The 115,343-nt window shown below is 49.0% G+C and carries 109 protein-coding genes, 1 tRNA gene and 2 pseudogenes (2 of these 112 running past the window's edge); 93 read left to right on the plus strand and 19 right to left on the minus strand.

Going from position 1 to position 115,343, the window contains the following annotated elements; translation table 11 throughout:
- From BN2762_RS15545 to BN2762_RS15555, 3 genes are all read left to right on the plus strand, one after another.
- Nucleotides 1-94, plus strand: the 3' end of a protein-coding gene (locus BN2762_RS15545; protein WP_055107836.1) for an ABC transporter ATP-binding protein. It extends 1,757 nt beyond the left edge of the window; 94 of the gene's 1,851 nt are visible here — the last part of the coding sequence; its start codon lies beyond the left edge, outside the window; its stop codon occupies nt 92-94.
- 112 nt (nt 95-206) lie between these two features.
- Nucleotides 207-1,391 (plus strand): formate-dependent phosphoribosylglycinamide formyltransferase, encoded by a 1,185-nt coding sequence (purT, locus tag BN2762_RS15550; protein ID WP_055107837.1) that lies wholly within the window; start codon nt 207-209, stop codon nt 1,389-1,391.
- Nucleotides 1,384-1,842: a GNAT family N-acetyltransferase gene (locus BN2762_RS15555; protein WP_055107838.1), complete on the plus strand. Its 459-nt coding sequence runs from the start codon at nt 1,384-1,386 to the stop codon at nt 1,840-1,842. The genes purT and BN2762_RS15555 overlap by 8 nt, the downstream gene beginning before the upstream one ends.
- 1,057 nt (nt 1,843-2,899) lie before the next feature.
- On the opposite strand, the gene BN2762_RS15560 is transcribed toward BN2762_RS15555, so the two are convergent.
- Complete coding sequence (locus BN2762_RS15560; protein WP_055107839.1) at nt 2,900-3,511, minus strand: C40 family peptidase; 612 nt, start codon at nt 3,509-3,511, stop codon at nt 2,900-2,902.
- A 751-nt stretch (nt 3,512-4,262) separates the two neighbouring features.
- Here BN2762_RS15560 and BN2762_RS15565 point away from each other — a divergent pair.
- Complete coding sequence (locus BN2762_RS15565; RefSeq protein ID WP_055107840.1) at nt 4,263-4,808, plus strand: CAP domain-containing protein; 546 nt, start codon at nt 4,263-4,265, stop codon at nt 4,806-4,808.
- Nucleotides 4,809-5,028: 220 nt separating this feature from the next.
- Here the strand turns inward: BN2762_RS15565 and BN2762_RS15570 are convergent.
- Nucleotides 5,029-5,101: transfer RNA gene (locus BN2762_RS15570), tRNA-Lys, on the minus strand.
- A gap of 193 nt (nt 5,102-5,294) precedes the next feature.
- Here BN2762_RS15570 and BN2762_RS15575 point away from each other — a divergent pair.
- The 5 genes from BN2762_RS15575 to gyrA all read left to right on the plus strand — a co-directional run bounded on the left by BN2762_RS15575 (nt 5,295) and on the right by gyrA (nt 12,725).
- On the plus strand, nt 5,295-6,131 hold the full coding sequence (locus tag BN2762_RS15575) for a GDSL-type esterase/lipase family protein (RefSeq protein WP_055107841.1): 837 nt from the start codon (nt 5,295-5,297) through the stop codon (nt 6,129-6,131).
- Nucleotides 6,132-6,232: 101 nt separating this feature from the next.
- Nucleotides 6,233-7,210: an ABC transporter ATP-binding protein gene (locus tag BN2762_RS15580; RefSeq protein WP_055110110.1), complete on the plus strand. Its 978-nt coding sequence runs from the start codon at nt 6,233-6,235 to the stop codon at nt 7,208-7,210.
- Nucleotide 7,211: 1 nt separating this feature from the next.
- Nucleotides 7,212-8,192 carry an ABC transporter permease subunit gene (locus BN2762_RS15585; RefSeq protein WP_392391595.1) on the plus strand — a complete coding sequence of 327 codons (981 nt, stop codon included), beginning with the start codon at nt 7,212-7,214 and terminating at the stop codon, nt 8,190-8,192.
- An 80-nt stretch (nt 8,193-8,272) separates the two neighbouring features.
- Nucleotides 8,273-10,258, plus strand: a complete 1,986-nt coding sequence (gene parE, locus BN2762_RS15590) for a DNA topoisomerase IV subunit B (protein WP_055107843.1) — start codon at nt 8,273-8,275, stop codon at nt 10,256-10,258.
- A 13-nt stretch (nt 10,259-10,271) separates the two neighbouring features.
- On the plus strand, nt 10,272-12,725 hold the full coding sequence (gene gyrA, locus BN2762_RS15595; RefSeq protein ID WP_055107844.1) for a DNA gyrase subunit A: 2,454 nt from the start codon (nt 10,272-10,274) through the stop codon (nt 12,723-12,725).
- Between the two features lie 153 nt (nt 12,726-12,878).
- On the opposite strand, the gene BN2762_RS15600 is transcribed toward gyrA, so the two are convergent.
- Nucleotides 12,879-13,757 carry a LysR family transcriptional regulator gene (locus BN2762_RS15600; RefSeq protein ID WP_055107845.1) on the minus strand — a complete coding sequence of 293 codons (879 nt, stop codon included), beginning with the start codon at nt 13,755-13,757 and terminating at the stop codon, nt 12,879-12,881.
- Between the two features lie 300 nt (nt 13,758-14,057).
- Here BN2762_RS15600 and BN2762_RS15605 point away from each other — a divergent pair, with 300 nt between their 5' ends.
- The 18 genes from BN2762_RS15605 to BN2762_RS15680 all read left to right on the plus strand — a co-directional run bounded on the left by BN2762_RS15605 (nt 14,058) and on the right by BN2762_RS15680 (nt 27,154).
- Complete coding sequence (locus BN2762_RS15605; protein WP_055107846.1) at nt 14,058-14,477, plus strand: GNAT family N-acetyltransferase; 420 nt, start codon at nt 14,058-14,060, stop codon at nt 14,475-14,477.
- 66 nt (nt 14,478-14,543) lie between these two features.
- A complete protein-coding gene (locus BN2762_RS15610; RefSeq protein ID WP_055107847.1) occupies nt 14,544-15,206 on the plus strand; it encodes an HAD family hydrolase in 663 nt (220 codons plus the stop codon).
- Nucleotides 15,207-15,252: 46 nt separating this feature from the next.
- A complete protein-coding gene (locus tag BN2762_RS28405; RefSeq protein ID WP_454187948.1) occupies nt 15,253-15,429 on the plus strand; it encodes a DUF3024 domain-containing protein in 177 nt (58 codons plus the stop codon).
- Complete coding sequence (locus tag BN2762_RS15615; RefSeq protein WP_454188331.1) at nt 15,347-15,592, plus strand: DUF3024 domain-containing protein; 246 nt, start codon at nt 15,347-15,349, stop codon at nt 15,590-15,592. Before BN2762_RS28405 ends, BN2762_RS15615 begins: the two co-directional genes overlap by 83 nt.
- Nucleotides 15,593-16,116: 524 nt before the next feature.
- Nucleotides 16,117-17,184 carry a branched-chain amino acid aminotransferase gene (locus BN2762_RS15620; RefSeq protein ID WP_055107848.1) on the plus strand — a complete coding sequence of 356 codons (1,068 nt, stop codon included), beginning with the start codon at nt 16,117-16,119 and terminating at the stop codon, nt 17,182-17,184.
- A gap of 446 nt (nt 17,185-17,630) precedes the next feature.
- Nucleotides 17,631-18,041: a MarR family winged helix-turn-helix transcriptional regulator gene (locus tag BN2762_RS15625; protein ID WP_055107849.1), complete on the plus strand. Its 411-nt coding sequence runs from the start codon at nt 17,631-17,633 to the stop codon at nt 18,039-18,041.
- Nucleotides 18,042-18,741: 700 nt separating this feature from the next.
- The gene (locus tag BN2762_RS15630) at nt 18,742-19,371 is read left to right on the plus strand and encodes an RHS repeat domain-containing protein (RefSeq protein ID WP_055107850.1); all 630 of its coding nucleotides are present in this window, start codon (nt 18,742-18,744) and stop codon (nt 19,369-19,371) included.
- Nucleotides 19,313-19,924, plus strand: a complete 612-nt coding sequence (locus BN2762_RS15635) for a hypothetical protein (protein WP_222861085.1) — start codon at nt 19,313-19,315, stop codon at nt 19,922-19,924. Before BN2762_RS15630 ends, BN2762_RS15635 begins: the two co-directional genes overlap by 59 nt.
- Nucleotides 19,876-21,072 (plus strand): hypothetical protein, encoded by a 1,197-nt coding sequence (locus tag BN2762_RS15640; RefSeq protein WP_148499948.1) that lies wholly within the window; start codon nt 19,876-19,878, stop codon nt 21,070-21,072. The genes BN2762_RS15635 and BN2762_RS15640 overlap by 49 nt, the downstream gene beginning before the upstream one ends.
- 240 nt (nt 21,073-21,312) lie before the next feature.
- Entirely contained in the window at nt 21,313-23,706 is a 2,394-nt protein-coding gene (locus BN2762_RS15645) for an RHS repeat-associated core domain-containing protein (protein ID WP_055107853.1), read from the plus strand.
- Between the two features lie 11 nt (nt 23,707-23,717).
- Nucleotides 23,718-23,912 (plus strand): hypothetical protein, encoded by a 195-nt coding sequence (locus tag BN2762_RS15650; RefSeq protein WP_055107854.1) that lies wholly within the window; start codon nt 23,718-23,720, stop codon nt 23,910-23,912.
- An 8-nt stretch (nt 23,913-23,920) separates the two neighbouring features.
- Complete coding sequence (locus BN2762_RS15655; RefSeq protein ID WP_055107855.1) at nt 23,921-24,268, plus strand: hypothetical protein; 348 nt, start codon at nt 23,921-23,923, stop codon at nt 24,266-24,268.
- 12 nt (nt 24,269-24,280) lie between these two features.
- Nucleotides 24,281-24,613, plus strand: coding sequence for a hypothetical protein (locus BN2762_RS15660; RefSeq protein WP_055107856.1), 333 nt, complete (start codon nt 24,281-24,283; stop codon nt 24,611-24,613).
- 133 nt (nt 24,614-24,746) lie between these two features.
- Complete coding sequence (locus tag BN2762_RS27790) at nt 24,747-25,019, plus strand: hypothetical protein (RefSeq protein WP_222861086.1); 273 nt, start codon at nt 24,747-24,749, stop codon at nt 25,017-25,019.
- A 65-nt stretch (nt 25,020-25,084) separates the two neighbouring features.
- Nucleotides 25,085-25,327 carry a hypothetical protein gene (locus tag BN2762_RS15665; RefSeq protein ID WP_055107857.1) on the plus strand — a complete coding sequence of 81 codons (243 nt, stop codon included), beginning with the start codon at nt 25,085-25,087 and terminating at the stop codon, nt 25,325-25,327.
- A 9-nt stretch (nt 25,328-25,336) separates the two neighbouring features.
- Nucleotides 25,337-25,690, plus strand: a complete 354-nt coding sequence (locus BN2762_RS15670; protein ID WP_055107858.1) for a hypothetical protein — start codon at nt 25,337-25,339, stop codon at nt 25,688-25,690.
- Between the two features lie 263 nt (nt 25,691-25,953).
- Entirely contained in the window at nt 25,954-26,148 is a 195-nt protein-coding gene (locus tag BN2762_RS15675) for a hypothetical protein (RefSeq protein WP_055107859.1), read from the plus strand.
- 430 nt (nt 26,149-26,578) lie between these two features.
- On the plus strand, nt 26,579-27,154 hold the full coding sequence (locus tag BN2762_RS15680) for a hypothetical protein (protein ID WP_055107860.1): 576 nt from the start codon (nt 26,579-26,581) through the stop codon (nt 27,152-27,154).
- A 581-nt stretch (nt 27,155-27,735) separates the two neighbouring features.
- Here BN2762_RS15680 and BN2762_RS15685 read toward each other — a convergent pair.
- Together BN2762_RS15685 and BN2762_RS15690 are read right to left on the minus strand one after the other, a co-directional pair.
- Nucleotides 27,736-28,488 carry an RluA family pseudouridine synthase gene (locus tag BN2762_RS15685; protein ID WP_055107861.1) on the minus strand — a complete coding sequence of 251 codons (753 nt, stop codon included), beginning with the start codon at nt 28,486-28,488 and terminating at the stop codon, nt 27,736-27,738.
- Between the two features lie 3 nt (nt 28,489-28,491).
- Entirely contained in the window at nt 28,492-29,355 is an 864-nt protein-coding gene (locus BN2762_RS15690) for a class I SAM-dependent methyltransferase (RefSeq protein WP_055107862.1), read from the minus strand.
- A gap of 426 nt (nt 29,356-29,781) precedes the next feature.
- On the opposite strand from BN2762_RS15690, the gene BN2762_RS15695 reads away from it, so the two are divergent.
- The 11 genes from BN2762_RS15695 (at nt 29,782) to BN2762_RS15745 (ending at nt 42,622) form a co-directional block, all read left to right on the plus strand.
- Nucleotides 29,782-30,795, plus strand: a complete 1,014-nt coding sequence (locus BN2762_RS15695) for a LacI family DNA-binding transcriptional regulator (RefSeq protein WP_055107863.1) — start codon at nt 29,782-29,784, stop codon at nt 30,793-30,795.
- Nucleotides 30,796-31,144: 349 nt separating this feature from the next.
- Nucleotides 31,145-32,473, plus strand: a complete 1,329-nt coding sequence (locus BN2762_RS15700; RefSeq protein WP_055107864.1) for an extracellular solute-binding protein — start codon at nt 31,145-31,147, stop codon at nt 32,471-32,473.
- A 149-nt stretch (nt 32,474-32,622) separates the two neighbouring features.
- Complete coding sequence (locus BN2762_RS15705; protein WP_055107865.1) at nt 32,623-33,480, plus strand: carbohydrate ABC transporter permease; 858 nt, start codon at nt 32,623-32,625, stop codon at nt 33,478-33,480.
- A gap of 14 nt (nt 33,481-33,494) precedes the next feature.
- The gene (locus tag BN2762_RS15710) at nt 33,495-34,319 is read left to right on the plus strand and encodes a carbohydrate ABC transporter permease (protein WP_055107866.1); all 825 of its coding nucleotides are present in this window, start codon (nt 33,495-33,497) and stop codon (nt 34,317-34,319) included.
- 134 nt (nt 34,320-34,453) lie between these two features.
- Nucleotides 34,454-35,467 (plus strand): sialidase family protein, encoded by a 1,014-nt coding sequence (locus BN2762_RS15715; RefSeq protein ID WP_055107867.1) that lies wholly within the window; start codon nt 34,454-34,456, stop codon nt 35,465-35,467.
- A 104-nt stretch (nt 35,468-35,571) separates the two neighbouring features.
- Nucleotides 35,572-36,507, plus strand: a complete 936-nt coding sequence (locus BN2762_RS15720; protein WP_055107868.1) for a dihydrodipicolinate synthase family protein — start codon at nt 35,572-35,574, stop codon at nt 36,505-36,507.
- 13 nt (nt 36,508-36,520) lie between these two features.
- The gene (locus BN2762_RS15725; protein ID WP_055107869.1) at nt 36,521-38,314 is read left to right on the plus strand and encodes an L-fucose isomerase; all 1,794 of its coding nucleotides are present in this window, start codon (nt 36,521-36,523) and stop codon (nt 38,312-38,314) included.
- Between the two features lie 40 nt (nt 38,315-38,354).
- Complete coding sequence (locus tag BN2762_RS15730) at nt 38,355-40,034, plus strand: ribulokinase (RefSeq protein ID WP_055107870.1); 1,680 nt, start codon at nt 38,355-38,357, stop codon at nt 40,032-40,034.
- Between the two features lie 68 nt (nt 40,035-40,102).
- Entirely contained in the window at nt 40,103-40,603 is a 501-nt protein-coding gene (locus BN2762_RS15735; protein ID WP_055107871.1) for a NanQ anomerase/TabA/YiaL family protein, read from the plus strand.
- A gap of 260 nt (nt 40,604-40,863) precedes the next feature.
- Nucleotides 40,864-41,670 carry an ABC transporter ATP-binding protein gene (locus tag BN2762_RS15740; protein ID WP_055107872.1) on the plus strand — a complete coding sequence of 269 codons (807 nt, stop codon included), beginning with the start codon at nt 40,864-40,866 and terminating at the stop codon, nt 41,668-41,670.
- A 109-nt stretch (nt 41,671-41,779) separates the two neighbouring features.
- On the plus strand, nt 41,780-42,622 hold the full coding sequence (locus BN2762_RS15745; protein ID WP_055107873.1) for a prohibitin family protein: 843 nt from the start codon (nt 41,780-41,782) through the stop codon (nt 42,620-42,622).
- A gap of 228 nt (nt 42,623-42,850) precedes the next feature.
- Here BN2762_RS15745 and BN2762_RS15750 read toward each other — a convergent pair whose 3' ends face one another.
- The 4 genes from BN2762_RS15750 to BN2762_RS15765 are packed head-to-tail and all read right to left on the minus strand — an operon-like array spanning nt 42,851 to nt 46,996.
- Nucleotides 42,851-43,948 carry a GerAB/ArcD/ProY family transporter gene (locus tag BN2762_RS15750; RefSeq protein WP_055107874.1) on the minus strand — a complete coding sequence of 366 codons (1,098 nt, stop codon included), beginning with the start codon at nt 43,946-43,948 and terminating at the stop codon, nt 42,851-42,853.
- A 31-nt stretch (nt 43,949-43,979) separates the two neighbouring features.
- Entirely contained in the window at nt 43,980-44,192 is a 213-nt protein-coding gene (locus tag BN2762_RS15755) for a hypothetical protein (protein ID WP_055107875.1), read from the minus strand.
- Nucleotides 44,189-45,388: a Ger(x)C family spore germination protein gene (locus tag BN2762_RS15760; protein WP_055107876.1), complete on the minus strand. Its 1,200-nt coding sequence runs from the start codon at nt 45,386-45,388 to the stop codon at nt 44,189-44,191. Before BN2762_RS15760 ends, BN2762_RS15755 begins: the two co-directional genes overlap by 4 nt.
- A 3-nt stretch (nt 45,389-45,391) precedes the next feature.
- Entirely contained in the window at nt 45,392-46,996 is a 1,605-nt protein-coding gene (locus tag BN2762_RS15765) for a spore germination protein (RefSeq protein ID WP_055107877.1), read from the minus strand.
- Nucleotides 46,997-47,213: 217 nt separating this feature from the next.
- Here BN2762_RS15765 and BN2762_RS15770 point away from each other — a divergent pair, with 217 nt between their 5' ends.
- The 6 genes from BN2762_RS15770 to nrdF all read left to right on the plus strand — a co-directional run bounded on the left by BN2762_RS15770 (nt 47,214) and on the right by nrdF (nt 54,230).
- A complete protein-coding gene (locus BN2762_RS15770; protein ID WP_230202524.1) occupies nt 47,214-48,044 on the plus strand; it encodes a sensor histidine kinase in 831 nt (276 codons plus the stop codon).
- A gap of 149 nt (nt 48,045-48,193) precedes the next feature.
- Nucleotides 48,194-49,249, plus strand: a complete 1,056-nt coding sequence (locus tag BN2762_RS15775) for a FecCD family ABC transporter permease (RefSeq protein ID WP_055107878.1) — start codon at nt 48,194-48,196, stop codon at nt 49,247-49,249.
- A gap of 69 nt (nt 49,250-49,318) precedes the next feature.
- Nucleotides 49,319-50,293, plus strand: a complete 975-nt coding sequence (locus BN2762_RS15780; protein ID WP_392391596.1) for a FecCD family ABC transporter permease — start codon at nt 49,319-49,321, stop codon at nt 50,291-50,293.
- Nucleotides 50,294-50,644: 351 nt separating this feature from the next.
- Complete coding sequence (gene nrdI / locus BN2762_RS15785; RefSeq protein ID WP_055107880.1) at nt 50,645-51,055, plus strand: class Ib ribonucleoside-diphosphate reductase assembly flavoprotein NrdI; 411 nt, start codon at nt 50,645-50,647, stop codon at nt 51,053-51,055.
- Nucleotides 51,056-51,065: 10 nt separating this feature from the next.
- The gene (nrdE, locus tag BN2762_RS15790) at nt 51,066-53,120 is read left to right on the plus strand and encodes a class 1b ribonucleoside-diphosphate reductase subunit alpha (RefSeq protein WP_055107881.1); all 2,055 of its coding nucleotides are present in this window, start codon (nt 51,066-51,068) and stop codon (nt 53,118-53,120) included.
- A gap of 114 nt (nt 53,121-53,234) precedes the next feature.
- A complete protein-coding gene (gene nrdF / locus BN2762_RS15795) occupies nt 53,235-54,230 on the plus strand; it encodes a class 1b ribonucleoside-diphosphate reductase subunit beta (protein WP_055107882.1) in 996 nt (331 codons plus the stop codon).
- A gap of 160 nt (nt 54,231-54,390) precedes the next feature.
- Here nrdF and BN2762_RS15800 read toward each other — a convergent pair whose 3' ends face one another.
- Nucleotides 54,391-54,819, minus strand: coding sequence for a VOC family protein (locus tag BN2762_RS15800; protein WP_055107883.1), 429 nt, complete (start codon nt 54,817-54,819; stop codon nt 54,391-54,393).
- A 115-nt stretch (nt 54,820-54,934) separates the two neighbouring features.
- Nucleotides 54,935-55,453, minus strand: a complete 519-nt coding sequence (locus tag BN2762_RS15805) for a hypothetical protein (protein WP_055107884.1) — start codon at nt 55,451-55,453, stop codon at nt 54,935-54,937.
- A 170-nt stretch (nt 55,454-55,623) separates the two neighbouring features.
- Between BN2762_RS15805 and BN2762_RS15810 the strand changes: the two genes are divergently transcribed.
- The 8 genes from BN2762_RS15810 (at nt 55,624) to BN2762_RS15845 (ending at nt 64,730) form a co-directional block, all read left to right on the plus strand.
- Nucleotides 55,624-55,896 carry a DUF6809 family protein gene (locus BN2762_RS15810; RefSeq protein WP_055107885.1) on the plus strand — a complete coding sequence of 91 codons (273 nt, stop codon included), beginning with the start codon at nt 55,624-55,626 and terminating at the stop codon, nt 55,894-55,896.
- Between the two features lie 992 nt (nt 55,897-56,888).
- Nucleotides 56,889-58,373, plus strand: coding sequence for a stalk domain-containing protein (locus BN2762_RS15815; protein WP_055107886.1), 1,485 nt, complete (start codon nt 56,889-56,891; stop codon nt 58,371-58,373).
- A 237-nt stretch (nt 58,374-58,610) separates the two neighbouring features.
- Nucleotides 58,611-58,916, plus strand: a complete 306-nt coding sequence (locus tag BN2762_RS15820) for a hypothetical protein (protein WP_222861087.1) — start codon at nt 58,611-58,613, stop codon at nt 58,914-58,916.
- A gap of 573 nt (nt 58,917-59,489) precedes the next feature.
- Complete coding sequence (locus tag BN2762_RS15825; protein ID WP_055107888.1) at nt 59,490-60,557, plus strand: ABC transporter substrate-binding protein; 1,068 nt, start codon at nt 59,490-59,492, stop codon at nt 60,555-60,557.
- Nucleotides 60,538-61,407 carry an ABC transporter ATP-binding protein gene (locus tag BN2762_RS15830; RefSeq protein ID WP_055107889.1) on the plus strand — a complete coding sequence of 290 codons (870 nt, stop codon included), beginning with the start codon at nt 60,538-60,540 and terminating at the stop codon, nt 61,405-61,407. The genes BN2762_RS15825 and BN2762_RS15830 overlap by 20 nt, the downstream gene beginning before the upstream one ends.
- 1 nt (nt 61,408) lies before the next feature.
- Entirely contained in the window at nt 61,409-62,263 is an 855-nt protein-coding gene (locus BN2762_RS15835; protein WP_083484959.1) for an ABC transporter permease, read from the plus strand.
- A 28-nt stretch (nt 62,264-62,291) separates the two neighbouring features.
- Nucleotides 62,292-63,665, plus strand: coding sequence for an LLM class flavin-dependent oxidoreductase (locus tag BN2762_RS15840; protein WP_055107890.1), 1,374 nt, complete (start codon nt 62,292-62,294; stop codon nt 63,663-63,665).
- Between the two features lie 159 nt (nt 63,666-63,824).
- Nucleotides 63,825-64,730, plus strand: coding sequence for a TauD/TfdA dioxygenase family protein (locus BN2762_RS15845; RefSeq protein WP_055107891.1), 906 nt, complete (start codon nt 63,825-63,827; stop codon nt 64,728-64,730).
- 187 nt (nt 64,731-64,917) lie between these two features.
- Here the strand turns inward: BN2762_RS15845 and BN2762_RS15850 are convergent, their stop codons facing one another.
- Nucleotides 64,918-68,049: a hybrid sensor histidine kinase/response regulator gene (locus BN2762_RS15850; protein WP_055107892.1), complete on the minus strand. Its 3,132-nt coding sequence runs from the start codon at nt 68,047-68,049 to the stop codon at nt 64,918-64,920.
- A gap of 439 nt (nt 68,050-68,488) precedes the next feature.
- Between BN2762_RS15850 and BN2762_RS15855 the strand changes: the two genes are divergently transcribed.
- From BN2762_RS15855 to BN2762_RS27330, 16 genes are all read left to right on the plus strand, one after another.
- Entirely contained in the window at nt 68,489-69,124 is a 636-nt protein-coding gene (locus BN2762_RS15855) for a hypothetical protein (RefSeq protein ID WP_055107893.1), read from the plus strand.
- Nucleotides 69,105-69,620, plus strand: coding sequence for an accessory gene regulator ArgB-like protein (locus BN2762_RS15860; RefSeq protein ID WP_055107894.1), 516 nt, complete (start codon nt 69,105-69,107; stop codon nt 69,618-69,620). The genes BN2762_RS15855 and BN2762_RS15860 overlap by 20 nt, the downstream gene beginning before the upstream one ends.
- A gap of 2 nt (nt 69,621-69,622) precedes the next feature.
- Complete coding sequence (locus tag BN2762_RS26195) at nt 69,623-69,745, plus strand: cyclic lactone autoinducer peptide (protein WP_074048639.1); 123 nt, start codon at nt 69,623-69,625, stop codon at nt 69,743-69,745.
- 213 nt (nt 69,746-69,958) lie between these two features.
- The gene (locus tag BN2762_RS15865; protein ID WP_055107895.1) at nt 69,959-70,969 is read left to right on the plus strand and encodes a phosphotransferase; all 1,011 of its coding nucleotides are present in this window, start codon (nt 69,959-69,961) and stop codon (nt 70,967-70,969) included.
- Nucleotides 70,970-71,119: 150 nt separating this feature from the next.
- Nucleotides 71,120-71,842, plus strand: coding sequence for an RNA polymerase sigma-I factor (sigI, locus tag BN2762_RS15870; protein ID WP_055107896.1), 723 nt, complete (start codon nt 71,120-71,122; stop codon nt 71,840-71,842).
- 5 nt (nt 71,843-71,847) lie between these two features.
- Nucleotides 71,848-73,674: an anti-sigma-I factor RsgI family protein gene (locus BN2762_RS15875; RefSeq protein WP_454187958.1), complete on the plus strand. Its 1,827-nt coding sequence runs from the start codon at nt 71,848-71,850 to the stop codon at nt 73,672-73,674.
- Nucleotides 73,675-73,757: 83 nt separating this feature from the next.
- A complete protein-coding gene (locus BN2762_RS15880) occupies nt 73,758-73,961 on the plus strand; it encodes a hypothetical protein (RefSeq protein WP_055107898.1) in 204 nt (67 codons plus the stop codon).
- Between the two features lie 24 nt (nt 73,962-73,985).
- On the plus strand, nt 73,986-75,113 hold the full coding sequence (locus BN2762_RS15885; protein ID WP_055107899.1) for an S-layer homology domain-containing protein: 1,128 nt from the start codon (nt 73,986-73,988) through the stop codon (nt 75,111-75,113).
- Nucleotides 75,077-75,355, plus strand: coding sequence for a YusW family protein (locus BN2762_RS15890; RefSeq protein WP_148499950.1), 279 nt, complete (start codon nt 75,077-75,079; stop codon nt 75,353-75,355). The genes BN2762_RS15885 and BN2762_RS15890 overlap by 37 nt, the downstream gene beginning before the upstream one ends.
- A 128-nt stretch (nt 75,356-75,483) precedes the next feature.
- Complete coding sequence (locus tag BN2762_RS15895) at nt 75,484-76,047, plus strand: cupin domain-containing protein (RefSeq protein ID WP_055107901.1); 564 nt, start codon at nt 75,484-75,486, stop codon at nt 76,045-76,047.
- A 166-nt stretch (nt 76,048-76,213) separates the two neighbouring features.
- On the plus strand, nt 76,214-77,323 hold the full coding sequence (locus tag BN2762_RS15900) for a GIY-YIG nuclease family protein (RefSeq protein ID WP_055107902.1): 1,110 nt from the start codon (nt 76,214-76,216) through the stop codon (nt 77,321-77,323).
- A 507-nt stretch (nt 77,324-77,830) separates the two neighbouring features.
- A complete protein-coding gene (locus BN2762_RS15905) occupies nt 77,831-78,664 on the plus strand; it encodes a lytic polysaccharide monooxygenase (protein ID WP_055107903.1) in 834 nt (277 codons plus the stop codon).
- A gap of 197 nt (nt 78,665-78,861) precedes the next feature.
- Nucleotides 78,862-79,125, plus strand: a complete 264-nt coding sequence (locus BN2762_RS15910; RefSeq protein WP_055107904.1) for a transcriptional regulator SplA domain-containing protein — start codon at nt 78,862-78,864, stop codon at nt 79,123-79,125.
- Nucleotides 79,122-80,150: a spore photoproduct lyase gene (gene splB, locus BN2762_RS15915; protein WP_055107905.1), complete on the plus strand. Its 1,029-nt coding sequence runs from the start codon at nt 79,122-79,124 to the stop codon at nt 80,148-80,150. The genes BN2762_RS15910 and splB overlap by 4 nt, the downstream gene beginning before the upstream one ends.
- Nucleotides 80,151-80,290: 140 nt before the next feature.
- Complete coding sequence (locus tag BN2762_RS15920) at nt 80,291-80,563, plus strand: hypothetical protein (RefSeq protein ID WP_055107906.1); 273 nt, start codon at nt 80,291-80,293, stop codon at nt 80,561-80,563.
- Between the two features lie 108 nt (nt 80,564-80,671).
- Nucleotides 80,672-80,848 (plus strand): hypothetical protein, encoded by a 177-nt coding sequence (locus tag BN2762_RS27330; protein WP_187386542.1) that lies wholly within the window; start codon nt 80,672-80,674, stop codon nt 80,846-80,848.
- A 204-nt stretch (nt 80,849-81,052) separates the two neighbouring features.
- Here the strand turns inward: BN2762_RS27330 and BN2762_RS15925 are convergent, their stop codons facing one another.
- Together BN2762_RS15925 and BN2762_RS15930 are read right to left on the minus strand one after the other, a co-directional pair.
- Nucleotides 81,053-81,925 carry an AraC family transcriptional regulator gene (locus BN2762_RS15925; RefSeq protein WP_055107907.1) on the minus strand — a complete coding sequence of 291 codons (873 nt, stop codon included), beginning with the start codon at nt 81,923-81,925 and terminating at the stop codon, nt 81,053-81,055.
- An 81-nt stretch (nt 81,926-82,006) separates the two neighbouring features.
- Nucleotides 82,007-82,909 (minus strand): LysR family transcriptional regulator, encoded by a 903-nt coding sequence (locus tag BN2762_RS15930; RefSeq protein WP_055107908.1) that lies wholly within the window; start codon nt 82,907-82,909, stop codon nt 82,007-82,009.
- Nucleotides 82,910-83,034: 125 nt separating this feature from the next.
- Here BN2762_RS15930 and BN2762_RS15935 point away from each other — a divergent pair, with 125 nt between their 5' ends.
- The 9 genes from BN2762_RS15935 (at nt 83,035) to BN2762_RS15975 (ending at nt 95,133) form a co-directional block, all read left to right on the plus strand.
- Nucleotides 83,035-84,459 (plus strand): MDR family MFS transporter, encoded by a 1,425-nt coding sequence (locus tag BN2762_RS15935; RefSeq protein WP_055107909.1) that lies wholly within the window; start codon nt 83,035-83,037, stop codon nt 84,457-84,459.
- 201 nt (nt 84,460-84,660) lie between these two features.
- Complete coding sequence (locus BN2762_RS15940) at nt 84,661-85,818, plus strand: nucleotide disphospho-sugar-binding domain-containing protein (RefSeq protein ID WP_055107910.1); 1,158 nt, start codon at nt 84,661-84,663, stop codon at nt 85,816-85,818.
- Between the two features lie 139 nt (nt 85,819-85,957).
- Nucleotides 85,958-86,950 carry a hypothetical protein gene (locus tag BN2762_RS15945; protein WP_055107911.1) on the plus strand — a complete coding sequence of 331 codons (993 nt, stop codon included), beginning with the start codon at nt 85,958-85,960 and terminating at the stop codon, nt 86,948-86,950.
- 214 nt (nt 86,951-87,164) lie between these two features.
- Complete coding sequence (locus tag BN2762_RS15950) at nt 87,165-88,652, plus strand: protein adenylyltransferase SelO (protein WP_055107912.1); 1,488 nt, start codon at nt 87,165-87,167, stop codon at nt 88,650-88,652.
- Nucleotides 88,653-89,716: 1,064 nt separating this feature from the next.
- Entirely contained in the window at nt 89,717-90,868 is a 1,152-nt protein-coding gene (locus tag BN2762_RS15955) for a sensor histidine kinase (protein WP_055107913.1), read from the plus strand.
- Nucleotides 90,865-91,506, plus strand: a complete 642-nt coding sequence (locus tag BN2762_RS15960) for a response regulator (RefSeq protein WP_055107914.1) — start codon at nt 90,865-90,867, stop codon at nt 91,504-91,506. Before BN2762_RS15955 ends, BN2762_RS15960 begins: the two co-directional genes overlap by 4 nt.
- A gap of 335 nt (nt 91,507-91,841) precedes the next feature.
- Nucleotides 91,842-92,774 (plus strand): ABC transporter ATP-binding protein, encoded by a 933-nt coding sequence (locus tag BN2762_RS15965; RefSeq protein ID WP_055107915.1) that lies wholly within the window; start codon nt 91,842-91,844, stop codon nt 92,772-92,774.
- 11 nt (nt 92,775-92,785) lie between these two features.
- Nucleotides 92,786-94,030, plus strand: a complete 1,245-nt coding sequence (locus BN2762_RS15970) for an ABC transporter permease (RefSeq protein WP_055107916.1) — start codon at nt 92,786-92,788, stop codon at nt 94,028-94,030.
- Nucleotides 94,030-95,133: an ABC transporter permease gene (locus BN2762_RS15975; protein WP_055107917.1), complete on the plus strand. Its 1,104-nt coding sequence runs from the start codon at nt 94,030-94,032 to the stop codon at nt 95,131-95,133. The genes BN2762_RS15970 and BN2762_RS15975 overlap by 1 nt, the downstream gene beginning before the upstream one ends.
- Nucleotides 95,134-95,244: 111 nt before the next feature.
- Here the strand turns inward: BN2762_RS15975 and BN2762_RS26940 are convergent, their stop codons facing one another.
- Nucleotides 95,245-95,892, minus strand: coding sequence for a DUF6199 family natural product biosynthesis protein (locus BN2762_RS26940; protein WP_222861088.1), 648 nt, complete (start codon nt 95,890-95,892; stop codon nt 95,245-95,247).
- A gap of 244 nt (nt 95,893-96,136) precedes the next feature.
- Nucleotides 96,137-97,024: a fructose bisphosphate aldolase gene (locus BN2762_RS15990; protein ID WP_055107920.1), complete on the minus strand. Its 888-nt coding sequence runs from the start codon at nt 97,022-97,024 to the stop codon at nt 96,137-96,139.
- A gap of 238 nt (nt 97,025-97,262) precedes the next feature.
- Between BN2762_RS15990 and BN2762_RS15995 the strand changes: the two genes are divergently transcribed.
- The 13 genes and pseudogenes from BN2762_RS15995 to BN2762_RS16050 all read left to right on the plus strand — a co-directional run bounded on the left by BN2762_RS15995 (nt 97,263) and on the right by BN2762_RS16050 (nt 110,110).
- Nucleotides 97,263-98,072: a DUF368 domain-containing protein gene (locus BN2762_RS15995; RefSeq protein WP_055110119.1), complete on the plus strand. Its 810-nt coding sequence runs from the start codon at nt 97,263-97,265 to the stop codon at nt 98,070-98,072.
- A 439-nt stretch (nt 98,073-98,511) separates the two neighbouring features.
- Nucleotides 98,512-99,666 (plus strand): glycoside hydrolase family 88 protein, encoded by a 1,155-nt coding sequence (locus BN2762_RS16000; RefSeq protein WP_055107921.1) that lies wholly within the window; start codon nt 98,512-98,514, stop codon nt 99,664-99,666.
- 288 nt (nt 99,667-99,954) lie between these two features.
- The gene (locus tag BN2762_RS16005) at nt 99,955-100,479 is read left to right on the plus strand and encodes a hypothetical protein (RefSeq protein WP_055107922.1); all 525 of its coding nucleotides are present in this window, start codon (nt 99,955-99,957) and stop codon (nt 100,477-100,479) included.
- Nucleotides 100,480-100,612: 133 nt separating this feature from the next.
- A pseudogene (locus tag BN2762_RS16010) lies at nt 100,613-101,965 on the plus strand (IS1182 family transposase).
- Between the two features lie 242 nt (nt 101,966-102,207).
- Entirely contained in the window at nt 102,208-103,212 is a 1,005-nt protein-coding gene (locus BN2762_RS16015) for an ABC transporter permease (RefSeq protein ID WP_055107923.1), read from the plus strand.
- A 17-nt stretch (nt 103,213-103,229) separates the two neighbouring features.
- A complete protein-coding gene (locus BN2762_RS16020) occupies nt 103,230-104,408 on the plus strand; it encodes a hypothetical protein (protein ID WP_055107924.1) in 1,179 nt (392 codons plus the stop codon).
- Nucleotides 104,401-105,072 (plus strand): ABC transporter ATP-binding protein, encoded by a 672-nt coding sequence (locus BN2762_RS16025; RefSeq protein WP_187386543.1) that lies wholly within the window; start codon nt 104,401-104,403, stop codon nt 105,070-105,072. Before BN2762_RS16020 ends, BN2762_RS16025 begins: the two co-directional genes overlap by 8 nt.
- A 666-nt stretch (nt 105,073-105,738) precedes the next feature.
- Nucleotides 105,739-107,106: a peptidoglycan-binding domain-containing protein gene (locus BN2762_RS16030; RefSeq protein ID WP_222861089.1), complete on the plus strand. Its 1,368-nt coding sequence runs from the start codon at nt 105,739-105,741 to the stop codon at nt 107,104-107,106.
- Entirely contained in the window at nt 107,063-107,344 is a 282-nt protein-coding gene (locus tag BN2762_RS26945) for a hypothetical protein (RefSeq protein ID WP_148499953.1), read from the plus strand. Before BN2762_RS16030 ends, BN2762_RS26945 begins: the two co-directional genes overlap by 44 nt.
- A gap of 130 nt (nt 107,345-107,474) precedes the next feature.
- Nucleotides 107,475-107,951: pseudogene (locus BN2762_RS16035) on the plus strand (hypothetical protein); the annotation flags it as partial.
- A gap of 14 nt (nt 107,952-107,965) precedes the next feature.
- Complete coding sequence (locus tag BN2762_RS16040; RefSeq protein ID WP_055107927.1) at nt 107,966-108,304, plus strand: hypothetical protein; 339 nt, start codon at nt 107,966-107,968, stop codon at nt 108,302-108,304.
- A gap of 619 nt (nt 108,305-108,923) precedes the next feature.
- A complete protein-coding gene (locus BN2762_RS16045; protein WP_055107928.1) occupies nt 108,924-109,553 on the plus strand; it encodes a TetR/AcrR family transcriptional regulator in 630 nt (209 codons plus the stop codon).
- Between the two features lie 5 nt (nt 109,554-109,558).
- Nucleotides 109,559-110,110 carry a GNAT family N-acetyltransferase gene (locus BN2762_RS16050; protein WP_055107929.1) on the plus strand — a complete coding sequence of 184 codons (552 nt, stop codon included), beginning with the start codon at nt 109,559-109,561 and terminating at the stop codon, nt 110,108-110,110.
- Between the two features lie 112 nt (nt 110,111-110,222).
- On the opposite strand, the gene BN2762_RS16055 is transcribed toward BN2762_RS16050, so the two are convergent.
- The 3 genes from BN2762_RS16055 to BN2762_RS16065 all read right to left on the minus strand — a co-directional run bounded on the left by BN2762_RS16055 (nt 110,223) and on the right by BN2762_RS16065 (nt 111,786).
- The gene (locus BN2762_RS16055; RefSeq protein WP_055107930.1) at nt 110,223-110,618 is read right to left on the minus strand and encodes a DUF2871 domain-containing protein; all 396 of its coding nucleotides are present in this window, start codon (nt 110,616-110,618) and stop codon (nt 110,223-110,225) included.
- Nucleotides 110,619-110,841: 223 nt separating this feature from the next.
- Entirely contained in the window at nt 110,842-111,417 is a 576-nt protein-coding gene (locus BN2762_RS16060) for a beta-class carbonic anhydrase (RefSeq protein WP_055107931.1), read from the minus strand.
- 27 nt (nt 111,418-111,444) lie between these two features.
- The gene (locus BN2762_RS16065) at nt 111,445-111,786 is read right to left on the minus strand and encodes an iron-sulfur cluster biosynthesis family protein (protein WP_055107932.1); all 342 of its coding nucleotides are present in this window, start codon (nt 111,784-111,786) and stop codon (nt 111,445-111,447) included.
- A gap of 148 nt (nt 111,787-111,934) precedes the next feature.
- Here BN2762_RS16065 and BN2762_RS16070 point away from each other — a divergent pair, with 148 nt between their 5' ends.
- The 3 genes from BN2762_RS16070 to BN2762_RS16080 all read left to right on the plus strand — a co-directional run.
- Nucleotides 111,935-113,455 (plus strand): carboxypeptidase M32, encoded by a 1,521-nt coding sequence (locus BN2762_RS16070; RefSeq protein WP_055107933.1) that lies wholly within the window; start codon nt 111,935-111,937, stop codon nt 113,453-113,455.
- A 182-nt stretch (nt 113,456-113,637) separates the two neighbouring features.
- Nucleotides 113,638-114,651 carry an ABC transporter substrate-binding protein gene (locus BN2762_RS16075; protein WP_055107934.1) on the plus strand — a complete coding sequence of 338 codons (1,014 nt, stop codon included), beginning with the start codon at nt 113,638-113,640 and terminating at the stop codon, nt 114,649-114,651.
- An 18-nt stretch (nt 114,652-114,669) separates the two neighbouring features.
- A protein-coding gene (locus tag BN2762_RS16080) for an ABC transporter ATP-binding protein (RefSeq protein ID WP_055107935.1) crosses the window boundary here: on the plus strand, nt 114,670-115,343 show its 5' portion. It continues 109 nt past the right edge of the window; the window shows 674 of its 783 coding nt (coding positions 1-674); the start codon lies at nt 114,670-114,672; the stop codon falls past the right edge of the window.

Below are 115,343 nucleotides of genomic sequence, written 5' to 3' on the forward strand. Positions count from 1 at the left end.
TGGGGAGATCAAGGAGCAGGGTACCCATGAGCAATTAATGGCACAAAAGGGAATATACAGCGGACTTGTCGAAGCTCAATTTCGTTTTTTGTAATTTTCCGAAGATTTTAATCACATTTTAATGTCGAACGCTTGCTTTATTTCTCATAAAACCCGAAAATAGATGAAGACGAAATAACTCATCATTCAAGGGGGATATCTGTAGCATGTGGGGTGCTCCTCAATCAGATCATGCCAAGAGCATCATGCTGCTTGGCAGTGGGGAATTGGGCAAGGAAGTTGTTATCGAAGCTCAGCGTCTCGGTGTCAGATGCATCGCCGTTGACCGCTACGAGCATGCGCCCGCAATGGGAGTCGCACATGAGTCCCATGTCATGGATATGCTGGATGGGGAGGCGCTGCGGGCTTTGATTGCCAGCGTCTCGCCGGATCTTATCGTTCCGGAGATCGAAGCGATTGCGACGGATGCCCTTGTCGATCTTGAGCGGGAGGGCTATAAGGTGATCCCGACCGCTGGAGCGGCAAGGCTGACGATGGACCGCGAAGGGATTCGGCGGCTAGCTGCGGAAGAGCTGGGTCTGCCGACGGCGGGATACCGGTTCGCCAGCAGCTTGGAGGAGCTGAAGGCGGCTGCTGCTGAGGTCGGCTACCCATGTGTTATTAAACCGCTAATGAGCTCTTCCGGCAAGGGCCAGAGCGTTTGCCGGGAGCCGGGTGACGTGCCGCGTTGCTGGCAGGCAGCGCTGGACGGCGCCCGTGCGAAGCAAACACGGGTCATCGTTGAAGCTTTCATCCCTTTTACTAGCGAGATTACGTTGTTGACCGTACGATCATCCTCGGGCACGATCTTCTGCCCGCCGATCGGCCATGTCCAGCAGGACGGTGACTATGTTGAATCGTGGCAGCCTCATGCGATGAGCGAGGCTCAGCTTGAGGAGGCCCAGGAGATCGCCCGCAAGGTAACGGATGCGCTCGGCGGCTATGGCGTGTTCGGCGTTGAATTGTTCCTGACGGAGGATGGGGTCGTGTTCAGCGAAGTGTCTCCAAGACCGCATGATACCGGTATGGTGACGATGGCAACTCAGGATTTGTCGGAATTTGCCCTGCATGTGAGAGCGATTCTCGGTTTTCCGATTCCTTCCGTTGAACTGCTGACGCCAGGGGCGTCCGCGACGCTCAAAAGCGATCGCGACGGGGAGGACTTCGTCATCGCCGGCATGGAGGAAGCGCTGAGTGTGCCAAGGACGCAAATTCGCGTATTCGGCAAGCCGCTGAGCAAGCCGGGAAGACGGATGGCCGTTGCTCTGAGTGGAGCAGAGAATGTTGAAACAGCTCGCAGCCGCGCTAGACAAGCGGCTAGCTCATTAAAGGTGGTAAAGGTCAATGAGTAGTATGGTGTTCGCACCGGCTTTAGTCATTCGTAGAAGTTGTTCCGGGGATGTCGATCAGATGCTGCCCTTAATGCGTCAGCTGAAGTATCCGACGACGCCTAGCGTGCTTAAGGAGCGCCTGGGCATGCTGGAGGATCATCCGCTTCTTTGCAGTTTCGTTGCCGAGCTGGATGGACAGCTCGTGGGTACGACCTTTCTGAAGCAGCATCAGACGCATGACATGAGCAATCCGGTGACGCAAATCACGGCTATGGTCGTGGATGAGAAGCACCGGGGTACAGGCATCGGCCGTCAGCTTGTGGAAGCGGCTGAAGTTTGGGCCAGGGAGCAAGGAAGCCTGCAGCTGGTATTGTCTGCTGGAGGGGAGCGCAATATGCTGGCCAAGTCCTTTTACGAGCATATGGGCTTTATCTGCCGGGGATACCGTCTAAGCAAGTCTTTAGAATCTTAGAATCTTAGAATCTTAGAGTCTTTAAGACTTGAAGATATCGAACCTTCGAATATAGCTGAAATTAGAAGGGGCTGACCAATAAGTCCCAAAAATAAAGGTTGGAGTGAGAACTTTGCGTTTTTCCCTCCAACCTTTTTTGTAGTCACTGCTTTTGTAAGAAAGCAGCGAGGCGGATGCCTGCTACTTTCAGTAGATTGTGGGCTAAGGCCATAAGCCCAAACTACCCATGAACCTTGTCCAAGCCTCGGTGGGAAATCCTGTAAAACGGCCGACTACCCATGATGTAACCAAACAAGCTCTCGACCTCTGTCTGCCCATGCTATGCTAAACACGTCTAGACTTTCGTCCTCCCTTAATGTAACCAAACAAACTCTCGACCTTCGTCCGCCCATGATGTAACCAAACAAACTCTCGACCTTCGTCCGCCCTTAATGTAACCAAACACGCTCCCGGCCTCCGTCCGCCCATGCTGTGGCCAAACATGCTCTCCACCTCGCTTTTACGCTAAGCATGAATCGCGGGTTTCTCGTTCTAGTGGACATGAATCGCAAGGACTTCTCGTTCTAGTGACCATGACCCGCGGATTTCTCATTCTAAATGGATTTATAGTAGTTAGTTTCTGCGGCAAAGAAAGGAAAGTGAATTTAAATGGATTTCATGTCGTTAGAAGAAGTGAATTGTTCATTCTGGGCGGAATTCTTGATTTTAGATGCATAGAATCCATCTACTCCCCTGAAACATTCGTTTAGAGCATAATTAGATACATGAATTCCATTTAGTGTTTGAGTTTTATAGCTTACGCTTGAGTCCGGTAGCTTATGCTCGAGTTCAACAGCTTATGTTCGAGTTCGACAGCTTGTTCGTGTTCAACAGCTTATGTTCGAGTTCAAAGTTCGATCAGTTTATCTAAGATGAGCTAAAAAATGGGGTGCAGGCAAGGGAGAAATTGATTCCGGCAAAAGTTGATCCGCAGAAATGGATAGCTTTCTAAAAGAAAGGGGTGCCCCTCAGTCATCTATGATGACTTCTGGGACACCCTTTGCAGCTTCTGTCTGAGTTATTGGGATGGAACGGACTTATGAGCTTGCAAGAGGACGTAAGACGGCTGCTGAGGCACTTGGTTGTTGCGGCGATAGCAGCACAGCCGACGGTAGGTATCCAGCCGCCCGCGAAATATAAGCTCAAGATGGGAACAGGATTGCAGGTCGGCAGGGGTCGTGAGGGCAGCGGATTTGTTCAGGAGCTGCACTCCGGCTTGCTGGAAGACACTGCTGACGAATTGCGAGCAGAAGTAAGAGTTTTCTCCCCCCAGCTCCATGTTAAGGATGATGCCGAGAATACCGAGAAAATTATAGCTGTAAAGCTCGTCATTCTCCTCGAATTGCCGGACGTAATTTCTCATTTGTTCGTATGTGGCCCTGCTCACGCGGCAGCTGTAAATGGCACAGGTAGCTCTCTCGAATACGCCGGAGTGAATGTTCTCTTTGACGAATCCGCCGAATACAGGAATGAGCGGATGCTTCCTGCCGAAGCTGTACACTTCGCGAAGATCGGGATCGAAAGCAATCGAGGCGTGGTTATAGGGTGCTCTAGTGTACAAACCGATCAATTTCGTGACGATGGTCCGCGGATTGCTCAGCAGAATATAAATTTGTGTATCATTGTTCATATCTTATTCAACCGCCATATAATTTTTAGGTTATGTACTACCATTTATTGATATTACCATGGTATGTCAATTGGGGGAATAGCAAAACCGTCTAAAGCCGCAAATATTACTAGACTATAGTCTTGGCTCCCAGATTTATAATTGTGAGCTATGTTTAAATTGGTTGGAATCGAAGGAGTGTTTTTGGCGTGGGGGAAGTTACGGGCAAGTACAGGATGGGTATAAGGCATAGAGGAGGAGGAGTTCAACATGAATGAACGCAGCATGCCTGAGACCGATATTTATAGATGTCATAGCCGTTCCGGAGATGTATTAGTTTGAAGTGTTTAGTTGGTATGTATTAGTAATGGATGATTTATAGAGAGTCAGGGTGAATTGGCTACAGATGCTCGCCCAGGCTGGGCAACGGTAGATGGGTGGCCGTCGATCGGATCGGGCTTATTACGAATGCTCTTATCAGGGAGGCTGAGCACCAGGCTGCTTATTTGTTAGGGTCACTCACTATGGCTGGATGCATTGCTGGATGCACTACTGGATGCACTACTAGATGCACTACTAGATGCACTACTAGATGTATTGCTGGATGTATTGATCACGGGCTTTTATGGCAATAGACGACAAGAGGTTGGCGCTATATAGAAAATAAGGTAGAACTTTCTCGGCAAATTACTCATGCAGCGCTTCGGAAGTCATGTTAGAATATGACAAGATACTCCAAAGAATGTAAGGGGTCCAAGGAGGTAATTTAAGCATGAACAAACCGAAGGTGAAGGCACTTCTGTCAGGCGCGATGGTGCTCGGCTTGACGGCCTCGCTAACAGCGGTTTCGGGATTAGCAGGGTCGGGAAGCGGTACGGTCTATGCAGCCTCGACTGCGATATCCCAGGCGAACGCAAAGCAGATGGCTGCCGTATATGCGCAAATCCAGGCAGAAAATGCAGCGAAAGTGGTTGCCCTAGTAAATGAGGAACGCAAGAACGCGGGACTGAAGCCGCTCGTCGTGCATACGAATTTATCCAGAATGGCTAAAGACAAAGCGATTGACATGTATAAGAACGGTTATTTCAGCCATACCTCGCCGAAGCATGGCTCGCCTTTTGATATGATGGATGCTTACAATATTACTTACCGTTACGCGGGAGAGAATATTGCGAAGGGACAAAAGACACCGGCCGAAGTCGTATCCGCCTGGATGGACAGCCCGGGGCACAAGGCCAATATTCTGAATCCGAAGTACACGCTGATTGGCGTAGGGTATTATAATGGTCACTGGGTTCAGGAGTTTATCGGCAAATAAGATGAGATGGAGTGAACAAAGCCCGGCAGCAAGCTTGCCGGGTGATTTTTTGCGGGGGTGCGCAAGCTTTCAGGTTCATTTTACGATCATGTGAAAACACTATATGTAATAGCGTTTGCAGGACAGCGCAAAAACAAGCAAGGAGCCAGCGCACAATGCAAAAAGAGCCATTCCCGCATTCCATTCGAATGTGGAAACAGCTCCTATTTAAGCTTGGTGATGGGTTATGCAGGGGTCGAACCTGCGACCTGCCGATTAAGAGTCGGCTGCTCTACCAGCTAAGCTAATAACCCTCGGTAACGCCTGTACAAAGTATTATACTCTTCTCTTTTTTGAAAATCCAGTTTTTTTGTTTAGTTTATTTATGGTTATTTTGGAAATCGAATTTGCTTATTGAGGGAAGAAGTTTTATGTTAGTTATTAGCTGGACAGGTTATTAAGGAACGAACGAATAGGAAATAATGGCACAGGAGGACAGGGAACAAAATGAATTCCACATCACGAGTTTGGCGGACGACTGGGCTTCTCTCATTGTTGTCCACTATATTGCTCATTGCCGGATTTCTGTATGCCGTAAAAGATGTAATCGCACCGGGAGCTGCGAGCACTGCAGGAGACGAAGCCGGATTCAATCAGGGGACGGCGGTCGGTTCGGGAGAAGAGTCCGGTGTACCGCCGTCTGAGGACGCGAAGCTACTGAATGTGACGGCCATCGGCGATTCGCTCGCCAAAGGGACGGGGGACGATACCGGTAAAGGCTTTGCCAGAAGGTTCGTGGAGCTGGCCAAGGAGCAGGGGGCGGATTCCAAGCTGGTGAACAATCTCGGCATCAACGGATTAACGACGGCAGGACTCCTTGAATTGCTGAAGGAGAAAGGAGTTCAGTATTCGCTGGGCCAGGCCGATATTATCGTTATGTCGATCGGAGGAAATGATCTCTTTGACGGGGCAGAGAGCCTGCAGACGGCAGGACGGCTGCCTACAGAAGCGGAGCTGGAGAAATCGGTAACGGAGGCTTCGGAGCGTCTAGGAGAGATCGCCGATACGATTCTTGAGATCAATCCGCGGGCACAGCTCGTCTACATCAGCCTGTACAATCCTTTCTCCGATTTGCCGGGAATGCGTAAGATCGGAGATGAGGCTGTAGCACGATGGAACCATATAGCGATGGATTTGCTCCGTCAGCGAGACAGGACTCTCGTCGTGCCCACGTTTGATTTGTTTACATATAATTCGCAAAAATATTTGGCAAGCGATCATTTTCATCCGAATGGGGCAGGATATCAGATTATTGCGGAGCGGATGATACAGGGGATTCATTAATGCTGTTTATAGACCCTTCGGCAGGGCAGATACGGTAAGAAGGAGTGGGATTTTTGGGAGCAGAAGCGCAGCAGCATCCGCTATCGGACGAAAGAACGGGGATTGAAGCGTATGGTGGGAGTGAGCAGCGGCAGATCGTGCTGAAGGTTGAGCATCTGAGAAAGAAGATCGGACGCAAGTGGATTGTCCAGGATGTTACGTTTGAAGTGCGTGAAGGCGAGGTCTTCGGTTTCCTCGGCCCGAATGGGGCGGGCAAGACGACGACGATCCGGATGCTTGTCGATCTAATCCGGCCGACCGAGGGCAAGGTGATGATTTGCGGGTACGACGTAAGAAAGCAGCCGGAACAGGCCCTCGCTTATGTCGGCTCGATCGTTGAGAATCCGGAGGTATATCCATATTTGACCGGGTGGGAGAATTTGCAGCATTTCGGCAGAATGCTGCCTGGAGTCGATGAGCGGCGGATTGCCGAGGTGGTAGAGATCGTAGGTCTCGATCAGCGCATCCATGATAAGGTCAAGACTTATTCCCTGGGCATGCGTCAGCGGCTTGGCATTGCGCAGGCGCTGCTTGGCCGCCCCAGACTGTTAATTCTGGACGAGCCGACGAACGGGCTTGACCCGAAGGGAATCAAGGAGCTGCGGATATTTATTCGCCGGCTGGCCGAGGAAGGCTTAGCCGTATTTGTGTCCAGCCACTTGCTCAGCGAAATTCAATTAATGTGCGACCGCGTTGCCATCATCAGCCGTGGACGTGTACTTGCGGTAGGATCGGTGGAGGAGCTGATCTCAGAGAACTCAAATTATATCATTTGGGAGCTGACCCCCCGCGAGCGCGGGGTAGAGCTGCTGAAGGCCGAGGGAATCGCAGTAATTCCTGATCCTGACCAAGTGCTTGACGACACGATCCTGGCGGGGATGAGCGAGCAGGCCGTCGTTGCGCAAATGCTGCCTGATGATGTGCAGGCCGTGCTGGCTCGTCTGGTGGCGGAAGGAATCCAGGTGCATGCCGTGCAAAAAATCAATCCTACACTGGAGCAGCTATTCCTGGAATTGACGGAAGGTGAGAGCATTGAATAGTATGATGGCATTGGTGAAAAACGAAACGATCAAGATGATCAAGAAAAAACGATTCTATGTCATCCTGCTGGTGCTGCTCGTACTTGTCCCGATATTCTCCTATGCGCAGTTGCGGGCGGCGGAGGATAAACGCAGCAAGTTCGGCACGGACTGGCGCCGGGAAGTACAGCAGGCGATTACTGACAATCAGAATTCACTGGGCAGCGACCGCGTCCCGGAGGAGTGGAAGAAATACCGGCAGATTTTTATCCAGCAGATGAAATATTATTTGGAGCACGACGTCAATCCCCGGCAGCCTGGGGCCGTTGCCTTCACGAAGGAGTTTCTGGACAACGCGGCAACGTTATTCATTCCGCTGCTTATCATGGGGATCGGCTCGGACATCGTCTCTTCGGAACGCACGAGCGGGACGATAAAAATGCTGCTGACCCGGCCGATAAGGCGTTGGAAGATCCTGCTCAGCAAGCTGATTACCTTGCTCATGTTCGTGTCGCTCATCGTGGTGGCTACGTTCATTATATGTTATTTAATATCGGGTCTGTTTTTTGGCTATAAGGGATTTAATTTGCCGGTGTTCACGGGATTTAAGCTTCAGGGCGCAGATGTCGATATATCAGGAGTACACGCTGTACCTCAGTGGAAGTATATATTGATGCAGATGGGGCTGATCTGGTTCGTCAGCTCGGTCGTGGCCATGCTCGCCTTTATGGTGTCCGTGCTTGTGAGGAGCACGGCGGCTAGCATCGTGATTATGATGGCAGCTTTGATTGCAGGCAACATTCTGACGAATTTGGCATCGGCGTGGACGAGCGCAAAATATTTGTTCATGGTCAATCTGGGGCTGACGCAGTATTTGGCGGGAACGCCCGCTCCGATTGAGGGAATGACTCTCGGCTTCTCGCTTGCCGTGCTTGCGGTTTGGGCGCTTGGTTCGCTCATCGTTTCATTCCTTGTCTTTACGAAACAGGACATATTGAATTAAAATGTACAAGGTAACCAAAACATCTGTTTGCATTTGTTAGTAAAATGTCTACATAAAGAAGCATAAAAGGGGGAGCATGAATGGCCGATCAAATCGATTTGTTCGAATCCGCTGTTCAGCCGACAGCCGGCTCGGCGAATTCTGGATACGACGCTGACGACATTCAAGTGCTCGAAGGGCTTGTCGCGGTACGCAAACGTCCAGGGATGTATATCGGCAGTACGAGCTCGTCGGGACTTCATCATTTGGTATGGGAGATCGTGGACAACGCCGTTGACGAGCATTTGGCGAAGTTCTGTTCTAAAATCGATATTTCATTGAACAAGGACGGATCGGTAACTGTATTCGATAACGGGCGGGGCATCCCTACGAGCATTCACAAGACCGGAATTCCGACGCCGCAGGTCGTCTTCACCATTCTGCACGCCGGCGGCAAATTCGGCGGGTCGGGCTACAAGAAATCGGGCGGATTGCACGGCGTTGGGGCTTCGGTAACGAATGCGCTGTCCGAGTGGCTGGTGGTTGAAATTTATCGGGAAGGCAAAATCCACCGCCAGCGCTTTGAGTACTGGGTTGATGAGAAGGGGATAGAGCATGTCGGGGAGCCGGTTACCGGCCTGGAAGTCATCGGCAACACAAACCGGACTGGAACGAAGGTAACGTTCAAGCCGGATATTCGCGTGTTTCCGAGCGGGATCGGGCTGAACTACGATACGCTGGCCGAGCGTTTGCAGGAAATTGCCTTTCTGAACTCCGGGCTCAAGGTTACGCTGAAGGACGAGCGCTCCGATCGGGCGGACGAATTTTACTATGAGGGTGGAGCGAGCCAGTTCGTCCAATTTCTGAACGAAGGCAAGGAAGTGCTTCACGACGTGATTCACTTCTATGCGGAGAAAGAGGATGTCGAGGTTGAGGTTGCTCTACAGTATAACGCAGGCTATACCGAGACGCTGGCCTCGTTTGTCAACTCGATTCCTACCCGCGGGGGAGGGACGCATGAAACGGGATTCAAGACGGCCTATACGCGGGTGATGAACGATTATGCCCGCAAGAATGGCCTGCTGAAGGAGAAGGATAAGAATCTGGAAGGAGCGGATTTGCGCGAAGGGATGATGGCGGTCATCAGCGTCAAGATGGCAGAGGTCGAGTTCGTCGGGCAGACGAAGGATCAGCTTGGCAGCGCTTCGGCTAGAAGCACGGTAGATGCCGTTGTGTCGGAGAATATGGCGCTATTCCTTGAAGAGAATCCTCAAGTGGCCCAGCTGCTCATCAAGAAGGCGGTGCAAGCCTCCAAAGCCCGCGAGGCGGCCCGCAAAGCAAGGGACGAAATGCGCACAGGGAAAAAGCGCAGCGAGAGCTCCAACCTTGGCGGCAAGCTGACTCCGGCGCAGTCGAAGGATTTCACCCGCAACGAGCTGTTCATCGTAGAGGGCGACTCAGCGGGCGGCTCCGCCAAGCAGGGCCGGGATTCGAAGACCCAGGCGATTCTGCCGCTCAAGGGGAAGCCGATGAACCCGGAGAAGGCGAAGCTCGCCGACATCTTGAAGAACGACGAGTATCGCTACATCATCTCGGCGATCGGCGCCGGCATCGGCACGGAATTTGCGCTGGAGGACAGCAATTATTCCAAGATCATTATTATGACGGATGCGGACACGGACGGCGCGCACATTCAGGTGCTGCTGCTCACCTTCTTCTACCGCTATATGAAGCCGCTGATCGATGCGGGACGGGTGTATATCGCCCAGCCTCCGCTCTATAAAATCACGCGAAAATCCGGGAAGCTGGAAACAGTGAGATATGCCTGGAACGAAGAACAGCTGCAAAATTACTTGAAGGAATTCGGCAAAAACTTTGAATTGCAGCGGTATAAAGGACTTGGAGAGATGAACCCTGACCAGCTGTGGGAAACGACGATGAACCCGGAGACGCGCACGCTGCTCCAGGTGCAGATCGAGGACGCTACGAAGGCGGAGCGCCGCGTGTCCACGTTGATGGGCGATAAGGTCGATCCGCGGAAGCGCTGGATCGTGGAGAATGTAGATTTCACGGAGTATGAGGAATAGAGGGTGACTTGATTTGAGCTTATTGGAGAACTTTTTGCCGGCCTATCTGGAGGAAGTCGTTGGTGACCGGTTTGGCCGGTATTCCAAATATATCATTCAGGATCGCGCCATTCCCGATGTGCGCGACGGCCTGAAGCCCGTTCAGAGACGGATCCTGTACGCGATGTACGATTCGGGGAACACCCCGGACAAGCCGTATCGCAAATCCGCGAAAACGGTGGGAGACGTAATGGGGAATTATCATCCGCATGGCGACTCTTCGATTTATGAAGGGATGGTGCGGATGGCCCAGCCCTGGAAGATGGGGCATGTGCTTATCGACGGCCATGGGAACTGGGGCTCCCAGGATGATGACCCGGCGGCGGCGATGCGTTATACCGAGGCCAGATTATCGCCGATCGCCATGGAACTCCTCCGCGACATCGACAAGCGGACCGTTCCGTTCAAGGATAATTTCGACAATACGGCGATGGAGCCTGTCGTGCTCCCTTCGCGGTATCCGAATCTGCTTGTCAACGGGGTAAGCGGGATCTCGGCCGGCTTTGCCACCGAAATCCCGCCTCATAATTTGCGCGAGGTCATCGATGCTTGCATTGCGGTTATGGAGAAGCCGGGCATGAGCCTGGAGGAGATCCGCGCCTATGTGAAGGGGCCGGACTTTCCAACCAGCGGCATCATCATGGGCGAAGAAGGGATCAAAGATGCCTACGAGACCGGCCGGGGCCGCATATATATCCGCGCGAAGACAGAAATCGAGTCACTGCGGGGCGGGAAGCAGCAGATCGTGATTACGGAAATTCCATACCAGGTCGTTAAATCCCGGCTGGTTACCGCTATGGAGAACATTCGCCTGGAAAAGAAGGTGGATGGCATTGCCGAGGTGCGTGACGAGAGCGGCCGCGAAGGGCTGCGGATCGTTGTGGAGCTGCGGAAGGATGCGGATGCCCAGGGGATTTTGGCTTATTTGCTGAAGAAAACCGATCTGCAGGTAACGTATAATTTCAATATGGTAGCGATCGTCAATAAGGCGCCTCGCCAGTTGGGCTTGAAGGCGATTCTTGAAGCTTATATCGCGCATCAGCGCGAGGTCGTGACTTACCGGACGCAATATGAGCTGGAAAAAGCGGAGGATCGGGCCCATGTTCTCGAAGGCCTCGTTAAGGCACTGAACATTCTGGATGAGGTGATTGCCGCGATCAAGGCCTCCAAGAACCGGCAGGATGCCCAGAACAACCTGCAGTGGATGTTCGGATTTACGGAGCGGCAGGCCGATTCGATTCTTACTTTGCAATTGTACCGGCTGACGAACTTGGAAATTACGTCCCTGGAGAAGGAATTGAACGATCTGAACAAGAAAATCGCCACATTGCGGGGAATTCTAGAGAGCGACAAGAAGCTGGTTGCTGTAATCAAGAAGGAACTGCTTGAAATCCGGGATAAATACGGCATCGACCGCCGTTCGGAGATTCAGGGCGAGGTCGAGGAAATCAAGGTTAACCTTGAGGTGATGGTCGCACAGGAGGATGTGCTCGTAACGCTGTCCCATGAGGGCTACATCAAACGTACGAGCATGCTGTCCTTTACCCGCTCCGGCGGAGAGCTGGATGGCTCCGGCGTGAAGGAAGGCGACTACATGAAGCATATCCTTGAGGTGGATACGCTGCAAAATGTGCTGATCTTTACACAGCGAGGGCAATATTTCGTCTTGCCCGTACACCAAATTCCCGAATTCAAGTGGAAGGATAACGGGACGGCGATCGTTAACGTCATTGCTCTGTCCAAGGAGGATCGCATCGTCGGTGTGATTCCGACCAAAAGCTTTGAGGAACCGGATACGAGCCTCGTATTTGTTACGAAGCGCGGACAGGTGAAGCGGACGATGCTGAAGGATTACGAGACGAAGCGCTCTGGAGCGGTCGCAGCTGCGAAGGTTGCGGATGGGGATGAAATCATTCAGGTGCAGCTGAGTCGGAATCATGGAGAAATCCTGCTGCTCACGAAGGATGGCATGGCGATCCGCTTTGCCGAGAATGAAGTTAATCCGATGGGACGCGTGGCTTCCGGTGTCAAAGGCATCGGTCTTAAGGAGGGCGACGAGGTAGTCGGGGCGCTTTGGGTGGAAGGCGAGGAAGGCGAAATTCTGGTCGTCTCCGACCTGGGATACGCTAAGCGAAGCCTGCTGCTGGATTATCCGCTGCAGAGCCGCGGCGGACGCGGTGTGCAGACGTTCGAGTTCAAGGAAGGCAAACGCGTGAAGCCGAACGGCAGCCGGATCGTGGGCGGCTTCCATTGCAAGGAAGCGCTGAATATCGTGGCCATGACGAAGCAGGGCGAGTCTTATGCGTTTAATTCGGAAGCGGCCCCGCTGGACGACCGCAAGTCGATCGGTAAGGGATTAGCCCCCGTTGGCAAAGGGGATGAAATCACTGATCTATTGATCATACCTCAGCGTAATGAAGAGGCTTAGCAAGCGATTCCCACACAGTTAAGCTGAAGCAGGCCCTCCTCCATGAAGGATTCATGGGGGAGGTTTTTTTTTGATGAGAGGATAGGAGGAAGGCAGCTAAAGCTGGGGTTATTGTTCAAGTCTGTTTATTCATTTTACTTGAGTGGACCATTTTCATGTGGCGTGCAAATTGGAAGATAAGTGCTGTACAAAGGCTTGAATTGCCGTATCCATGTATGTATCTTTGCGGTATACGATGCCGACGCTCCGATGGGGAGAGGGTTCGGCAATGGGAATGCTGATCAGTCGTGAATCCCGAAGTGTGGCCGTGTAGGATTTGGGAACGACCGATAAGCCTACATGATGGGCTACCATCTGGCACTGGGATTCCATCGTGGACAATTCGATGACAGGACTAAGCTGTATGCCGATTTCAGCACAGGCTGAATCCAGCATTTGGCGGGCCAGAAACTTTGGAGGAAATAAGACGAGAGGCGATAGGGCCAGCTCATGCAGCTTAATGCTGCTCGATTCCGCCAACGGATGGTCGATGGGGACGATCACGACCAGCTCTTCTTTATACAGCGGAAGACTGACAAGCTGCTCGTCCTTCAGCGGCAGGAATACGACCCCGAGATCCAGTTGTCCGCTAAGCAGCCGGTCCCTCGTCTCTTCGGTTGCCAGTTCAACGACGGACAGTTCAATTCCGGGGAATTGGCGGTGAAAGGATATGATGGACTGAATGAGCAAATGATTGCCCGAGCATCCGATTCTCAATCTCCCCCGCCTTAGGCCAGCGAGTTCCCCGATGACCAGCTTGGCTTGATCCAATTCACGGAATATCCGGCGGGCATGCTCCAGCAGGACGCTGCCGGCCTGCGTTAGATGAATTTTCTTCCCTGAACGATGGAACAGCGGCGTACCCAGCTGATCTTCCAGCAAGCGGATTTGGTGACTTAGCGTCGGCTGGGAGATCCCCAAATTCTCTGCGGCTTTTGTAAAATGCAGCTCCTCGCTTACGGCAATGAAATATTCCAGCAGACGATGCTCCATAGTTTCCCCTCCTATCATAGATATGATCTATGATTATAGTAGATTATATTATTCAGAAAATTTATATAAATCAAGGGTTTGTTAGTGTTTATTTTGCAAGTTGGAGGACTGGGATAGAGAAATTAGCCGTTTTTTGGCGACATCCGATAACATTGTAATAATACTACGGAGCTTTTATCCCTTAGTTGATGTATAATTATTGAAATGTTTCCGATTTTCTCTGAGTGGTAGCTGGTTGAAAATCTAAGAATGAGTGAGAACACATGAGAAATCAATAATTATAGCGGGAGGACAGCCAGTATGCCCAATAATCCTCAAATGTTTAAAGGGACTAGCGAAGAAGCGAGTTATGTGAGAAATAAACTTATTGAATATAACGCAATGCATGTGCCAAATGGGATCTATGAAGAAGTCAATCTGTGTCTGAAGAATGATAACGGAGACATTATTGCAGGTCTTGTCGGCGCGATATGTTGGAATTGGATGGAGATTGATATTCTGTGGGTTGAAGAGAAGCATCGTAAACTAGGGCTTGGTAAAAGACTTTTACATGAAGCTGAAAAAATAGCGAAATTAAAAGAGTGTGCATTTATTAAATTGAATACATTTAGCTTTCAAGCTCCTGAATTTTATAAAAAATATGGTTATCAGGAAATGGCAGTGATTGAGAACGCTCCACTTGGAAGCAATCATTATTACTTCAAAAAGGATTTGAAATAATAAGTAAGTACTTTGAGGATGGCATTCACCTCGTTTAACTTTCATGAAGCAGAAAGGGGGGGAACTATGAATAACATACAGGCTGTTATTTTTGATCTGGATAATACGATCTTAGATAGAAAAAGCACATTTAATAGATTTGTTATTTCTTTTGTGCGGAGATATTTTCAGCATCTGGAAGATACTGAGCATATCATGAATAGGATCATATATTTAGATCAAGATGGCTATAAAGATAAGGATGAATTGTTTTCTGAGCTATTGGAAGAGCTTCCGTGGGCTATGAAGCCTGGGATAACGGAATTGTTGGACTATTATAGGGTCAATTATGTGGCAAATGCATCACTTATGGAATATGCCTACGAAACCATTACATATGCTCGCCAAAAGTACAAGCTTGGATTAATAACAAATGGCAGAAACGCAATTCAATATGGGAAAATAGATCAACTAGGAATCAGGCATGATTTTGATCTGATCATTGTGTCTGAGGAGGCAGGAATAAAGAAACCGAATGTCAAAATATTTGAAATGGCCATCGAGAAATTTGATTTGAGACCGGAGCAATGCTTATATATTGGTGACCATCCAATAAACGATATTGAGGGGGCCGGCAGGGCAGGAATGGAGACGATCTGGTTTGAGGTTAATCAGCCTTGGAGAGAAGAAGTGAAGATCAGTCCTAAACATACAATTAAACATCTAAGAGAGTTAGTGGGGATACTCTAGGAAGAGGCAGATTTGGATAACATTCTGGTACGTTTGGAGGATTAAGATGGCTGCATTTGATGCTTTTACAAAGAAAAGGATGGAAAAGATATTAAAGAATTATATTGACGCAAAAATCCCTGAGCATCTTAAGGATGAGTATAAAATTATTTATAAGTTCAGGGGGAAACACAGTTACTCTCCTACAAGATCGTCCATCATTTATGCCCGGGCAACGCGTTGAATTGCCAATAGCCCAGTTCCGTTTGGAAGAAAATAAGTGGAAGGTCTATTGGAAAGACAGTAAAGATCGATGGCATTTCGTTGAAGATATAAAGCCAAATGATGATTTTGAACAACAATTAATGATGCTTGAAAGGGAAGAGTTTAGTTATTTTTGGATGTAGTTTAGGAAGGCAATGTATCAGTCAATACTGTATTCAAAGCTGCAGGGCTATCGCCCTTTGTTTGTCCGATGCATCATCATGGAAGAAGAGGGTTAATTGTTTTTTTCGCGCATCTGATCCGCATTATCGCTTTCTTTGAGGCTGTCGAACAATATTATATTGCACTTCACTTATTATGATTTTGCATATAAGAATTTAAAGAAGCATTGAAGCATCCGCATAGGATGCTTTTTCTCTCTGAGCCACAGAGTTTTCTGTTCTTCTGAAGCCGAAATTAAAAAGTAATATTTGATTTTTTTATATTTGAAAGGTGGTTAGGTTCCTTGAAAAGGGGTCCTCGCGACTTGCCATAAAGTATCGAATTCTCTCTAGAACAAAAAAGCAAGCTATTCAGCAGGGATTCTAATATCCCTAGTTTATTATTATAGATGATGACTATGATCATGATTGATATCATATTATTGATCAATGATCGGATGAACGTTATAGTAAGGATAGAGTTATTAATCGAGAGGACGTGTAGTATGGAGAGCTTGCACATTGAAATTAGTCAAAATTTGAAGCAGAAGCCGGATCAGGATGCCTTAGGCTTTGGGCAATATTTTAGCGATCATATGCTGACCATGGAATATTCCCTTGAAGCCGGGTGGCATGATCTTAAAATCGTCCCATACGGTCCAATTGCCCTTGATCCTTCGGCGATGGTATTCCATTACGGGCAAGAAGTGTTCGAAGGGATGAAAGCTTATCGCACAGCCGCAGGGGAACTGGTGCTGTTCCGTCCGGATATGAACCTGAAGCGGCTCAATGAGTCTTGCAAGCGGCTTAGCATTCCGCCGGTGGAGGCTTCCACTTTGCTGCAAGCGATCACGGAGCTTGTCAAAATCGATGCTTCGTGGATTCCATCGGGAGAAGAAAATGCATTATACATTCGTCCGTTTATTATCGCCACTGAGCCATGCCTTGGCGTACGAGCTTCCCATATGTATAAGCTGATCGTCATTCTTTCGCCAGTTGGCTCCTATTATCCGGAGGGCATTCACCCGGTGAGCATTTATGTCGAGCAGCGCTACGTCCGGGCATTCCGCGGCGGTACCGGGGCAGCTAAGACGGCAAGCAATTATGCAGCCAGCATCAAGGCCCAGGAGGACGCGAAGATTGCGGGATATTCACAGGTGCTTTGGCTCGATGGAGTGGAGAGCAGGTATGTCGAGGAAGTTGGAAGCATGAACGTCTTTTTCAAGGTTGGTGGAGAGGTTGTTACGCCAGCGCTGTCGGGAAGCATTCTGGCTGGGGTAACCCGCGATTCCGTCATCGCTCTGCTGAAAGCCTGGGGCGTGCCTGTTAATGAGCGCAAGGTATCGATCGAGGAATTGGTCGAAGCGCATAAGCAGGGACTTCTCGAGGAAGCTTTCGGAACGGGCACGGCTGCTGTCATCTCGCCAATTGGCAGCATGAAGTGGGGAGAGCTGGAGCTGACCATTGCTGGCGGCAAAACCGGAGAATTGTCGAAGAAGCTGTATGATACAATTACCGGGATTCAGCGTGGAGAGCTGGACGATCCGTTAGGATGGAGATATCCGATTAAATAATCAAATACAGATTTTTTATAATAGCAATGATCATGTAGGCCAGCTGAGCAATCGGCTGGTTTTTTGTTTTTATCGTTGGAGCATGGGAAGATAAGGGGGAGGAAGCTGTGAGAGAGGCTTGAGATCAATGGAAAAACCGTACGGAAGCAACCAAAGCGAACAATTAATGGATTTTACTGGAATGCGGGAGGATTTTCAGCAAGACATGGCGAATTTAATTAAAGACATTAAGAAAAGCGTTCATCGAAGCACATTCTCAGCAGACAGACCGCATTAAGGGGAAGCTTTTCTTGCGATTATAATTTTTTAACTTACATAGGAACGAAATATTAAGCTCACATAAATACAGGCAATTGCAGCCTGGCTAGAGATGTATCTGTAAATTAAGCTGCAAGCATGGGCAGGGACCAGTGTAAGCCATGCAGTCAGGCGGATAGGGGGATATTATGCACACGGAGGAATTCGGTAAGTTACTTAACAAAATTGTGAAGGACTATCAGAGCCACCTGGAAGAGGAGCTTGCGCCTACATTGACAACGTCGCAGTTATCGGTGCTAGAAGTGTTGGAGCAGAATGGCCAGCTAAAGCCGTCCGATCTGATCCCGTTTCTAGCAACGACCCCGGCGGCGGTAACGATGCTTCTGGACCGGATGGAAAAGGCCGAGCTTATACGCCGGGACCGGGACGAGGAAGACCGGCGGATCGTCTGGGTCTCTATTACGGAGAAGGGGAAGGCGGAGGCTGACCGGGGGATTTCGATTCGCCACGAGTATTTGGATACCGTGCTCAGCCGCATTTCCACGCATAATCAGCAGCTGCTCGTCTATTTGCTGGGCAAAATTTCAGGGACGAAATAGTATTTCCAATAAGAGACGTGTGATCCTTATACGTGAGGGTCATGCGTCTTCGTTGTTTATATTGGGCAGAGTTATGAATCAGTTTATCTAATAGGGGAAGGTAGGGGCATCATGACTGGGTCAATTGGAGATTATTTGGTACGAGCAAACCTAGACGATATTTAAAGGGGACCGGGACCGGCGAATAGCTGCTGTTAGCCTAGTGCGAGGTAGATGATCACGTGATGGTAATCTGAAGGAAGACGAAAAGAAATATATACGAGTTGACATCCGAATTCGAGGTGCTTTAGGACGATGATTAGTGACCTACTCTAACTTGAGTCCCAGTTTTGCGAAAGTGTTAAAAAATTCGACGTAATGTGCTAATAACAAACAATTTACTACTATTGAGGAAAAATAAGTCATTCACTATAATTGATCTAGATATCTCTCTTTCTCCATAGCTCCTCCACGTATCAACAACTTCTTTCTCTTTCTTGCTTTTATCGCAAACATTTACACTATAAGCGTATTTTAGATTTCGAAATTTGTTTTATCAAACATAGTAATAGGTTGTAGGAGATGAATGCAGTTAGTCCTTACTAGTTTGCTAAAAGTTGGGCCAAACGATGTGCAGAAAGTAAGGGGATAGTTGGCTCCAAACAAAAGCATTCTGTATGATTGACTAATACTCTAAAGAATTTAAGGAGTCGAGGAAAAAATGAAAAAAATATTGTCATTTATTGTAACTTTTACTTTGTTAACAGTAATTACTTCACAAGTATATGGTGCTACATATAACTATCATTATGATCCAAATGGTAGATTAACCCAAATAGAATCAACGACTGGCCGTTACTATTATGAGTACGATCCCAATGGTAATTTGATAAAAAAGGAAGTAAAAGATCCTTTAGGCTTTGGAGTGCTAGATTCCCCGGCAACTGACAAAATTTATACTAATACAGTTACTGTAAGAGGATGGTATTTAGATAAAGCTGGAGTAGAGAGTATTAAAGTGCATGTAAACAATGTATTAATAGGTACGGCAATCTATGGTGAAAACAGAGAAGATGTATATGCCGCGTATCCTAACTTCAATAATCATAATGCTGGATTCTATTACAATTTAGAGCTGCCAAAAGAAAATAAAAATTACACCTTAAAAGTTATAATTAGAAATAATAAAGGGGAAGAAACAGTTTTTACTAAATCTTTTGCTCAGATTGTTTTGCAACCCAGAGGAGAGATTAACTATCCACTAGAAAATGGAATAGTACCCTATTATATAAATGCAAAATTTGTTCCTTTTAGAATTTCTTGTTCCAAGCGGCGGCTATGTGTTAGCTGAAGAGCACGCGGCCTCTGAAATTGGTTCGCCAACCTCCACAGTCCCATCGGTTACCTCAAGTGTCTATGATGAGTTATTCACTAATTTGTCTGCTTCTCTAGATCCGGAAGAGATAATCACCATATCCTCTGTTGTAGAACGCTTCTTAGTTGATCGCTCTTGGGTCACAGCAGAATTAGTGAAAGGATACAAGCTCAGTGATATTTATCAAGGCCTTCTGTTTCAAGAAAAAGGCGGGGAATACCAAATCTATATGGATCGGCTGTATCCCGATCTCCCACTGGATCCTCTCACAGCCTTTAACAAGCAGTCCCTGGCAGTGACAAGTGCAGTTTATGATGATTTGGCTCCAGACATCGAAGTCCAAGAGGTATACCCGATTTCTGTTACGGAAAATGTTTATAGCCGTTTGATGCAGGCCGCGGCATCAGGGACGGGATACGATGATGTGGCTCTAAAGCGTCAGCCGCTTCGTTTTGATCAAGCACCGTATGTGTCGGTTCAGTGCAAGATCAAATTTCCACCGTTGACGGATCATTACAAATCAAGGTAACCGACTTATTTGTTAAAGGTGCAAACGGGATGGATTTTGCGCTGACCCGTGTCTATGACAGTACGATGGGCAAGGATCGGACGTATGTGGCATCGGGGTATAAAAATAGAACCGAAATCACGAAGGAAGAGGAACGCTTTCACTTAGGAAAAGGTTGGAGATGGGATCTCCCTTATCTGAAAACCGAAGCCGGGGTTGATTATTTAACCATTCCAGATGTAGGAACCTATGCGCTTGAAAACAATAAACTGCAAGGTTATCCATGGAATAATTACGATTTCGGTCCGGTTCGGGAGAGTAGATTGGAGCAACTGAGGAACGAATTTGGGATATCGCAAGCCGAGTACGAACTCAGGGATTATACGGGAGGCACCACAACGTTTTTCTCTTATCATGGTGAACCATTGCTGATTACTAACCGATTTGGCAATTACATCAGTTTTTCCTGGGGGAGTAGCGGGAGCCTAGGGAAAACACTAGACTTTGTGTTTGTCTCCGCCGGAAATGGGGAACTCGGACATTATTTGATTTTTAAATATGATAACCAGCAGGTGAAAGTGACGGCTTATGGAGAGGCGGGAAGCGAGGAGTCGGTTACCTACAAAAAAAGATCTGTAACATCATATAACCGGACTCAAGAAGTGTTGACAGAAGTCATCGATGCTCAAGGTCGGTCAACCAAATTTGATTATGGTATTTGGAACAGTACTTTGTTTAATATGGTTCGAGGTTATGAAAATTTGACCGGCACCGATCGAATGATCTACTGGGGATGGAATGACTGGGTGCAGCTCACCTCCATTGAGCATCCGACGAAAGCAATTACTCAGTATGGCTTTGACGGCTTAGTTATGCGGAAGCTGGGGGAATACGCCGCACAGCAAGAACCAAGGTACAATAGCCGGAAAGTGTTTTACAGCACAGAAAGCCAAACGGTTGGCACGGAATTAAAGCTATCCTATAACGGGGATATTGGAGAAAGCTACGGAACGACCCGTAATTACTCGGTTATTGTAAATGATGGATTAGCAAATACCACTTTCAACTATACCAAAGCGCATTACGGCAACATGGTACCGGAAGTTCTCTACAAAAGGAGCGCCGATAGAATCTCTCTAAACGGCAGCTTACGGGAGACTACTTACTAAACCTATAACGAAGCTAGACGATCGGCTGTACCGATACGTATTGAAGAAAGGAAGTCTTCGGGATCCTCCAGTTCATCGAGAGTAACGAGTACTGAATATGATAATGACTACGGATTGATTATGTCCCAGACGGATCCTCAAGGGGTAACGACGCGATTCCAATATAATTATTATAACGCGCATATGGTAATGCAGTGGCTTCCGATAAGAGTCACTGTCCCTGTAAGTACTACAAACAGTTTGATAACAAAATATACTTATAACCAAAATACGGCGACTTTAACTGAAGCCACCGTAGAGGATAACACGGGGAAATTATTTTCAAAGGTGAACTATGAGTACGATACTTACTCTAATCCGACTACCGTTCGTATAAAGGGAGATACCGTAGATACAGTAATAAAAATGCAATATGGTTACCGGTCGATGCTCCCGACCCGACAAGATGTCAATGTAACAGGAGTAGATGGTACCATATCTACCATTTCCGTTCAAGCAGCATATAATCTGCGGGGAGAGATTACAAGGTATGTCGATGGCAATGGAAATGCTACAGTAGCTACCTATGATGCCATAGGACGGCCTACGACGGAGACGAATCCGGACGGAAGTGTCACTACGATTAAATATGATGATCTTTTAAACAAGGTTAGTGTAACGGATCCTCGCGGTAATGTGAGAACGTATGAGTACGATCCGCTGGGAAGGCTGGTTCGTGAAGTCGATGTCCGAGGTGTAACCTCTTATACGCTAGATGAATACGGTCGACTAGTGGCAAAAAGAGATCCAGCAGGGGACACAACATTTTATTCATATGATGCCAACAGTCGGGTGCTCACGGAGAATGACGGTACCAGTCAAATTCAGTATATTTACAATGACGGGAACCGAACATTGACTACTGTGGACGGGGAGAACAACCAGATTCGGGAAACCTACGACGTCATGGGACGTTTGCTTCGTCAAGAGGAATTGAAAGCCACGGGGAATGTGCCCCTGGTCAGTCGTACCTATGATTATATGGGAAATGTAACGAGTTCTACGGATGCCAACGGCAATGTGACAGCATTTACGTACGATCCGATATCACGGCTAATCGTAGTTAAAGATGCCGAAGGGAAGACGACCAGTTATAGCTATAACATGACTGGGGACATGATCAAGTTAACGTATGGTGATGGCAAATCGCTATTCAAGAGCTATGATGAAATTGGCCGTCTGCTGAAACAAACCGATCCGCTGGGACAGACGGAGACGTACACTTACGATCGTAATAGTAATGTTGTTAAGTACATTGATCGGAAGGGTCAAATCCATTCATATCAATACAATAATCGTGATTTTCTGATTCGGGATCAGACGAGTGATGAAACGATCAACTATACGTACGATAGTATGGGAAATCGTCTGACGATGAAGGACGCTACGGGGACAACCAGCTATGCTTATGCCTCTACCGGGGAGCTAATTAGCCTCACCTATCCAGATGGGGCCAAACTGACGATGAATTACGACAGCCGGGGATTGCGAACCAGCCAAACCTTTACCTTGGGCAGCTATACTCTGACATCAAAAACCACCTATCAAGGCGCAAGGGCGCTTCCACAAAAGCTGCAGGTGATAAGTAGTGGAGGAGCGGAAATTGCTAATTTAGCTTATTCCTACCGGAAAAACAACAGCTTGGCTCAAACGACAACCGGAACGGGACTAGCGGCAACCTACTCCTACACTGGGCTTAATTTAACGGGACTTACAACGACTCATAACGGGGCAAAGCTTAAGCAATATACCTACGGCTATGACAATAATCGGAACATTACAAGTCAAAATGATAGTGGTACAAGCTTTGGCTACACGTACGATGCACTCAATCGGATCAAGACCTCAACTCAATTTAATGAAACCTACACCTATGACCAGAGGGATAACCGGAGAAGCCTGACAAGTAATCGTGTACCGGAAATCCCAACTACTGCGTCGTACCAGTACGACACTAGAAATCGGTTAAAGGCCGTGACGGAAGACGGTACGAGTATTACCTATAGCTATAATGGCGACGGGCTGATGGTCGGGCGTACAAAAGGAAATCAATCAACAAGATACTATTATGATGATCGTGGCCTGCTTGTTGCGGAAGGAACGGTAGGTTCTGGAACGGTGACCATTACTTACGGCTATGTATTTGATTCGACCAGAAAACTGGTAGGACGCCAAGCGGCGGGTGAATCAAAGCTACAATACTATGTAACCAACGGTCATGGGGATGTTACAGAGCTTCGTGACGCATCAGGGAACTTACTGAACAGCTACAGTTACGACATCTGGGGTAATCCGATAACCGTACAGGAAACTGTACCGAACTCACTGCGGTATGCAGGGGAGTACTGGGATGCGGATACAAAACTACAATACCTCCGCGCGAGGTGGTATGATCCGGCGACGGCGCGGTTTATTGGGGAGGATACGTATGAGGGCGAGCTTACGAATCCGCTGAGTTTGAATCTTTATGCGTATGTGCATAATAACCCATTGATTTATGTGGATCCAAGTGGGCATGCAATTAGTAGAAACGATGCGGAGACACTTCTTGCAATAGCTGGAGCGGAAGGGGGGAATCAGATGTATGGTGGGTAATTAGGAGTTATTTGGGTACCGAAGCAAAGTATGATGTACGAAACTTAGTTGATGATAATAATAGATTTAAGTATTTATTCAATATGGCAACAGGTAACCATTACATTGAAAGTGAAAATACACCTGAAAATGCATCATGGGCAAAAGGAGAATTGTTAGAGATATTTGAGCGTAATGCACAAATAGAGGAATCGGTTAAAACTTAGTAATTGGGATGGTAGGAGGAAGATCTAGTAAAGTATCTAAAAATGGAATACGTGGTAAATCGACTAGCAGTACAACCAAGGGTTGGATTAAACGTTCTACTTATAAAGAGATTGGTGAATTACTTGGAAAAAGAGCACAACAAAAGTTTTCTAATGCAATGAAAAAAGGTATCGTAGATGCAGAAGGAATGAATGGTATAAAAATATTAAGTGGAAAAGGAATCAAAGTAGGGAAATCATACTACAAGTATGAAGTTAAGGTAAAAGGGGATTTTGGTGCATATCGAGCTTTAGGAAATTACGATAAATCATCAGGGCATTATATTTTTGATGTGTTTGAAAAAATTCATAAATAGGATGGGGGAAATATGAATAACCACTTTGATATTAATTTTATTAAGTACTGGATGAATGAAACTGAGGCTGAAAAGAGAGCAATTGAATGTTTTTGGAAGAATCTCTTTCTCTACAATAAGGAGGATCCTGAGGAATTTGAAAGGAACTTTCCCGAGTATAACCCTTCTTTTTTAGAGGTAAACATTCAAACGGTTTCAATTGTATTTGAAAATTATCCAGATTTAGACTACAATCACGTTTTAATTTCCATCCCTATAAGATATCAGGAGAAAAGTAAGGGTATTTATAAAATTCTATTTACTTTTGATGGTAAGGTAGAAGATGATTATTTTATTATTGACTAGCATTCCCTCTAATCATTGTCTAAATGTTTTATAGGGTTTCCCGAATAACTTTAGTGGAACTGGGCTGCATTTATGCAGCCTATTTTTCATAGTTTTTACATTATTGCTACTTAAATTTATACACGTATGTTAAGTGACGAAGCTATTTTTTACTAGTTCAGATTTCATATATCTTTCTTTAGATGCTTCATGGAAAATTAGAAGTATTTTAGATCAAAAAGCAGAGTCATTCGTTCTAGATAAAGATAATAATTATTTTAAATATCTATACAATATGGCTACGGGGCATCATTATGAAGAGACCACTACTGGACAAAGGGATTGGGCAAGAAAAAGATTAGGAAAAATTATTAAGCAAAGTGCTGCTATACAAGATGCAACAGAAAGCGTTTTTTCGGGCCTATAGATAAAATAAAAAAAGAAAAAAGCTTAATAAAATCAGAAGCGCGTTTAATTAAAGCAGCGGAACAAATGGGGAAAAACCCCAAAATACAAAAAGAAGCAGATGAACTAGTAGCAAAATTTTTACAAGGAAATGTTAATCCAGGTATAGAAACCAAAAATTTAACGAGAGATATCAGTTATTTGAGAGGAAAAGAGGGGGCAAGAGTATTTTATAGAATCAGAAGCGATCAGATGCAAATTTTAGCAAAGGCAAATAAAGCTAACGAGCAGGCAGTTATAGATATTCTATATAAAATTTATGGTAAATAAGGAGCTAATATGAGAGTATTAAATATCAGTTACCCAACTCCATTATCTGAAATCCTTAATAAGGATAATGATAATATCGATGTGTTTATTGAACTAGAAGATGGCTCGAAGATAACTCTAGTAGTAAGTACACCAGAAAATCTAATAAGCCAGATGAATAAAGAAAATGTGAACTATTTAACAGCCCCTCAACCAGAGATTATAGTCAAATCATTAACTCATGAGAATATAAAAAGGGCGATAGAAGAATGTGTAGATGAAGATGCATTTTGGTTGAAATTATTATTTGTAGCTAGCACCGATAAAAGTGTAATTAATATGGATAAAGTTAACCAGTATATCAAACAATTAAATAATTTATAAAAAATAAGAAATCATCAAATCTTGCTAAACATAAGAACCACATAAGAGTGTACAACTCTAATGTGGTTCTTATACATAAAGATTAAAGTTGAAAACAAACAATAAGCAGGCATTATTTTAAGGTACATATTAAAATTAGGTAGTATAGAAAGAAGAAATTAATCTAAGAATTTATTGTTATGAAAAAATGTTCTTAACAAGGCTAAATAGCTAGGTTTTTTACGTAATTTTGGTATGAAGAGATATCTGGAAGCTTAAATGCAATGAACAATTCAAGATTTGAGAATGCCTGGTTGCAACAAGATACATCGTCAATTCAGTATTATGATAAAAAATATACAAGCAGCACATATATCAAAGGTGATTTTACGGACTCGTTAGATTACCTAGAAGGACTTGCTCAAGGATATTCTGAGAAGTACGGAACTGATAAAAAAAGGATTATAATTTATAAATAACTGTGTGGAGGTTTCAAGGCGTTCCCTTCAAAAGGATTTTTAACGGATGGCACTAAAATAGGTGATTTTGTGCAGTCATATCCGAATGATTTGATACCCTATAAATTTGCTGTTTGGGCAAAAAATGAGTTTAAAAATAATGCCTATACCTACAAGAGTTACAGCCAACAAGTTCAAAGTTTTATACAAGACAATGAAAGGAAATCCGGATCGGGTTGGTACAACTTATTGTATGGATAAGATACATTTTTGGAAAATATCAAAATAGGGAAGCAACTATTTAATAAGTAGTGTGTAGCAGGATAGATAGTAATACCTATTATGTACTAAGGAGTGATTTGGTGAAATATTGGATCATAGGATTTGTGGTCTGTATTATACTATTCTTTACTTATAGCATATTTATGGAACACCATGGGGAAAAGAAACCATGAGGAAAGAAGCATCAAGATACTTGCAAGACAAATACGGTGAAGAAATGACAATTGAGTCAATAGAGTATGACTTCGACAATTCATCATTTTTCAAGTATAGGTACTTTGCAGTAGCCCACTTAAAGAAGAACCCTCAAATTCAATTTCGAGTAAACAAGTATAGTGGAGAATTAGCGGACACCTACAATATTTCCTATTGGAAATATGAAGTTGAAAATGAGATTAAACAAAAATTTCGCCAAATATCGAGTGTGTCGTTTCAATTAAGGTCTAATCCGTTACAAGATCAAATTGAAGGCGACGGAATATATCCCCCTAGTTATCATGAAATAAAGAAAGAAATCAAGGAAAAAGATATGCCTGTATTAAGACTATGGTTTAGTGTAAATGATCACAAGCAAAAACAAACGATGAATACAATGTTTGAAGTCGTTTCGTTTCTCAAGGAGAAGGAATACAGATTATCGGCAATTCACTTTCGCTTTATGTTTGATAATCAAACATACTATTTAAGGGGTGTAGATTTAAAGGGTGTTACTGATCTTCAATCACTGGTTAACAGGCTTGAATAGTTTGTTTCTTCACCACATGCGAGTGTAGTAACTTCATGTGGTTTTCTTTCAATGAGTCTGTCCCAAAAGTAAACTTTATGACCGGTTGCCCTTGATGTGACCAAACACGCTCTCGACCACCCTTTTACGCCGAGCATGGATCGCGGGTTTCTCGTTCTAAATGGAATTATAGTAGTTAGTTTTTGCGGAAAAGCAAGGAAAGCAGATTTAAATGGATTTCATGTTGTTAGATAAAGGGAACTGTTCATTATAGGCCGGATTCTTGATTTTAGGTGCATCAAATCCATCTAATCTAATGAATCACTCGTCTAGAGCATAATTAGATACATGAATTCCATTTAGTGTTCGAGTTGGATAGCTTATGTTCGAGTTCGACAGCATATGTCCAACAGTCAAATAAGATAAGCCAAAAAATGGGATGCAGGCAAGGGAGAAATTGATTCCGGCAAAATTGATTTCGTAGAAACCAATTCTATAGAAACAAATTCTGCAGAAAGGAATACGCTTTCGAAAAGAATGGGGCGCCCCTCAGTCATCTATGATGACTTCTGGGAGAGCCCCATCTCTGGTTTTGATAGAAATTAAAGCTGCTGAGCCAGCTGCTGGTAGATCTGTCTGCTCCACAGGCTCCAAGGCGCATCCTCCGGCGGGAGAGAGACCAGCCGCACCGGCTCCTTCGTTACCGGGTGCGGGCAACCGACGTATAGCGACCATAAAGCGATTTGCTGACCCGGCTTGTTAACGGTCTGTCCATATTTCTGATCGCCGTAAAGCGGGCAGCCGATATGGCTGAGCTGCACCCGGATTTGGTGAGGGCGGCCGGTCAGCAGCGTGACCTTGACCAGCGTAAGGCTGTCGCCCTGAGCCGTCCCGATGACTTCATAGTCGAGGATGGCTTCTTTGCCGCCAGGGGTTCCTTTGGAGACGACCGATACGGTATTCGTGCGCTCATTCTTCAGGAGCGTATTCGTCAGGCGGCCTTGCTGCTGTCTAGGCACGCCATGGACAATAGCAAGATACGTCTTGTCGAAGCTGCGGCTCCGCACGGCCTCGGACAGCCGGGAGGCGGCCTTCGAGGTTTTGGCAAAAATCATCGCGCCGCCAACGGGGCGATCCAGCCGGTGAACGAGCCCCAAATATACATTGCCCGGCTTCTCGTACCGCTTCTTGATATCTTCCTTCAATAAGGACAGCAGGTCAGGATCGCCGCTTGCATCGCCTTGCGTCGGAATGTTGACCGGCTTGACGATTCCTAGCAGATGATTATCCTCGTACAAAATTTCGAAGCTGGATTCCGCTGGCGTCCTGCCCTCGCTCAAGCTATTCGTCGTCATCGATTAATCCTCCCAGCGGCCGAGTATCCCGCAAGGAAGGTTGAGCCCGGAATGAGTGATCGGCAGGCCGATCTCGCCGGCAGAAATGCTGCCCCCGTAGCGTTTCTGCACCGTCATCGACAGAATATTGTGCAGAACGGTAGGAGAGATGCCCGTTGTATAGGAATTGATCAGGAAGAAGAGAGGGTTGTCCGACAAAATGGACAAGCACGACTCCACGAAGGGATACAGGCTGCTCTCCAGCTTCCACATCTCGCCGCCGGGCCCCCGTCCGTAGGATGGCGGGTCCATGATGATGGCATCATAGCGGTTGCCGCGCCGCTGCTCGCGCTGTACGAATTTGAACACATCATCTGTAATGTAACGGATAGGCCGATCAGCAAGCCCGGACAGAGCGGCGTTCTCTTTAGCCCATTGCACCATTCCTTTGGCCGCGTCGACGTGCACGACGGAAGCCCCGGCCGAGGCGGCTGCTACGGTGGCCCCGCCCGTATAGGCAAACAGGTTCAGCACCTGGATCTTACGGTCTGCGCGGGAGATTTTGTCCATCATCCAGCTCCAGTTCGCCGCCTGCTCCGGGAACAGGCCCGTATGCTTGAAGCTCGTCGGGCGAATATAAAATTTGAGATGCTCATACGAGACCGTCCAGCGCTCCGGAATCTGCTTCTTCATCTCCCACTGGCCGCCTCCTGAGGAGCTGCGGTGGTAGTGGCCATGCACATTCCTCCATTGCTGGGATTCATGGCGGATCGGCCAAATAATCTGCGGGTCGGGTCGGCGCAGAATGATGTCTCCCCAGCGCTCAAGCTTCTCCCCGCCTCCAGTGTCGATAATTTCGTAATCCTTCCATTTGTCTGCTACATGCATCAGTCTATCCATCCTTCCGATATCCTCTAGAGGTAACCTATCAAATGAAAACGGCAAGCCGCTTCAAATGGCGTAATTTACGCTTGCAAACCTACGAAAGTTATTGTACCTCATTATTCCACCTCCATGCTACCAATTGTGGAATTGGCGAGTCTAAAGCAGCGAAAAAAATAAATTTTAAAAAATTTTGCAATTCCCTGTTGACGTGTAAGCGCTTTTAAAATACAATAAAAACGTATTAGCAAAACGATTTAGCAAAACGTATTAGCAAGCTATGGCTTAGTTTGCTAGGCCGTAACTATGATATACGGGCGGAATCAAGACATTCGTCGCTATGTGTTATTGAATTGATCTTATCTCGCCAAAGCATATACAATGGATTAGGATATTTTGCCATTATGATGGAAGTGATGAGGTGTTAAAAGCATGGCAAGCATTAAGGAAATAGCCCAACTTGCGAAGGTATCGCAAGGCACGGCTTCCATGGTGTTGAACGGCAAGGGCGATAAGTACCGGATATCCGCCGCGACCCAGTTGAAAATATTAGAAGCTGCCAGGCAGCTTAACTATCAGCCGAATATTTCGGCCAGAAGGCTGCGGAGCGGGGGAGAAACGGTGCTGCCGATCATTGCTTTGTTCTGGACGCTTGACACACGGACTGCGCTCGTCGGCCGTTATCTGAAGGGCTTCCAGCACGCCTTGAACGAGCTGGAGGATGAGTATGAGCTGTTGATTCAGCCATACGTCGGCACCAAGCTGCATGAGGTGAGAAGCCTCGTAACGGGAACGCGCTTCAACGGGGCAATCATTGCGAACTCTACCGAGGAGGATGACGAGTTTCTCGAGCAGGCTGATTTAAACGTTCCGATCGTCCTGCACCAGCGCGAATCAAGCAAATATTCATCAGTTAACGTCGATAGCCGGAAGAGCGGCGAGATGGTGGCGGAGAGATTGCATAAGAGAGGCCATAAGAGAGCAGGGCTGATTGTTCCGGACGTATCGTCCAAGGCGATCATGCTGCGCAGGGAAGGATTCCAGGATAAAGCGGCTGAGCTTGGCCTGGAAATCGAAGAGGAGCATCTCGTGTATGAAGACTTCTCGGAGCAGGGCGGATATGAGGCGGTAATGCGAATGAAGGAGCAGTCGGTACCGCTGCCTACCGGCGTATTCGCGATCAGTGATCAGATGGCCGTAGGCGCGCTGAAGGCGTTGAATGAAATTGGTGTTAAAGTACCGGAAGACATGGAGATTATTGGCTATGATAATGACGAAGTCACCAATTTTACTATACCTACACTATCAACGGTTCATCTTCCCGTAGAAGAGATGGCGAAGGAGAGCCTGAGAATGCTGACGGATATGATGCTGTACAAGACCAATGTCAAGGTTCATAAAATGTTCGAGACGCACATTGTAACCCGTAAATCCTGCGGGGAGTAAGCCGGACAGGGGCTAATCGGATTACAGCTAGATTGCTAACCTAGATTGCTAACCTAGATTGCCAGCCCGGATTACAGCAAGGATCACAGAAGGGGTTCATACCCAGAATTTACAGTTTGAGTTGACAGCTTTGTTTTATGGCTAGCGTTTCATACTAGCGTTTCATAGCTAACCGGGGGAAGGCGGCGATGGTTTTCTCCCTGGTTAGTCTAAAATACAAGCTATACATCTTCATTCACAACCTGAAAGGGGGTGAGCGTAAATTCCGAACCGCAATAAGAAAGCGCTTACATTTATGGTTTGACAGCAAAGCTCGATAAATCTTGAGAATCCTTAGAGGGGGATGTACATGAGAACAAAGAGATGGCTTGCAAGTTTTCTTACCGTAATGCTGTTAGCTTTACCATTGGCAGGCTGCGCGGCCGATCCTAAACCGCAAGGGGCCAATTCACCGTCATCCGCGAATAACGGGGGCAGCGGCAAGGTTGTCAACATCGATTTTTGGGGCGGCTGGACAGGTCCTGACCTTAACACGATGGAAGGGCTAGTTAATAAGTTCAATCAGGAGCAAAGCGGCATTCATGTTGAATTCACTTCACTGCAGTGGACTCCGCTGTTCACGAAATTTCTGACAGAGATGAAGGGCGGTAACCCGCCGGATGTGCTGGTCATGCATCCATTTGAGCTGGGACAGTTCGTGGAAATGGGCGTTCTTGACAGCGCGCCGATTGCCGATGTCGGTATGGAGTCAGGAAATTACTCCTCCTTCGCTTGGGGCGGGACGTTCTATAAAGGGGAACAATATGCGGTTCCGCTAGACGTTCACATGCATGGATTGTATTACAATAAGGAGCTTTACGAAGAAGCAGGGATATCCCAGCCTCCTTTGACAGGAGAAGAGCTGATCGCGACAGCCCAGAAGCTTACGATCGACAACAAAGGCAAGCGCGCCGACGAGGAAGGCTTCGACGAGAACAATATCGTGCAGTATGGGCTGGGCTTTTCCATGAACCATCACGTGTTCTACCAAATCTATGCCCTGCTGAACCAACAGGATCATAATCCGTTCACGGAAGATATGGAAGCGGTTGAATTGGACGAGGACAAAATGGCCAATGCGATTGCCTTCCTGCAAGACCTGGTATTCAAATACAAAGTCGTGCCTAAAGGCGAGAAGTCCCCAGTTGATGATTTTATGGGCGGAAAAGTAGCGATGTTCGTCGACGGGCCATGGCAAATGCCGAAGCTCGAGGAATCCAACATTCAGTGGGCAAGCGCGCCTTACCCTAAAGTGTTCGATAAGCCAGCCGCATGGGGAGCTGCTGAAATCCTGACCTTCCCGCTCAAGAAAAACAATGATCCTGAAAAAGCTAAAGCTGCGATCGAATTCGTGAAATGGCTGGATCAAAACTCCGGCGAATGGGCTAAATCCGGTCAGCTTCCTTCAAGCAATATCGGAATGCAAACGGCCCAGAGCATGGAAGGAAGAGCGGCGTTCATCAACAGCCTAGACAGCAGCGTTCTGCTTCCATCGCATCCAAAAGCGGCGCAAATTTTCTCCAGCACGGCTCCAAGCCCGATTCTGACGGCCGCTCAGGACGCTATTCTGAACAATAAAGATCCACATGATATTGCCAAGCAATTGAAGAAGGACATGGACAGTCTGCTGCAAGAATAGAACCTCAAGCGGCGCCACGTTACAGAATGATTACGAAGAGACCTGATGCGGCATGGCAAGGGAATGCGCTCCGCCTGCCGCGTCGGGACCATGTACCACATCTTGCATGAAAGTAATATCACCATCGTGGTAGAAAGGTTGACGACTTCATGAAATCACAAGGAAAAGTCGCGGCGTTGTTCTTGCTGCCTTATTTGCTCGTATTCCTTGTCTTTCGCTTTGGACCGAGTGTAGCAGGGCTGTTCATCGGCTTTATGAAATGGAATATCGTCGGCGATGCCGAGTTTGCAGGACTCGCCAACTTCAAGAAGCTATTCAACGATCCGATCTTTTGGGTCTCTCTGAAAAATACGCTGTTGTTTCTCTTATTGACATTGCCGCCGCTCATTGTGTTCAGCCTTTTGATGGCTGTGCTTCTAAATCAGAAGCTGCGCTTCCGCAACGCCGTAAGAACAATCTCCATTATTCCTTACGTATTGATCCCGGCGGTCGTCGGTATTATCTGGAACTGGCTATATGACAACAATTTCGGCATTCTCAATTACTATCTGAAGCTGATTGGCCTCGGGCCGGTTGAATGGCTGACCAGTGAAAAATGGGCGCTGTTCTCGATCGCTCTGGTCACCGTGTGGTCGTACCTCGGCTATAACATGATTCTGTATCTTGCCGGTCTGCAGGATATTTCGGCGGACTTATACGAGGCGGCCAGAATTGACGGAGCCACAGGCGCTCAGGCATTCATGAGAATTACCCTGCCTATGCTGAAGCCGATTACCTCGATGGTAATCACGCTGACCCTCGTGAATACGATCCAAATTTTCGACCAAATCTTCGTCATGACGAACGGCGGCCCTGGAACGGCTACGCTCACATTGGTGCAGTACTTATACGGAACCGCATTCCAGAACTATAATCTCGGTTACGGCTCTGTACTCGGTATAGCGACGCTGGTCATTCTGATCGTATTTGTGCAAATTCAATCCAGATTGCTGAAGCTGGATGATTAGGGGAGGCTCACGGCATGAAGCTAAAAAACACATTGATCTACATTGTCATGGCGTTCATCGGTGTCATTTTCCTGTTTCCCTTGCTGTGGTCGATCGTATCTTCGCTAAAGCCGGAAGCAGAGATAATGAATTACCCGCCGAAATGGATCGCTGATTTTACGCTCATCAATTATAAATCCGTTCTCGCTCAGTATCCGTACACCGGCTGGATGATGAACAGTCTAATCATTACTGTATTATCCACGTTGTTCGTGCTGGTGCTGACTACGCCGGCGGCTTATGCCTTCGGCCGGCTTAACTTCAAGGGGAAGAAGGTTATTTTTACGCTGATCGTCTCTATGCTGCTTATTCCGATTCAGGCGTATATCGTTCCTTTATTCCTGCTCGTTTCCGAATTGAAGCTGCTGAATACTTTTGCGGCGCTGATCCTGGTAGCTGGTGCTAATGTCATCAGTGTGTACATTTTGACCAGCTTCTTCAAGGGGATTCCGAATGAGCTGGAGGAAGCCGCGAGAATCGATGGCTGCAAGGATTTCGGGATCTTCTGGAAGGTGATGCTGCCTTTAACGAAGCCTGCCGTCTCGACAGTAACGATCCTGATGTTCATCTCGAACTGGAACAATTTCCTGTGGCCGATGATCGCGATTCGCGCGAATGCCTTGAAGCCATTGACGGTGGGGATCGCCCAGTTTATGGGCGGAGCGAATTCCACCGCGCAATTCCAGTATGGCACATCGCTGGCCGCTGCCTGTATGGCCATCATCCCGTCTGTAATCGTGTTCTTGTCGCTGCAGCGCTATTTTGTCGAAGGGATCACGAACTCGGGGATCAAGGGTTAAGTTGACTAAGTCTTAAGTTGACCAAAAATCAGGCTGCGGGATAAAAAAGGATCCGTGAATTGCCATGACTAAGTCATTAGCTGCCAAGGATTTGGTCATAAACTGCAAGTGACATCTCAGGAGGGAGATCCGGTATGTTCGAGGAGATAACCAATGAATGGATTATGGGGGAGGACAAACCCTTTGCCAGCTGTCATGCTTCACATTTAGCTGTTTTGCCTGACGGAGACATCTTGGCCGTTTGGTTTGCAGGCAGCAGGGAGGGCGCGGATGACAGTGCAATCTGGTGCTCTCGCAGGACCGGGGGGAAATGGTCGCAGCCCGTGCAAATAGCCGCCGGGGAGGGAGAGCCCTGCTGGAATCCGGTGCTGATGAATCTTCCGGGAGGCGAGCTGCTGCTGTTCTATAAAATCGGACGACTGATCAAGGAATGGCGGACGCTCTGCAAAACCTCCAAGGACGGGGGAAGAACCTGGTCGGAGGCGAGCGAGCTGGTTGCTGGAGATCGGGGCGGCAGAGGACCGGTTCGCAACAAGGTGGCCGTTCTGTCGGACGGCGCCTGGATTGCTCCCGCTTCAGTCGAGGATGGAATCTGGACGTCGTTCGCGGACCGCTCGGACGATCAGGGCTTGACCTGGAAGCGCAGCGAGGATATTGGCATCCCCGGGATCGACCGGAAGGATATTCATGCAGTCCGCAGCGACATTCCGGTATCGGAGCAGTCTTTTTACGGGCGCGGGGTTATTCAGCCGTCTGTATGGGAGTCCCGGCCAGGCCAGGTTCATATGCTGATGAGAAGCTCCGAAGGCTTCATTTATCGCAGTGATTCACAGGATGGCGGTCTCCACTGGAGCGAAGCTTATCCGACGACTGTGCCGAACAATAACAGCGGCATGGACGTAGTCCGTATGGATGACGGAACCCTTGTGCTCTGCTGCAATCCGGTCGGGATCAATTGGGGACCGCGCACGCCGCTTGTATTAATGGCGTCCTCCGATAACGGGCTGACCTGGTCCGAGGAGGCCGTGCTGGAAGAGGGCGAGGGCGAATTCTCGTATCCGGCGATTATTGCGGATGGAGATCATATTTACCTGACTTATACATGGAACAGAGTCAATATCGCTTATAGGAAGCTAAGAAGAAGCTAGCATTCATGAGGGAATACAATCCGATTTTTGAAATTTAGCCGGTGTCCGGGCGACAGTAAGGGTAGGGATTGCTGCAACTGAATACAATCGTGGAGGGAACATAGATGTTGAATCAATCGAAATCACAAATTCCGAACGGGGTATGGCCGACGATGGTCACACCGTTCAAAGAGAACGGAGAAATCGATTTTATTGCCCAGGAGCGGGCGATCGAGTGGTATATCCGGCAGGGCGTCGACGGTCTGTTCGCAGTTTGCCAATCGAGTGAAATGTTTCACTTAAGCCTGGAAGAGAGAGTCAAGCTGGCCTCTTTTATTAAGGAAAAAGCTGCCGGGCGAGTCCCTGTCATTGCATCTGGCCATATTTCTGACAGCTATGAAGACCAGGTGGAGGAACTTAAGGCTATAGCCGCAACGGGGATCGATGCGCTTGTGCTCATCACGAACCGGCTGGCCCAAGAACACGAGTCGGATGATGTATGGAAGGACAATCTCGAGAAGCTGCTCGGCCAATTGCCGGAGGATATCCCGTTAAGCTTCTACGAGTGCCCGCACCCCTATAAAAGAATCATTTCCCCAGAATTGCTCCAATGGTGCGCGAGCACGGAGAGATTCCACTTTTTGAAAGATACGAGCTGTGATACGGACAATATTCGGCAGAAGCTCGAAGCCGTACAAGACAGCGCTTTGAAAATATATAATGCCAACTCAGCGACGCTGCTGGAGACGCTTCGGCTCGGCATTGCGGGATATAGCGGCGTGATGGCGAACTTCCATCCTGACCTCTATGTGTGGCTTTATAGAAATTGGGAGAACGAGCCGAAAAGAGCGGAAAAGCTCATTAATTATCTCAGCATGACCTCCCTGATCGAGAAGCAATTATATCCGGTAAACGCCAAGTATTACTTAATGCTGGAAGGCGTCTTTGATAATTACTATTGCCGGGTGAAGAACCATCACGACTTCACGGCAACGAACCGGCTGGAAATTCGTCAGCTGCATCAATTGTCCAAGCAGTTGTCCGAGCAATTCACTTTATAAGGAGGCATTATTCATGAGTACACCGATCATTGTGAATCGATTCGAGGGCGACATGCCTAAAATTGGCATCCGTCCGGTGATTGACGGCCGCCGCGGCGGAATTCGCGAATCCCTGGAGGAGCCAACGATGAATTTGGCGCGGGCTTGCGCCCGTTTTCTCTCGGAAAACCTTCGCCATGCCAATGGATTGCCTGTGGAATGTGTAGTAGCGGATACGACGATCGGCGGGGTGCGCGAGGCCGCCCGTACGGCCGAGAAATTCCGCCGGGAAGGCGTTGGACTGACGATTACGGTAACCCCGTCCTGGTGCTACCCGTTAGAGACGATCGATACGGATCCTTGGATGCCCAAGGCGATTTGGGGCTTTAACGGAACGGAGCGTCCCGGGGCGGTATATCTGGCTGCTGCGCTGGCCGCTCACAATCAGAAGGGCTTGCCTACGTTCAGTATCTATGGACGGGATGTGCAGGATATCGGCGATGATACGATCCCGGAGGATGTACAGGCCAAGCTGCTGAACTTCGCCAAGGCGGGGCTGGCTGTGGCGACGATCCGCGGGAAATCCTACTTGTCCATGGGGACCGTATCCATGGGGATTGCCGGCTGTATCGTGGATGAAGGCTTCTTCCACAACTATCTCGGCATGCGCAATGAGTACGTCGATATGACCGAGTTTATCCGGCGGATGGAGCGGGGTATCTACGACCAGAAGGAATATGAGCGTGCGCTAGCTTGGACGAAGGAGAATTGCAGGGAAGGGGAAGATATTAACCCGCCGGAGCGACAAAGATCGGCCGAACAGAAGGCAGAGGATTGGGAGACAGTGGTCAAAATGGCGCTGATCGCCCGCGATCTGATGGTCGGCAATCCGAAGCTCGCGGAGATGGGCTACGGCGAGGAAGCCGAGGGACGCAATGCGATTGCCGCCGGCTTCCAGGGCCAAAGAGCCTGGACAGATCACCTGCCGACCGGCGATTTCATGGAGGCAATCCTGAGCAGCTCCTTCGATTGGAACGGCATTCGCGAGCCGTTCATGCTGGCTACGGAGAATGACAACCTGAATGCGGTCACGATGCTGCTGGGGCATCAATTGACGAACGCTGCGCAAATTTTTGCCGATGTCCGCACATATTGGAGCCCGGAGGCCGTCGAGCGGGTGACTGGCAAGAATCTGGAGGGGCTTGCAGCAGGCGGAGTGATCCATCTCATTAACTCCGGGCCGGCTTCGCTTGATGGTACGGGCCAGCAGTCCGTGAACGGTCAGCCGGCGATGAAGCCTTTCTGGGAAATCAGCGAGGAGGAAGTTCAGAAGTGCCTTGATGCCGTGTCCTGGTGTTCTGCGAAGGATTTCTTCCCGTCCGGCGGCTTTTCAACGGATTATACGACACGCGGCGGCATGCCGCTGACGATGGCCCGGATCAATCTGATCCATGGCATCGGGCCAGTGCTGCAAATCGCAGAGGGGTATTCCGTGGAATTGCCGGAGGATGTGCATGACGTGCTGGATCGCCGCTCTGATCCTACATGGCCGACAACGTGGTTCGTACCGAGATTAACAGGGACGGGGGCGTTTAAGGATGTGTATTCCGTCATGAATCACTGGGGCTCCAATCACTGCGCGGTCAGCTATGGGCATATCGGTGCCCAGTGGATCACGCTTGCCTCGATGCTGCGGATTCCGGTAAATATGCACAACGTGCCTGAGGCGGATGTTTTCCGGCCAAGCGTATGGTCGGCCTTCGGCGCCGACGATCCGACCGGAGCGGACTACCGGGCGTGCGCTGCTTTTGGGCCGCTGTATAAATAATTGGCAGTAGGAGCTTGGGAAGCGGGGGAGATGCATGGATATGAATGAACGCTATGTGCTCGGGATTGACTATGGTACCGAGTCGGGGCGGGTTGTGCTTGTAGACGTAAGTGACGGGCGTGAGATAGCATGGCATGTGACGCCTTATCCGCACGGTGTTATGGATTCGGAGCTTGCGGAAACCGGGATCAAGCTTGGTGCGGAGTGGGCGCTGCAGCATCCTGAGGATTATGTGGAGGTGCTGCGGCGATCCGTTCCTGAGGTTCTGAAGCTTTCCGGGGTTCAGCCGGAACGGATTATCGGCATCGGCGTCGATTTTACTTCCAGCACGATACTTCCCGTCGATCAGAATGGACAGCCGTTATGCTATGCCGAGGAATTCCGCCGTGAGCCGCATGCTTATGTGAAGCTGTGGAAGCATCACGCCGCCCAGCACGAGGCTGATCTGATCAACGAGCTTGCGGCTGCGCGGGCGGAGAGCTTCCTCGGAAGGTACGGCGGCAAGGTGTCCTCGGAATGGATGACGGCGAAGGCTCTGCAGGTGCTTCGGGAACGCCCGGATATTTATGACGCAGCGGATCGCTTCGTAGAGGCGGCAGACTGGATCGTCTTTGTCATGACAGGAGTCATGAAGCGCAATAGCGGCTGTGCGGGCTATAAATCGCTTTGGCACCGGAGAGAGGGCTATCCGTCCGCGGATTTCTACCGCCATCTGGACTCGAGCTTTGCTGCGTTTGCCGAGACGAAGCTGCGGGGAGATATCGTGCTGCTGAGCGAGTCGGCAGGTACGCTCACGGAAGAGGCGGCAGGTATGATGGGCCTGTGCCCGGGCATCGCCGTGGCTCCAGGCATTATTGATGCCCATGCGGCGGTTCCGGGTGTTGGAGCGACCTCGCCCGGAGATATGGTGCTGTCGATGGGGACTTCGTTATGCCACTTGCTGCTGAGCGATCGGGAAATTCAAGTAGAGGGCATATGCGGCATCGTGGAGGACGGGATTATTCCCGGGCTGTATGCCTATGAAGCCGGGCAGCCAGCCGTAGGGGATATGTTCGGCTGGTATGTGAAGCAGGGAGTCCCCGCTTATGCAGAACGGCAGGCCGTGCAGGCGGGCATGTCGGTTCATGCATGGCTGGAAGCCAGAGCATCCGAGCTGCTGCCCGGCGAGAGCGGATTGATTGCGCTCGATTGGTGGAACGGGAATCGCTCCAATCTGGTGAATTCCGAGCTTAGCGGCATGATTGTCGGACTCACACTGCAAACAAGACCTGAGGAAATTTACCGGGCTTTGCTGGAGGCTGCTGCATTTGGCACTCGCCATATTATCGAGGTGTTCGAAGCTGCCGGGGTAGAGGTGAAGGAGCTATACGCCTGCGGCGGATTGCCGCAGAAGAACAAGCTGCTGATGCAGCTGTATGCGGATATCACCGGCCGGGAAATTAAGGTCGCCGCCTCGGCGCAGACTCCGGCATTAGGCGCAGCGATGTTTGGCGCCGTAGCCGCCGGCTCCGCGCGAGGAGGCTATGACTCGATCGAGGAAGCGGCAAAACGTATGGCTCATCTCCAGGAGGAAAGCTACTCGCCGAATTCAGCGCATCAAGCGATGTACGATGCCCTATACAAGGAGTATCGCCTTTTGCACGACTATTTCGGGCGAGGCGGCAATGAAGTCATGCCCCGATTAAAGCAGCTGCAAAAAAAGGCCGTTAAGAGCTTTTAAGCTTCAAGACAATGCGGCAGCAATCCAGAGATTGAACCGTAATCCATCAGAAGAAGGTAGGTAAATCCATGATACTGGGTGACATCAGAAACCTGGAGCAAGAGAAGCATCTATACCCTTCCGCTGTGCGAAGAGGGTTGGACTATATCAGGCTGCGTCAGCTGGAGGATGCTCCACCCGGTAAATATGAGCTGGAAAGCGGAGGGATGTATGCCCTTGTCCAGGAATACGCTACGCAGCCGATTAGCGGCCAGCAGTTCGAATCCCATCACAGCTATATCGATATACAGTATTTGGTGAGCGGTGAGGAACGGATCGGCTGGAGAAGATATGACGACCGTCTGAAAATCAGCTTAAACCGCCTGCGCGAGGACGATATCCAATTTTATGAGGACAACAGCAGTCTAATGGGAGCAGGACATGGCGAAGGCAGCGAGTTGATTATGGCGCCAGGGTTATTCGCCGTATTCTTCCCAACGGATTTGCATCGCCCATGCGGTCATGTGCATAGCGAGAGCAGAATCCGCAAGATCGTCATAAAAATTCACCGAAGACTCGTCGGGCTGTAATTCTTCTCGTGCAAGGCCATTAAAATGAACGATTGCTTGCGAAGCCTTGGCTCCGTATGGCAGTCGTTCGTTTATTTTAACGCTCTTTGCCCGTTGCTGACTAGCCGCAATGCGCTTTGCGCCGCTTCAGCAATTTCGAATGGAGAGATTTCTTGCAGACTCCCAGCTTGACAAGTTTATTTCAGCGAGTTAGCTTTGTAAATATTATAAGACAATGTTAAGGTCAAGCGAAAATCATTGAAGCTAGGGAGGCGCTTAAGATGAGTGAATCAAACCGGTCCGGCGGTACAGACCAAGTGATCGAAATGCGAAATGTAACATGGCGGCGGGACGGGAAGGTCGTCTTGGATGGAATAGACTGGCAGGTGGCTCCCGGCGAGAATTGGGCTCTGTTCGGGCTGAACGGCTCTGGCAAGACGACATTGCTGAATATGATCAACGGATACATTTGGCCGACCACGGGAACGATTTCCGTGCTGGGCCATAAATATGGGGAAGTGGACGTCAGGGAGATGCGCAAATCGATCGGCTGGGTCAGCTCCTCTCTGCAGCAAAGGATCCATGGCTCCGAGAAGGTGCAGGATTTGGTCGTGAGTGGAAAGTTTGCTTCGATCGGACTTTATGAGAAGCCCTCCAGCGAGGATTTTGACCGGGCGGAAATGCTGATGCGGCAATTGAGATGCGGCCATTTGCTGGATCGTTCGTATCAGACCTGCTCCCAAGGCGAGCAGCAGAAGCTGCTTATTGCAAGGGCGCTCATGGCTGATCCGAAGCTGCTTATCCTGGATGAGGCTGCGAACGGCCTCGATTTCATCTCGAAGGAAGGGCTGCTGGACAGCATTCAGGAGCTGGCGCTGCAGCCGGCTGCTCCGCATATGATCTATGTCACCCACCACACGGAGGAAATCATTCCCGCCTTTGCAAAGACGCTGCTGCTTCGCCGCGGCGAGGTGTTCATGCAAGGAAGTACGAAGGAGATGTTCCATGGGGACATCCTTTCGGAGTTTTTCGAACTGCCGGTAGATGTCAGCTGGAGAAATGAGCGGGCCTGGCTTTCCAAGAAATAAATACGAATTTTTCCTTGAATTTGTTACCTTTTCCATAGTGATGCGTATTATCAAGTAGAGCCGTGCCAGGTTACTCGGCAGGCATATACATAATGTGGAGGGGATCATAATGGAAGCAGTACCGAATAACAAACCAAGGAAAAATCCGGGATACAGGGGATTGATCGCTGTAGTAGCGATCGTGATTCTGGGCATTGTCGGCGTGAACAGCGTAACACAGGTCCAGTATGGCCATGTGGGATTGTATAAAACGTTTGGGAAGCTGAATGACAATATTCTGGCGCCTGGCATTCATTTGAAGATACCTTTCATTCAGACGGTCATTCAGGTCAATACACAGGTAACGAAGACCGAAACGGATACGACGGCATCCTCCAAGGATTTACAGCCCGTCTCCACGCATGTCGTTGTCAACTATTCCGTGAATAAAGAGTCTGCTTACAATTTGATGAACAACGTCGGCGGGGCTTATGATTCGGTTATCATTAATCCGGCTGTGCAGGAGGTCGTCAAAGAGGTTACCGCGCGGTATCCTGCTGAGGATTTGATCGCCAAGCGCGACATCGTAGCCGGTGAAATCAGCGAGCATTTGACCGCTAGAATGGCGAAATATGATTTGATCGTCAATGAAATCAACATCGTGAATTTTAAATTCTCCGAGGCATTTGACCACTCGATTGAAGCGAAGCAGGTTGCCCAGCAGCAGGCGCTGAAGGCAGAGAACGATTTGAAGCGGATCGAAATCGAAGCGAAGCAGAAGATCGCCCAGGCGCAGGCTGAGGCCGAGGCTCTGAAGCTGAAGAAGCAGGAGGTTACGCCGGAGCTCGTACAGCTGAAGCAAATCGAAGTTCAGGAGAAAGCGCTGGAGAAATGGGACGGACGTCTTCCTTCGGTAACCGGCGGAGCTACCCCGTTCATCGATGTTCAATCCTTTGTGAATCAGCAGCAATAAGCTGTGCTGGAACATTAGCGAAACCGTCAAGCTGCGGTTGAACTGTATCCATTGTTAGATGGTTTCTGACAATAGGGAGGTTCACGGCTTGACGGTTTTTTTGTTTGGCGTGGCGCTAAGGTGCCATTCGGCTATGCGGATTGAAGTATTAGAATAAACAGTCTAGTCTGGTTCAGCCCATGAATTCTCCCTCCAGAGCAGGAAATACAGATGGGCTCATTAATGCGTTTAGGCGTTCTTCATTTTGCTCCTGCGCGACTTAATGCCGTTAACCATCCAGTAGATTACTGGAATGACGTATTCGGTGAAAATGAGCAGCGGCGGCAGGCCGCTGGTGAGCAAATAATTCATTTCGATCTGCGAGCGAACCAGGAGGATGGACAGTATGCAGGCGAATGCTGTAAATGACAGGGCCAGCGGCTTGTGATTCGGCAACTTTAGCAGCAGGCTTATGCAATAGATGGCGATGAATACCATGAAGGAGACTTTAATAAACAGGCTCGTCAGCCAAAGAATGATCAGAATGGGATCCAGCGTTTCAATGAATGACCCTGTCCGCAGGGAACGAACGAGATCCAGGTCGGGATACGTCAGATTGGCTGCCAGCTCCGGGCCCATGATCATCAGGATCGGCACCAGATGAGACAGTATAATGATGAGCGAGGAGATGATCGTGATGGCTAACGTGCGATAGCTTTTCTTAGGCGATTTAATATATGGCATGATCAGGAACAGAAAGGCAAATTCCCCGAAAATAATGACGCTGTCATAGATGCCTGCACCCATCTGCTTCAAGTTCAAGCGGTTAACTAACGCAGGCAGCACTTCGATGTGCATGACCTGCGACACCATAAAAGGGGTACCGATAATGGCTAGCGCACTTATGAAAAAAAAGCCTAAGGAAGCTCGGAAAATGGTAGCGACCCCAGAACGGGTGCCGTATGCAACGCAAGCTCCGAACAAGATTGCTATGACCCAGGAGGGTGTTCCGGGCAAGTATACTTGAATGAGGAAATCCTCCAGCTCCCGAAGATTGATTGCGGCGAGCAGAAGATTCATGATCGCAATGAATACGACAACAACCGCATGCGGGGCTTTACCTATGATATCGCCGCCGTACTGGATGATCGTCTCATTTGGACGAGAGATGGTGACTTTGTAGGCGGGATACAGCAAGAGGATGCTCAATAGGCCTCCCGCGGATATGCTGACGGGCGCGGTGAATTCGCTGCTCTGGATATACCGGCCCATCATGAAAGCGATGATGACCGTGAAGATATATATATTGTACATCGTGAATATTTGCAGGTGAGTTATCTTCTGCATATCTGGTCCTCCCGTCATGAATGCAAGTGCCCTACAGCCACCGATCCAACAAGCGATACAGTCCATGCAGGGCGACTTCAATATTCCAGCTATCTTTAACGAGGAAGTGCATTTCCAGCAATAGGAGCAAAATTATATTCACCACAATTAGCCTCCACAGCTTGGCTGTATTACGGTAACGCTTGCGCCAATCCGCCCATTCATACAGCGTAATAAGGAGAAATACGAGGGCGATGCTGGTCAAGTGCTTTCCCCCCATTCCGTTCTGATCGACCGGTAAGCTTCTCCGGTGCCTCTTAGTCTTAAATGGGTTACGGGTTCAATGACGAGTTCCTCCGCATAGTATTCATTCCAATTCGGTTGAATTCTCTGCCATGCGTCAGGGTATTTCCAGTTTAAATATTTCTTGAACTGAAACACGTCGGCCTCGGCCGCGCGCGTTGTGTTGATCATCTGCATGATTCGGCGGCTTAGCTCCTCATTCAGCGCTTTTTGCGCCATAATCAGATGTGCATCGTTTTGAAGATCAAGCTTGGAGTCTGAGGTTAATACCGAGGCGGTTCCTCTCGTGAGCAGGCGAATGCCGGGAACATTCTTTTTGTTGCTTGCCTGGATCTTTGTGCGAACATGCTCCACGTTAAAGGTGATATCCTTGCCATCGATCGGCGACTCAATGCTGACTGCCATCTCTTTGATATCAGAATCGATCATTAGGGCAGCTCTCATCTCATCTTTGTTCAGGATGGGACGGATCATCTTGTTCTTCTTCAAAATGGCCGCTCCATCGACGCCCATCCAAACCTCGGCCCGCTCCTTCTTGGCGATGGCGCCGGGCTGCTTGCCGAAACTCAGTATGGGGACAAGGATATCCCCAGAGCCGTATCTTGTGCGGAGAACGTCCCGCAGCGTTGTGTCTATCGTCAGCTTCTGATTAATATAAGCCCGCAGAATGACGGAAACGAAACGCTCGAAAGTGGTCGGGGTCTTTACCAGTTCCATCACGCTTCCCGGAGTTATGAAAATATTTGCGCTGATGTGAAAGGCGATATGCCTGCTGATGAACTCGAGCACGGGATCGATTCCCTGCATCGCCAGTTTACTGCCGATGATGATGACCCGAGTTTGCCCGAAGGTAATGCGCCTTGACAGGTCGCTTTGAAGATCCTGCAAGGCCTGAGGCAGTTTTTTGCCTGTTTTCGAGACGAAAGCGAACGGATCCTTGCTCGTCTCGCCCGAACCCCCGGCTTGTCCCGGGATCATCCGGTTGGGCAGCGGAAAGCCGAGAGTCAGCTCGAACTGGCCATCATCCGTCAAGTCGACCATCATCAAATTGACGAAGGCCCGGTCATTGAGTTCAACAGGGGACCAGCAGCCGCTTGCAGTCAGAAAAATGATAGCTGAGAGTGTGGCAAGAAGCAGTCGGTTTCCCAGCTTGTTCAACGCTTACTCCTCCTTCCGGTTCTTCCATCCGCGCGGGTCTTTGCCTTGCCGTCTATCGTTCCGATTTAAGGTTAACGGCCGCATCTTCATCGCCCACCATGGGGCGCGAATTACCGTATCATTTAAATCTGCCTTGACCATCGGGGTGAATGGAGACAGGTAAGGGATTCCGAACGAATTGAGATTAATCAGGTGAATATAGATTATAATCAACCCGCAGGTAATGCCGAACAGGCCTAAAATGGATGCCAGAGCCATAATCGGAAATCGCAGCAGCCGGATCGACAGGCCGAGATCAAAGTGCGGAATAATGAATGATGCGATACCGGTCAGCGAGACGATAATGACCATAGCAGCGGAGACGATCCCTGCTTGTACCGCCGCCGTGCCGATGATGAGCGCACCGATGATCGATACGGCCTGGCCGATCGATTTCGGAATGCGAATCGATGCTTCCCGCAGGGCCTCGAAGGAAAGCTCCATAATAAAGGCTTCGACAGCGGCGGGGAAAGGCACGATTTCTCTGGCAGCAGCGATCGTCATTAACAGCTTGTACGGGATCATTTCAGGATGAAAAGTGGTAATTGCAATGTATAGAGACGGCAAGAGCAAGGAGACAAAAAGAAACAGATAGCGTATCCAGCGAATCCAGGTAGCCGCGATATAGCGCTGATAGTAGTCTTCTGCGGTCTGCATGAGCATAGGCAGGGTCACCGGAACAATAATCGAGGAAGGCGTCCCGTCCACGATCAATGCTACGCGCCCCTCCAGCAGTGAGCTGCCAACAATGTCCGGCCGTTCTGTATATTCGACTTGCGGAAAAGGAGAGAACGGCGAATCCTCAATCGATTCCTCCAGGACAGAAGACCCTATGAGGCCGTCGATATCCAGATAAGACAGCCGATGCTTGATTTCCTCTACCAGCTCCGGTCTGCAAATACCTTCGACATAGGCCATGACGAATCTTGTATGCGTCTCGGTTCCCATTGAAAACTCTTCCAGCTTGAGATTCTTGCTCTTTAATCTTCTCCGCAGCATAGTCAGATTGGTGTCCAGGCTCTCGATGAAAGCTTCCCTCGGCCCGCGAATCACCGATTCGTTCGGGGCCTCCTCAATGGACCGTGTAGAGAAGGAAGAGGCGGAAGGGAAGGTCATGATCCTGGGCTCGCCATCGATGATTAGCGCGACTCCTGAGCCGAGAACAGCAGATATGAGCTCACTTGTGTCCGTTACGATTTCGATCTCGGATACGGATATCGCCTGATCATCGAACAGAAAAGAAACGAGATCGCCGTCCTGAGCTTCGTTATATTGCAGGAGGCTGCGGATAATGCCATCCTGGATCGTAGTCTGGTCAGTCATCCCTTTTAAATAAATCAGAGTGCAGTTCCGGCCCGTACTGATCGTCAATTGGCGGTAGATGACATCGGAACAATTGGCGAGCTGCTGCTTCACCCAGGATACGCGGGAATCGAGGCGTCTCTGGGCGTCGGAAGGAGAGCCGTCACCAGGCAAAGCCGGACTTGCCAGCCTATGCACCTGCTTAGGGCGCTTAATTCGGGCTGCATGATTGCGCTGCCTCCGCAGCAGCCTGGTCCACTTTGACACTGTTGCTCCACTCCTTCCTTCTTTCCATACTTGGATGTAATATAAACATTTGCTTAACCTTGATTTTTTATTCCAGAAAAGTCCTTTGCAGGATGTTATTATAGATGCCTGCAGTTTTATCAAATTCGTGCATTGTTCACAAGTCTAAATTCCTTTAAAGTAAGAATAGCTGACTGCGGTACGTTACGTTATTTTGAAACTATTATGGAGGCAGTATATGAGATTGTCCTATCACCAAATCAAATGGTTGATTCTTATCATTCCTACGATCACAATCGGAGCCTGGGAGTTTGTACGGCATGAATATTTGCTATCCTATATTTCGATGGAGCTGGGCAATTGGCTGTCTCCGGTCATCGTATTTCTGGTGTCCATCCTCTTGCTTACTCAGCTCTTCAAGTGGATGGAGCATATCCAGGCAGAGCTGAATGAAGCCAAGGCGCTCAAAGCAGCTTTGGAAGAACGCGAGAGGATCGCCCGGGAGATTCATGACGGCATCGCCCAGTCCCTGTTCCTCCTGAATGCCCAGGTGAATAAGGTCGAGAAGGCGCAGGTCACCGACAAGGTTACATTTGAAAAATTGAAGCACAATATTCATCGCACGAATACTTATGTGCGGCAGGCTATCGCCAATCTGCGGCACCCGGCAGCGCAGGACGCCGTCTCCTGGCTGCAAGGGATCGGCAGCCTCGTCCGGGAGCTTGAGGCAGAATCCGATTTGAATATTCATCTCAGCTGGGCTATCCCGGAGGATCGGCTCTCGGTGCGGGATAAGATCGAGCTGCTGGCCTTGATCCGCGAATCGCTCTTCAACATCCGCAAGCATGCCAGGGCAAATGAGGTGCGAATTACGGGCCGGGTTACGGCTGAGGGGTGGAGATGCTCGGTTACGGATGACGGGGTGGGCTTCGACTTGCACGAAGTGGGCAGTCATCACTATGGCATCAAGATGATGCAGGACCGGGCGGCCATGATGGGATGGGGCTTCGAGATCGAGCGGAGCGGCGGCCAGACGCTGGTCACGATTCAAAAGTCGACAATGCCTTGACGATAATTGTCACAGGACATATAATGAGAACGATTATCACTATCATTGGTTAGTAGTGGATTTTTTGAGAGCAGCAATTTTGAACAGGCGCAGAATCCGTATAGATTTGAGCTTGCGGTTCGCGCTTTGCGGATGGGGAGAACTTTTGTATGATGGATATGGTAGAAACGACGAAGACGGGCGGGCGGCTGCCCGTGTCGAAGCAGAGAGCAAGGCCGGTTGTCGTCTCCTTGATTCTACTTGGGGGAATCGCGGCATTAATTTTGGGAATTGCGCTCTCGGTGTCATTTGGCGCAGCGGATATCCGCTTCGTGACGGTGTGGGAAGCGGTATTTCGCTATAATCCGGAGCTGACGCAGCATCAGATCATTCAGGAAATACGCCTGCCCCGCATTCTTGGCGGCGCCATGGTCGGGGCGGGCTTTGCCGTGGCGGGAGCCCTCATGCAGGGAATGACCCGCAACCCGATGGCCGATTCCGGGCTGCTCGGGCTCAATGCCGGAGCAGGCCTTGCGCTGGCGCTATGCTTTGCCTTTTTTCCGGGGCTATCGTTTAATTTGCTCATTCTGTTCTCCTTCCTGGGGGCGGGTGCCGGAGCAGCGCTCGTCTTCGGAATCAGCTCGCTGTCGAAGGGAGGAGCGACCCCGGTGCGCCTCGTATTGGCGGGGGCGGCGGTCAGCGCATTGCTTGTAGCTCTCAGCGAGGGTGTTGCGCTGTATTTTCAGGTCGGTCAGGACCTGGCCTTTTGGTATGCGGGCGGGGTGGCCGGGACAAAATGGTTCCAGCTGAAAATCATGCTCCCCTGGGTGGGAGGCGCGCTGATCGGGGCGATGGCGCTGTCGCGGTCGATTACGATGCTAAGCCTGGGGGAAGAGGTGGCTGTCGGCCTTGGGCAGCGGACCGGGCTGGTCAAGCTGGCAGGCACGATCATCGTGCTTATTCTTGCCGGCTCATCGGTGGCGGTCGTCGGCTCTGTCGGCTTTATCGGCCTGATCATCCCGCACTTAACCCGCTTTCTTGTCGGTGTCGATTACCGCTCGATTATTCCCTGCTCGGCGATTCTCGGCAGCCTGCTGACCGTCTTTGCCGATTTGGCGGCAAGAATGATCAATGCCCCGGCGGAAACGCCGCTCGGTGCGCTTATCGCGTTAATCGGGGTGCCGTTCTTCCTCTATCTCGCACGTAAAGAGAGGAGGGAATTATAGATGGAACCCGTCAATAAGGCAGTAACTTCAGCTTCAGGCAAGCGCAGGCTGCAGCACGGAATTCTGGTAATGTCGATCCTGTGCCTATTGATCGTCTGCGCCTTTATTGTGAGCATGAATACGGGCTATATCCGGCTATCGCCGCTGGACGTGGCCAGAACGCTATTCGGGATGGGGACAGAGAAGCAGTCGCTCATTTTATTCGAGTTCCGTCTCCCGCGCATCGTTATTTCTGTGCTCATCGGTGCAGGGCTGGCCGTATCGGGCTGCATACTGCAGGGCCTGTCCCGCAATGCGCTGGCCGACCCGGGCATCCTGGGCATCAATGCCGGCGCGGGGCTTATGGTGATGCTGTATATTTCCTTTTATCCGACAACATCGTTCCGGTCTATCTTCCTGCTTCCTGTGCTTGCGCTGATCGGCTCTGGCTTGACCGCGGCGCTAATCTATGCCCTGTCCTATAAGCGGAATGAGGGCATATCGCCGACAAGGCTAATTCTGACAGGGATTGGCGTTGCGGCTGGAATCAGCTCGGCCATGATCGTACTGACGCTGAAGCTGGATCCGCAAAAATATCAGTTCATGGCTACCTGGCTCGCGGGCAGCATTTGGGGCTCCAACTGGAAGTTCGTGCTGGCGCTGCTGCCGTGGATCATCGTGCTGCTTCCTCTGGTGTTCTCCAAAGCCCGGGTGATGAATGTTCTGAACCTGGGCGAGAATTCGGCAACCGGGCTCGGGGCGTCCGTGGAGAGGGAGCGCCTGCTGCTGCTCGCGGCGGCGGTCGGCCTGGCCGGCTCCTCGGTGGCGGTGAGCGGAGGCATCGGCTTCGTCGGCCTGATCGCTCCGCATTTGGCGAGGCGGCTCGTCGGTCCGAAGCATGAGCTGCTGCTGCCGGCCTCAGCGTTGACCGGAGCGCTGCTCGTCATCGTTGCCGACACGATCGGACGCTTGATTCTGCAGCCCTCGGAAATACCGACGGGGATCGTTGTAGCGGTGATTGGCGCGCCGTATTTTCTCTATTTGCTGACCAAAGTGAAAGGCTAGTCTATAAAGCTGCGGCAGCCCGCGATGGGGCAGAGGCTGCAGCTTTTTTTTGTGCGCAGAAGAAGGGCGGGCATGTTCCGTTTCGATTTTGAAGGACTCCACTTGCAGCCGGAGAATGAACTGCTTAAAGAGCGTTTTCTGGTTGTATGAAATTGCACAGGATGGGGAAATATCTCTTGATTAATTTTGGGAAAACAGGTATATTACAAACACGCACTATATTTTGTATGAAACCTAGTCATTAGACACCATATATAGTGTGAAGCTTGGAGATATGGGATTGTACACATTAGAATGACGCCTATGGCTCATCACCTGCGGGTGGGCCATTTCTTCACGGGAGGGAAAGCAATGCTCGTTGTTTATGATTCGAAGACGGGTAACGTTAAACGATTCGTCAGCAAATTGGATGTGGAGCATGTCCAGATTCGAGACGGACTGGTCGTTGACCGGCCATTTGTACTCATTACATATACGACAGGCTTCGGCCAGGTTCCAGCGTCGACCTTGGAATTCCTCGAGGCTAACGGCGATCTGCTGCAGGGCGTGGCTGCCAGCGGCAATACGAACTGGGGCGTTCGCTATGGCTTGGCCGGGGATCAGGTTGCGGAGATGTATTCCGTCCCTTTATTGATGAAATTCGAGCTCAGCGGCACCAAGAAGGATGTCGAGCGATTCAAACAGGAGGTTATGCAAATTGACTACATTAACGCCAGCTCAACCGCTTACGCAAACACAAATTCCCAATTGGATACAGCTTAACAATGAGATCATGGTGCAGAAGAACGGGAAGTTCCAGTTCTATAAGGATCTGGAGGCGGCCCGCAGCTATTTCGTCGATTACGTGAATCAGAATACGGTGTTCTTCCATGACCTAAAGGAGAAGATCGATTATCTGATCGAGCATGATTACTACGAGGCAGAGCTGTTCGCCAAATACGATTTCGACGACGTGAAGAAGCTGTATGACGGCCTGTATGCACGGAAATTCCGGTTCCCGTCCTTCATGAGCGCCTTCAAATTTTATAATAACTATGCGATGAAAACGAACGACGGCTCGAAGTTCCTTGAGCGCTATGAGGATCGGATCGCCGTTACGGCGTTGTTTCTCGGCGATGGCGACATCAAGAAAGCCCGGGAATATGCAGATGTCCTGATCTCCCAGGAATATCAGCCAGCTACGCCGACGTTCCTCAATGCGGGCAAGAAGCGCCGCGGCGAGCTGGTCAGCTGCTTCCTGCTGGAGGTTGACGACTCCATGAATGCGATCGGGTTCGCGATCAATTCAGCGCTGCAGCTTAGCAAGATCGGCGGGGGCGTCAGCCTGAATCTCAGCAAAATCCGCGCGGCCGGCGAGCAAATCAAAGGCCTCGATGGCAAGGCGAGCGGCGTACTGCCCGTGATGAAGCTGTTCGAGGACGCGTTCTCTTACGCGAACCAGCTGGGCCAGCGGGACGGCAGCGGCGTCGTCTACCTCAACTTGTTCCATGCGGACATTCATGAGTTTCTCGACACGAAGAAGATCAACAGCGACGAGAAAATCCGCATCAAGACATTGTCTCTGGGCGTTGTAGCGCCGAACAAGTTCTTCGAGCTGGTCGAGCAGGATAAAGACATGTATCTGTTCTATCCGCATACGGTCTACCAGGAATACGGAGTGCATTTGGACGATATGGACTTGACGGCGATGTATGATGAGCTAGTAAACAATCCTCGGGTGCGGAAGAAGAAAATCGTGGCGCGCGATCTGATCATCAAAATTGCGCAAACGCAAATGGAATCCGGCTATCCGTATATCATGTACGTGGATAATACGAACGAGCAGCATGCCCTGAAGAAAATCGGGCGCGTGAAGTTCTCCAATCTGTGCAGCGAGATTGCGCAGCTGAGCGAAGTGTCGACGATTAACGATTATGGCCAGGAGGATGTGATCCAGCGCGATATTTCCTGCAACCTCGGCTCGCTTAACATCGTGAACGTGATGAAGAACCGGCGGATGCGCGAGACGGTGCATCTGGCGATGGACGCCCTGACCGAGGTCAGCGACCGGACCGAGCTGGAGATCGTGCCTTCTGTGGCTAAGGCGAACCGGGAGCTGCATTCCGTCGGCCTTGGGGCGATGAATTTGCATGGATTTTTGGCGCTGAACCATATTCCTTATGAGTCCAAGGAAGCGATCGATTTTGCGCGCACGTTCTTCATGATGCTGAATTACTATTCGATCGAGCGCTCGATGATGATTGCCCGGGAACGGCAGGTGACGTTCAAGGATTTCGAGCTTAGCGAATATGCAAGCGGGGCTTATTTCAAGCGCTACGAGGAGAATGATTATTCGCCGCGTACGGACAAGGTGAAGGCGCTGTTCGCCGGCCATCCGATCCCTACCCGCGAGGATTGGCTCCGTCTCAAGGAAGAGACGATGAAGCACGGGCTGTACCATGCTTATCGCCTGGCCATTGCGCCGACGGGCTCGATTTCGTATTTGCAGTCGTCGACAGCTTCGATCGCGCCGATTACGCAGCGCATCGAGGAGCGGGAGTACGGCGATTCCAAGACGATTTACCCGATGCCGTTCCTGAACGAAAGCAATTATTTCTTCTATAAAGAAGCTTACGATATGGATATGTTCAATCTGATCGATCTTGTGGCAGAGGTGCAGGTGCACATCGACCAGGCCATTTCAACGATTCTGTACGTGAAGGATAATCTGACGACGAGGGACTTGGCGAAATACTATATCTATGCGCAGAAAAAAGGGCTAAAAACCCTCTATTATACCCGGACGAGAAAAAGAACAATCGAAGAGTGCATCAGCTGCGTCATTTAAACGGATAGGCTGCTGAGGCCGCCGCAGGCGGGTACGCAGTGATGAATTGCTGGTGAAATGCAGCATAGTGCACGGGGCACTTAAGCTTGGCAGAGTACAGGAGGAAAATGCAGAATGACAAAGTTCGAAGCGGTGAACTGGAACGCGCCGGAAACGGATTATACGGAAATGCTCTGGACGCAGAATACTTCGCAATTTTGGCTGGACACGGAAATTCCGGTATCCAAGGACTTGAAGTCCTGGACCGAGCTAAGCAGCGCGGAGAAGAATACATTTATGAAGGTGCTGGGCGGCCTGACGCTGCTTGATACGGAGCAAGGGAATGTCGGTATGCCGCTGATCGCACAGCATGTGGAAGGGAAGCAGAAGAAGGCGATTCTGATCTTCCAGGCGGCGATGGAGGAAATCCATGCGAAGAGCTACAGCACGATCTTCACGACGGTGGCCAGCAGTGAGAGGATCAGCGAGACCTTCCAATGGGTGCGCGGCAATAAATATTTGCAGTATAAAACACAGCGGATCGATTCCTATTATCGGAATATCGAGCAGGGCGAGCAGCTAAGCCTGTATCAGGCGATGGTCGCCTCGGTTTTCCTGGAGAGCTTCCTGTTCTACTCTGGGTTCTTCTATCCGCTGTATTTGGCGGGACAGGGCAAAATGGTGGCGAGCGGGGAGATCATCAAGCTGATCATCCGCGACGAGAGCGTCCACGGCGTATTTGTCGGCCTGCTGGCGCAGGAGGTATTCCAGCAGCTCAGCGCGGAGGAACAGGATATCGCTGAGAAGTTCGTGAGCGAGCTGCTGATGGATCTGTACAAGAACGAGCTGGAGTATACCGAGGAGCTGTACGATCCGATCGGCCTGACCCATGAAGTGAAGAAGTATATCCGTTACAACGCGAACAAAGCGTTAATGAACCTTGGGATCGAGCCGGCCTTTGAAGAGGAGGAGATCAACCCGGTGGTGCTGAACGGAATCCGCACAGAGACGAGCACGCACGACTTCTTCTCCACGAAGGGGAAGGGGTATCAGAAAGGCACTGTCGAGCCGCTGCGTGACGATGACTTTGCGTTTCTGGACCAAAGGGTGAAGGAATCGAATATTTGGTAATCATGCTGCACTGGTTGCGGCTTGCAAGAACAAACATCCCATTACACTAGGCGTGTGATGGGATGTTTGTTGATACATATTGGTACATATTGGTACATGTTGGCGCATGCTGGTTCATGCATTATTCTTGATGCGAATGCTCGCTCGTTCAGTCTTTAAGTTACATGGCGGCTTCGCCGCTGTCATGGCTGACCTGCCACTCGGTGCCGAACTTGTCCTTGACGCTGCCATAGCATTTGCTCCAGAACGTCTCCTGCAGCTCCATGTTCACCGTGCCGCCTTCCTTCAATTTATGGAACACGGACTTGACTTCTTCCAGATCATCGCTGATAAAGGCTAGGGTGATGTTGTTGCCCTGCACGTAAGGCATTCCCGGAAATACATCGGAGAACATCACGTTGCTTCCTTTGATGTTGATGCGTGCGTGCATGACTAGATCCTTCGCTTCTTCGGGAAGCGTGTATTCCGGATTCGGCGGGGCTTCTCCAAAGGTCATGATATGCGGTGCTCCGGTGTTAAATACATCGGCGTAGAACTCTACAGCTTCGCGGCAGTTCCCGTTAAAATTGAAATACACATCAACAGCCATTGGCCACACTCCTTATAGGATTAGGATTATGCTTGACTTCCTTATTGTAGCATTGGGCGAAATCAAAATAAATTATGCTGAATTTTAAATATCGCAAGGTCGATAATTAATTTAATTATTTTATTCTAATACTGTTATAAATGGAGTGAATAAGTTCTTTGTTATTCTCATAGTACTCTACTGGTATTTCCATAGTTACCTCTAGAACATGATCCTTTGTTTCTACAAAAGCAAGCAGGATAAGATTTTCAGGGGCCGATTCATCCCTTGCAATATATTCATGATTACTCAAATTCATAATCATGAGATTTAACTTGTTGCTCAACTTCTCCTCTGAGCTAAGTTCAAAAACGCCTTTGTATGTATGGCTTTCTTCATTATAAAATTTGCTTCTGTATGTATCTTTCGGGAAAGCATAAATGTAAAAGATACTCGTCGTTGGTCCGTTCAATCCAAGGCTGTATGTGATATGATCCTTACTTTCCCCAGCTGGTTCTCCCCATTCAGCAGGAATCTTAAACGATATTCCGTAAAAATCCTTTTGCGAGAGTTTTTCATTTGAGCTGCACCCGACTATCCCTGTTGTCATTACCACAAGACATAAGAAAAAAACAATAAAATACTTCGGTTTCACATTAATCCCTCTCGATCTATTATATTACAAAACAAAAGGCTATTATAACATTGGGCAGATGTTTAGACTAGCATTTTGCTAAATCATTTAGCGATTGTCTCACTAAATCCCCTTTTCCAGACAAAATTGAAATATAATAGTCTTATGCGAAACAGGAAGGAGGCTGCCAAGTGAAAAGCATTATAGAAGATCTCTATTACGGAAAGCTGTACCCGAGCGAGCAGATTGTTCCCGATGATCCAAGATATCGTATGTTGAATCAGCAAATATCAGAGATGATGCAGCTGTGGCGGCAGAAGCTGTCGGAGGAAGATTTCAGGCAGCTGGAAGCGATGCTGGATTTGCAAGGGGAGTCGAACTCGATCCACAATAAGGCGACTTTCGTTCAGGGCTTTAAGATGGGGGCTTCCATGATGATCGAGGTATTGAACGAGAAGAAGTAGCGCAATTTAAGGGTTCGTTGGGAAAAAGAAAGGACCTTTTTACCAAATATACATAAAGCCGATACATACAATGATACAGGCAAGCCATACAACCGTTGCAACCACGGCAAGGGGCTGTCCCAGAAGTCATTAAAAAGATGGCTGAAGGGGCTTTTTTTTAGAAAGCTAACCGTTTCTGTGCGAAATTAATTTCTGCGGAATCAACCTCTTTAGCTTGCCTTATATGAGCTACCGAACTAGAGAATGAGCTGTTGAACTCGAATATGAACTATTGAACACAAACATAAGCTATCGAGCACGAATATGAGCTATTGAACACAAACATAAGCTATCGAGCACAAATATGAGCTATTGAGCACGAACATAGGCTAACGAGCACGAATATGAGCTATTGAGCACGAACATAGGCTATCGAGCACAAATATGAGCTATTGAACACAAACATAGGCTATCGAACTCGAAAATGAGCTATTGAGCACGAACATAGGCTAACGAGCACGAATATGAGCGAACACAAACATAGGCTATCGAACTCGAAAATGAGCTATCGAACTTGAGAATGAGCTATCGAGCACGAACATTAAATGGAATTCATGTATCTAATGATGCTCTAAATGAATGGTTCAAGGGTTTAGATGGATTTCATGCACCTAAAATCAAGAATCCCGCCCAGGATGGCGAACATCCCTCTTCTAACGACATGAAATCCATTTAAATCTGCTTTCCCTTCTTTGCCGCAGAAACTAACTACTATAAATCCTTTTAAAACGAGAAACCGCGATTCATGCTCGGCGTAAAGGAGAGGTGGAGAGTGTGTTTGGTCACATCGAGGACGAGAGAAACTGGTCCTTCTGCAAATTGTTTCACTGGTGAGAGTGTTCAAAAGTTCTATTTTTGGGACGGCTTTTTTGGTTGTGCAGAAACTTTTTAACAGCGATCCGCGTCATATGTCTCATAGCAAGAAATTTTTGTAAGTGGTGAGGAGAGATTCAATGAATAATCATTCAATGAATATTAAGCGCGGGAAATTTCGACGCCGCCGAGCAGTCCTCGCGGGGATAGTGCTGACTCTGACCATGCTTATGCCTTTTACTGCTCAAGCAGCCCAAACGGAGCAGATGCCGGGTCAGAAAGGCAAATGGTTATCCGATGTTGTGGCAATCTCCTCCGGGGATTACGCCGTATATGCGATTAAGAAGGACGGGACCGCCTGGGCTTGGGGAGGAATGCGGGATCGGGGGCTGCTGGGCAACGGCTCTATCGTCCCGGTCAAGACTCCGGTGAGGATGCATATCGATGAAGTGAAGGATATCGCGGGCGGGCACATGCATGCGCTGATTTTGCGAAAGGATGGAACGGTGTGGGCAACCGGGGCAAATGAAGACGGGCAGCTTGGCATCGGGACAACCTCTTATCAGCCTGTCCTCGAACCGGTGCAGGTACCGGGCCTTAAGGATATTGTCTCGATTTCAGCCAATTACAACCAAAGCTTGGCTCTGGGCGCGGATGGAACGGTATGGCAGTGGGGAAGCAAGGACAGCGTGCATACGCCTTCCCCCATCCCGGGGAAGCTGGAGGGACTTCCAGCCATCCAGGCTGTTGCCGCAGGGGCTTGGACCGCCACTGCTTTGGACAGGGATGGACAGGTATGGGTCACTGGATCAGCCGTGACGGAGATGAATCCCGACCGCCTATGGGAGCCGACGATCGTAAAGAGCAACGGCCTGGGGAAAGCGGCCGCAGTTGCCGCAGGCAGCGAGAAAGCGGCGGCGCTGCTTGCGGACGGCTCGGTCGCCGTGTGGAAGAACTCCAAAACCTATCCGACCGCGGGGGAGCTGCTTAGCCCGATCAAGGTGAAGAATGCGGAGAATGCATCGCAGCTTGCCGGAGGCAGCTTCTCGTCGTTTAGCATAATCAAGAAGGACGGTACGGTATGGGTCTGGGATAGTTATATGGATGCCAGCGAGTATCAAGCGGTACAGGTCGAGGGGATCAAGGGCGCGGTTGACCTGGCGAATACAAGTCTGCGGGAGCAGTATGCGCTGCTGAGCGATGGCACGGTCATGAAATGGACTTATCACGGCGGGCTGGGCAAGCCATCCAAGCCGCAGCTTGTCGAGGATTCCATTCGCGTCGAGATCAACGATGCCACGGTGGATTTCACTTATCCGCCGACCATCGTGAATAATGTGAGCTATGTTCCGCTGCGAGGTGTTTTTGAGCAGCTGGGCGCCAAGGTGACCTGGGTGAATCCATCGAATACCGTAACCGTAAGTAAAGGAAGCATGAATATAGTCATTAACCTCCATACGCTGAATACGACTATGAACGGGAAACAAATCGCCGATCAGCTCAAGCCGTTCAATGAGAACTATACTACAATGGTGCCGCTGCGCTTCGTCGCCGAGGCGCTGGGCGCCAAAGTAAACTGGGTCAAGGAGCAGCATGCGATACGAATCGAGCTGCCGAATCCATAGGGCAAGATGACAAGAAGGACATTCTCTTTAATAGGAGGGTGTCCTTTTTTAACGAGATGAGCAGGGATCGGCAGTCGAAATTTACAGCCAGGTCTGAACTAAGCCGTGAGGGACGTCTCTTCTCGCTCTACCCGATCCTCCTTTCTCGGTGTTGCTCCCGCAGCAGCAGGGCAAGGGGTACACTCTGCAGCACCAGCAGGGCCGCAACAACAAAGGAATCGTCGATGCCTAAAGTGTATGCGTAAAAGTGAATCCATCAGCACTAGAGGTGAGGGCAGATTGCTGCAGTACGGTGGTATGGAGGTTCTGGCGCGCATAGAACAGCGAGGCGAACCAGCCCAGAGCCAAAGCGCCAAAAATTTAAACCGCCGCCAGTTCATGAACGCCGATGCATGGCCATACTATTCCGCCGCAGTGGCATGTATCCCCGCATTCATTGCCGGGGTCATCGGCAGGCCGATGCCGATGTACCAGACGACATCCAGACGGCGAGATAGGCCAGACTCGTATCAAGCATCAAATCGGAGTCGGAAATTTCGATAAAGGCCGGCAGCCCGACGTTCATCGAGCAGACGCTTTAGGCGGAGAAGAATGAGCCGAGGATGAGGACGTAGAGCACGGGCTGCTGTCGCAATACCAATCACTCCTTGCTATCCATGTTTAATACGAGCGAGGGCAGCGCATAGCCAATAAAAAAAGACATGGGCTGCCACTGCGTACAGCCGATGTCTCTGGACGTCCGGTCAAAAACCAACGAAATGCTCTAAAATGGAGTCTTATCGTAGCAGTTCGTACGGGCCTGTCAATTTCGAAGATTTAACTTCATTAATGCGTCGGCAATATCGGTTCAGCTTCTGTAAAACATGAAGAAGTCGTTCAAAAAAATACGAAAATTTTGTGAAAAAGTGATTGACACAGAGCCGATGGGAGGGTAGTATGTTCAATAAATCAAAGTAATCAGATAGGGATTTAATAAATAAATCCATCGACCGGACCTCCGGAGAGACCGCCATCTGCAGATGAGTGCGTCTCTTTTTTTTCGCTCATCAGCTAAAAATGGCGGCTGCAACATGTCTGATTCGCATGATCACCAAGAATTGAAGGGGGTTGTCATTTATGGATCGTTCATCTCTTAAAATGGTAAGCTTGGCGGCGACTTGGCTGCTCGCGGCTGTTCTCCTTGCGGGCTGCGGCGATAAAGCGACGTCAGCGGCACACACCGAAGCTTCGGACGGCCTGGAGGTGACCGAGCTGCGCTATCAGGGCAGCGTGGGCGCCGTGACCTTTCCGGAGCTGGCCGAGGATTTGGGATATTTGGCTCCGCTCAAGCTGAAATTCATCGGCACGACGATTAGCGGGCCGCAGGATATTCAAGCGGTGGTCACAGGGGATACCGATTTTGGCGGGGCGTTTAACGGAGCCATTGTGAAGCTGATTGCAGCCAAGGCGCCGATTACACCTGTGATCTCCTATTACGGCGTCGATGACAATACCTGGTCCGGCTATTATGTGCTGGAAGACAGTCCGGTCCAATCCGCAAAGGATTTGATCGGGAAGAAGATTGCGGTGAATACGCTCGGGGCGCATCATGAATTCGTGATCAAGGAGTATCTGCACCGGGAGGGGCTAACGCCGGAGGAGATTGAACAGGTAACGCTTGTCGTCGTACCGCCGGTGACCGGGGAGCAGACGCTGCGGGCGAGCCAGGTGGATGTCGCCACCTTGGGCGGGGTGCTCCGGGATAAGGCGCTTGAGCGGGGCGGAATCAGGCCTCTTTTTACAGATAAGGATTTATTCGGCGTCTTCAGCGCAGGGAGCTATGTGCTGACGAACAAGTTCATCACGGACCATCCGAAGGCAACGCGCAAGTTCGTCGAGGCGACGGCCCAGGCGATCGAGTGGGCGAGAACGACACCCCCCGAAGAGGTAAGGGCCCGCTATGCGAAGATCATCAAGGAACGCGGACGAAAGGAGGATGACAGCAGCATCAAATATTGGAAAAGCACAGGGGTAGCGGGCACCGGAGGGTTGATCGCCCCCGAGGAATTCGAGACCTGGGTGAACTGGCTGGTAAAGGAGGGCACCATTCGGGAAGGCGAGATTGACGGAAGCGCGATTTTTACCAATCAATTCAATCCGTATCGGGATGGAGGGAAGCAGATCGATGACAACGGCAAAAATTAGCATTCAGCATGTACACAAGGCTTTTCGGATTAAGCGGAATCTGGGGCATTTGAAGGAATCGTCGCAGCCGGTCTCCGCGCTGCAGGACATTCACCTGGAGGTGAGGCAGGGAGAGTTCATGGTCATCGTCGGCCCGAGCGGCTGCGGGAAGTCGACGCTGCTTGATCTGCTGGCCGGGCTTACGAAGCCCAGCAGCGGACAGATTTTGCTGGACGGCAAGGCCATTGCCGGACCTGATCTGGACCGGGGGATTGTTTTTCAGCAATATGCATTATTTCCCTGGAGGACGGCGCTGGCTAATGTGGAGTTCGGCCTGGAGGCGAAGGGCATCGGGAAAAAAGAGCGGCGGGAGACCGCGCTGGAATATATCCGGCTCGTCGGGTTGTCGGGCTTTGAGAACCGTTATCCGCATGAGCTGTCGGGCGGAATGAAGCAGCGGATCGCGATTGCGAGAAGCCTCGCTTATGATCCCGAGGTGCTGCTGATGGATGAACCGTTTGCCGCGCTGGATGCGCAGACCCGGGAGACGCTGCAGAGCGAGCTGCTGCGCATCTGGGAGGCGACGAAGAAGACGATTATTTTTATAACGCACGGGATTGAGGAGGCGGTCTATCTCGGGCAGAGAGTGGCGGTGATGAGCTCGCGGCCGGGGCGGATCAAGGAGGTAGTCGAGATTCCATTCCAGGGCCGAACCTCGGAGGAGGATTTGCGGGCTCACCCTGAGTTCGTCAGGCTGCGCCATCAAATTTGGGATTTGCTGAAGGACGAGGTGCAAAGGGCCCAGGAGCAGGAGAAAACCAGCAGTCTTCATTATCATCAGCAAAAAATCAAGGACAAAGGAGGGGCTTGACATGGCAGGTTCAAGTACGGGAGAGGTGCTGGTCCGCTTCGAGACGGAGCAGGTCCTGCAGGAAGGCAGGCTGAGCCTTGCCAAACGGTCGGCCGACAGGCTGTACCGCGGAATCAAATCATCTATCGCGATCGTGGCTTTCCTGCTGATATGGGAATTGGCGCCGCGTCTCGGCATCGTCAACGTGACCTTTTTGCCGCCATTAAGCACGGTGCTCACGGCCTGGTGGCAGCTGGTGCTCTCGGGCGATCTTGCCGATCATTTAATAGCCAGCCTAACTAGGTCGATCGGAGGCTTCTTCCTGGCGGTTGCCGTCAGCATACCGCTAGGCTTGGCCATAGGCTGGTGGAAGGGGGTGGCTGAGCTGCTCAATCCGCTGCTGGAGGTGTTCCGCAACACACCGGCATTGGCGATTCTCCCCGTCTTTATTCTGCTGCTTGGTCTTGGGGAAACCTCGAAAATCGCCATCGTCTTCTATGCTTGCGCCTTTCCGCTGCTGCTGAACACGATTAGCGGAGTCAGGAATGTCGACCCCCTGCTGATCAAATCGGCGCGCTCCATGGGCTTGTCCCCGGTAAGCCTGTTCCGCAAAGTCATCCTGCCCGCAGCAGTACCGACGATCTTCGTTGGGATCCGGCAGGCGGGAGCCAGCTCGATTCTCGTGCTGGTGGCGGCGGAGATGGTGGGCGCGAAGTCGGGACTCGGCTATCTGGTGCAATATACGCAGTTCAGCTTCCAGATACCGCAGATGTATGCAGGCATTCTGACTATATCGGTCATCGGCCTGATTATTAATTATTTGCTCGTTCATCTTGAACGGAAGCTGACCTCCTGGAAGGCAACGTTCAGCGAATAGACCATAAGACGATGAAAGGATGAAGGGGATGGGGAAAATCAAGCGGCAAATGAACCTGAACGTGTTCATCATGAACGCTGGACATCATGAAGCGGCCTGGCGGCGCACGGATACACAGGCGGAGAGGATCACGGATATCCGTTATTTCCAGCGGCTGGCCGAGATCGCGGAGCAGGCGAAATTCGACTCGCTGTTCCTGGCCGATGTTCTGGCTGTCGGCAAAAACGTGCAGCACGGCGTATCCTCGTTCGGCCTCGAGCCGTTCACGCTGCTGTCTGCTCTGGCGGCCGTTACCGAGCGGATCGGTCTCATCGGCACGGTGTCGACCACGTATAACGAGCCGTTCCATGTTGCGCGCAAATTCGCTTCGCTGGACCATATCAGCCGGGGGCGCGCCGGCTGGAACATCGTCACCTCAGGCAATGAAATCGAAGCGCGCAATTTCGGCCGGGAGGCTCACCTTGAGCACAGCGAGCGTTATGAGCGGGCCAGAGAATTCCTGGAGGTGACGATCGGCCTGTGGGACAGCTTCGAGGATGATGCGCTCGTCATCGACCGAGTCACCGGACAATTTACGGACAGCGCGAAGGTGCATGAGCTGGACCATGCCGGGCAGCATTTCAGAGTCAAAGGACCGCTCAATGTGCCGCGGAGTCCGCAGGGGTATCCGGTGCTCGTGCAGGCCGGCTCCTCTGAAGACGGCAAGGAATTCGCCGCTGAATATGCGGAGGCGATCTTTACGGCCCAGCAGACGCTGGAGGAAGCGCAGAGCTTCTACAGTGACGTGAAATCGCGGCTGGCCAAGTACGGGCGGCATCCTGACGAGCTGAAAATACTGCCGGGCTTCTCCGCGATCATCGGCGAGACGGAATCGGAGGCCAAGGAGAAGGAGCAGGAGCTTCATGAATTAACGATTCCTGCGTATGGCTTGAATCAGTTATCCAGCATGCTGAAGGTCGATCTGTCGGGCGTGCCGCTTGACGGGCCGCTGCCTGAACTGCCGAATATAGAAGCGATCAACGGGAACAAGAGCCGGTTCCAGCTTGTGGCTGATTTGGCCAGACGGGAAAACTTAACGATCCGGCAGCTGATCCATCGCTTGGCAGGCGGCCGAGGGCATCGCACCTTCGCGGGAACCGCGGTGCAGGTCGCGGATCAGCTGGAGGAGTGGTTCACACAGGGAGGGAGTGATGGCTTTAATGTGATGCCGCCGTATTTGCCCGGCGGCCTGGAGGATTTCGCCCAACAGGTCGTCCCGGAGCTGCAGCGGCGCGGATTGTTCCGCACGGAATATACGGGGCATACCCTGCGGGAGCATTACGGGCTGCAACGGCCGGTTAATTCCTATACGGCTAGGCCGCTCGTGTCCCGGTGGCCGGGTGCTGAAGGGAAGCCGAAGTAAGGCCGTGCGAGGCGGTAGGGGGACGGTGTCGAAAGCGCTGTGATCCTTGACTAAAGGTATGCAGAATCAAGAAATCATCTATGGAGGGGCGTAAGAGTTAATGAACCCTCTCCAACATTGGGAAGCGGAATCAACAAATATCCTATGGAGGGAATGCCAATGAGTACGGATGGAAAGAGTCAAGTCGTTGAAGGAGCGACGTTGGAGGTACTGCCTGCAGCAGGCCGGATCGGTGCGGAAATTCGCGGGGTTACCCTGTCTTTGGATTTGGATCAGGCCACGGTTGCGGCGATCAAAGAGGCGCTGCTTAAATATAAAGTGATCTTCTTTCGCGGGCAGCAGCATCTCGATGATGCTGGCCAGGAGGCGCTGACGGCCCTGTTCGGTGATGCGGTGGCCCATCCGACGGTACCGATCAAGCAGGGGACGGACTATGTGCTGGAGCTCGATTCGCAGCATGGCGGCCGGGCGAATTCCTGGCATACGGACGTTACGTTCGTAGATGCTTATCCAAAGGCTTCGATCCTCCGGGCTGTCGTGGTTCCTGCATCCGGCGGCGATACCGTATGGGCGAATACCGCTGCGGCCTATGAGCATCTGCCGGAGGATCTGCGGGAGCTTGCCGACCGCTTGTGGGCCGTGCATTCCAACGAATACGATTATGCCGCGCAGCGTGAGAATATCTCCCAGGAGGCGATCGAGCACCATAAGAAGGTGTTTGCCTCCACGGTGTACGAGACGGAGCATCCGGTCGTCCATGTGCATCCGGAGACGGGAGAACGCTCGCTTATTCTCGGGCATTTTGCGAAAAAAATTGTCGGCCTGTCGACGGCTGACTCCCAGACGATCATTAACCTGCTGCAGAGCCATGTGACTCGGCTGGAGAATACGGTGCGCTGGCGCTGGTCGGTCGGAGACGTCGTCATTTGGGATAACCGTGCGACCCAGCATTATGCGATCAATGATTATGGCGACCAGCACCGGGTCGTGCGAAGAGTGACCGTGGACGGCGACGTTCCCGTCAGCATCGACGGCCGCAGAAGCGTAACGCATGTCAGGACATAATGCGGGAACGGAAGCCGCTGCTTAAGCGAGGATAGACAACGTACCCGCCTCACAGCCGACAGACGGTAAAATACACAGGCTTCTTAATCCGTGCCAATTGATTGGAACCATATTAATAGGGAGCACGAAGCGAGGATCTCAAGCAAGGACCCGATCGAATTACGATGCGGGTCCTTGCTCTTAGGTATTATTTTAGGATTGAAAAGGAAACCGTCGTTCCTACGCCAAGCTTGCTTTCGACCTTCAGGCCGCGTCCATACAGCTGCCTCAGCCGCCTGTCTGTATTGTGAATGCCGATTCCAGTGCGTCTATCGACCTGCCGGTCAAGGATGCCTGCAAGCTTCTCTTCAGCGATGCCCTGTCCGTTATCTGAAATGCGTACCTCGACCTCATGCTCGTTCTCCGTTACGCTGATCCTTACCTCTCCGCCTGCCGTGCGGCTCAGAATGCCATGGATAACCGCATTCTCCACCAGAGGCTGGATGGTGAGCGGAGGGATCGGAATCTCTATTCGATCGTCGACCTCCCAGACGACCTGCAGCCGCTCGCCGAAACGCTCCTTTTTAATATAGAGGTAGGAACGCACCAGGCTGAGCTCATGCTCCAGCGAAGTGGTTTGATCGGAGTTCTGGAAATCGATGCTTAGCCGGATATAATTGTTCAGCTCCTCCACCAGGGCATCCATGCGCTCCAGATCCACTCTGCTGAGCTCGGCAATCGCCGTAAACGTATTTAAAATAAAATGAGGCTTGATTTGCGCTTGAAGCCAAGCCGCCTCCATGCGCAGCCGTTCGTTTGCAGATCTTCTCAGATTGGTTAAGGATACTACTCGTGATTTCAGCTCGGTCGCTTTCACCGGCTTGGTTACATAATCGTTGGCTCCGGCCCGGAAGCCAGCCTCGATATCCTCATCTCTGCTGCAAGCCGTCAGCAGCAATACAGGCATTTCAGACAGCGAAAAGCGTTCCCGGATACGGGCCGTCAGCTCATAGCCGGACATATTCGGCATCATAACATCGCTGATGATCAAATCCCAGTCGTGCTGATCGAGCATGGATAATGCCGCTGATCCGCTGGTAGCTGTGAATATCTCATACGGTTCATCTGTAAATATACTCTCCAGCACCTTCAAATTGACCGGGTCGTCATCGACCGCCAGCAGATGGAACCGGTCGCTTAGCGGCTTGGAGTTCGGCTTCAAGATGGACAGCGCTGCAGGTGAAAGCCCCTCGCTTGTTACTGCGGATTGCTCAGAGGAAAAACTCTGTAACGCAAGGTTATCCTGCAGCTGTGCGTCAGACTCTTCTGCCTGCGGCAAGCTGGGTTCGGCCTGTGGATGGGCTGATGCGGCCAATTTCATTGTAAAGGTAAATATCGAGCCCTCATTTAGCTTCGAGCTGGCGGTTATAGTCCCGCCGTGCAGCTCGACGAGCTGTTTGCAGATGCTGAGCCCAAGACCGAAGCCGCTTTCCGGAGCGGTCATGCCTTGAGTGCCTTGAGCGGCCTGTTCATAAGGCTCAAATATACTCTCCAGCACCTCCGGCCCCATGCCGATGCCTGAATCCGCAACGGAAATCACCGCCCAGCCGTTCTCCGCGGTGGCTTGGACAGACACTTCTCCTGCATACGAATATTTCACGGCATTATGCAGGAGATTGATGAGAATTTGAATCAAGCGGTTCTCATCAGCGATGACGAGGGGAAAGCCATCGGGAATCCTGTTGCTGAATCGGATCTGCCTGCCATCGGTCATGAACTGCAGCATATCGATCACCGTCGAAGCGGCGCTGCGAATGGAGACAGGGGCAAGCGCCAGTTCAATGCGATTCTCCTTCAGCCTTCCGAGATCAAGCAAATCGTTCAGCAAAGATGACATGCGGCGGCCAATCGTAAGCAGCAGCTCCAGATCTTTTGCGCTCTTCTTTCCAAGGTGATCCTTCTCCCTCTCGGCCACGGACTGCGAGATATTCAGAATGCCATGCAGCGGATTTCGCAGTTCATGGGCAACCGTAGCGAGGAAATCGTCCTTCTGCTTGTCGGCTCTTTGCAGCTTCGCCGTGAGCTTCTGGGACTTGTCCGTAATCTGGAAATATTGCTTGAACCAATACGAAGCAAAACAGATCGTAGCAATGATAAGATCGAATGGGTAAGAAAGCATCTTGATGCCAAGCGCATAAATGATAAAAAGCCAGATCAAGCTATTGATCGCCGCGATAGCAGCGAGCATCAGAAAGATATTATCTTTGCTGCTTCGGATCGTTGATCCGAACAAGACCGCTGGAGCCAGCAGACAAGGGATGAGCATTAAGAGCAGATAGACGGGCTTCAGCATGTATACATAGAAAGCCGGCAGCACCAGAATCGTCAATATGGCGGCTGCGATTGCTAGGTTAAAGAGAAGCGAGCCCGTAGTTCTCAAGAAATGAGGCAGCTGATGCCGAATCGTCTGCAGCAGAAAATAGGCGCCGGAGACGATGACGATAAACTGGGTTTTAACCCCCCATGGATAGTCGAAGGGGATCCAAGCAAACAGCAGTCTCTCGCCTTCAAGCAGCGTTCCGAGCACGATGCAGGTGATCATGCCTGAGAAGTGGATTAAGCGCTTGTCCCGATTGCCGATAAAAAACAACACAACCCCATACAACGCATGGATCATATAAGCCAAGCAGGCAAATCGAACCATGTCAGCCGCAAATCCCACTTCCCGGTTCAGGGTGTGGTCCAATCCAAACCTAATAGACTGAACAATCCCGCCTTTATTCGGATCATCAAAGTTAGTCACTTGAATAACAAGATCAAGGACCTCGCCCTTTTCCAAGGAATAGTAAGCGGTATAAGGGATATTTTGCGGTGTATATGCCTCCTTGCGATCCGCAGGCTGCCCGGACTGCGCAAGCAGCTGGCCGTTGACGTATATCTCGGAAGAGCTTGAAATCCTCGGGATATGGAAGCCAAAGGACTTGCCGCGATCAGGATCGACCAGAATTCGCAAACGGTAGGATCCATACCCCAAATAGGGGTTGGAGCCCGGCTTCGGGGGAAGCTTCCAGCTGCCCGGAACCTTTATGTATTCGGCCTTACTTTGGAGCGCTGTCTTGTCAGCGTTATTCTGCATTAGCAGCATATTCGGATAAAACTCCCACTGGCCGTCCAAGATGATCGCATGATCGGCAATTTCATCCCAGTTCCTTAAATCCAGTTCCCCCTGAACAGCGGGCGGGTGAGCCGGTGCTGTGAAGAGATGCATCCACATCACACGAAAGCCCGTAAGGATGGATATAAATAATAGAGATATAAGAAGTATTTTTCTTTTAGTCATGAAAGTAACCCAATTTGGACGATTACGCCAAACCCCTCTAGTTAAAATATGTGAAAACAAAAAGGCGCTATTAAGGATATATTAACATATCTGAATCTCCTAAAATCATCCTGTCCGAGAGGGGGCCATTTTTGTGACAAGCGGTTGAATAGGGCATTTTGACGGATAGACAGGAAAGTGACCCCTTCAAAAGCAGCGCCGCTATGGCGAAAAAAACGTACAGCACCTGTTGGATATCCTGGGTACAACGAATCAAAACTATCAGGAGAGGCAAAATAAGCTTGAAAAATAGGCTCGTATATCGTATATTTGAATTAACAAAAACACCATAATTTCCCAAAGAGGAAAATCATTGGAATCCAGTTGAATTATGTGAGGTCACATCAGCGACCGCAAATGAATAGGGTAGATGTTTATCGCTAAAGGGTGATCTCAATTGATGGAATCCGTAGCATTCATGACCTTCTCAACCATCGAGGGATTTGGCATTTTCGCGCTCATGATGACAATCTTCAAGATAAACCCGCTTAGTTACTTCTGGCAAGCCATGTTTGTCATTCTGCTGATGTCTCTGCAGAGCTATCTGCTGCGCAGCGAGCTCTCCCTCTATTATTTGGCACCGATTACCAACATCATGCTATTCATTTTCTTTGTGGCAACGGTTGTGAAGGAGCCCTTGGTCGGAGCCGCTGTAATCACGCTCATCGGTTATTCGGCATTCAGTTTGCTGCAGACAATGATCGTCACGATCGTCTTTGATTCTATCATCGAATCGCAGAGCGTACTCATTTACGGATATGCGCTGCAGACATCGAGTGCGATCACGATCGCTCTAGTCGCCTGGCTGCTCTATAAGCTGGGAATCGGCTTTACGTGGAGCTTCGAGAAGGTTCGCTTTAAACGGGAGGATTTGATCGTCAGCTCTACCATTTTCGTCGTATTGATATTTTTTACCATCATTCTTTACCGGAACGAGATTTGGTCTAATATATTGTTCTTCTCTACTACGCTCTCCTTTTTTCTATATTATGCAGTCAGGAAGGAGAAGAAGGACTATGATCCATTTGATGGCTGATCGAATTGCGGCCGGAATCAAGAGAACGGCTCCCGACCATCCAGCCTCCGTGAATGTTCTGCGCTACTCCATTGCCCTGCTGCTGAACGCCGTGCTGATCATATCGCTCACCTTGCTGCTATCAGCGCTGACGGGCAGAACCTACGAGGTTTTGATCATTTTGGTATCATTTGCTCTTCTCCGCCAGGTTTCCGGCGGAATTCACTTGAATTCCGGCATGAAATGCGTGCTTTCGACGACAGTCCTATTTACGGTGCTGTCCCTGATCGAGTTAAGTTCAACTTATGTACTCGTTCTCAATGGGATTGCTGCGGCGCTATGCCTGATCTATGCCCCGTCGAGAATCCAGCAGCAGACGCGTATTCCCGTTAAATATTATCCGCTGCTTAAATTGCTTTCCGTACTGATCGTATGCTCCAATTTTCTGATCATGTCACCCGTACTTAGTCTCTCCTTTATCGCCCAGTCGATGCTGTTAATCAAGCTAAGGAGGTGAGAATGATGAAAAAAGTAGCCTATGCCAGTGCATCCATGCTGTCTCTCTTCGCTGCATTTGTGGTATCTACAGCTAGCTTCTTGTACATTTATCAAGGCGAAACGCCGGAAGAATTGCTCAAATAACTAAGCATGGTTAAGCTAGATTTCAAGCCGTCATGCAAGAAGGTTGGGAAATTGTTAGTATGCAAATCGTAAACCGAATACGAGGCAAGACCAGAAACCCGGTAGCGCTGTTGAGGAGCTGCGGGGTTTCTTGGCTTTGAGGTTTCCTGGTTGATAGAGTAAAATGAATGAATATGAAATCCCTTCAACAGGGCAGCCAGAAAGGAAATAGAGATGCAAACATCGATTCTCCATCATTATTCGCCGGCATACGGCGGGGCGTTCCGGCAGGGAGCAAGCGGCTGGAATAATACGACTTATTTTATAGAGGGAAGACATCGCCGCAGTGTTCTGCGCATTTATGAAACGCACCGGGACAAGGCAAAGATCCGCTTCGAACATGCGGTTCTTCAGGCATTGAACGAACTGGACTTAAGCTTTCGGGTGCCGCAGCCTGTCTGGACGATAGATAGACAGACGCTGGTTCGGCTGGAGGATGGCACGGGACGATATGCATGCATGTTTGAATACATAGAGGGCATACGGCCGCAAGGCGAGGAGGGAAGGGCGGCTTATTCCTTCGGCGAAGCCGCAGGCGAAATGCTGCTTGGTCTGGCGGAAATCGACCCTGGCGTTGAGCCGTCATACCCGCCTTATTATGAACTGCTCCAATCTTATCCGGCATGCACTCGCGAGGTCGTGCTGAATTTTTGTGAGCGGCCGCTGGAGCCGTTCCGGGATTTGCAGGAATCGCTAACTGAGCTGAGGCAGGCTTATACGGATATACTTCAGCAGCTGGCTGGACTAGAGAAGCTGCCGCAGCAGCTTGTTCACGGGGATCTGAATTATTCCAATCTGCTGGTGGATGAGCGGAATCCCTCGCAGGTAACGGCGCTGCTCGATTTCGAGTTTTGTACGAGGGATGTACGGGCCATGGAGCCGGCCGTCATTATTTCAGGGCTGCTTGGCCAGGGCGCCGCGGAGGACCGTGAAGCTCTGAAGAGATTCTGCCAGGGCTTCGGCAGCCGGATCCGCCTTGCGGCAGAAGAGGTCGCAGCTATCCCGGTGCTTATGCGGCTGCGGCAAATCGATGTGTTTCTGCATTTTATGAGCCGCTTCCTGCAGGGGACCGACGGTCCTGAGGTGCTCCGCGAACAAATACGGCTCATCACTGCCGAGCTTCGGCAGCTGGAGACAGGCGGAGAATGGTATAAGGAGAGTCTGGCGAATTACATTCAGGTCTAAGAGCCCTCACCTGTTGAGGGGTCTTTTTTTTACCATCATGCATAATGGCTTACAATCCAAAGCCTGATTCACGATATATATCTTATACTGTTTTTTGAGCACCCCCATAAACAGCTATGACATACACGTAATAGGAAGTGATTACTACTGATGGACAGGCCGACAGAACAGATTTTAAAAAAAGCCCGGGAAGTAGGCAACGCAGTTGAAAGGGAGCTGTTGATCGAGCGATATCGTCCTTTTATCCTTCGCACGGTGTCTCATGTCTGCAAGCGGCAAATCGGATGGAACCATGACGAGTCGAGCGTGGGGCTGATCGCCTTCAACGAGGCTATCGATCGGTATAACGAGGACTTGGGCAAATCATTCGACAATTTTGCTTTTATGCTGATCCGCAACCGTCTTGTGGATGAGTTCCGCAGGCAAGGTAAAATATTGCGCTCCGAGAGCGTCGTATATGATGATGTACAGAATGAATTCGAGCAAACCGCCCTGGAAATCGCCAGCTCCATGGAGGCTTACGAAAGGGAACAGTTTGCGTTCGAATTGGCGCAGGAGCTGATGCTCTATGATGAAACCTTGAAATTATACGGTGTATCCCTAGAGGAATTAGAGGTATTATCTCCCAAGCACCGGGACACGCGCAAGCAGTTTATTCAGATAGCCAAGCATTTTAGCGGGCATGCGGATTGGGTCGAAATTTTACATAGAACAAAGCGTCTGCCTTTGAAGGAGATGCTGGATTTTTTTAAGGTAAGCCGTAAAACATTAGAAAGAAACCGCAAGTATTTGATCGCGCTAGTCCTTATTTATGCCAGTGATGAATTTGGACGAATTCGCAGCACCGTCTCTTTTGCGGATGTAGGGGAGTAATGATGATGCAGGGAACCGTAATGAAGATAACAGAACATTGTATCGTTGTCCTCTGCGAGGATGGGACATTCCGAAATTTGCCGCATCAGTCGGTCATGCCGGGCTTGGGGGAGAAAATTTCCGTTCCTGCGGCGGCGGAGCCAAGACAGAGGAACCGCTCTAGACGCTATTTAAATAAATATGGGATCTATGCCGCTTCCTTCGTGCTGCTGCTCGGCGTATTCTTTATCCTCCAGTATTTGCAGGGGACGAAGCAGAACGCAACGCTGGTGGCGATTGACATGAATCCGGGAATAGAGCTCGTCGTCAATTCACGCGGGTTCGTGGATCAGGCTACTCCGATGAACGAGGAAGCCAGGCAGCTGCTGTCGGGGGAGGAGGTCAAAAATCGGGATGTCTACGAGGCTCTTCAGCGGATTTTTGCCAAGGCAGAGCAGCAGGGATACTTGGACGCCAAATCGGGACAGAGCTGGGTCTGGCTATCGGTCGTTGATCTTGGCCCTGGCGCATATTTGATCGATCCGCAGAAAGTTGGCGGCGCGGACAAGGGTATCCACGTTGAGGTCTTTACAGCGGACGAGCAGCAGTGGGAGCTGGCCAAGCAGGAGCGGCTGTCGCTGAACAAATATATTGTGAAGGAGCTGGCGGCTGAAAAAGGAATACAGTTAAGCGCTGAGCAGCTGCGCAGCCAATCGATACTTCGTTCGCTGGAGCAGGCGGGGGTTGACCCGGAGGAGTTGTTTGACGGTCAGAGTCAGCCGGCTGCAGGAGGGCAGGAACGGGGTTCGGCTCTCGCTCCGGGAGGGAGCAGACACGAGCCTGCGAAGGATGGCGGGGCGAGCGTTTACCAGCAGGACGATAGCCTCTGGAAAATGGGGGAGCAGTCTTCGCGTTCAGATCAAGGCGAGGAGGGCCAGGATCGGATTAAGCAGGCTGCGGCCGGGCAGCATTCCCAGCAGACTAATGGCAAGGAGACGGGAAATCCGGACGCAGCGGGGACGGATGCAAGCGATCGGAAGGAATCGGCGGGAACGGCAGGCGGCTCCAGCAGCGGCCGCGTTCATGATGCGAACGGACGCCCATCGGATTCGGCTGCTCAGAATCAGCCGGGTGCCGGGAATGCCAAGCCGGAGGGGCAGACGGGCGACGGACAGGCGGAGAAGCCGTCCAAAGGGGATTCCCATGCAGAGATCCGCGAGCTGAAGCTTGAGGTCAAGCTCGCTGCAGACGGGAAGCTCAAGCTGGAATATGAAAATAAGGACGGTAAGGTTCAGGCCCAGGTGGAGAAGAAAACGAGCGAAGGGGAAGCGAAGCAGCAGGGCTCGCAGGCGATCTCCTTTGCCGAAAATGTCATCAAGCATCTGGATTTGGATTCGAAGAGCGGCAGGCAGGTTGTGCTTAGCCGAGTGATCACGGCGCTGAATATCAAGCAGAGTGAATGGCTCGAACTCAAAATCGCGGTTGATTATTCGAATGGCGGCAAGCTTGAATATGAGTTCGACAATCCCATAAAGGCCCAGATCGAGGCCCGGGAAAATAAACAGGAGCAGGACAAAAAAGCGGAGCAGGCGAGGAAGGAGCGGGAGAAGGAAGCAGAGCAGGCCAAGGAGGAGCAGGACAAAAGGAACAAGCAGAAGCAAGATAACGCCAATGAAAAAGCTAACGAAAAAGCCAAAGATAAATCTAATAAAGCAGCGAATAACAATGCGAATGGGCAGGCCAAGGAAAATGGAAAGCCGAAGGAGAAGGAAGAGAACAAGGGAGCCGCGCAAAGGCCGAATAAGCCGAACAATAAAGGCAACAACGATCCTGACGATGATGATGAAGATTAATTTTTTGTAAAGCGGCCCCCACAAAATCAATCCGTCCAGCGTAATAACATTTGTAAGAAAACTGGCGGATTGGAGGGTTGTAAATGGCACTGGTCAATTGTGATAAATGCGGGGTGCTGATGGTTTGGACGCCAACGTATTTATGCAGCGAATGTCTGAAGCGTCAGCTTGAGGATGTGAACAAGGTGAAGGACTATCTCGCCGAGCATCCTCGGGCCAGCGTCATGGAAGTGGAGCGCAAGACGAAGGTCTCCTTAAAGACGATTCAAGAGCTGGCTTTGAAATAATCAACTTATGAGAGGAAGGGCATCATGAAAAAATTTAGAGGCATACTCAGCTTGCTGCTTGCCGTCTTCCTGGTCTTCGGCCAAATCGGGCAAATTTCGGCAGCGCAGGATGCGAGAATGCAAGCTGGCGCTAATGGACGGGTACAGCTGGTGCTGGAATTTGACGACATTCGGGAAGCCGAGTGGGCCGCGGGGTACATAACGAAAATGCAATCGAAAAAAGTATTGCACGGCTTCGAGGACGGCACTTTCCGCCCGAATCAGCCAGTAACCCGCGTCGAGGCGATCGTCACAGCCGTTCGCTTGATGGGACTCGAGAGCGAAGCCAAGGCGGTATCCACGGATACCAAGCTGCATTTCAAGGATGCGGATCAGCTGGACAAGCGGTTTTCATGGGCCAAGGGATATGTCATCGTAGCTCTGGAGCACGGCCTGTTTGATGCATCGGAGGATAAGATCATTCCGGAGAAGCCGGCAAGCCGCGTATGGGTATCCAGCCTGCTTGTCAAAGCGCTGGGACTGCAGGACGAGGCGCTGCGCCAAATGACGAAAATTCCGGACTTCAAGGATGCGAAGGCCATTCCGGCCGGCGCTGTTGGATACGTTAATGTAGCTGTGGAGCAGGGCATTGTCAGCGGTTATCCTGACGGCACGTTCAAGCCGAACAAGAACGTCACCCGAGCGGAAATGGCGGCTCTGCTGGATCGCACGAATGACGGACTGCTTGAGAATCAAGGCGCCGTATCCGTTAGCGGAACCGTGAAGGCGATTCAGTTTACGGCGGATGCTGCGGACAGCGCAGATGCTTCCGTTAACGGGCAAATCACCATTGAGACTGCAAAGAAAGAGCTGCTATCCTATGGGATTTCCTCTGCGCTGCCGGTAAAGCATGATAAAAAATTCTTCCCGGCCAAGCAAATTGCCGTGAACGATAAGGTCAAATTGATCGTGAAGGACGGGAAGGTTCTTGAAGCCGAGCTGCTGGCCGAGAAGGAAGCTGTTAAGAATGAAGACGCAAAGACGGACATCAAGCCGAGTCCAGAACAGCCAGCCGGCGCGATCGTGGAATTCGAATTCGAGGCTGAATTGGCGGGCAAGCATGAAATAAAGCTGGAATACAAGCAGAAAAGGGAGCAGCGCAAGCCGAGGTAGAATTCAGCGAGAAGAAGGGCAAGGAGAAACTCAAAGGACAGCAAGCCGTTCAGTATATGGAGCAGCTTCTAGATAAAGCGGGTTTAAAGGACGGCATGAGCAGCAAGGAAGCCGCTGACAAGCTGATGACCGCACTCGATCTCGATAAAGCTCAAGTGAAAGAGCTGGAGCTTAAGGTGAAATTCGCCAGCGGGAAGCAGCTGAAAATTGAAATCGAAAACGATGATGACGATAGGGAATAGAATGGTTTTACCATCGGGTGCCGCAAGGCGCCCTTTTTATATCAAATATATTCTTACGATGATGTAGCAACTCCATCCTTCTGGGCATACATTGGATAGACGTTTACCTATCCAAGGAGGGTACCGAGATGACCGATCCCATTCTGCAAGCGCCGGATCTTAGACTGGCGGCCGATTCCAATCAAGTGCTGAATTATCAGCGCGATCCGCATAATTATATAACGCAAGTATTCGGCGCACAGCTTCCCGCGATACGGACCGGCTTTTTCAATGTTCATATGACAAGGGGAATTATTATTCAGCCGCATTGGCATACGAATGTCGACGAGCTGGTGTTCGTGATCAGCGGGGAAGTCATTACTTCCGTCTTTGATCCATTTACGCAAAGGCTGATGACCTACTATTTGAAGCCCGGGCAGATCTCGCTGTTTCCTAAAGGGTGGTTTCACTGGATTATCGCCGAAAGCGATCACGCGCATCTTCTTACGATTTTCGATCAGCCCACTCCCGATATCGTATACGGCTCCGATTTTCTCCGTTTTCTTCCCAAGGAAGTCGTACAGCGCGCTTATTGCGTGAATGAGGAGGATTACGCGAGGGCTGTAGCGCCTATTCGCGAATCCGTCATCCTGGGGCCTCCCGTCGGATGCGGCAGCATGACCGCGAACCAGTCCTATCCGGGATGGAGCTGAATCCCCGAAAAAACGCATTAAGGCATCACGTTCAAGCGATTAGCCGCCAATCGCTGAATGTGGTGCTTTTGCTTCTTTATGATATCTTTTAGGGGTAAGCCATTGATATGCTATAATAATAATTCTATACATGCGTGACAGGTTCGTTGAGAGGATCGGTTCATTTATGAAAGAGATGATACAAGAGCTGCCATTGTCGCCTGGCGTATATCTTATGAAAGACTCACGGGGCGAAGTCATTTACGTCGGCAAATCCAAATGTCTCAAAAAACGGGTACAGTCCTATTTTTACAACAATAAGTCGCATTCCCCCAAGATCAAGAAGCTTGTTCAGCATGTCAAAAGTCTGGAACACATCGTTACCGATACGGAGTTTGAAGCGTTCCTGCTCGAATGCAGGCTTATTCAAGACATCAAGCCGATGTACAATCGAAGGATGAAAAATCCGCTAGGCTATAGCTACGTTGTATTGCGGCACAAGGGGGCGTGGCGGCGGCTCGAAATTACGAATACGCCCGATGGGGCTGGCCGCGGCGATACCCCTTGCATCGGTCCTTACACAGCTAGCAGAAGCAGCGTGGAGAATGCGCTGCAAACAATCCAGGAATGCTGCAGAATTGCCTGCAGCAGCCAGGCCATATCTGCTTCCTCCGAGAACACGCCCTGCTTGAATTATTCGCTCGGTCTATGCCTTGGCAGGTGTCTCGGGGGCGAGGCCGCCCGGCAGTACGAGGCAGCGCAGGATCGATTGATCGCTCTGCTGCAGGGGAAGGACGATAGTCTGTATGAAGAGATGGGGCGCCAAATGCTTGATGCTGCCGAGCAATTCGATTTTGAGCAGGCCGCGAAGTACAGGGACGCCCTGGAGGCAATGAAATTCCTCTTGAGCAAGAAGCAGGTGATCGAATTCGCGGAAAAGAATCACAGCATCGCCGTCTACGAGCACTTGGATGAACATACGATAAAGTTTTTTCTGATTAAGAACAACGCGGTGGTGTACAGCGAGCCATGCTCCGTGGCTTCTACTGCAGACCTGGAGCTGCTGCTGAAGAAGGTGCAGCGCTTGATTCTCAGCTATTTTCCGGGGCATATGGAATCTGCGGCTGCCGGAATACAGCGGGAAGAGATTGATTCGGCGCAAATTATCTACATCTACTTGCAGAGCAGTGCCTGCCGCTACCTTCTTGTTCCCGAGACCTGGCTGGACGAAGGCGGACAGCCTGAAATGGAAGGCGCGCTTCGGGAGTTTCTGCCTGATCCATGCTATGAAAATTAAAGCGGATAACACTTTCTTCACGGCCAAGCCTGATGAAGGAAGTGTTTTTTTGTTGCTGAATATGATCGATAAACGCGGCTTCCCCTACCTTCTGAATAGAATAAAAATAGTGTTTTTTATATGAAATAGATTTCTTTTTTATTATTTTGTCACAAAATTGACAAATATAGTATTTTAATATAATATAAAATAAATCCATAAACTTCCATATGTCAAATCTATGTAATTATTCCTCGTTGCTTATTTTTCTTAGTGATCGCACTAGTATTCTTATTCTTGATTTCTGGATTCCAGTCATCAATTCCTGAGCTGACCTCCAAGATACCGGCATCTCTTCAGGATTTGATAATAAAGCATGATGAAAGGAGGTATGTCGTTCCTGCTCAAGCGCAGGAACCAGTAATTCGTTCTGGAATGAAATGGCTCAATAGATTAGGAGAGTCTGAGAGTCAGAGAGTCGATCATTAAGCGTTCTTTATCCCATCTATTTCAAAGGAGGAAAATGAAATGACAGCTGAGGTTATGTTTGAGCCGAAATACTCAAAGATTAAAATGTTTTTGGTCGCTGCCGGGACCATGCTCGTTATGCTGGCTTGTTCTGCGGTGTTTGCTGATAGCGCTTCCGCGCACGGCCATGTGGTTGACAGCCGCGCCGAGTTGTGCGCGAAAGGGGTAAACGTCAATTGCGGCAGGGTTATCTATGAGCCCTTCAGCGTAGAGGGACGGGGGGATTTTCCCGAGTTCGGCGTACCTGACGGGCAAATCGCTAGTGCGGGAATATTCACCGAGTTAGACGAGCAGACATCTACCCGTTGGAGCAAGGTGAATCTGACAGGAGGAGAGCATACGTTCCACTGGAAAATCGTCGCTAACCACAGCACGAATACTTGGGATTACTATATCACCAAGAAAGGCTGGGATCCGAACACGCCGCTTAAGCGTGCGGATCTGGAACTGTTCTGCAGATATATCGACGATGGAGCGATTCCGCCGGACGATGTCTACCACGATTGCTACATTCCGAACGATCGCGAGGGCTATTACGTTATTGTTGCCGTATGGGATATCGCGGATACTCCGAACGCCTTCTACCAAGTGATTGACGCGAACCTGAGCATCGATCCGTCGTCACCGACGAATCCGGCGCCAGGCTTCCCGGGTGATCCGAACCGGTTCGGCGAGTATTTGGTCTGGAATTCGATCAGAATCTACAATACGGGAGAAGTTGTTTTACACAACGGACAATTCTGGGAAGCTCTGTGGTGGACGCAAGGCCAGGAGCCAGGCACTACGGGCCAACATGGACCGTGGAAGCTGCTTGGTGACGCTCCGCCTCAGTGATCGCTATAGCGTAAATACTAAGCCCCTATTTAAGCTTAATATCTAATCCTCAGGAGGTGTCCAGGCCAGATTGGCTTGGACGCCTTCTTTTTTCGTAGGGACTGCGGATATCCGGTACATAATAATCAGAGCTGGCGGGAATATTTTAACAATAGCTCGGTCCAAGCTTGCAATATTATAGAAGAGAAGGGGATGTCATGGAAGCCAATCATCAAATGCTTACGTATAAGCCCGGGGATATCGTCTACGTTCTTTATCGCAACCCGCATACACAGGATGTGGCGCACATCCAGCAGGCCGCTGTCGTGAATAACCCGGATAACCCGCAGGAGCTGGCCATGTTTCTTTATGAAACCTATTATCCGCTGACGGAGGAAATGGCGGTTTACGCAACGGAGGAAGAGGCAGAGCAGGCCTATCGGTATTATTTCGGAACCGCCTCCGAAGGGAGCTTCGAATGATCAAGCCATTTACGCCGAAGCTGGTTTATTTCGAACCGGATGCCTTGGAATACCCGCTAGGCCAAGAGCTGTATAACAAATTCGCTGAGATGGACACCGAAATTCGCTATACCACCTCGCATAATCAAATCAGGAACCTGCCGGGTAACAACGATTTTCAACGATATCGGGTAGCCAAATCCACGCTCGTCGTCGGCATTCGCAAAACCTTGAAATTCGATACGTCCAAGCCCTCGGCGGAGTATGCGATCCCCTTTGCTACAGGCTGCATGGGACATTGCCATTACTGTTATTTGCAGACGACGATGGGAAGCAAGCCTTACATTCGAACCTATGTCAATGTGGAAGAAATTTTAGAGGCTGCGGACAAGTATATGGTGGAGCGCGCGCCCGTGCCGACGCGGTTCGAAGCCTCCTGTACCTCGGATATTGTAGGCATTGATCATCTTACGCATACACTTAAGCGGGCGATTGAGCATTTTGGTCAATCCCCATACGGAAAGCTGAGATTCGTTACGAAATTCCACCATGTGGACCATTTGCTGGACGCGAAGCATAACGGCAAAACGCGCTTCCGCTTCAGCGTAAACGCCGATTATGTCATTAACAACTTTGAGCCCGGAACCTCGCCTTTGGCACAAAGAATCGAGGCGGCAGGCAAGGTCGCAAGAGCCGGGTACCCGCTTGGCTTTATCGTAGCCCCCATTTATCTTCATGAAGGCTGGGAGGAAGGCTATTATCATATGTTTGAGCGCCTGGATGCCGAGCTGCCTATGGATGCAAGGGATGATATCACGTTCGAGTTCATTCAGCACCGGTTCACCAAGCCGGCAAAACGGGTGATCGAGAAGAATTATCCGATGACCAAGCTGGAGCTGGACGAGGAGAAGCGAAGATACAAGTGGGGCAAATACGGCATCGGAAAATACATTTATCCTAAAGAAGAGGAAGAGGATCTGAAAAGCCATCTGTACGGCTACATGGAGAAATTCTTTCCCAAGGCAAAGCTCGAATATTTCACTTAGAAAGTTGAAGCCCTCCGATCATATAACTTGATCCGGAAGGCTTTTTGCTTATATGGCAGTCATACCTGGAAAAAATAGCAGGATTCTAGAATAGATTGGATTACAATAGATGTTGTGGTATTTAATCCCAATATAAAACAATGAGTCTTTTTCTGACTGGCACAACCGAAGGGAATTTCATTCCCGTCCTGATTGCAGCTCTGCGCGAGACGGTGTTAAAGGCCATAAAGAATATCCAATCAAATTTCCTTTCAGGAGTAGCTGCATTCTACTATCCTCATGAGCAGCATGGCTTCCGCATCGCTGATAATATCAAGAAATCGCTAGAGGCGGAGCTGTACTTCTATTCGCAAATATTAAGGTTTACGCCTGCAGACCCGCTGGAGCCGTTCCCGACCCCGAACCTAAAGTAGGCTAGGAGATCATGCCTCTCCTTCAAATCTGCCGCTGCGGATCCTGTGATTCTTCTCATAGCATTGCGCCTCTTATTTTGTTATCCCTACTACTAGGAGGTGGATGCTATGAAGGTCAGTTATCCCTTACAAGAAGCGGCTGACTTAAAGGAAATCAAGGAGTCCTTGAAGCCTTTCGGCGGGCGCTGCGCCAAAATCGTCGATGGATCCCTTGAATATCAAATTAAAGAGGAGCAAGAGAGCACAGCTTACGAGGCCTTGAAAGCCAAAGGCTATATCTCTTAAGAGCAGAGTGAGCTGATAGCTTAGAAGGTCAGCGGCTGACGCTTGGGGCAGCAAAAGCTCAGGTTCAGGACGATAGCACAAGAACAAGAATAGAGAAGGATTGAAACATAGAAGCTTAGAGGCATAGCAGCATAACAATAGAAGTATAGAAACAGTCGAATGCTTAAGAAGCCAGGAATGATTTCCTGGCTTTTTGTATTGCCGTTATTTTTTAATAACCGGAATCCATATTTCGCTCCTATACGTCTGCGAAGAAGTATCTTTGCCCTCGTTCCAGAGTATTTCCGGGCCAGGCGCAAGCTCATAGCTGGAAGAGGGGAACCATTCCGAATAAATGCGTCCCCATACATTTTGGAGCGTGTCCGGGAACGGACCGACCGCCTCGAATACCGCCCATGTCGAGGCTGCGACAGGAAGCTGCGTGAGATGATCAGGACATGCTTTCGTCGTTGCCGCGCCGATGTAGTGATCCAGACCTCCTCTCTCCTCCATCCTGTCTTCCGAGAAGTTCGCCGATGCGCTGATCAGTCCGCCTGGCTCAATATTGGACAGAGCCTTCAGCTGCCCGATCAGTTCGGGATCCAGGCTCTCCCACATAGCGGCGATCTCCGGATTGACGCCATGGAATACGATCGGTACGCGTTTCATCAGGCCGACGATGTTAAAGGCTTCTTTCTCAACAATTCGATAATTCATTTCGCTTCCTCCTTGAATAGATAATTGGAAGGTCATGCGCGGATAGGCTTTGAGAGAATAGCTGCCTGATCTGGCCTCGGAAGGCGTAATACCGTGCAGACTTTGAAAGGCGCGCGAGAATGCATCCGGAGAGCTGTAGCCATATTTTATCGCTGCATCGATCACCTTTACCCCGCCGTCACGAAGCTCGAAAGCGGCCGAAGTAAGCCGTCTGCGCCGGATATATTCGGATAACGGAATCCCTGCCAGAAAGGAGAACATCCGCTTGAAATGATATTCCGAGCAGGCCGCTCGCCTGGCGACTTCCTTCAGGTCGATCTCCTCGGCCAACTGTTCTTCGATGTATCTCATCGCGTCGTTCATATTTTTAAGCAAATCCATGTCAATGACCTCCTTTATCCATACTTTAGCAGAAGCGGGATATGGCTCCCCGACTTCTCCTGCACGTTCTTTGCAGGGGGGTTATTTGAGGAACGTATACTCTTCAAGCAGCCTTTGGATGATGGCGTAACGAGGGTTCCGGCTGGATATCAGGCAGCCGAAGGAGAGGTTGGAGACGATCTGATTGTCGGTTAATTGTACAGGGATGATGCGTCCGCTCTCCACGTAAGGATCATCGCTCAAGTTGTAGCCGGATACTAAGCCGATGGCCAGTCCCTCGGAGACCGTCTTCTTGATGACCTCGGAATTGGAGCTGTGAAACAGGATATTCAATGGCCCGTAACTGCCGGCAAAGGATTGGCTGAAATTCTCCCAAAACTGGCTAGCGTACATGACGATGGGGTATTCCTTCAAATCCTGAAGTCTTAGAGCGCTTTGGAACGCAAACGGTGAATCCTTGGGAACGATTACCTTAATGTCGGCATCGTAGTCCAGCTTTCTGAAGAGGATATGTTCGGGCAGCGTGCTTTCCTGCGAGGTCTGAAGCGTGATATAGCCTATATCCACCGTGTGCTGTTTAATACGAGGAATAATTCTCCTGCTCTCCATTTCGAGGATCGTGACTTTCATCTGCGGAAAATCCTTCTTGAATCGGGACAGAATCCGCGGCAAAAATGTCATCAGGCTCGGAATCGCGGCGATGTTGAGTTCCCCGGCAAAAGCGGAGGTGATCGTTTGCGCTTCTTCCTTCATCCGCTGCATCGTATCGACGATAATTAGTGCTTTATTAATAATACTTCGCCCTTCTTCTGTAGGTATTGTTCCTGATCTGGATCTGCGGAATAATCGCAGGCCCAGCTCCTGCTCCAACGCTGCAATCGACTGACTGACGGCAGATTGGGACACGTGAAGCTGCTCCGCAGCAATGGAGATGGATTGGGCATGGACAATGGCTTTAATGTATTCCATCTGTTCAAGATTCATGATCCAGACGCTCCTCTTATATTAGTTACTCTTATGTTAACATTAGAAACAATAATTTTACATTATCTACGATAATACTTATATTATTGTTTATGATTATCGGATGATTTTAAGGAGATGTAGATGTGGCACAGGTCAACAAGCAGAATGACGGATTTGCCTTGATTATTTTGGCTGTATTTATAGGGAATTTTCTGGCCTTTGTGAATTCGGGTACCGTAAATATAGCTCTTCCCTCGATGATGAAGAATTTGCATACAAATATTAATTCCGTCCAATGGATCGTTACGGGCTTTATGCTGGCGATCGGTACGATTGCCCCTGTCGTGGGCTTTCTGGGGGCCAAGTTAGGGTACAAAAAAGTGTATATCACGGCTTTAATCGGTCTAACGGCTTCTTCCGCGCTATGCGGCCTCTCCTGGAATATTGGATCACTTATCTCGTTCCGCGTGCTGCAGGGAATCTGTGCCGGTATGATCCAAATTTCCACCATGACGATTATTTATCAGTCAGTCTCGAAGGAGAAGCAGTCCATGGCGATCAGCCTATGGACGGTATCGATGATGGTTGCTCCGGCGGTAGGTCCAACCGTAGGCGGAATGATCACTCATGCCTGGGGCTGGAGGGCTTTGTTTTATGCGAATGTGCCGATCGGTGTCATAGCTATCCTGTGCGCCATACTTTGTCTGCCGGCCCGTAAGGACTCCGCTGCCGTTACCTTGGATTTCTGGGGATTGCTTGCCGTGGCGGCCGGCAACGTCTCCTTGCTAATGTATTTCACCAAAGGGAGTGATTGGGGCTGGTTCTCCGTTCCTGCGCTCGCTTTGCTGCTGACGGGTCTTGTCGGTATCGCAGCCTTCATTTGGCGGGAGCTGACTGCGAAGGAACCGCTGCTGAATCTTCGCGTATTCCAATATCCGAAATATGCGATGGGCACGATCTTGAACTGTTTTATTTCGGTAGGGCTGTACTCCAGCGTATTTCTGATTCCTTTATTTTTGGAGGAAGCGCAGGGAGCATCGTCCTTTACAAGCGGACTTATCATGCTGCCAGGGGCGCTTATCATGATTCTGGTGACGATGGCAACAGGTAAGCTGTACGGCAAATTCGATCCGGTATGGTTCGTGTTATTCGGCGTTCTGCTGCTCTGTATCGCTTCCTGGGAATTCAGCCGGCTTACGATGCATTCCTCGATAGGATATGTCATGATCTGGATGATTCTGCGCTATATCGGGGTAGGCCTCGCGACCTCTCCGGTGACGAACATCTCCATGAGCCATGTTCCGGCAGAGCATGTCGGCTCGGCGACATCGATTTCGAACTGGCTGCGCCAGGCCGTGGCGGCGCTGGCAATTGCGATTTTCAGCTCCATTCTGGCGGTCAGAACGGGAGCGCATCTTGCGGAGCTAGGCGGAGAGAGGGTGGGTGAGGCCTTGAAGCAGGCGGCCTTCCTTTACGGCTCGAACGATACGTTTCTTGTATCTACCGCCGTTCTTGTCTTTGCCATTCCGCTGTCGCTGCTATTGGGAAGAAGAACGGTCCATGAATAGAGATCCTTGCAAGCCTTGGGGGGGCGGTCCGGCCCTCTGTTAATAAGGCCTGCAAGGGTCTTTTTTTGTATACAGCCGAAAAGGGGACAGGCAGGAGAGCAATAAAATTCAATTTGAGCAAAGAAACTATGAAAAATATTTCTCTTGCTGCATACAATCTATTGATAGAGATAAAACAATTGGAGAGGAGAAGGATCAGGGATGAAGCTGTTGTTTTTCATGCTGCCGTATTACGGGCACATCAATCCTACGTTATCCACAGCCGAGGAGCTTGTTCGCCGGGGCGAACAGATCGTCTATTACACGACGGAGGAGTTCGCGGGGAAAGTTGCCAGCATCGGGGCCGAGATTCGCCTCGTCGGCCGGGAATTCGGCTTCCTGATGGACGAGCTGGGGGAGAAGCCGCTGACCGCTTCGCTGCGGGATGGGGAGTTCTATGTGAGCAATCTGAACCGGCATATAGCCCTAGCCTCTGAGCTGCTGGATCTCGTAAGGTTGGAAAAGGCGGACGGCGTCGTATGCGATCCGATGTGCCTGTGGGGACGTACCGTGGCTGAGAAGCTTGGATTGCCGCGAGCGCTGTTCTGCTCAGGGATCGCTGTAACGGCGGATTCGGCTGTATTCGAATATTTCTCACGCATGTTCGATGGAAAAATTCCCGAGATCGTCACCAGTATGTTCCTGAAGCGGGAGCCGCTCATGCTTGCTCCGATCCCGAGGGAGTTCCAGCCGGATGCGGAGGATTTGGAGGAAGCCTTTGAATTTATCGGCCCGACCATCGTGGACAGGGAGTCTGATACGGGATTCCCGCTCGAGGAGATCGCCGGACATCCCACGCTCTATATTTCTCTTGGCAGTGTTATTAATAATCCCCGCTTCTATGAGCTGTGCATTAAGGCATTTGCGGGAAGCCGCTGGAAGGTGGTCATGGTCGCCAAGACGCCGCCTCCGGAGATTCCCGCTAATTTCTCCATCTACCCGTTCGTTCCTCAATTAAAGGTGCTGCAGCATGCCGATCTGTTCATCTCTCATGGCGGGATGAATTCGGTGATGGAATCGCTGTGGTACGGAGTCCCGCTTCTTATGGTTCCGCAAAGCTCCGATCAACCGCTGGTCGCCGCCCGGGCCGAGGAGCTGAACTTAGGCAGAAAAATGGATTTAGAGGCAGTTACGCCAGAATTGCTGCTCCAGAAAGCAGAGGAAATTCTCGCCGATCCTGTGATTCGAAGCAGCGTGCAGTCCATGCAATCGATCCTGCATCATGGCGGCGGAGGCCGGCGGGGAGCGGAGGTGCTGCAGCGGTATTTTGCTGCCAAGCCGGTCGGTGAAGCTGCTGCGTCCAGTATGAAGCATAGCTAATTTTTTTAATAAGCCCGTAAGGGCTTTTTTTTTAACTGAACATTTAATCCCCAGCGTTGTGGATTCGCTACATTAATATAATGATTTGGGAATTGCTGTACGATATTGTAGTAAAGAGGATAGAGGAGGGAGTGGAAAAATGGGACAGCGTGCCAATCTAATCCTAGTTAACGATGGGAAATATGATCTTTATTACAGCCACTGGTGTGCAAATACATTGCCCGGTGATTTATTTTGGGGACCAGAGGAGGCGCTTTCTTTTATCAAGCAGCAGCAGCTTACAGATGAATGGCTAGATGACCGATGGGCGGAAGGAGGGGTCATGATGGATCTCGACCGGAAATTTATGCTCTGGTATGGCGGAGAGGATATTCTGTACGATATTCCCCTCAGGCGACAATTGTTTGCTTTAATGCAGCCTTTATGGAGCGGATGGGAGCAGCAGTGGGCCAAGGGTGGAATTATTGATATGGCCAGGTATTTGAATTATCCGCTAGAGCAGGTCAGATCCGTTGAATATACGGCCGATTTACCATCGTTCATAGAGCCGGAGCAGAAGGGCGGATTTATTCGGACGATCGCAAGCCTCGTATTTTCGAATGGAGAAATGAGAATATTTCCCATACACGCCACATTTGATGAATATTTATTAGCTGGAGAATCATTTCTTCAGGCGATAGACCCTGCTCTGGGACAGGAGAAGCTGGTGGTGGCGGAGTGGACAGAGGACTTCCCTGATCAGGGGTTTCATTTGGATATGGTGCGCCAGACTTTGGATATTTGGTATGCAGGAGCCGAGTCAGATCTCATCCCACATGTTAAGAAATGTTGGGCTGGCTGGACGGTAACGGATTTGGGAGACCAATACGAGCAGCAAAGCACCCTGACGGATAATGCGGTTGTGTTTGGACAACCGTCTGAACTCGAACTTACTGAACGATTGCGTAGGATGCTGGTAAGAGCAAATTCAAGCAGCCCGGTAGATACTGTAAAGAGGTTTGCTGAGATGAACATTCAAATGGGCAAAAAGGTTGAGGTAAATCCGTTGGCGCTGTTTGACCATCCGCAGGATTTGGACTTAAGTACTCGCGCGGCCAAATTTGAATATGCCTTGTCTCAAGTTCGCGGATGATGCTGAATAGCGTGTTTAAGGGTAACATAACAGTATGTTTTTAGGGGTGGCAGAATAGCGTGTTTCTATAGATAGCAGAATAACGTGTTTTTGGGGATGAAGATGAAGTAAGATATAAATTATAAGTAAGGATTAAAAGTGCATACTAAACGGGTAATTCATCTTTATCCGGTCAATCTGAAGCACGATAACCTATATGAAAAGTGGAGATATGATGACAGAGAACACAGCAAAAGCAGAAGCAGGATGGAGCTTTGACAACAGCTATGCCCGTCTTCCGGAAATATTCTACACCCTGCAAAAACCAGTGCCGGTTCGCGAGCCGAAGCTGGTCGTACTCAACGAATCGCTGGCGGAATCCCTCGGGCTGAATGCCCAAGCGCTGCAAGGCAGCGAGGGGGCTGCCGTATTTGCCGGCAACGAAATTCCCGAAGGAGCCTTGCCGCTTGCTCAGGCTTATGCCGGGCATCAATTCGGGTATTTCACGATGCTGGGCGACGGCCGTGCTGTATTGATCGGCGAACAAATTACGCCGCAAGGCCAGCGGGTGGATATCCAGCTGAAGGGGTCCGGGAGAACGCCATACTCCCGTGGCGGGGACGGCCGTGCGGTGCTGGGTCCCATGCTGCGCGAATATATTATTAGCGAGGCTATGCATGCGCTCGGCATTCCGACAACGCGCAGCCTCGCAGTGGTCACGACAGGGCAGCCGGTTATGCGCGAGTCGGAACAGATCGGCGCGATATTGACCCGCATCGCGGCTAGTCATCTGCGCGTCGGCACGTTCCAATATGCAGCGCAGCGCGGGGAGGGCGACGAGCTGCGGTCGCTGGCGGATTACGCGCTGGAGAGGCATTATCCCGATGCGGACGCGGATACGGCTGCTGGCGGGAATCGCTACCTGGCTCTGCTTCGGCAGGTCATCCGCCGCCAGGCCGAGCTGATCGCGAAGTGGCAGCTGGTCGGCTTCGTTCACGGGGTGATGAATACGGACAACATGACGATCAGCGGAGAGACGATTGATTATGGTCCCTGCGCTTTCATGGATGCCTACGATCCGGCGACCGTGTTCAGCTCCATCGATACTCAAGGCCGTTATGCTTACGGCAATCAGCCCTATATCGGCGCGTGGAACCTCGCTAGATTCGCGGAAGCTCTGCTTCCGCTGCTGCATGAAGACGAGGAGCAGGCCATCAAGCTGGCGGAAGGGGCAATTGCCGGCTTCACCGAACAATTTCACAGCCATTGGCTGGCAGGGATGAGGGCGAAGCTCGGGCTGTTCAACCCGGAACCGGAGGACGAAGCTCTAATCAAGGAACTTCTCAAGCTTATGCATAAGCACCGGGCGGACTATACGAATACGTTCCGGGCTTTAACGCACAGGCAGTGGGAGGAGACGGCCCTGTCCGGGGATGAGGAATTCGAGTCATGGCTACAGCGTTGGCAGGAGAGATTGAGCCGGCAGGAGGAGACGCAGGAGGCTGCGGAGCAGCTTATGCGCAGCAGCAATCCTGCAGTCATTCCGCGCAACCATCGGGTGGAGGAGGCGCTTGAAGCCGCGGAGAAGGAAGGGGATTACAGCGTGATGCAGCGTCTGCTCAGCGCGCTCGCAAATCCTTATGCGCACACGGAAGAGCAGGCCGAATACTGCAAGCTTCCGGAGCCTTCGCTGCGCCCATACCGAACCTTTTGCGGCACCTGATCGGCCGGCGTGACAAGTTATTCAAAAATGAGAACTTCAGGGATCAATTTAGAAGCGTAATGCGGTTAATGCGGTTGGTAATGTGAAAATGCGGATAGGGTAACAGGCAAGGAGGCAGAGAAATAGAGGCTGTCCCTTTAGTAAATTTTTACGACCGGTTGCCCTTGAAGTGTTCAAATGCGCTCATCGCCTCCGGTTGCTCTTGGAGTGACCAAATGCGCTCATCGCCTCCGGTTGCTCTTGGAGTGACCAAATGCGCTCATCGCCTCCGGTTGCTCTTGAGTGACCAAATGCGCTCATCGCCTCCGGTTGCTCTTGGAGTGACCAAATGTGCTCTGTACCTCCCCTTTACGCCGAGCATGAATTGTGGTTTCTCGTTCTAAATGGATTTATAGTAGTTAGTTTCTGCGACAAAGAAGGGAAAGCAGATTTAAATGGATTTCATGGCGTTAGAAGAAGGAAATTATCCTTTCTTGGCGGGAGTGTTGGTTTTAGGTACATGAAATCCAACTACTCCCATGAAACATTCGTTTAGGGCTTAATTAGAACCATGAAATCCATTTAGTGTTTGCCATCGTGCAATATGACGAGGGTCCTCTTTAGCATTCGCTAAAGGGGACCTTTTTGTTAGTGAATAACATAGACTAGGAGTTCGATAGCTTATGTTTGAGTTCAAAATGGTACAGTCTACGCATGCGCAAAAAAGGCAACCTTTCACCTCGTAGAAACTAAATCCGTAAACTTGCGCCTCAAACTTCTACTTCGCAGGAACATATTTCATAGATTTCTACTTCACAGGAACATATTTCATAGACTTCCACTCCCAGAAACGTATTCCATACACTTTCATTTCGTAGAAACTGCTTATTCCACATCCCCCCTGCAAATGAAGGCTTTTTTGCCATGCTTTGTAGTCACAGTGTATAAAAGCACTTCCTGCAAATCTGCTAATTGACAAAGTATTAGTTGTTTTTTTGCTGTGGATTTCTAGATTTTATCTTCTTGTGATGAAGGGCGATGTGCTACACTTGAAATAATTCTTTACGATCGGTGAGGAGCTTCTTATGCGTACATATTGGGTTTGGTTGGCTTTACTCGGCGCGGCCTGGGTTTGCGCCCTTCAGCATGTATCCTTAAATATGGCGATACTCGCTCCAAGGTGGATGGGCAGCGCCTTATTCTTTGCGGCTTATTTCATTTCCCCGCTTCTGCGGGCAAAACCGCTGCTGCTTACGCTCAATCTAAGCGCGGCTTCGGTTGTGGCTAGCGCTGTCCTGTGGCCGGAGCTATCGGGAACGGGGAATCCATATGCTATTCTGGTGTTCTCGATGCTGGCCGGAAAGGCAGCCTTTAGGCTTCCGCCTACATATGCCTGGACTGCAGGCATCGTAATTTTTATAAGCGCTATGGCTCCTGCAGCGGTGGGCTATCCCTCCCTGCCCCCTGTCTATCTCGTCCTGCATGCTATGATGCTTGCGGCGGCGCTGATTGTATACCGCACGGCCCGGCAGCGGGGAGAGGAGGCCGAAGCCCGGAACGAAGCTCTGCTAAGCGAGTACCGCAAAATGAAGCGCCGCGTCGCAACCGACGAGGAGCTGGCCCGGCAGGAGGAACGCGCTCAGATCGGCCGGGAGATTCATGATTCGGTCGGACATAAGCTGACAGCTCTGCTGATGCAGCTTGAAGTGTTCCGCATGCAGGCCAACGGTGAGGCGGAGGAAAAGGCCCGGCAGCTGAAGGAGCTGGCGCGGGAGAGCCTCGAGGAGACGAGAAGCGCCGTCAAGGCTCTGAAGAAGGGGGAGCCTGGCGGCTTGCCGGCGATTATGAGGCTGATCCGCAAGCTGGAGGCGGAGAGCTTGATCAAAATTCATTTCACGGTCAAGCATGGGGCGATGTCGGCGCCCCTCACGAACGAACAGTCGATTACGGTATATCGCGCCGTGCAGGAGGCCTTGACGAATATTATGAAGCACAGCAAGTCCCGGGAGGCTGAGGTCGTTTTTGAAGCTCCGGGGGGCAGCGTCTTCCGCTTTGAAATATCGAATCCCGGTGCCCCGATCGGTCGTTTCCGCGAAGGCTTCGGCCTGCAATCGATGCGGGAGCGGATCGAGGGGCAGCAAGGCCGGCTGGAGATCCTTCAGCATTATGACCGTTTTATCGTGAGCGGCGTACTGCCGCTTCATTTACATATGATTCAGGGAGAGACGAACGAATGATCAGAATATTACTGGCCGAGGACCAGGCGATGGTTCGCCAAGGCTTGAAAATGATGATAGAGACCGACGAGAAGCTTCGTGTTACGGGAGAGGCTGCTAACGGCCGGGAAGCGGTCGATTTGAATGAAGGCCACTGGTTCGATCTTGTGATACTTGATATCCAGATGCCGGTGATGAACGGCCTGGAGGCGGCACGGATCATCCGCAACAGATGGCCGGAGCGCAAGGTGCTGATGCTGACTACGTTCAACGATGATGAATATGCGCTGGAAGCGCTGAAAAGCGGGGCGAGCGGGTACCTGCTCAAGGACGCAGAGCCCGAGGCGTTGATCCGTTCCATCCGCAGCTGCATGTCGGGAGGGCTATCCCTCCAGGATGACGTGGCGGCCAAGGTGATTCCGCGGCTGCTCCGCCAGTCCGAGGAAGAGGATGATCGATCCGTTGATCCATCCATTACGCCGCGAGAGCTGGATATCCTCAAGCTTGTCGGCGAGGGACGCAGTAACCGGGAGATCTCCGAGCAACTGGGTCTGTCGGTCGGCACGGTGAAGAATCATATGAGCCAGCTGATGGATAAGCTGGAGCTGCGCGACCGGACGCAGCTTGCCATATATGCGATCCGCCATAATGTTGTGTGAGCTGTGATAGACACATGACGGTAGCATGATAGACACATGACGGATACACGATGGAAGCATGATAGATGCATGATAGACACATGATGGTAGAATGACGGATACACGGTGGAAGCATAATAGATGCATGATAGATACATAGATACATAGATACATGATAGATACATGATAGATACATGATAGATACATGATGTAGGCTGCGTTGTTTCACATCCATGACTCTAGTCATGGGCAGAGAAGGAATTGATGACGAAGGACAGTGTGAGCACTGTCTTTTTGTTTGTATACTGTGCCATAGATTAGGAAAATTGCTCGCAGAATCGAAGGAGGCAGAGAGAATGATTGAAGCCTTGGAATTACGGAAGGTGTTCAAAGGAAAAACAGCGGTTGACGATGTGAGCTTCTACATGGACGAGGGGGAATCCGTCGGTCTGCTTGGGCCCAATGGTGCGGGGAAATCGACGACGATCTCCATCATTTCTTCGCTCTTAAGACCGAATGCGGGGGATGTGAGGCTGAACGGAACGAGCGTCCTTGGCAAGCCGCAGCTTATTCGCCAGGTACTCGGCGTCGTGCCGCAGGAAATTGCGCTTTATCAGGAGCTGAGCGCATATGAGAATTTGAAGTTTTTCGGCGGGCTTTACCGTCTGGGGGGCAAGCCGCTGGAGCTGAAAATTCAGGAGCTGCTGGAGATGGTCGGTCTTCGCGATCGGCAGAAGGAGCTGATCAAGACATATTCCGGCGGGATGAAGAGACGGATCAATATCGCCGCAGCCCTGCTGCATGATCCGAAGATCGTTATCATGGATGAACCGACGGTGGGGATTGATCCCCAGTCCCGGAACCACATTCTGGAGACCGTCCGGTTATTGAACCGCGATAGGGGAACGACTGTCTTATATACGAGCCATTACATTGAAGAAGTCGAGCAGCTCTGCAGCCGGATCTACATAATGGATCATGGCCGGATCATCGCCTCGGGAACGAAGGAAGAGCTGCGCCGGATTCTGTCCGGCGAGGACACGCTGATCCTGCAGCTGGATAAGCCAAGCAAGAGGCTGACCGAGGAGCTGCGGGCGCTGCCGCCGATCCGGCAGGTTGAGGAGACAGAGAGCGGATTAAAGCTGATTGCGGCGAAGCAAAGCGACCTGTTATCCCAGGTTGTCCAAACCGCCGAACGGCATCAGGTTCAAATTACCAGTATACATGTACAAACGCCAAGCCTGGAGGATGTCTTCCTGCATCTGACCGGGCGGACGCTGAGAGATTAGGGGGAGCACATATGATCCCTTTTTTCAAGAAGGATTTGCTCGTATTCTGGAGAGATCGGAAGGAGCTGGCGGTCTCGCTGGCAGCCCCGCTCATTCTCATTACCGTGCTAGGGTTCGCTTTGCCAGGCTGGATTGAGAATCCGGCGAAATCGCTCGAGATGAAGGCGGCTCTCGTAAATCTGGATAATGAAGCTGCTGCCGTCCAGCAAGTCCAGGGCACATTGGGCCTTGGATCAGACGAATCATGGAGCTCTCCGGTTCAAGCTTTAATCGGACTACTTCAATCTGAAGAGGCAGGGAGCTTTGTTCAAATTCAGGAGCTGAGCAGCGAGGAAGCACGCCGGCAGCTGGAGGAGGAGAGGATTGAGGCGATCATTACGATTCCGGACGGATTCACGCTCGCGGCACTCCATAAAATGCTGCTTAACGAGGGCGAAGGGGCCGCGCTGCAGGTGACCGCCAGGGAAGCCTCGCTCCAGGTCGATGCGCTTAAGGATCTGATCGGCGGACTGATGCACGCGATCAATTTTAACGCTTCCCTGCAGCATGCGGGCGGCGCGGAGATGGCGGCCGCGGCAGCAATGGTTTTGGCTGAGGGAGGAAATTTTGGCGGCTATGAGATCATCCCGGGCGCCCAAACGGTAACCTCCTTTCAATACTTTGCTCTGGCGATCAGCATCGTGTTTGCTTTGCTCTTATCGACTACAATTTCAACCAAAGCGATGGCCGAGAAAAGAGAGCATACTCTGCAGCGCATTCTGCTTGCCGGCTCTCGTCCGGTCCAATATTTAGCCGGCAAAATGAGCGCTGCCTTCTGCTTATCCATGCTTCAGCTAACGATCGTCCTGCTGGTATCTCATTTTGCCCTGGGCATATTTCCGGGACGTTCGCTCCAATTTTGGCTGGGCATGTCCAGTGTGCTGCTGCTTCTATCCCTTTGCGTAGGGGCGCTGGCGGCTCTGTTCACCGCTCTGGTGTTCCGGCTGGAGGATTCCGTAGCAAGCGGCCTGACTTTTGTCATCATTTTAGTCGCGGGGACGATTGGCGGCAGCTTTGCACCGATCTATGTGCTGCCGGGATGGCTGAAAGCCGCTGGCGAATGGACGCCAAACGGGCTAACGCTGGCTGTGCTTCTGGAATGGCTGCAGACGGAGACGAGCGCAAGCCTGACTGTTCCGCTGATCAAGCTGGGCGTTTTCGCTTTGGCCGCGGCGGGGCTGGCCATCGGGCTGTTTCCTAGAAGGGGGCGAATCTAATGAATCCGATATTTCTGGCGCAATGGATGAAGGAGAAGCGTTCTCCGATTATGGTTCTCGCTTTTTGCGGTCTGAGCATCCTTGCCACGCTGCTGTTTGGGTTTGGTATGGATAATAGGATTAAAATTGGAGTTTTTCCGGGGCCAGGTGTGGAAGCCTCTGTAGCAAAGCAGTGGATCGAGCATTTGAACGAAGGCGATGCGATTGAATTCTTCCTGCAGGACGAAGAAGGGGCGCGCTCGGACGTACGCGGGAGCCGGGCCGATGCGGCTGTTCAGGTGATGCAGAACGAGTACCGATTGATCGCGTCCACCCAGAATCCGAACGTACGTCTCGTGGAGCATCATCTTCGCGCTGTGTTCCAGGAGGAGCTGCAGCTGAGGGCAGCCGCGGCATATGCGGCAGATGAGAGGGGATTGCGGGAAGAGGTGCAGCGTTATTTGGAGCAGCCGCCGATGGCCGTAGAGATGCGTACCTTGGACGGTAGCGAGCTGGTTCGATACGATATGGGCCTGCAGCTGCTGTTTACATTTACACTGTTTCTAGCCGCCTTTACGGTTGGCTTCAAGCTAAATGCCATCACGATGGAGAAAGCAGCCGGCATTTGGAGCCGTATGATTCTGTCTCCGGTTCGCAAGTCGGAGATGTACCTCGGCCATTTGTTCTACAGCATGCTGATCGGATTCATACAAGTTCTCGTCGTCTTCCTGCTGTTCCGCTTTGGGATTGGATTCGACATGGGGGATCACTTCGGAATGCTGATCCTTGTCGCCGCACTGTATATTCTGGCGATCACAGCCTTCTGCATGCTGCTGGCCGGCATCGTCCGGACTCCGGAGCAATTTAACATGGTGTTTCCATCCCTGGTTCCGGTCATGCCGATCTTAAGCGGCGGCTACATGCCGCCAGGGACGATCACGAATCCAATTCTTCTGGGAATATCCGAAATCCTGCCCCTGAAGCACGCTTTGGACGCTCTGACGGGAATTGCGATTTACGATAAAAGCTGGCTGGATATCCTTCCATCAATCGCCAAGCTGTGCATCATTGCCGTGATTTGCATGGGGATCGGCATTAATCTGATGGAGCGCCGCAGGGCCTGACAGCAATGCTTGGGCAGTGTGGCCAAGCGGGGAGCTATGGCTGGCAGTTATCCAGGCAGCCCCGGACCCGTTTGGTGCATACAGGAAATCATGCCCGAAGCAGCATCATTGTTATAAAGATTTGAAGAACATGACGACGGACAGGATCATAGCGACGATTCCGCCTATTTTACACATGAAATAATAGAAGTCGCTGGGTTCGGCCTCTCTGACCCAAAGCCAATTCAGCGAAATTTTAAAGAGGAAGTTCTGGAAGCCTTCATATCGAAATCCGCACCATCCATAGATGAACATGAAAATGGAAAAAATAAAGAAGACCGGTTCGCCTTGCTTCGTATGGTATTCTGGATAAGCGGCAGCGACTAGGTCGCTGGGATGATAGCGTTCAAGCTGCTCCTCCCCTTCCTGCAAAATTCGTTGTCCGCTGGAGTCGAATACGGTCATTTGAACAAACCAATCTCCATTTTCGTCATAGCTGACAAGAAGACCGTTATGATCATTGACTTCAAACCGCTTGCCGCCGGGATAAATCACTTCATACTTGATGTTGAATGGATCTCCCAGCCTGTGAATGGCGTATTCTTCGCTTTGGATGGTGACTTGCCGATCATGACCGATTCTTTGCACTTTGATGAGAGGCTCAGTCTGGCTTCGATATTCTGCAAAATCGGCTTGTTCATTCACCTTCTTATACTTATGCTCATTAAAATAGAACACAGACTCGGTGAAGTAAGAACGGAAAAAGGGCACAATGAACACGCAAAAAATTAGGGTGCCCAAAATGACTAGCAGGGTCGAAGCCTTGATCCGCTTGAGTGAAGCCAGCTTATTGATGACATTTCATCCTCTCTTACTATGATAATTATGGTTACGTAAGAGCTGGGCTGAAAGTTGCAGGAGAAATGATCTAATCATGAGGAAGGACGGATAGAAGGCAGGAAACGGAGAACATGAACAGCCGGGGCGGATGGCCCCGGCTGTAATTTAGCTCGGACGAAGCTCTTTATTTGATGGAGGCTTCATAAATGGCATGAACGGATTTGGTCAGCATGGTGTTGAATTCCTCGTCGGTTTGCCCAGCGGTTAATCCTTGAGAGAGGGCGCGGGAGAAGCTGGCGATCAGTCCATGATTGCGAGCCAGCTTATCAATGGCTTCCGTTTGAGAGTAGCCGCCTGACAAAGCAACAACCCGTACCACGTGCGGATTCCCCATTAAATCGCTGTAGAAATTATCTTCCGTCGGTATGGAGAGCTTAAGCATGATCTTGTCGTCTTGATCCAGGGCAGATAATTGAGCGGAAATTTCGTCTTTTAATATGGCCTCCGCAGCTTGCTTATCCGCGCTGTAGATATCGACTTCCGGCTCGACAATCGGCACCAGTCCCTTTTTTACAATTTCCCTGCCGATAGCAAACTGCTGTTCCACGACTTTTTTGATCCCCGCAGGATTGGCTTCTTTAATGACCGAGCGCATTTTTGTTCCAAAAATGTTGCGCTTAATCGCTCTTTCCAACAGGTCGTTTAGGTCTGGAATCGGCTTCATGACCTGAACCCCGTCTTCAAGCTCCGCGAGGCCCTTATCGACTTTTAGAAAAGGCACAATGCCTTTCCTCTCCCATAGATAGTCGGCCGTAAACTGCCCATCGATCAAACGGTCCATCGTGTTCTCGAAGAGAATAGCCCCCAAAATATACCGGGAATCGAACGCAGGACTTTTAATAATACGCGTCCTCATTTCGTGCACCAATTCATACATTTCTTCTTCATTGGAATATTTGCTTTCTTCAATGCCATATTGCAGCAGAGCTTTAGGAGTGCTCCCGCCGCTCTGATCCAAGGCAGCAATAAAGCCCTTTCCCGCATGAATTTGCTCCAATTGCTTGGTATTCATCAATATTACTCCTCCCGATTAATGGACTAAATGGAATCATAATCCATTTTATTATAACACTTTTATTTGCGGACATACATTTAAGGCCCCCATGAATACGATGCACTGCGTCATTTTTATTAGTGAGAGAGATAAAAAATTGCAAGTTATCTATAGCCATTGTAAAATGGTCGGGACATGCATTTACTTATATAAAACAAAAAATGCTTATGCAAAAAGTAAAGGGAGAGAATCTATGTTGGAATGGAGCAATATATGGCGGGGAATGATGATCGGGACAGCGGATCTGATTCCGGGTGTGAGCGGGGGAACTATTGCAGTAATCTTGGGATTCTATGATCGCTTAATTCAATCCATTAGCGGTTTTTTCAGCAGGGAATGGAAGAAGCATCTCGGTTTTCTCATTCCGCTTGGCATCGGTGTGGTATCGGCCCTGCTCATTCTAAGCCGGGTGATGAAATGGCTGCTCGCTAATCATGAACAGCCGACATATTTCTTTTTTATCGGACTGATCTTGGGGATTATTCCTTATCTCTATAAAAGTGCAGATGTTAAACAGAACTTTAAAGCGATTCATTACATATTGTTTATTGTTTCAGCAATCGCTATTGCTTTAACAGGCTTGCTAGTACCAGCTAACGCGGACAGCCATGCAACCATTGAACTTACTTTTATGTATGGGGCAGGCTTATTCGGAGCAGGGGCGCTTGCCAGCATGGCCATGCTGCTTCCAGGGATAAGCGGTTCCTTTGTACTCCTGCTAATCGGTGTGTATCCAATAGCAATAGAAGCTCTATCGTCATTCAATCTGCCGCTTATCGCAATTATCGGAAGCGGGGTTATCTTTGGATTCATTCTAAGCAGCAAGCTCATTAAGCTATTGCTAGCCACTCATCCTAGTATTATGTACTCTATTATTATTGGTACGGTTATAGGTTCCTTGTATGTCATTTTTCCAGGAATCCCAACCGGGACCGCTGCGCTTGTAATCAGCTTGTTTGCCATGGTGCTTGGTTTTTTCTGCTCTCTTAAGTTAGGAAACAAATAATAGCTGTAAGTGTCCTTTGCCACGTTACACTTCGTAACAAGGGTTTGACGGCGAGGCTTATTATCAGGCGGTGTTCCAAGGCCAAGGGGCGGAAGAGCAAAAATAATGCATTATTTAATGAAGCCGGACCGTTAAAATACACTGCTGTGTTGCTTCTTAGCAAATTGGATTCAATACGATGCTCGGTTCTTCAACTTCCGAAGCTAAACGGATGGTTTGGAACAATTTTCATATCAACCGTAATAAGACGCGATCAGCTCAGTCAACTGCTAAGTGATCGTGTTTTTTCCTAAAAAACCGTACTTTTCTCTAAAAAAACAACATTCAAACGAACTGCAGCGTGTGAAAGAATAAGACTACAGAGGGCTCCAACCCATGGGCTGCCTGATTCATCATTTGGTTTATCATAAAACGCTAATGAGAAGGTAGGATTATAACGATGCTGCAGGCAAACGATCAACTTTGGCTAGATCATGTAATTGGTAAAATAACCGCAAAAATGGATTGGGTCAGCGAGAAGTCCAGGCACAAGATTCCTTATACGACGATTAACGGCACGCATGATGATCGTTCGATAGATAACCCTACAGGTACGGCGGCGGACGGAATCTGCTGGTGGACGAACGGCTTCTGGGGCGGCATGATGTGGTTGATGTATCATGAAACCGGCCAGGAGAAATATAAAGAGATCGCCAACAACTCGGAGGAGAAGCTGGATGAATGCTTCCGGCAATACTATGGGCTGCATCACGATGTAGGCTTCATGTGGCTGCCCACAAGCGTTGCCAACTATAAAGTGACGAAGAATCCCGAATCCAGAAAAAGAGCTCTGCATGCCGCCAACCTGCTTGCTGGACGATTTAACCTGGCAGGCGGCTTCATTCGTGCTTGGAATGATCTGCCGGAGGGAGATACCCGGGGCTGGGCGATTATCGATTGCATGTTCAACATCCCGCTGCTGTATTGGGCTACAGAGGAAACCGGCGATCCGCGGTTTCAGCAAATTGCCATGAAGCACGCCGACACCTCGATGGAGGCGTTTGTCAGACCGGATGGCTCCGTCAACCATATCGTCGAGTTTGACCCGTTCCAAGGCGGCGTAGTCAAAACGTATGGCGGACAGGGCTACGAGGAGGGCTCCTCCTGGACAAGGGGGCAGACATGGGCCTTGTACGGCTTCATGATGAGCTATATCCATACTGGAAAAGAAGAATATTTGAATACTGCCAAGCGGATCGCCCATTACTTCATTGCGAATATTCCTGATAGCGGAATCATTCCTATCGATTTCAGACAGCCGAAGGAGCCGGCCTACGAAGATTCCACCGCTGCCGCTATCGCGGCCTGCGGACTCATCGAAATGGCCAAGGCGGTCGGACAGCACGAGAAGGATTTATATCTAAACCCTGCGTTAAAGCTGCTGAAAACGTTGGATGAATCCCGCAGCGATTGGACGAAGGATTCCGATTGCATCTTGATCAACGGCTCCGCGGCCTACCACAACCCGAATCGCCACACCGCGATCATTTACGGCGATTATTATTTCATGGAGGCTGTGTTCAAGCTAAAGGGCAATGATTTGTATTTGTGGTGATATTGTATAGGAGAGGCTGTTCTTAGGAACGGCCTTTTTGTTGTCTAAGAATACATTGGAGGGTTATTAAATATATTGAATGGATTCATATAGTAGGGAGGTTTGACAGCATTGAAAAAACCATTAATATGTAATTATACCCAATATTTTCTATTGAATTGATATTAGGAAAGGAGTTGTTTATTTATAGAAAATTAAATCCCTTTAATTATCTTGATTTAGAGGATTGTTTCATATCAGAATAACTTTTGCTGTCTCTTGAATTTAAATCGTATGGGAGGAATTATAATGAAGGTTAAGAAGTCGCTGATAGCTAATCTTATTATGTGTATGGTACTGCTTCTCTCTAGTCCGGCATTTGCTTCTGCTAACGAAAAAACTAATGAGAGCGCTCGAACTATAAATCTTTCATATGGCGAAAATTATGAAAATAAAGAAACTGGTGAGTATTTTAGATGGGTAGATGTGAAAACAGCAAGAGGGACAGTTGCAAAGCAATTTGAATTTAAAATTCGGTTTTCTGTTCAATCCACTAGTTTTACAATTGATAGTTCTTCTGTAACAGTAGATGCTAGTGCCTATATTGAAGACGAATTTGGTAATTTGGTAAGTGGCTATTCTGGACATAAATACACCATTCAACTACTTAGAGGGTTAACAACAAAAAGTTTGCAATTTGAATTAGGCAAAAAAGAATCCGGAGGGATTTCCGGACTTACTAGTGGTGGAAGTTATACATTGAAAGTTATAAATAATGATTATTTGTCATTAGGTGATTATTTAACCGGCTCAGGTACTATAACTAATAATTAATAAATTTGAATCAATTTCATAAATCAAAAGCCTTGCCACGACTGGTTTTTAAGGCATAGAAAAAGGAGTACCTCCCCAAATCTCGAATTAGTATAGTGACCAAACCAAACTAATGAGACGAGGTGAACTCCCTATGCCATATATTCGACACGAGAGTTTATTTACCCTGCAAGAACTTTATGAAATGGAACAAAAAGATCGTTTTCGTGAGGTTTTTTCTACGATTGACATTGCACCTATTCTACGTTTGGTCAGAAAAACATCTCTTTATGGTGCGCCCATTGAAGTGAATTATAGGGCAATGGTCTATTCCTTGATCATCCGAATCGTAGAACGTATTCCTACGATCAAAGATTTAATAAAGAGACTTCAACATGACATCTTATTTCGCTTGGATTGTGGCTTTATGCTGTCAGAATCGATCCCATCGGCTTCTTCTTACTCCCGATTAATGCGTAAGATAAGCGAAAGCCATGCGCTAGAAGAGATGCAACAGCAGCTACTAGAACATGCCATGGCCGAAGGATTTATTACAGACGATACGGTTGCTATTGATGCTACCCATATCGAAGCTCGAGATCAGGCGCCTGCAAAGCAAGAAAAGGAAAAGCCAGAACCCAAAAAGCGTGGGCGAAAAGCGAAAGCTGAACGCGAAGCTTGGTTGAAACAAAAACAAGAAGAAGAGGAGCAAAAACCAATCTTCGAGAAAGAAATCGCTGCCCAATTACATGAGCCGTTCAACATTTTACGAGATCAAATGCCTCTTGATCCGCAATGGGGAGTCAAGAAGAATAGCGATGGCAAAAATGTCTTTTGGTATGGCTATAAAGGTCACCTTGCCGTAGGATCGCAGAGTCAATATATCCTTGGAGCAATGCTATCTTCTGGGAGCTTGAATGATGGTAAAGCTGCCATTCCGCTCCTAAAAGGGATGGCATTACAGCATCCGAATTTCAATATCAAGTACGTAACCATGGATGCTGGATATGATTATGAAGCCATATACAAGCAAATTCGAGAAGCAGATGCACATGCTGTTATTGCTTATAATCGTCGGCGGGAACCAGAACTTGTTGGATTTGACGAATACTTCGCACCCACTTGTGTCAGGGAACATTCTTATCGCTATGACAGCTACGATCCAACCTATGAAATACTCAAATATGTTCGACCGAAAGAATGTGCAAGCTGTCCATTAGCGCATGATTCACTTTGCCAGAAGGTCTATAAAATGAAGATTACAACGGATCTTAGAAAATATACCGCTCCGGCCAGAGGCTAAAAGCAGTGGAAAGAAATTGCTAAGAGACGATCTGCAGTGGAAAGAGTGAATGCTTACTTGAAAGAATTTTTCCAACTGAACAATGTGAGACATCGAACAGGTCAAAAAGCTAAGGTTCATTTAAACTTGGTTACTTTAGTTTACAATTGCATGAAGTTAGCGTGTGATCGTTTAAGCCGTCAGTTACAAGAACGAGCCGCATAGTTTTTTTTAAAATGGAAATGCTTTAATTCGGTTAGTCTACGATTTTGTAACTAAGCATTATGAAATTGATTCATTTATATAATATTATTAAGTCTAAAAATTCAAAACAAAAGTATTGTGGAGTGCATTCCATAATACTTTTGTTTTGAATTGGGTAGAATTAAGATCCATAATGGATTATTATATATCTATCTTGAATATATTGGTAGATTGAATAAATAAATGGAGTCTAGTGAGGTTTAATGAGGCGAATTAGAATATTTTCAGAAATTTTATATAGACAATTTATTAGCGATAGGAAAATTAACTTAGTAATTCTTTGTATCTTAACTGTAGCTTTTTCATTTTTATTTTTGATTTCAAAGGAAGTTATTCAAAGATTTGCTGAATACGGTGAATTGGATGAAGGTGCAAGGACCTATGAAATAAGCTTTTCAGGATTTAACTCTGTAAAGTTATTTGATTCTATCCTGAAAGAGTTTAGCAGCAAAAACATCGAGAAAATCAAACATATTAATTTGACAGTTAGAAACAACGGAATATTTCATTTGGATCTGACTTTTTCTAGTAACTACAAGGATATATATCCTCAGTCCATTGAAAATAGAATTATTCAAGGTAGGAATTTTAGCGAAAATGAGATAGATGCTGGTGAAGACGTAATAATACTTAGTGAAAGTGATTATTATGAATTTTATTCAGATGTTAGCTTGGGCGATACGATCAGCTTTTCTGGCTACGATTTTGAATTAATAGGAATCAGCAGTGATGACTATAATACGCGTTCAGTAATCCCTTACAATACGATCTTAAAAATATCACAATACAGCAATAATCCCTTTCACATGAATGAGGCATTCATTTCGTTAGAAGAGCGGTTAAGTAATAAAGAAATCCGTGAGATGATTAAGGCGGCGAGAAATAACGCTTTAAACGATGTTAGTATTCAGATTAAAACTTCATCTTCCTGGATGATTGTAAGTATAATGGAGAATATTTCCGGAAGCGTAATGGCGTCTTTAGTAGTTACTTTTTTCTGTGTTCTTAACATATTTAAAATGATAAAAATATTACACTTGCGAAACAAGAGTACGATGATGATATATCGAAATCTAGGTTATGAGAACATATATATTATTTTAAATTTTGTTGTCGAGGTATTTATTTTATTCATGATTGCGATCTTTGTAAGTCATTATATCTCCATTCACTTAGGCCCTATTATTAAGAGTATGAGTTTTATTTAGTACAGAAAAGGACAGTTATGAGAAAAAAATATGAATTTATAAAGCTTTTGATCAAAAACAGTGAAAAAAAATATCTATATCTTGGCTTTGAGTTAGTAATACTCTGTTTTCTTTTTCATATCGTTTTTTATAACGTGAATGAGATTAAACATCTTAAGCATACTTTGGAGAGCATAAGCTCATCTGAACTTTACCGAGCTGATTATTATTTAGAGAATATAAATCATGTAGACGATGAGTTGAGTAAATTAGAGGAAATGCTCCCCCAAGGAATACAGGTCATTGCCCCATCCAAGGGCGTTGCGTTTACGAATCAATATCATGACAATAGGCAGATAACTATAAGTTTTTTATCACCAAAAGAAGTGGAACACTATAAATATAACATCTCGAGGGGTGAATATTTCGACAAACAGCGGGTTCAAGAGGGGATATATCCTGCAATCATTCCGGAGGAACTAAGTAGTCATTATAAACTTGGCAATATATATAATATGGATATCGTTCAAAATTTTAATACGATAAAAACGATTAAAATAGAAGTGATCGGTAGCCGTAAACATAATTATATTCTAGATACTGCTTATGCAAGCGCTAATATATATAAGAGAGATGCTACGATTCTAGTCTTTGATAAATTAAATGAAATCTCCCCACTTTTTTATACCGAGCCTAAAAGGGCTATTTCAGTTACGATTAAAAATACGGGTGCTTATCCGGAAGGTACATTTATTTCTATGTTACAGGATTACGGATTAGGGAATGTAGAAAGCATTGAAGATCGTGTTCTGAAGATAAAGAGACTGACTTACCAGGATATGTACATTTATGTCATGTTACTAATTGTTATTGTGCCACTTGTGGTGGTTTCCTTTGCCAGTTTTCATTACTTAGAATTTCAAAACAGAAAAAGAGAGTACTTCATTTATGTAAGCACTGGATTAACTCGAGGTTTCCTTTTTAAATCTATATTTCTACTAAATATTGTTGCTTTTATAATTCCAATCATCTTGCAAGAGCTGATCTGGTTTTTGATTTGCGAGATCTGGGATCTCACATTCTATGGGTTGCACAGCCTGATGATTTTACTCATAGGTATATTAGCTGCTACAATTACTTCTTTAGCTAATACTTACTTTATAAACGAAATTAAATATGACGATAAAATGTTGCATAAGGAGATTTCCTGTGAATAACGACATTGTAGTTTTAAAGGGTATAACAAAAAAATATAATGAACATGGGTTAGCTATAAATAACATAAATTTATCTGCAAAGTCTGGTGAGATGGTCGCAATTATTGGTGAATCAGGTTCTGGAAAAACTACTTTACTGAACATTATCGGAGGAAATATTAAGGAATATTCGGGACATTACAGGCTTCAGGGGAAGGATTTTAACTCCTTGTCCAATAGAGAAAAAGCAGAAAAGAAAAACAAGTACATCGGTTATATTATACAAGATTACGGACTAATTGATGACCAGTCGGTATACAACAATGTCAAGCTGCCCTTATTGTTTAATCAAGACATTAATATTAATCAGATTAGAGGGTTAGTTATGAGTGTACTTGAAAAAGTAAACCTGTCAAAACTTACGGATAGAAAAGTAAAGCAGTTATCTGGAGGAGAAAAACAGAGAGTTGCTATTGCCAGAGCAATCATAAATCGTCCAGCGTTAGTTATTGCAGATGAACCAACAGCGGCGCTAGATACTTCAAACACGTTTAAAATCATGGAATTACTTAAAAAAATCAATGTAGAGGAAGGAGTTACATTCATTATTGCTACTCACAATAAGAAGGTAGCAGAAATGTGTAATAGAACAATCGTGTTGCAGGACGGTAAAATTGTGGATTAGCAGATGAAACTTTTAGCCTGGTCATTTCCGGCTGAAAGTTTTTTGCTTTCTATTAGGAAAAAAATCGGAGTAATGAATGATATGAAATCGATTTAGTCGGCTTACAAGCTTATTATCAAACGACGTGGGGGGAGACCTTTATAGCAATGATGATGTTAGAGCGTCTGCCGTTATTTTTAACGACTTCACTAAGCCTTCGGAACATAGTTTGTACAAAAAATAATGTATCGAATAGATTAATTCATTGCTGTTGAGATTATGGAATATGGTTATGAGTTGTCCATGGCTTTAAAATTGGTGCTCTAATGATGATCGAGGTGCTGAGTGGAGAGGGACCAACTTAGATTAATAGCGTAGTTTAATGGAGGGGTTAGAGACAAATATTTTGAAGCATGGATATCCCAAGGCTACTAGTCACGTGAGAATATGACTTTCTGCTTAATTACGGAATAATTCGAAGGCTTAAACGAATGAGTGTTAGTTCCTTCGAATCATGATAAAATTTCCCATAAATGATATTCTTCTTGTAGAATTTGGTGAAAAATTGTAGTTCGGAAGTAGGTGGGGGAGATAAGTAGTAAGCAAAGTGTAAATACGGACAGACTGCTCCAGCTGTCTAAGGATATGAAACGCCTCGACCAGTTCATTGAAGAACGGATAGTAAGATTGCAGACGGATATTCAAAATGTAACTCATTCGACTAGAATTAGATACCCAGAATCGATGGATGTACGATCCGCAGCGAATCGTGCGGAAGAAACGCTGTATGACATACGTAAGCAAGCTAAATATATCCATGACCAATTACATAGTAAAAGTGATCTGTTGAAATCCATAGCTGGGCAATATGCAGAAGATGAGGCTAGAATCAAGGCTTTAGTGAAGAAGAGTTCTATGAAATTCTCAGTGCAGCCCGGATTCCGCAAAGAATTGGCCGCAAAGTATTCACCCCGTCTTTCGGTAGATGTCACGAAACGTTTTAGTCTGCTTGACCTGATTAAATATGTCCTTCAACAGGCGAAGAGGATCACGTTAGAATCCAGACTGAGCAAATTTAGGGAAGATGAGCAAATCAACGCTTATTTTGAAATGCTGCATAGCGGGAATGACGAAGAGCGTTTATTTGCCGAACAGCAGCTTACGTTAATTAAAAATGCCTTCGACCAAATTGCTCAATATCAAACGGAATATGCGATATATAGTAAGTTTGGTAACCAAAAGTATATGGACGAAGCTCATCAATTGGCTGAGCAAGTAAGGGCACAATTAACAGAGCTTGGTGTATCGGAGAAATGGTATGCGGCTGATGTCAATTTAAGAGGTCACTACTTAGGCTCACCTCTCAACGCGCTTCGGTATGATCCATACAAGACAGATGGCTCAGCCATGCCTGCCCTGAGTGAACAGCGTTTGGCTATTGCATTGGGCATGATTAACTTGAAATATCAAAACTGGGCTAGGGAACACTACAAATTCATCGAAGCAGGAGCAATCGCTGCGGAGGCGAAACGGAAGGAAATTGCCCTAAAGATTGAAGAATATAACGAGAGTATTTCGAAACAGGACATTGAATATGTACAGCAATATTTAGCGGAAAAGAATTTATACCGTGGCGATATAACCGGAACGTATAGCCCTGAGCTGCTAAGCGCTGTTGAAGAGTATCAGAAGTTATTTAACCATAGTGAAACATCTGCGGAGCTGCAGTATAAATTTGTGGTCGATGGTAAAATAGATCATAGAGTATTAAACTTGATTTATATGGAAAAGGGTCTCGTCGAACCCATACCCGGTATTTTTAATATGTGTTTTATACGGGAGCGATTGGTGGATACGAGAAACTCAATTGTAAAATCAATAGACAGCTTCAAGGAAATCGGCTCTGATATTAAAGCTGCCGCAGATGAGCGGTGGAGTAAGGCGTTTGATTCACCGGGCGATTTTTTGAATTATTTAACTTTCGGCATTCCCAAAGGAATTTACGATGGCTATGTCTATCGAGCTGAGAACAGGAATGAATCAGTCTATATATAATTATATTGATTGGTTATCCTCCGGAGTATTGTCCGGTGTGTATGAACCACTGGTAGGTACCTTTAATCCGGATGATCCATTTTCCAAAGAGGATTGGCTAGATAGTGCAGGGTTGGCTGGAATATTATTTGGTCTCAGGGTAAAAGAACTCTATAAATCCAACTCCAGAGGCAGCGTAGGGTCACTTAAAAGTAAAACTACGCCGGAAGTTAATAAAAAAAGAGCAAACAGTAATTGATGGACCTGCTGATGGTAGTGGTTCGTGGGACTCCCGTAAACCGATGTTTGGGGAAGATTGGGACAAGTACTTCAAGGAAAAGTATGGGGAAGATGCAGTTGAGTGGCGAACTAAGGGGACGGTTAAATTTGATCCTTTAAGTAACCCGAAAATAGCAAAAGAAATTGAATCCAATCCAGATGCAGTCTACGGTTATTCTCCTAAAAAAGGATCGCCATTAGATAAATTTGGAATAGATTGGACTAACCCAGATCAAGTTGCTTCTGCAAGAGCTAAGAGAATGGAGTATCTTAAAGATATGGAACAAAAGAAAATAAAGCTTGAGAATGAGGTTGCTAAACTTCAAAGTGAAGGAATGTCTATTGAAGAAATTGCAAGAAAGATGTCTGAAAAACGTAATCATGACAGAATGCAATCATATATTGATTCTAATAACTCTGAGGGGCTAGCCGCCATGAAAGAGCGTAATATTCAACAATACGGAAGAGCAGAAGGGCCTACACCAGAACAACTTTTTGAAAAGTATGGTTCATGGGAAGAAGTTATTTATGGTAGCGTAAGAACAAGTCCAGCAATGGATGTACTTACGGGATTATACAAACAATAGGAGGATACAAATTAATGTTTGAGGAAAAGCAACATCATCATACTAAGTGGTTCTTAAGTGGAGATTTAAAATTACGACAACATGATTTTGGAGATGGAAGCGTAGGTATTTGGATTTCGATACATAAATACAATATTTGTTTTACAATGATCATGTATGATTTTATCGAATGGTGTCGTGAGTTGGATATAAATTTAGAGGTTGATATGAGTTGGAATAACCATAGGGGTTTTGTGATTGAGAGTAAGGATCAGGTATTGGTGAGGTCAGAAATAAAAAGATTCATAGACATAAACAATTTAAAGCCTGGTGAAGATGATGAGAAATTTTCTGACGATGAGTGGTATTCATAATATAATGTGAAGCATTTTCCTTGAGAAGATGATGTTATGAGGCTACCCAGTGCCGAATGAATCCTAGCATTTGAATAGTGTATCGAGATGCGGCAATCTCATCGTTACTCTAGGGTTATTCCGATGTGACGAATTTCATGATTCAGAAATAGACCAAGCTTTTGTGTGTCTGGTGTAATTCCTGCTTGTAGAGTGTCTAATCATAAAGGAAACTATCTCTTGTCCTGTATCACATCTCATGGGATATGCTTAAGCGGTTATGCCAATTCCATCCCCGCGCTATCCTGAATGTCATGCTACAGCATGGGTATGATGGATGAGCAGGAAGTACAACGCCAATATCTCTAGTGGGATGTATTTCCAAACATTTAACCCTTAAGCCTGTAAAAAAAACATCCAAAGCCCACCGAGGGACCAGGTTATAGAATTTATAAAACAAGCGGCTGCTGATTTACAGTAGCTGCTTGTTTTTTGCTTGCTATGAAATTCTACTAAGAATCTTCATGGCCCTTTAGAGAGCAAAAGGATTGAAACTATACACTAGTGTCGGTATAATTGACTATATAAAAACGACAATGGTGTATATTTTTTTGTCATTCTTTATAAAGGAGGTGGTGCTATGGCTCCAAAAGTTAGCGAGGAATATAAAAGAGAGCGGAAAAAAGAACTGATCCAAGCAGCCAAAGAGGTGTTTATTGAAAAAGGATATGTACATACTTCGATGCAGGACATTATGAATAAAGCGGGAATCTCCAGGGGAGCGCTTTACAGTTACTTTGACAATATTGATCATGTTTTTATTGAAGTTCTAAAATACGATGACGAGAAAGTGGCTCAGCATTTTATCCCCTCTACCGAAGGTCCGCTCTGGCCCAACTTAAAGCACTGGATTGAAGCACAGCAGCTTCATATGGAGGCTATAGATCGAACATTGGTGCATGCTAAGGCAGAATTCTTTTTATCGTCCCAATATGTGAAGAATAAAATGAATTTCCCTTACATTGCTGAACGCTACAACCGTACTGCGGAAGCTATTGAACAAATATTGCTAGAGGGTGTTCGTCGTGGGGAATTTAGACCTCAACTGCCTATGTCTTCTATTGCCAGATATCTCATTTCATTTATTAACGGGTTAATGTTGGACACGTTTCAATTGGGTCATGAGCAGACCAAAGTAAAAGATCAATTAGTCGTCTTTATTTCCTCTTTGGAAAAGCTAATTAATCCAGCAGATACCTATAAGGAGTGAGCGTGATGTTATTCGAATCATCAAGAATCAGATTAAGAAAAATGACGCAAGAGGATACTGAGCTGTATCATGCATGGAGAAATGATATGGAGGTGATGCGCTCCACCAATCCGTCTATGGATGTTTATTCCCTGGAGGAAACCCAGGGCTTTGTCGATCAGGTTATTCTGGGTTCGCATTCCTCCAAAAGCTATATTATGGTTGATAAGGCTAATGAAGCGCCCATTGGCGTTGTGTCCCTTATCCTTATTGATTATAAGAACAGAAATGCCGAGTGCATTATTGATATCGGAGAAAAGGAATATTGGGGAAAAGGCTACGGTACAGAAGGCTTGAAGCTGCTGCTGGACTATGCTTTTTACGAACTGAACCTGCACAGGGTCTCGTTGAAGGTATTTTCGTTTAATGACAGAGCCATCCATCTGTATAAGAAGCTAGGCTTTCAGCAGGAAGGACTAATCAGAGAGTGCCTCTTTAGAGAAGGAAAGTGGCATCATGTCATTCAAATGGGTATTCTTCAGGAGGAATACTTTAAAAAACAGGAATTCGATATCTAAAGCCGTTCCTTCTTTATCGTTTTGGATTGAGGGATTTATGGCAGCTTAAAAATCTGAATATATATTCATAAAACAAGGCGGTTGCTGAGGTCAGCAGCCGCCTTGTTCATATTTACAGAATTCTCTTGCGCAGCAGAGCGAGTAGCCAAATGATACCAGCAGCCAGGATCGTGTGCCCTAGCCCGGCGATGTGAGGCAGGAAGCTGATGTCGCTGCCGCTGATTTGCAGCATGCCGCGAATGGCCATGGTTGAGATCGTTATAATAAGTCCGAGATTATAAACGATGTACCATCCCCCGAACGATTTTGCTTCATGCACCTGGAAGACTTTAGCCAGGATTAGAGCGACGGTGAAGAAGAGGAAGCCCAGCACCAAAATATGCGTATGAAGGGCAACAAGGACGGTCTGCCCGCTGAAGCTGCTGAGCTTGGTAATTTCACGGTAGGCTACGCCGGCGATGAGGCCGAGAACCGCATAGAAAAAGGACGTATAATATAATTTTTTCACAATGCATAACCTCCTTTCAGAGTTGTTCTTTGGGATTGTTTACGGTCAGTATAGCATGGTCAAATGAACGCAATATGAACAGAATATGAAGGAATTTCAACAAGTGATAGGTTTCACTTAACTAGTGAGGAACAATAAAAAAGCTGCAGGCAGGACGCCAGCAGCTGTTGAATAAAAATTCATTAAGTAGAATAATTATGCATATAGATTATAGTGATCTCGATTAAGCATTGCTGCTGTTTTCTCTGCCGTCAACGACGAGCTCAAGCTCTCCGGTCATGGAGTCGATCAGCATGCCATGAACTGGAATGTTCGGTGGAAGAAGCGGGTGTCTTTTAACGATATCGACGGTATGGATGACGCCTTCTTTTTCGTTGCTGAAGCCGCGTAACCATTTTCTCAGCCGGATCCCCGAGTTCTCCAGGGTGTTGAGTACATCATCTGAAATACCGCGGCCCCTCATCTCGCCGATCATATGCTCCGAGTTCAATGAAGCCATGCCGCAGCCCGTGTGTCCAACGATGAATACTTCCTCGGCCTGAAGCTCGTAAATAGCGAGGAGAAGACTCCGCATAACGGATCCAAAGGGCTGGGAGATGACGGCACCCGCATTTTTAATGATTTTGGCATCGCCGTTCCGCAGGTTCATCGCTTTTGGCAGAAGCTCGACAAGTCTGGTATCCATGCAGGTGACAATGGCGATCTTCTTATCCGGGAATTTGTCCGTGATATAGGCCTCGTATTCTTTGTCCAGGACGAATTTCTTGTTATGCTCCATAATCGTATCGATTTGGCTCATGATTGTTTCCCTCCTTAGTGCTGTGAATTACTTCTGACTTCCCTCCTGGCGTCGATCGACAAGACGGAGGTTCGAATGGTAAAGCTGTGACATGCCATCTAAACGAAATGTTCCAGTGGATTCATCCCCCTTAAGGAACAGCTTATCCTCATAAAAAACGGCTTGCCCACGGTCAATCCACACCGGAAACGAATCGCATTCGATGCTGATATCATGCATGCCCGGCTTGTCTACCAGCTCCAGTCCGGCGATGCCGCTCATCCCGCAGCCGCAGCCCTCCAGGTCGTAAATGAGGCGCAATTGCCCGGAATATTCGCCGCGCAGCTCATGAACGAGGTTAACTGCAGCGGAATCAAGAGTCATTTTCATGAGAAAGCTCCTTTACTTAAGCTAGACAATCGTGATAAATCTCATGGGAACCATCCGCTAATACATGGCTTCAAAATTTGATTATACGTGTTGTAAAAAGTATCATCAAGAGGAAGGTATAAATTTCTGGATAGAGGTGGGAAATAATATGAATCAGACAACCGCTTCCAATTGGGAACAATTTCAAGGGTTATTGCGCAAAATCAAAAGCTATCACGAGGCTGTAGCGCTGATGCATTGGGACCTCCGCACCGGTGCGCCGAAGAAAGGGGCGCAGGGCCGCTCCGAGGCGATCGGCGTGCTGATGACGGAAGCCTTCAGGCTTCAGACATCAGAAGAGATGGGAGAAATGCTGGCCTATTTCAATTCTCCGGCCTTATTTGCCGAGTTGGATGAAACTAAGCAGCGGATCATTAGCGTGACTCAGGAAGAGTACGACCGCAGCGTGAAAATACCGCCTCAGAAGTACCAGGAATATACGGAGCTCACTGCGCTTGCGGAGACGCTGTGGGAGGATTTTAAGGAACAAAGCGATTTTGCGGGATTTGAGCCTTACCTGGGGCAAATTGTTGAGAAGACTAGCGAATTTATCGATTATTGGGGGCCTAAGGCCACCCGCTATGATACGCTGCTCCATTTGTATGAGCCGGATTTAACTGTAGAGAAGCTGGATGAAGTGTTCGGGCAGCTCCGGAACCGCCTTGTGCCGCTGGTCGAAGCGATCAAGGAGGCGTCCAGCGAGCCGCAGGCCTCCTTCATGAACCAGTTGTTCGATAAAGCTCAGCAGGAGAAATTCGGAATGTTCATGCTGGAGCAGATCGGTTATGATTTCGAGGCGGGACGCGTGGATGAGAGTGTGCATCCCTTCGAGATTACATTAAACCAGGGCGATGTGCGGATTACGACGAGTTACATGCAGGATGACGTGACGTTTGCTTTGTTCAGCTCCCTGCATGAGGGCGGGCATGCCCTGTACGAACAAAATGTTAGCTCTGAGCTTGCAGGAACTCCGCTCGGGGAAGGGGCCTCTATGGGGATTCATGAATCCCAATCCCGTCTGTGGGAGAATTTCATCGGGCGCAGCCGGGAGTTTTGGACGAGGTATTATGGCGATTTGCAGCAGCACTTTCCAGAGCAGCTGAAGAATGTCACGGTGGATGAATTTTACAAGGCGATCAACCGGGTGGAGAACTCATTGATCCGGATTCAGGCCGATGAATTGACGTATAATTTGCACATCATCATCCGCTATGAAATTGAGAAGCAGCTGTTTAACGAAGGATTATCAGTCAGCGATCTGCCGAAGGTGTGGAATGAGAAATACCAGGCATACCTCGGAATTACGCCGCCGAACGACGGCCTCGGCGTGCTGCAGGATGTGCATTGGTCCGGCGGCAGCTTCGGGTACTTCCCTTCCTATGCGCTTGGCAACATGTATGCAGCGCAAATCATGAACACGATGCGCAAGCAATTGCCGAATCTCGACGCGCTGATCACTGAAGGGAACTTCGCTCCAATCAAGGAGTGGCTGACGGAGCAAATCTATAAATATGGAAAAAGCCAAAAACCGGCCGAAATCATTAAGCGGGTAACGGGCGAAGATTTGAATCCGAATTACTTGGCCGATTATCTGGAACAAAAATATAAAGCAATCTATGGGCTTAAGTAACGAGTTGCAATATTTTAGGGGAACGAAATAAAAGAATCAGTGGGCTTAACTGGCTTATGTAGGGGCCGCCGCTAACGAGCATCGTCTGTTCGTTAGCGGCGGCCCCTATGTGCATGTCATAACCAATTGGAGGAGCGGCGCATATCCTTTAATAAAGCTGCTATAAGAAAGGGGTGACCGAAATGTGGAATAAACGTCTTGCTGTATTCTTGATCGCGATCATCTTCCTCCTGCCTGCATTGCTTGGCGGATGCAGAGGTGACGGTCAGTCGCATAGAGTTAGAGTTGGCGAAGTGACCCGCTCCGTCTTTTATGCGCCGCAGTACGTAGCTTTGGAGAAGGGATTTTTTCAAGAGGAAGGGCTGAATGTCGAGCTGCAGACGACGGCTGGAGGGGATAAGACGATGACTGCCCTATTATCCGGCGCAATCGACGTGGCGCTTGTCGGCGCCGAAACCTCGATATACGTCTACCAGCAAGGAGCGGAGGATCCGGTAATCAACTTTGCACAGCTAACGCAGACGGATGGGACCTTTCTCGTATCCCGGGAGCAGATAGACCATTTTCATTGGTCGCAGCTTCGCGGAGCTGTTTTTCTTGGACAGCGCAAGGGCGGGATGCCCCAGATGGCCGGGGAATTTACACTCCGTAAGCACGGAATCGATCCAAAGTATGATTTGGAGCTGATCCAGAACGTCGATTTTGCCAATATTGCCGCTGCTTATGCATCCGGGACAGGACAGTATGTCCAGCTCTTCGAACCCCAGGCTTCCATCTTCGAGCGGGAGGGCAAGGGACATGTCATTGCTTCCTTCGGAACGGAGAGCGGGCGATTGCCTTATACGGTATTCATGACGAAGCAGAGCTATATGAAAAATAACGATGAAGTCGTCCAGAAGTTTACGAATGCGATTCGCAAGGCCCAGAATTGGGTTCAGGAGCATACCCCGGCGGAAACGGCGGCTGTAATCGCGCCATTCTTTAAGGATACAGATTTGGACATCCTAGAAAGCTCTGTGAAGCGCTACCTCGAGCAAGGATCCTATGCGGATTCGCCAGCTATAGCCGAGGAGGCTTGGAATAACCTGCTGAACGTGATGGAAGGGGCAGGGGAATTGAAAGAACGGGTGCCGCTAAATGAGCTGGCCGACAACAAATATGCGGAAGCCGCCGCTCAAGCACACCCGTCGCCATAAGGAGAGGACGGTGTACCCATGGTGCCTGTCATACAGCTTAAGCATGTTGATCTCGCCTATGTAACGGATCGTGGAGCGACGCTGGCCCTTCAGGACATGAATCTGTCCGTGGAAAGCGGGGAATTTATCAGCCTGGTCGGCCCGAGCGGATGCGGAAAAACGACGCTGCTGTCGTTAATGGCCGGCCTGATCGCGCCGTCCCGGGGGGAGGTGCTGCTGCATGGCAAACCTGTAACCGGGCCAACCCCTGAAGTGGGCTATATGCTTCAGCAGGATTATTTGTTTCCTTGGCGGAACATTGTCGATAATGTCTTGCTGGGTCTCGAATTAACGAATTGTCTCACCAAGGAAAGCAAGGAGCTGGCAGAGGATCTCCTGGAGGGAATGGGGCTCGCCGGAACGGGGCATCTATATCCTCACCAGCTGTCGGGCGGCATGAGGCAGCGGGTGGCGCTGGCTAGAACGCTTGCCACAAATCCGGATTTGCTGCTGCTGGATGAACCCTTCTCCGCACTTGACTACCAGACGAAGCTGCAGCTGGAGGATCTCGTCGTTGAAACGCTGAAGAAGCGCAGAAAGACTGGCATTCTCGTGACACATGATCTTTCCGAGGCGATTGCGGTTAGCGACCGGGTCATCGTGCTGGGGTCCAGGCCCGGTACGATCCGCAGCACTTTCGCCGTACCGGGCAA

This window comes from Paenibacillus ihumii (assembly GCF_001403875.1).
Taxonomy (GTDB): domain Bacteria; phylum Bacillota; class Bacilli; order Paenibacillales; family Paenibacillaceae; genus Fontibacillus; species Fontibacillus ihumii.

Excerpts from the sequence above, each read along its gene's own strand:
- BN2762_RS15560 (WP_055107839.1), bottom strand. The coding sequence starts at position 3,511 with ATGAACAATGATACACAAATTTATATTCTGCTGAGCAATCCGCGGACC.
- BN2762_RS15770 (WP_230202524.1), top strand. The coding sequence starts at position 47,214 with ATGAGATTGTCCTATCACCAAATCAAATGGTTGATTCTTATCATTCCT.
- BN2762_RS15960 (WP_055107914.1), top strand. The coding sequence starts at position 90,865 with ATGATCAGAATATTACTGGCCGAGGACCAGGCGATGGTTCGCCAAGGC.
- BN2762_RS15555 (WP_055107838.1), top strand. The coding sequence starts at position 1,384 with ATGAGTAGTATGGTGTTCGCACCGGCTTTAGTCATTCGTAGAAGTTGT.
- BN2762_RS15840 (WP_055107890.1), top strand. The coding sequence starts at position 62,292 with ATGGGGAAAATCAAGCGGCAAATGAACCTGAACGTGTTCATCATGAAC.
- BN2762_RS15750 (WP_055107874.1), bottom strand. The coding sequence starts at position 43,948 with ATGCAGAAGATAACTCACCTGCAAATATTCACGATGTACAATATATAT.
- BN2762_RS15975 (WP_055107917.1), top strand. The coding sequence starts at position 94,030 with ATGAATCCGATATTTCTGGCGCAATGGATGAAGGAGAAGCGTTCTCCG.
- BN2762_RS15600 (WP_055107845.1), bottom strand. The coding sequence starts at position 13,757 with ATGGAGCATCGTCTGCTGGAATATTTCATTGCCGTAAGCGAGGAGCTG.
- purT (WP_055107837.1), top strand. The coding sequence starts at position 207 with ATGTGGGGTGCTCCTCAATCAGATCATGCCAAGAGCATCATGCTGCTT.
- BN2762_RS28405 (WP_454187948.1), top strand. The coding sequence starts at position 15,253 with ATGGCTGCATTTGATGCTTTTACAAAGAAAAGGATGGAAAAGATATTA.
- BN2762_RS16050 (WP_055107929.1), top strand. The coding sequence starts at position 109,559 with ATGTTATTCGAATCATCAAGAATCAGATTAAGAAAAATGACGCAAGAG.
- nrdF (WP_055107882.1), top strand. The coding sequence starts at position 53,235 with ATGACAAAGTTCGAAGCGGTGAACTGGAACGCGCCGGAAACGGATTAT.
- BN2762_RS15725 (WP_055107869.1), top strand. The coding sequence starts at position 36,521 with ATGAGTACACCGATCATTGTGAATCGATTCGAGGGCGACATGCCTAAA.
- BN2762_RS15605 (WP_055107846.1), top strand. The coding sequence starts at position 14,058 with ATGCCCAATAATCCTCAAATGTTTAAAGGGACTAGCGAAGAAGCGAGT.
- BN2762_RS26945 (WP_148499953.1), top strand. The coding sequence starts at position 107,063 with ATGTCTATCGAGCTGAGAACAGGAATGAATCAGTCTATATATAATTAT.
- BN2762_RS15730 (WP_055107870.1), top strand. The coding sequence starts at position 38,355 with ATGAATGAACGCTATGTGCTCGGGATTGACTATGGTACCGAGTCGGGG.
- BN2762_RS15845 (WP_055107891.1), top strand. The coding sequence starts at position 63,825 with ATGAGTACGGATGGAAAGAGTCAAGTCGTTGAAGGAGCGACGTTGGAG.
- BN2762_RS15860 (WP_055107894.1), top strand. The coding sequence starts at position 69,105 with ATGATCCATTTGATGGCTGATCGAATTGCGGCCGGAATCAAGAGAACG.
- BN2762_RS15880 (WP_055107898.1), top strand. The coding sequence starts at position 73,758 with ATGGCACTGGTCAATTGTGATAAATGCGGGGTGCTGATGGTTTGGACG.
- BN2762_RS15680 (WP_055107860.1), top strand. The coding sequence starts at position 26,579 with ATGAGGAAAGAAGCATCAAGATACTTGCAAGACAAATACGGTGAAGAA.
- BN2762_RS15775 (WP_055107878.1), top strand. The coding sequence starts at position 48,194 with ATGATGGATATGGTAGAAACGACGAAGACGGGCGGGCGGCTGCCCGTG.
- BN2762_RS15855 (WP_055107893.1), top strand. The coding sequence starts at position 68,489 with ATGGAATCCGTAGCATTCATGACCTTCTCAACCATCGAGGGATTTGGC.
- BN2762_RS15940 (WP_055107910.1), top strand. The coding sequence starts at position 84,661 with ATGAAGCTGTTGTTTTTCATGCTGCCGTATTACGGGCACATCAATCCT.
- BN2762_RS16045 (WP_055107928.1), top strand. The coding sequence starts at position 108,924 with ATGGCTCCAAAAGTTAGCGAGGAATATAAAAGAGAGCGGAAAAAAGAA.
- BN2762_RS15885 (WP_055107899.1), top strand. The coding sequence starts at position 73,986 with ATGAAAAAATTTAGAGGCATACTCAGCTTGCTGCTTGCCGTCTTCCTG.
- BN2762_RS15585 (WP_392391595.1), top strand. The coding sequence starts at position 7,212 with ATGATGGCATTGGTGAAAAACGAAACGATCAAGATGATCAAGAAAAAA.
- BN2762_RS15665 (WP_055107857.1), top strand. The coding sequence starts at position 25,085 with ATGGGGAAAAACCCCAAAATACAAAAAGAAGCAGATGAACTAGTAGCA.
- nrdI (WP_055107880.1), top strand. The coding sequence starts at position 50,645 with ATGCTCGTTGTTTATGATTCGAAGACGGGTAACGTTAAACGATTCGTC.
- BN2762_RS15660 (WP_055107856.1), top strand. The coding sequence starts at position 24,281 with ATGAATAACCACTTTGATATTAATTTTATTAAGTACTGGATGAATGAA.
- BN2762_RS26195 (WP_074048639.1), top strand. The coding sequence starts at position 69,623 with ATGATGAAAAAAGTAGCCTATGCCAGTGCATCCATGCTGTCTCTCTTC.
- BN2762_RS15965 (WP_055107915.1), top strand. The coding sequence starts at position 91,842 with ATGATTGAAGCCTTGGAATTACGGAAGGTGTTCAAAGGAAAAACAGCG.
- BN2762_RS15835 (WP_083484959.1), top strand. The coding sequence starts at position 61,409 with ATGGCAGGTTCAAGTACGGGAGAGGTGCTGGTCCGCTTCGAGACGGAG.
- BN2762_RS15635 (WP_222861085.1), top strand. The coding sequence starts at position 19,313 with ATGCAAAATTTGTTCCTTTTAGAATTTCTTGTTCCAAGCGGCGGCTAT.
- BN2762_RS15780 (WP_392391596.1), top strand. The coding sequence starts at position 49,319 with ATGTCGATCCTGTGCCTATTGATCGTCTGCGCCTTTATTGTGAGCATG.
- BN2762_RS15710 (WP_055107866.1), top strand. The coding sequence starts at position 33,495 with ATGAAGCTAAAAAACACATTGATCTACATTGTCATGGCGTTCATCGGT.
- BN2762_RS16015 (WP_055107923.1), top strand. The coding sequence starts at position 102,208 with ATGAGGCGAATTAGAATATTTTCAGAAATTTTATATAGACAATTTATT.
- BN2762_RS15685 (WP_055107861.1), bottom strand. The coding sequence starts at position 28,488 with ATGACGACGAATAGCTTGAGCGAGGGCAGGACGCCAGCGGAATCCAGC.
- BN2762_RS15705 (WP_055107865.1), top strand. The coding sequence starts at position 32,623 with ATGAAATCACAAGGAAAAGTCGCGGCGTTGTTCTTGCTGCCTTATTTG.
- BN2762_RS15905 (WP_055107903.1), top strand. The coding sequence starts at position 77,831 with ATGACAGCTGAGGTTATGTTTGAGCCGAAATACTCAAAGATTAAAATG.
- BN2762_RS15895 (WP_055107901.1), top strand. The coding sequence starts at position 75,484 with ATGACCGATCCCATTCTGCAAGCGCCGGATCTTAGACTGGCGGCCGAT.
- BN2762_RS16070 (WP_055107933.1), top strand. The coding sequence starts at position 111,935 with ATGAATCAGACAACCGCTTCCAATTGGGAACAATTTCAAGGGTTATTG.
- BN2762_RS16040 (WP_055107927.1), top strand. The coding sequence starts at position 107,966 with ATGTTTGAGGAAAAGCAACATCATCATACTAAGTGGTTCTTAAGTGGA.
- BN2762_RS16060 (WP_055107931.1), bottom strand. The coding sequence starts at position 111,417 with ATGAGCCAAATCGATACGATTATGGAGCATAACAAGAAATTCGTCCTG.
- BN2762_RS15800 (WP_055107883.1), bottom strand. The coding sequence starts at position 54,819 with ATGGCTGTTGATGTGTATTTCAATTTTAACGGGAACTGCCGCGAAGCT.
- BN2762_RS16000 (WP_055107921.1), top strand. The coding sequence starts at position 98,512 with ATGCTGCAGGCAAACGATCAACTTTGGCTAGATCATGTAATTGGTAAA.
- BN2762_RS15850 (WP_055107892.1), bottom strand. The coding sequence starts at position 68,049 with ATGACTAAAAGAAAAATACTTCTTATATCTCTATTATTTATATCCATC.
- BN2762_RS15820 (WP_222861087.1), top strand. The coding sequence starts at position 58,611 with ATGCGTAAAAGTGAATCCATCAGCACTAGAGGTGAGGGCAGATTGCTG.
- BN2762_RS15925 (WP_055107907.1), bottom strand. The coding sequence starts at position 81,925 with ATGGATTTGCTTAAAAATATGAACGACGCGATGAGATACATCGAAGAA.
- BN2762_RS16005 (WP_055107922.1), top strand. The coding sequence starts at position 99,955 with ATGAAGGTTAAGAAGTCGCTGATAGCTAATCTTATTATGTGTATGGTA.
- BN2762_RS15620 (WP_055107848.1), top strand. The coding sequence starts at position 16,117 with ATGGAGAGCTTGCACATTGAAATTAGTCAAAATTTGAAGCAGAAGCCG.
- BN2762_RS15955 (WP_055107913.1), top strand. The coding sequence starts at position 89,717 with ATGCGTACATATTGGGTTTGGTTGGCTTTACTCGGCGCGGCCTGGGTT.
- BN2762_RS15670 (WP_055107858.1), top strand. The coding sequence starts at position 25,337 with ATGAGAGTATTAAATATCAGTTACCCAACTCCATTATCTGAAATCCTT.
- BN2762_RS15825 (WP_055107888.1), top strand. The coding sequence starts at position 59,490 with ATGGATCGTTCATCTCTTAAAATGGTAAGCTTGGCGGCGACTTGGCTG.
- BN2762_RS15575 (WP_055107841.1), top strand. The coding sequence starts at position 5,295 with ATGAATTCCACATCACGAGTTTGGCGGACGACTGGGCTTCTCTCATTG.
- BN2762_RS15830 (WP_055107889.1), top strand. The coding sequence starts at position 60,538 with ATGACAACGGCAAAAATTAGCATTCAGCATGTACACAAGGCTTTTCGG.
- BN2762_RS15565 (WP_055107840.1), top strand. The coding sequence starts at position 4,263 with ATGAACAAACCGAAGGTGAAGGCACTTCTGTCAGGCGCGATGGTGCTC.
- BN2762_RS15715 (WP_055107867.1), top strand. The coding sequence starts at position 34,454 with ATGTTCGAGGAGATAACCAATGAATGGATTATGGGGGAGGACAAACCC.
- BN2762_RS27330 (WP_187386542.1), top strand. The coding sequence starts at position 80,672 with ATGAAGGTCAGTTATCCCTTACAAGAAGCGGCTGACTTAAAGGAAATC.
- BN2762_RS15720 (WP_055107868.1), top strand. The coding sequence starts at position 35,572 with ATGTTGAATCAATCGAAATCACAAATTCCGAACGGGGTATGGCCGACG.
- BN2762_RS15875 (WP_454187958.1), top strand. The coding sequence starts at position 71,848 with ATGCAGGGAACCGTAATGAAGATAACAGAACATTGTATCGTTGTCCTC.
- BN2762_RS15625 (WP_055107849.1), top strand. The coding sequence starts at position 17,631 with ATGCACACGGAGGAATTCGGTAAGTTACTTAACAAAATTGTGAAGGAC.
- BN2762_RS15950 (WP_055107912.1), top strand. The coding sequence starts at position 87,165 with ATGACAGAGAACACAGCAAAAGCAGAAGCAGGATGGAGCTTTGACAAC.
- BN2762_RS15990 (WP_055107920.1), bottom strand. The coding sequence starts at position 97,024 with ATGAATACCAAGCAATTGGAGCAAATTCATGCGGGAAAGGGCTTTATT.
- BN2762_RS15700 (WP_055107864.1), top strand. The coding sequence starts at position 31,145 with ATGAGAACAAAGAGATGGCTTGCAAGTTTTCTTACCGTAATGCTGTTA.
- sigI (WP_055107896.1), top strand. The coding sequence starts at position 71,120 with ATGGACAGGCCGACAGAACAGATTTTAAAAAAAGCCCGGGAAGTAGGC.
- BN2762_RS16020 (WP_055107924.1), top strand. The coding sequence starts at position 103,230 with ATGAGAAAAAAATATGAATTTATAAAGCTTTTGATCAAAAACAGTGAA.
- BN2762_RS15690 (WP_055107862.1), bottom strand. The coding sequence starts at position 29,355 with ATGCATGTAGCAGACAAATGGAAGGATTACGAAATTATCGACACTGGA.
- BN2762_RS15930 (WP_055107908.1), bottom strand. The coding sequence starts at position 82,909 with ATGAATCTTGAACAGATGGAATACATTAAAGCCATTGTCCATGCCCAA.
- nrdE (WP_055107881.1), top strand. The coding sequence starts at position 51,066 with ATGGTGCAGAAGAACGGGAAGTTCCAGTTCTATAAGGATCTGGAGGCG.
- BN2762_RS15970 (WP_055107916.1), top strand. The coding sequence starts at position 92,786 with ATGATCCCTTTTTTCAAGAAGGATTTGCTCGTATTCTGGAGAGATCGG.
- parE (WP_055107843.1), top strand. The coding sequence starts at position 8,273 with ATGGCCGATCAAATCGATTTGTTCGAATCCGCTGTTCAGCCGACAGCC.
- BN2762_RS15900 (WP_055107902.1), top strand. The coding sequence starts at position 76,214 with ATGAAAGAGATGATACAAGAGCTGCCATTGTCGCCTGGCGTATATCTT.
- BN2762_RS15910 (WP_055107904.1), top strand. The coding sequence starts at position 78,862 with ATGGAAGCCAATCATCAAATGCTTACGTATAAGCCCGGGGATATCGTC.
- BN2762_RS15865 (WP_055107895.1), top strand. The coding sequence starts at position 69,959 with ATGCAAACATCGATTCTCCATCATTATTCGCCGGCATACGGCGGGGCG.
- BN2762_RS15745 (WP_055107873.1), top strand. The coding sequence starts at position 41,780 with ATGGAAGCAGTACCGAATAACAAACCAAGGAAAAATCCGGGATACAGG.
- BN2762_RS15610 (WP_055107847.1), top strand. The coding sequence starts at position 14,544 with ATGAATAACATACAGGCTGTTATTTTTGATCTGGATAATACGATCTTA.
- splB (WP_055107905.1), top strand. The coding sequence starts at position 79,122 with ATGATCAAGCCATTTACGCCGAAGCTGGTTTATTTCGAACCGGATGCC.
- BN2762_RS15920 (WP_055107906.1), top strand. The coding sequence starts at position 80,291 with ATGAGTCTTTTTCTGACTGGCACAACCGAAGGGAATTTCATTCCCGTC.
- BN2762_RS15675 (WP_055107859.1), top strand. The coding sequence starts at position 25,954 with ATGAACAATTCAAGATTTGAGAATGCCTGGTTGCAACAAGATACATCG.
- BN2762_RS15630 (WP_055107850.1), top strand. The coding sequence starts at position 18,742 with ATGAAAAAAATATTGTCATTTATTGTAACTTTTACTTTGTTAACAGTA.
- BN2762_RS15655 (WP_055107855.1), top strand. The coding sequence starts at position 23,921 with ATGGTAGGAGGAAGATCTAGTAAAGTATCTAAAAATGGAATACGTGGT.
- BN2762_RS15740 (WP_055107872.1), top strand. The coding sequence starts at position 40,864 with ATGAGTGAATCAAACCGGTCCGGCGGTACAGACCAAGTGATCGAAATG.
- BN2762_RS15695 (WP_055107863.1), top strand. The coding sequence starts at position 29,782 with ATGGCAAGCATTAAGGAAATAGCCCAACTTGCGAAGGTATCGCAAGGC.
- BN2762_RS15945 (WP_055107911.1), top strand. The coding sequence starts at position 85,958 with ATGGGACAGCGTGCCAATCTAATCCTAGTTAACGATGGGAAATATGAT.
- BN2762_RS15815 (WP_055107886.1), top strand. The coding sequence starts at position 56,889 with ATGAATAATCATTCAATGAATATTAAGCGCGGGAAATTTCGACGCCGC.
- BN2762_RS16075 (WP_055107934.1), top strand. The coding sequence starts at position 113,638 with ATGTGGAATAAACGTCTTGCTGTATTCTTGATCGCGATCATCTTCCTC.
- BN2762_RS15735 (WP_055107871.1), top strand. The coding sequence starts at position 40,103 with ATGATACTGGGTGACATCAGAAACCTGGAGCAAGAGAAGCATCTATAC.
- BN2762_RS16065 (WP_055107932.1), bottom strand. The coding sequence starts at position 111,786 with ATGAAAATGACTCTTGATTCCGCTGCAGTTAACCTCGTTCATGAGCTG.